Annotated in this window: 85 protein-coding genes and 1 pseudogene; 48 read left to right on the plus strand and 38 right to left on the minus strand. The window is 65.9% G+C overall.

Annotation, left to right across the window (positions count from 1 at the left end):
• Positions 1–238 precede the first annotated feature (238 nt).
• Complete coding sequence (locus MAY35_RS18245; protein ID WP_238422718.1) at positions 239–703, plus strand: hypothetical protein; 465 nt, start codon at positions 239–241, stop codon at positions 701–703.
• Between the two features lie 105 nt (positions 704–808).
• Here MAY35_RS18245 and MAY35_RS18250 read toward each other — a convergent pair whose 3' ends face one another.
• The gene (locus MAY35_RS18250) at positions 809–3,295 is read right to left on the minus strand and encodes a helix-turn-helix transcriptional regulator (RefSeq protein ID WP_238422719.1); all 2,487 of its coding nucleotides are present in this window, start codon (positions 3,293–3,295) and stop codon (positions 809–811) included.
• A gap of 16 nt (positions 3,296–3,311) precedes the next feature.
• Positions 3,312–5,024 carry an Hsp70 family protein gene (locus MAY35_RS18255; RefSeq protein WP_238422720.1) on the minus strand — a complete coding sequence of 571 codons (1,713 nt, stop codon included), beginning with the start codon at positions 5,022–5,024 and terminating at the stop codon, positions 3,312–3,314.
• A gap of 352 nt (positions 5,025–5,376) precedes the next feature.
• Here MAY35_RS18255 and MAY35_RS18260 point away from each other — a divergent pair, with 352 nt between their 5' ends.
• From MAY35_RS18260 to MAY35_RS18270, 3 genes are all read left to right on the plus strand, one after another.
• Positions 5,377–8,685: an IniB N-terminal domain-containing protein gene (locus MAY35_RS18260; protein ID WP_238422721.1), complete on the plus strand. Its 3,309-nt coding sequence runs from the start codon at positions 5,377–5,379 to the stop codon at positions 8,683–8,685.
• A gap of 148 nt (positions 8,686–8,833) precedes the next feature.
• Positions 8,834–10,843, plus strand: coding sequence for a dynamin family protein (locus MAY35_RS18265; protein ID WP_238422722.1), 2,010 nt, complete (start codon positions 8,834–8,836; stop codon positions 10,841–10,843).
• Positions 10,843–12,375, plus strand: coding sequence for a dynamin family protein (locus MAY35_RS18270; RefSeq protein WP_238422723.1), 1,533 nt, complete (start codon positions 10,843–10,845; stop codon positions 12,373–12,375). Before MAY35_RS18265 ends, MAY35_RS18270 begins: the two co-directional genes overlap by 1 nt.
• Here the strand turns inward: MAY35_RS18270 and MAY35_RS18275 are convergent.
• The 5 genes from MAY35_RS18275 to MAY35_RS18295 all read right to left on the minus strand — a co-directional run bounded on the left by MAY35_RS18275 (position 12,344) and on the right by MAY35_RS18295 (position 17,447).
• A complete protein-coding gene (locus tag MAY35_RS18275; protein ID WP_238422724.1) occupies positions 12,344–12,886 on the minus strand; it encodes a hypothetical protein in 543 nt (180 codons plus the stop codon). The genes MAY35_RS18270 and MAY35_RS18275 overlap by 32 nt on opposite strands.
• Positions 12,887–13,087: 201 nt before the next feature.
• A complete protein-coding gene (locus tag MAY35_RS18280; protein WP_004021498.1) occupies positions 13,088–13,513 on the minus strand; it encodes a DUF779 domain-containing protein in 426 nt (141 codons plus the stop codon).
• A gap of 20 nt (positions 13,514–13,533) precedes the next feature.
• A complete protein-coding gene (gene adh, locus MAY35_RS18285; protein ID WP_238422725.1) occupies positions 13,534–15,057 on the minus strand; it encodes an aldehyde dehydrogenase in 1,524 nt (507 codons plus the stop codon).
• Positions 15,058–15,209: 152 nt separating this feature from the next.
• Positions 15,210–16,502, minus strand: coding sequence for a GAF domain-containing protein (locus MAY35_RS18290; protein WP_238422726.1), 1,293 nt, complete (start codon positions 16,500–16,502; stop codon positions 15,210–15,212).
• A 111-nt stretch (positions 16,503–16,613) separates the two neighbouring features.
• Entirely contained in the window at positions 16,614–17,447 is an 834-nt protein-coding gene (locus tag MAY35_RS18295; protein ID WP_238422727.1) for an AraC family transcriptional regulator, read from the minus strand.
• Positions 17,448–17,484: 37 nt separating this feature from the next.
• Here MAY35_RS18295 and MAY35_RS18300 point away from each other — a divergent pair, with 37 nt between their 5' ends.
• The gene (locus tag MAY35_RS18300) at positions 17,485–18,048 is read left to right on the plus strand and encodes a maleylpyruvate isomerase family mycothiol-dependent enzyme (protein ID WP_238422728.1); all 564 of its coding nucleotides are present in this window, start codon (positions 17,485–17,487) and stop codon (positions 18,046–18,048) included.
• A 172-nt stretch (positions 18,049–18,220) separates the two neighbouring features.
• Here MAY35_RS18300 and MAY35_RS18305 read toward each other — a convergent pair whose 3' ends face one another.
• A complete protein-coding gene (locus MAY35_RS18305; RefSeq protein WP_238422729.1) occupies positions 18,221–18,475 on the minus strand; it encodes a hypothetical protein in 255 nt (84 codons plus the stop codon).
• A gap of 90 nt (positions 18,476–18,565) precedes the next feature.
• Here MAY35_RS18305 and MAY35_RS18310 point away from each other — a divergent pair, with 90 nt between their 5' ends.
• Positions 18,566–18,973, plus strand: a complete 408-nt coding sequence (locus MAY35_RS18310) for a YccF domain-containing protein (protein WP_238422730.1) — start codon at positions 18,566–18,568, stop codon at positions 18,971–18,973.
• 243 nt (positions 18,974–19,216) lie between these two features.
• The gene (locus MAY35_RS18315; RefSeq protein ID WP_238422731.1) at positions 19,217–20,065 is read left to right on the plus strand and encodes an anti-sigma factor; all 849 of its coding nucleotides are present in this window, start codon (positions 19,217–19,219) and stop codon (positions 20,063–20,065) included.
• Positions 20,066–20,138: 73 nt separating this feature from the next.
• Here MAY35_RS18315 and MAY35_RS18320 read toward each other — a convergent pair whose 3' ends face one another.
• The 5 genes from MAY35_RS18320 to MAY35_RS18340 all read right to left on the minus strand — a co-directional run bounded on the left by MAY35_RS18320 (position 20,139) and on the right by MAY35_RS18340 (position 26,236).
• Entirely contained in the window at positions 20,139–21,656 is a 1,518-nt protein-coding gene (locus MAY35_RS18320; protein ID WP_238422732.1) for an ATP-dependent DNA ligase, read from the minus strand.
• A 90-nt stretch (positions 21,657–21,746) separates the two neighbouring features.
• Positions 21,747–22,649 (minus strand): hypothetical protein, encoded by a 903-nt coding sequence (locus MAY35_RS18325; RefSeq protein ID WP_238422733.1) that lies wholly within the window; start codon positions 22,647–22,649, stop codon positions 21,747–21,749.
• Between the two features lie 223 nt (positions 22,650–22,872).
• On the minus strand, positions 22,873–24,240 hold the full coding sequence (locus MAY35_RS18330; protein WP_238422734.1) for an MFS transporter: 1,368 nt from the start codon (positions 24,238–24,240) through the stop codon (positions 22,873–22,875).
• A gap of 278 nt (positions 24,241–24,518) precedes the next feature.
• Positions 24,519–25,151 carry an MBL fold metallo-hydrolase gene (locus MAY35_RS18335; RefSeq protein WP_238422735.1) on the minus strand — a complete coding sequence of 211 codons (633 nt, stop codon included), beginning with the start codon at positions 25,149–25,151 and terminating at the stop codon, positions 24,519–24,521.
• On the minus strand, positions 25,148–26,236 hold the full coding sequence (locus tag MAY35_RS18340; RefSeq protein WP_238422736.1) for an S-(hydroxymethyl)mycothiol dehydrogenase: 1,089 nt from the start codon (positions 26,234–26,236) through the stop codon (positions 25,148–25,150). Before MAY35_RS18340 ends, MAY35_RS18335 begins: the two co-directional genes overlap by 4 nt.
• Before the next feature lie 354 nt (positions 26,237–26,590).
• Here MAY35_RS18340 and MAY35_RS18345 point away from each other — a divergent pair, with 354 nt between their 5' ends.
• Positions 26,591–26,866, plus strand: coding sequence for a Rho termination factor N-terminal domain-containing protein (locus MAY35_RS18345; protein ID WP_101822725.1), 276 nt, complete (start codon positions 26,591–26,593; stop codon positions 26,864–26,866).
• A 243-nt stretch (positions 26,867–27,109) separates the two neighbouring features.
• On the opposite strand, the gene MAY35_RS18350 is transcribed toward MAY35_RS18345, so the two are convergent.
• A complete protein-coding gene (locus tag MAY35_RS18350; protein WP_238422737.1) occupies positions 27,110–27,997 on the minus strand; it encodes a DUF5995 family protein in 888 nt (295 codons plus the stop codon).
• A 118-nt stretch (positions 27,998–28,115) separates the two neighbouring features.
• Positions 28,116–28,919: a LuxR C-terminal-related transcriptional regulator gene (locus MAY35_RS18355; RefSeq protein ID WP_238422738.1), complete on the minus strand. Its 804-nt coding sequence runs from the start codon at positions 28,917–28,919 to the stop codon at positions 28,116–28,118.
• Positions 28,920–29,015: 96 nt separating this feature from the next.
• Here MAY35_RS18355 and MAY35_RS18360 point away from each other — a divergent pair, with 96 nt between their 5' ends.
• A complete protein-coding gene (locus MAY35_RS18360) occupies positions 29,016–30,590 on the plus strand; it encodes an AMP-binding protein (RefSeq protein ID WP_238422739.1) in 1,575 nt (524 codons plus the stop codon).
• A 52-nt stretch (positions 30,591–30,642) separates the two neighbouring features.
• Here the strand turns inward: MAY35_RS18360 and MAY35_RS18365 are convergent, their stop codons facing one another.
• On the minus strand, positions 30,643–31,296 hold the full coding sequence (locus tag MAY35_RS18365; RefSeq protein ID WP_238422740.1) for a pyridoxamine 5'-phosphate oxidase family protein: 654 nt from the start codon (positions 31,294–31,296) through the stop codon (positions 30,643–30,645).
• Positions 31,297–31,434: 138 nt separating this feature from the next.
• On the opposite strand from MAY35_RS18365, the gene MAY35_RS18370 reads away from it, so the two are divergent.
• Both MAY35_RS18370 and MAY35_RS18375 read left to right on the plus strand, forming a co-directional pair.
• Positions 31,435–32,016, plus strand: a complete 582-nt coding sequence (locus MAY35_RS18370; RefSeq protein ID WP_238422741.1) for a DinB family protein — start codon at positions 31,435–31,437, stop codon at positions 32,014–32,016.
• A 171-nt stretch (positions 32,017–32,187) separates the two neighbouring features.
• A complete protein-coding gene (locus MAY35_RS18375; RefSeq protein ID WP_238422742.1) occupies positions 32,188–32,844 on the plus strand; it encodes a fasciclin domain-containing protein in 657 nt (218 codons plus the stop codon).
• Between the two features lie 96 nt (positions 32,845–32,940).
• On the opposite strand, the gene MAY35_RS18380 is transcribed toward MAY35_RS18375, so the two are convergent.
• Positions 32,941–35,181 (minus strand): molybdopterin-dependent oxidoreductase, encoded by a 2,241-nt coding sequence (locus MAY35_RS18380; RefSeq protein ID WP_238422743.1) that lies wholly within the window; start codon positions 35,179–35,181, stop codon positions 32,941–32,943.
• A gap of 134 nt (positions 35,182–35,315) precedes the next feature.
• On the opposite strand from MAY35_RS18380, the gene MAY35_RS18385 reads away from it, so the two are divergent.
• From MAY35_RS18385 to MAY35_RS18420, 8 genes are all read left to right on the plus strand, one after another.
• Positions 35,316–36,869, plus strand: coding sequence for a flavin-containing monooxygenase (locus MAY35_RS18385; RefSeq protein ID WP_374237979.1), 1,554 nt, complete (start codon positions 35,316–35,318; stop codon positions 36,867–36,869).
• 68 nt (positions 36,870–36,937) lie between these two features.
• On the plus strand, positions 36,938–37,570 hold the full coding sequence (locus MAY35_RS18390; protein WP_238422744.1) for an LGFP repeat-containing protein: 633 nt from the start codon (positions 36,938–36,940) through the stop codon (positions 37,568–37,570).
• A 69-nt stretch (positions 37,571–37,639) separates the two neighbouring features.
• Positions 37,640–39,163: an acyl-CoA synthetase gene (locus tag MAY35_RS18395; protein WP_238422745.1), complete on the plus strand. Its 1,524-nt coding sequence runs from the start codon at positions 37,640–37,642 to the stop codon at positions 39,161–39,163.
• A 111-nt stretch (positions 39,164–39,274) separates the two neighbouring features.
• Positions 39,275–40,462: a lipase family protein gene (locus tag MAY35_RS18400; protein WP_238422746.1), complete on the plus strand. Its 1,188-nt coding sequence runs from the start codon at positions 39,275–39,277 to the stop codon at positions 40,460–40,462.
• 213 nt (positions 40,463–40,675) lie between these two features.
• The gene (locus MAY35_RS18405; RefSeq protein WP_238422747.1) at positions 40,676–41,107 is read left to right on the plus strand and encodes an STAS domain-containing protein; all 432 of its coding nucleotides are present in this window, start codon (positions 40,676–40,678) and stop codon (positions 41,105–41,107) included.
• Positions 41,108–41,111: 4 nt separating this feature from the next.
• A complete protein-coding gene (locus tag MAY35_RS18410) occupies positions 41,112–41,561 on the plus strand; it encodes an ATP-binding protein (RefSeq protein ID WP_238422748.1) in 450 nt (149 codons plus the stop codon).
• Between the two features lie 264 nt (positions 41,562–41,825).
• Positions 41,826–42,995: a hypothetical protein gene (locus MAY35_RS18415; protein ID WP_238422749.1), complete on the plus strand. Its 1,170-nt coding sequence runs from the start codon at positions 41,826–41,828 to the stop codon at positions 42,993–42,995.
• Positions 42,996–43,185: 190 nt separating this feature from the next.
• Positions 43,186–44,472 carry a hypothetical protein gene (locus MAY35_RS18420; RefSeq protein WP_238422750.1) on the plus strand — a complete coding sequence of 429 codons (1,287 nt, stop codon included), beginning with the start codon at positions 43,186–43,188 and terminating at the stop codon, positions 44,470–44,472.
• An 11-nt stretch (positions 44,473–44,483) separates the two neighbouring features.
• Here MAY35_RS18420 and MAY35_RS18425 read toward each other — a convergent pair whose 3' ends face one another.
• The gene (locus MAY35_RS18425; RefSeq protein WP_238422751.1) at positions 44,484–45,026 is read right to left on the minus strand and encodes a dihydrofolate reductase family protein; all 543 of its coding nucleotides are present in this window, start codon (positions 45,024–45,026) and stop codon (positions 44,484–44,486) included.
• Positions 45,027–45,203: 177 nt separating this feature from the next.
• On the opposite strand from MAY35_RS18425, the gene MAY35_RS18430 reads away from it, so the two are divergent.
• Positions 45,204–46,007 (plus strand): SDR family oxidoreductase, encoded by an 804-nt coding sequence (locus MAY35_RS18430; protein ID WP_238422752.1) that lies wholly within the window; start codon positions 45,204–45,206, stop codon positions 46,005–46,007.
• A 7-nt stretch (positions 46,008–46,014) separates the two neighbouring features.
• On the opposite strand, the gene MAY35_RS18435 is transcribed toward MAY35_RS18430, so the two are convergent.
• From MAY35_RS18435 to MAY35_RS18445, 3 genes are all read right to left on the minus strand, one after another.
• Positions 46,015–46,974: a phosphotriesterase gene (locus MAY35_RS18435; RefSeq protein ID WP_238422753.1), complete on the minus strand. Its 960-nt coding sequence runs from the start codon at positions 46,972–46,974 to the stop codon at positions 46,015–46,017.
• 114 nt (positions 46,975–47,088) lie between these two features.
• On the minus strand, positions 47,089–48,531 hold the full coding sequence (locus MAY35_RS18440; RefSeq protein ID WP_238422754.1) for a cytosine permease: 1,443 nt from the start codon (positions 48,529–48,531) through the stop codon (positions 47,089–47,091).
• Positions 48,532–48,792: 261 nt separating this feature from the next.
• Positions 48,793–49,731, minus strand: a complete 939-nt coding sequence (locus MAY35_RS18445; RefSeq protein WP_238422755.1) for an AraC family transcriptional regulator — start codon at positions 49,729–49,731, stop codon at positions 48,793–48,795.
• A 241-nt stretch (positions 49,732–49,972) separates the two neighbouring features.
• On the opposite strand from MAY35_RS18445, the gene MAY35_RS18450 reads away from it, so the two are divergent.
• Both MAY35_RS18450 and MAY35_RS18455 read left to right on the plus strand, forming a co-directional pair.
• A complete protein-coding gene (locus MAY35_RS18450) occupies positions 49,973–51,184 on the plus strand; it encodes a cytochrome P450 (RefSeq protein ID WP_238422756.1) in 1,212 nt (403 codons plus the stop codon).
• Positions 51,185–51,186: 2 nt separating this feature from the next.
• On the plus strand, positions 51,187–52,212 hold the full coding sequence (locus MAY35_RS18455; protein WP_238422757.1) for a 2Fe-2S iron-sulfur cluster-binding protein: 1,026 nt from the start codon (positions 51,187–51,189) through the stop codon (positions 52,210–52,212).
• An 8-nt stretch (positions 52,213–52,220) separates the two neighbouring features.
• Here the strand turns inward: MAY35_RS18455 and MAY35_RS18460 are convergent, their stop codons facing one another.
• The 8 genes from MAY35_RS18460 to MAY35_RS18495 all read right to left on the minus strand — a co-directional run bounded on the left by MAY35_RS18460 (position 52,221) and on the right by MAY35_RS18495 (position 60,658).
• Positions 52,221–53,147 carry a S9 family peptidase gene (locus tag MAY35_RS18460; RefSeq protein ID WP_238422782.1) on the minus strand — a complete coding sequence of 309 codons (927 nt, stop codon included), beginning with the start codon at positions 53,145–53,147 and terminating at the stop codon, positions 52,221–52,223.
• Between the two features lie 38 nt (positions 53,148–53,185).
• Positions 53,186–54,754: a hypothetical protein gene (locus tag MAY35_RS18465; RefSeq protein ID WP_238422758.1), complete on the minus strand. Its 1,569-nt coding sequence runs from the start codon at positions 54,752–54,754 to the stop codon at positions 53,186–53,188.
• A 92-nt stretch (positions 54,755–54,846) separates the two neighbouring features.
• Entirely contained in the window at positions 54,847–55,356 is a 510-nt protein-coding gene (locus tag MAY35_RS18470) for a hypothetical protein (RefSeq protein WP_238422759.1), read from the minus strand.
• Positions 55,357–55,421: 65 nt separating this feature from the next.
• Entirely contained in the window at positions 55,422–56,264 is an 843-nt protein-coding gene (locus MAY35_RS18475; protein WP_238422760.1) for a CoA ester lyase, read from the minus strand.
• On the minus strand, positions 56,261–57,424 hold the full coding sequence (locus MAY35_RS18480; RefSeq protein ID WP_004020855.1) for an acyl-CoA dehydrogenase family protein: 1,164 nt from the start codon (positions 57,422–57,424) through the stop codon (positions 56,261–56,263). Before MAY35_RS18480 ends, MAY35_RS18475 begins: the two co-directional genes overlap by 4 nt.
• A gap of 74 nt (positions 57,425–57,498) precedes the next feature.
• Complete coding sequence (locus tag MAY35_RS18485; RefSeq protein WP_238422761.1) at positions 57,499–58,884, minus strand: MmgE/PrpD family protein; 1,386 nt, start codon at positions 58,882–58,884, stop codon at positions 57,499–57,501.
• A complete protein-coding gene (locus tag MAY35_RS18490) occupies positions 58,881–60,107 on the minus strand; it encodes a CaiB/BaiF CoA-transferase family protein (RefSeq protein WP_238422762.1) in 1,227 nt (408 codons plus the stop codon). Before MAY35_RS18490 ends, MAY35_RS18485 begins: the two co-directional genes overlap by 4 nt.
• Positions 60,104–60,658, minus strand: coding sequence for a MaoC family dehydratase (locus MAY35_RS18495; RefSeq protein ID WP_065632054.1), 555 nt, complete (start codon positions 60,656–60,658; stop codon positions 60,104–60,106). Before MAY35_RS18495 ends, MAY35_RS18490 begins: the two co-directional genes overlap by 4 nt.
• A gap of 254 nt (positions 60,659–60,912) precedes the next feature.
• Between MAY35_RS18495 and MAY35_RS18500 the strand changes: the two genes are divergently transcribed.
• The 3 genes from MAY35_RS18500 to MAY35_RS18510 are packed head-to-tail and all read left to right on the plus strand — an operon-like array spanning position 60,913 to position 66,126.
• On the plus strand, positions 60,913–62,991 hold the full coding sequence (locus MAY35_RS18500) for a hydantoinase/oxoprolinase family protein (RefSeq protein WP_101820405.1): 2,079 nt from the start codon (positions 60,913–60,915) through the stop codon (positions 62,989–62,991).
• Position 62,992: 1 nt separating this feature from the next.
• A complete protein-coding gene (locus tag MAY35_RS18505) occupies positions 62,993–64,813 on the plus strand; it encodes a hydantoinase B/oxoprolinase family protein (RefSeq protein WP_238422763.1) in 1,821 nt (606 codons plus the stop codon).
• A gap of 47 nt (positions 64,814–64,860) precedes the next feature.
• Positions 64,861–66,126, plus strand: a complete 1,266-nt coding sequence (locus MAY35_RS18510) for an amidase (RefSeq protein WP_374237980.1) — start codon at positions 64,861–64,863, stop codon at positions 66,124–66,126.
• A gap of 10 nt (positions 66,127–66,136) precedes the next feature.
• Here MAY35_RS18510 and MAY35_RS18515 read toward each other — a convergent pair whose 3' ends face one another.
• Entirely contained in the window at positions 66,137–66,862 is a 726-nt protein-coding gene (locus tag MAY35_RS18515) for a FadR/GntR family transcriptional regulator (protein ID WP_238422764.1), read from the minus strand.
• Between the two features lie 278 nt (positions 66,863–67,140).
• On the opposite strand from MAY35_RS18515, the gene MAY35_RS18520 reads away from it, so the two are divergent.
• Positions 67,141–67,797 carry a hypothetical protein gene (locus tag MAY35_RS18520; RefSeq protein ID WP_238422765.1) on the plus strand — a complete coding sequence of 219 codons (657 nt, stop codon included), beginning with the start codon at positions 67,141–67,143 and terminating at the stop codon, positions 67,795–67,797.
• Positions 67,798–67,907: 110 nt separating this feature from the next.
• Here MAY35_RS18520 and MAY35_RS18525 read toward each other — a convergent pair whose 3' ends face one another.
• Positions 67,908–68,477 carry a hypothetical protein gene (locus MAY35_RS18525; RefSeq protein ID WP_238422766.1) on the minus strand — a complete coding sequence of 190 codons (570 nt, stop codon included), beginning with the start codon at positions 68,475–68,477 and terminating at the stop codon, positions 67,908–67,910.
• 64 nt (positions 68,478–68,541) lie between these two features.
• Between MAY35_RS18525 and MAY35_RS18530 the strand changes: the two genes are divergently transcribed.
• The 3 genes from MAY35_RS18530 to MAY35_RS18540 all read left to right on the plus strand — a co-directional run bounded on the left by MAY35_RS18530 (position 68,542) and on the right by MAY35_RS18540 (position 70,397).
• A complete protein-coding gene (locus MAY35_RS18530; protein ID WP_238422767.1) occupies positions 68,542–69,135 on the plus strand; it encodes a DUF6461 domain-containing protein in 594 nt (197 codons plus the stop codon).
• Between the two features lie 680 nt (positions 69,136–69,815).
• Positions 69,816–70,079, plus strand: a complete 264-nt coding sequence (locus MAY35_RS18535; RefSeq protein ID WP_004022477.1) for a helicase associated domain-containing protein — start codon at positions 69,816–69,818, stop codon at positions 70,077–70,079.
• A gap of 177 nt (positions 70,080–70,256) precedes the next feature.
• The gene (locus tag MAY35_RS18540; RefSeq protein ID WP_197505710.1) at positions 70,257–70,397 is read left to right on the plus strand and encodes a hypothetical protein; all 141 of its coding nucleotides are present in this window, start codon (positions 70,257–70,259) and stop codon (positions 70,395–70,397) included.
• A gap of 135 nt (positions 70,398–70,532) precedes the next feature.
• Here MAY35_RS18540 and MAY35_RS18545 read toward each other — a convergent pair whose 3' ends face one another.
• The gene (locus MAY35_RS18545; protein ID WP_004023289.1) at positions 70,533–71,009 is read right to left on the minus strand and encodes a PaaI family thioesterase; all 477 of its coding nucleotides are present in this window, start codon (positions 71,007–71,009) and stop codon (positions 70,533–70,535) included.
• Positions 71,010–71,269: 260 nt separating this feature from the next.
• Here MAY35_RS18545 and MAY35_RS18550 point away from each other — a divergent pair, with 260 nt between their 5' ends.
• The 11 genes and pseudogenes from MAY35_RS18550 to MAY35_RS18600 form a co-directional block, all read left to right on the plus strand.
• Positions 71,270–72,004, plus strand: a complete 735-nt coding sequence (locus tag MAY35_RS18550; protein ID WP_033206584.1) for an ABC transporter permease — start codon at positions 71,270–71,272, stop codon at positions 72,002–72,004.
• A gap of 10 nt (positions 72,005–72,014) precedes the next feature.
• Positions 72,015–72,878 carry an ABC transporter permease gene (locus tag MAY35_RS18555; RefSeq protein ID WP_014928961.1) on the plus strand — a complete coding sequence of 288 codons (864 nt, stop codon included), beginning with the start codon at positions 72,015–72,017 and terminating at the stop codon, positions 72,876–72,878.
• 8 nt (positions 72,879–72,886) lie between these two features.
• On the plus strand, positions 72,887–73,924 hold the full coding sequence (locus tag MAY35_RS18560) for an MlaD family protein (RefSeq protein WP_238422768.1): 1,038 nt from the start codon (positions 72,887–72,889) through the stop codon (positions 73,922–73,924).
• Positions 73,921–74,934: an MlaD family protein gene (locus tag MAY35_RS18565; RefSeq protein ID WP_238422769.1), complete on the plus strand. Its 1,014-nt coding sequence runs from the start codon at positions 73,921–73,923 to the stop codon at positions 74,932–74,934. The genes MAY35_RS18560 and MAY35_RS18565 overlap by 4 nt, the downstream gene beginning before the upstream one ends.
• Positions 74,931–75,926: an MlaD family protein gene (locus MAY35_RS18570; RefSeq protein ID WP_238422770.1), complete on the plus strand. Its 996-nt coding sequence runs from the start codon at positions 74,931–74,933 to the stop codon at positions 75,924–75,926. The genes MAY35_RS18565 and MAY35_RS18570 overlap by 4 nt, the downstream gene beginning before the upstream one ends.
• Complete coding sequence (locus MAY35_RS18575; RefSeq protein ID WP_064572172.1) at positions 75,920–76,981, plus strand: MlaD family protein; 1,062 nt, start codon at positions 75,920–75,922, stop codon at positions 76,979–76,981. Before MAY35_RS18570 ends, MAY35_RS18575 begins: the two co-directional genes overlap by 7 nt.
• Entirely contained in the window at positions 76,978–78,021 is a 1,044-nt protein-coding gene (locus tag MAY35_RS18580) for an MlaD family protein (protein WP_064572167.1), read from the plus strand. Before MAY35_RS18575 ends, MAY35_RS18580 begins: the two co-directional genes overlap by 4 nt.
• Positions 78,018–78,974 carry an MlaD family protein gene (locus MAY35_RS18585; protein WP_064572168.1) on the plus strand — a complete coding sequence of 319 codons (957 nt, stop codon included), beginning with the start codon at positions 78,018–78,020 and terminating at the stop codon, positions 78,972–78,974. Before MAY35_RS18580 ends, MAY35_RS18585 begins: the two co-directional genes overlap by 4 nt.
• Positions 78,975–78,980: 6 nt before the next feature.
• Positions 78,981–79,709: a hypothetical protein gene (locus MAY35_RS18590; protein WP_238422771.1), complete on the plus strand. Its 729-nt coding sequence runs from the start codon at positions 78,981–78,983 to the stop codon at positions 79,707–79,709.
• Between the two features lie 29 nt (positions 79,710–79,738).
• Positions 79,739–81,379: a fatty acid--CoA ligase gene (locus tag MAY35_RS18595; RefSeq protein ID WP_238422772.1), complete on the plus strand. Its 1,641-nt coding sequence runs from the start codon at positions 79,739–79,741 to the stop codon at positions 81,377–81,379.
• Positions 81,380–81,721: 342 nt separating this feature from the next.
• Positions 81,722–82,691, plus strand: a pseudogene (locus MAY35_RS18600) (helix-turn-helix domain-containing protein); the annotation flags it as partial.
• 183 nt (positions 82,692–82,874) lie between these two features.
• Here the strand turns inward: MAY35_RS18600 and MAY35_RS18605 are convergent.
• Positions 82,875–85,907 (minus strand): RND family transporter, encoded by a 3,033-nt coding sequence (locus MAY35_RS18605; protein ID WP_238422773.1) that lies wholly within the window; start codon positions 85,905–85,907, stop codon positions 82,875–82,877.
• Positions 85,908–85,986: 79 nt separating this feature from the next.
• Positions 85,987–86,325 (minus strand): DUF4873 domain-containing protein, encoded by a 339-nt coding sequence (locus tag MAY35_RS18610; protein WP_064572173.1) that lies wholly within the window; start codon positions 86,323–86,325, stop codon positions 85,987–85,989.
• 132 nt (positions 86,326–86,457) lie between these two features.
• Between MAY35_RS18610 and MAY35_RS18615 the strand changes: the two genes are divergently transcribed.
• The 8 genes from MAY35_RS18615 to MAY35_RS18650 all read left to right on the plus strand — a co-directional run bounded on the left by MAY35_RS18615 (position 86,458) and on the right by MAY35_RS18650 (position 96,873).
• Complete coding sequence (locus MAY35_RS18615; RefSeq protein WP_238422774.1) at positions 86,458–87,426, plus strand: diiron oxygenase; 969 nt, start codon at positions 86,458–86,460, stop codon at positions 87,424–87,426.
• A 159-nt stretch (positions 87,427–87,585) separates the two neighbouring features.
• Entirely contained in the window at positions 87,586–89,106 is a 1,521-nt protein-coding gene (locus MAY35_RS18620) for an NAD(P)/FAD-dependent oxidoreductase (RefSeq protein ID WP_238422784.1), read from the plus strand.
• Positions 89,107–89,152: 46 nt separating this feature from the next.
• Positions 89,153–90,022 carry an SDR family oxidoreductase gene (locus MAY35_RS18625; RefSeq protein WP_238422775.1) on the plus strand — a complete coding sequence of 290 codons (870 nt, stop codon included), beginning with the start codon at positions 89,153–89,155 and terminating at the stop codon, positions 90,020–90,022.
• Entirely contained in the window at positions 90,019–91,092 is a 1,074-nt protein-coding gene (locus MAY35_RS18630) for a ferredoxin--NADP reductase (protein WP_238422776.1), read from the plus strand. The genes MAY35_RS18625 and MAY35_RS18630 overlap by 4 nt, the downstream gene beginning before the upstream one ends.
• The gene (locus MAY35_RS18635; RefSeq protein ID WP_064572152.1) at positions 91,082–91,987 is read left to right on the plus strand and encodes an alpha/beta fold hydrolase; all 906 of its coding nucleotides are present in this window, start codon (positions 91,082–91,084) and stop codon (positions 91,985–91,987) included. Before MAY35_RS18630 ends, MAY35_RS18635 begins: the two co-directional genes overlap by 11 nt.
• An 85-nt stretch (positions 91,988–92,072) precedes the next feature.
• Complete coding sequence (locus MAY35_RS18640) at positions 92,073–92,825, plus strand: TetR/AcrR family transcriptional regulator (protein WP_238422777.1); 753 nt, start codon at positions 92,073–92,075, stop codon at positions 92,823–92,825.
• A gap of 302 nt (positions 92,826–93,127) precedes the next feature.
• The gene (locus MAY35_RS18645) at positions 93,128–93,745 is read left to right on the plus strand and encodes a TetR/AcrR family transcriptional regulator (protein WP_064572164.1); all 618 of its coding nucleotides are present in this window, start codon (positions 93,128–93,130) and stop codon (positions 93,743–93,745) included.
• Between the two features lie 86 nt (positions 93,746–93,831).
• Positions 93,832–96,873: an RND family transporter gene (locus MAY35_RS18650; protein WP_238422778.1), complete on the plus strand. Its 3,042-nt coding sequence runs from the start codon at positions 93,832–93,834 to the stop codon at positions 96,871–96,873.
• A gap of 475 nt (positions 96,874–97,348) precedes the next feature.
• Here the strand turns inward: MAY35_RS18650 and MAY35_RS18655 are convergent, their stop codons facing one another.
• From MAY35_RS18655 to MAY35_RS18670, 4 genes are all read right to left on the minus strand, one after another.
• On the minus strand, positions 97,349–97,615 hold the full coding sequence (locus MAY35_RS18655) for a hypothetical protein (protein ID WP_238422779.1): 267 nt from the start codon (positions 97,613–97,615) through the stop codon (positions 97,349–97,351).
• Positions 97,616–97,658: 43 nt separating this feature from the next.
• A complete protein-coding gene (locus MAY35_RS18660) occupies positions 97,659–97,949 on the minus strand; it encodes a type II toxin-antitoxin system RelE/ParE family toxin (RefSeq protein ID WP_308192472.1) in 291 nt (96 codons plus the stop codon).
• Complete coding sequence (locus tag MAY35_RS18665) at positions 97,946–98,212, minus strand: type II toxin-antitoxin system Phd/YefM family antitoxin (protein ID WP_064570723.1); 267 nt, start codon at positions 98,210–98,212, stop codon at positions 97,946–97,948. Before MAY35_RS18665 ends, MAY35_RS18660 begins: the two co-directional genes overlap by 4 nt.
• A gap of 161 nt (positions 98,213–98,373) precedes the next feature.
• On the minus strand, positions 98,374–99,129 hold a 756-nt coding region (locus MAY35_RS18670), incomplete at its 5' end, for a pentapeptide repeat-containing protein (protein WP_238422780.1).

Below are 99,129 nucleotides of genomic sequence, written 5' to 3' on the forward strand. Positions count from 1 at the left end.
CCGCACGGCACGGCCCATGCTGTGTTTCATGACTAGTTGGTACCACCGATCGTCTCCGGTCCGTGGCATGTCACCGCTTCGTGCTCGATGACGACGGAGTCGCCGGCCGCGGGTGTCCCCGATCGGTGGATGCACCATTCACCCCCACCATCACCCGGTCAGCGGAAACCACCACACCCACATCCCGAGGAAAGTCATTGGTGTCACCACAACAACCCCACACCACCGGGAGCACACCATGAAGACCACCACCCGCATCGCCACCGCCACCCTCGGACTCGCCGCCGCAGCCGGCATCGCCCTCGGCGCCGCAGGCACCGCCCACGCCGGCACCCTCCCCGTCACCCGCCCCGGCGAACCCACCGTCGCCATGACCATCACCAACCACACCGACAAGCCCGAATACCTCCAAGGCGCCAACGCCGACGGCGGTCAATGGGTCAACGCACCCCAACACATCCTCTACCCCGGCGCCACCGAAACCCTCACCGCCACCGCCCCCTACACCAACCACCTCGACGTCAACGCCATCTACCGCATCGGACTGTTCGGCCCCACCGCCAACTACCAACTCACCAACCACCCCCACAACGTCAACACCGACATGAGCACCATCTGGGGACCCCACGCCCAGAACTACTGGCTCAACAGCCACATCGACACCCACTACCCCCAGGTCAACGTCGGCTTCGACCAGTGGTGAACGGTGTTCGCACCGAACACCTTCGACAAAGTGCGTCGTGAGTACCGGCTTCCGGTACGCACGACGCATTCTGTCGTGGGGCGTCGGCTGGACCGGTCGCGACCTTCAGCTGTAGCCGGCCGCGCGGAGGGCCGCGAGCAGTTCCGAGCGCGACCCGGCGTCGAGCCTGCGTCTGATGCGCGCCACGTGATGCTCGACGGTCTTCGCCGAGATGTACAGTCGCTCACCGATTTCGCGGTAGGTGTACCCCTGGAGGAGTTCGCGGGCGACCTCGGCTTCGCGGTCGGTCAGCGGTCCGCCGACCGGCTGGGTCCGACGCCGTTCCTCGCCTGCCGAGCGAGCGGTGTCGAGCAGTTCCGCGGCGGTGGTCGGATCGTCGGCGTGCGACGCGGCCATGCCCGCCAGGCGCGCCGCCTCCCACGACAATCCGATCCCGCGGAGAGCACCGACCGCCTCGCCGACCCGTTCGACGGGAACCGGGTCGGTTCGACCGATGGTGAGCGCGACCCAGGTGCGCGCGCCGAGAGCCAGTGCCGCGGCGGTCGGAGTCCGTGTCGCCGCAGCGTCGAGCCGCCCCATCCGGTCACGCGCGGCTTCCACGTCACCGGCGACGATCGCGGCCTGCACGCCGACGAAATGCCATGGTGCCGCCCATGCAGCCGGATCGTCCAGGCCGGCGAGCAGCCGGTCGCCCGCGTTGACATGCCGGGCGATCGCGGATGACCGGGCCAGCCGGGCACCGGCCTGCCAGAACTCCGTCAGCGGTCTGAGGAGGAAGAGGTCCACCTCGCTCGCGGCCAGCACCGACAGGGCCGGTTCCCACAACGCAGAGAGCGCCGGGAGATCGCCCTGGCGTCGGGCGAGACCGAGACGTAGCGCGTGAACGCGTATCCGGTCGGGGACACCGGCCGGCTCGTCTGTCGGCAACAGTCGCACGACCGCCTCGAGATCACCGGCCGACAACGCGAGCTCGGCGTCGAGGAGGGCTCCTTGCGACTCGGGTGCCGACCGCCGGATCGTCTGCGCTGCAATCATGTTGCCGTCGTTCAGGGCGAGCGCGCTGCCGGCGTGCAGGATTCGCGTCGCCACGGGCCCACTGCGCGCCGGGCCGGGCGTGGAGAGTCCACGCACCAGCATGTCGACCACGTCCCCGGAACCGAATTCGCCGGAGTCGTCGAGCGAGCCCAGCAACCCGCGGATGGCCAGTGCCCCGGCCGCACGACTCCCGACCGGGGGCAGTCCGCCACCCGCCTCCGCCACCGCGGTCGCGGCGTCACGGTCACCGACTGCCATCAGCGCTGCGACGGCCGACACCGGTTCCGACACAGCGGCTTCCGGACCGAGCCAGCGATACAGGTCTGCGGCGTGAGACGACAACCCGCGGTGCACGGCCACCGCAGCCGCCACGTCGACCCACCGACCGACCCCGTTGTCGGCCGCGGAGGCTGTCTCGAGTCGGCGGTCGGCGACCGTGCCGGCTCCGTCGACATCGCCGGATGCCAACGCGCGCTGGGCCATCATCAACCGGATGTCATCGCGTCCGGGTTCCACCCGATCTGCCGCACGCAGCAACACCACGGCGCGGGCCGCGGTCGTCTCCGCGGCGCCGGCCAGCAACACCTCCACGAGTCGGGGGTCGGCCACGCCTGCCTGCGCCGCGAGTAAGGCGTCGTCGGGGGACAGGTGGGGCGACCGCAGTCGCGCGACCGCGGACCGCCGACGGAGATCGTCGATACGGTTGTCGCCCAGTATTTCCCGTAGGGGCACCGCGGCAGCGGAGACGAAGGTGTCGGCGCCCCGCAACAGTCCTGTTCCGCGTGCGCGGTCGACCGCGATCACGGCGGCGTCCCGATCGATCGCCGCCGCCTCGGCAACGCTGTCGGGGTCGAGCGGCGCGCGCACCGAAGCCAGCGCCAGTACCGACAGGGTCGACGGGTCCAAACCGCGGAGCAGACGATGATGCCGGTCGCGGGCAATGCTTTCCGCGATGGCGACCTCGTCGACGCCGGCTGCGGCGTCGACGGTCGCCTCCCGGATCGCGGCGATCGCGGCATCGATCACCGTGCGCGCGCCACCGCATCGTCTGCGGATGAGCGACGCCGTGGTCGGTTCGAGGCTCAGACCGGCCCGGGCGGCGCGGGTGAGCACCTCGGCTGTGCTCACGGTGTCGAGTTCGAGGACGGCACCGGAGAGCCGGGCGCGTGCGACCAATCGGGTGACGTGCGGATGCGCGTCCCGGGGTTCGGTGGTGGCGACCAGTCCGATCCGGCCGGCGTCGAGCATCGTCATCGCCGTCTCGACCAGCTCACCCGGCCAGGCGTGGATGTCGTCGGCGAGCACGACCACCAGTCCGTGATCGATCGGCACCTCGCCGGCCGGCATGCCGACACTGACCCGGACACCGCGGCGATCCAGCAGCCCGTGCACATCCCTCAGGAGTGCCGACCGCCCGCTGCCGGGCGTCCCGATGAGCACAGCGCACAACGGGATTCCGGCCTGAGCGCGGTCGAGGATGCCGGTCACCCAGGACGACGCGGGAGATTCTGCGGTGGATCCCCGACGGTCGCCGACCGTCGGACTCGAGGAGGTCACCGATCAGACCCGGGCGTCAGCAGTCGACGCCGATGACGCCGGTGACGCCGCACACGATCTGACCCGTGCCGTCGAGGACTCGACCGGGGGCTTCCAGGACCCCGCCCGGGGTGATGCCGCCACCGCCGGAGCCGCCACCGGTGCCCGGGTCCGGCTCCGGGGCCTCCGGTTCCGGCTGGCTGGGTATCGACGGGGTGCCGGGTGCCGACGGGACCGACGGCGCTGCCGGGGCCGGTGCGGGCGCCGGCCGACCGGGAGAGTTCCCGGTGGCGGGCGAACCACCCGACGGGGCCTCCGTGGCGGCGCGTCCCGGTGTGCCGGTTCCGGCGCCGGGGGCACGGGTGCCCGCACCGGTGACGGGTGCCGCGGTGGTGCCGGGACGCGCTCCCGCCACCGAAGTCCCCGGTGCGGTACCCGGGTTCTGCGACGAGGTGGCCGTGGTGGTGGCCGCGCCGGCGGGCGGTGGTGTCGCCTCGCCGACGGAACCGACGAGGCCGGTGCCCACCGACAATCCGGTGGCGGTGACCAGCGCCAATGCCGCAGCGCCGAGAGTGATGAGCGTGCCGCGCTTGCGCCGGGACAACCGCGGGGCCGGCTCGGCGACCGGGGTGCTGGGGGCCGGGATGATCTCGCGCAGCGGCCGGTCCTCCGGGGACGCCGCGGCGATCGCGCCCGCAGCCACCGGCAGGGCCGTCGTCGCGGGCTCCCGGGCGGCGAGGGCTGCGGTGGCCAGCAGAGCTCCACCGGCGGCGGAAGCAGATGCAGGGTCAGGGTCGAGCACGACCGGGAGTCGGAGCGTCGAGGAGAGGAGTTCGGTCACCAGCGGTATGGCAGCGCCACCGCCGGCCAGGAGCACCGCGGACACGCCGACCGGACCGACGCCGGAGCGGTCGGCACCCGCGGCGGCGAGGGCCTCACGTACCAGGGCCACCGACTCCAGCAACGGGGCGCGCAGAAGTTCTTCGACATCGTCGCGGACCACCCGGGCCTCGGTACCCATGTCTCCGACACGGACGTCGACCACGGTGTCGGTGTCCACCGACAGCGATTCCTTGGCACGTCGGCACTCGCCGCGCAGCCGGCCGAGGTCGTCGAGCACGGCGGCGCTCTGAAGGGGGTCGCCCATGGCCGCTTCGACGGTCGCATCCGCGCCGGTCACCGTGAGTGCGTGCCCGAGCAGCAAGCGGTCGAATTCGTTCCCGCTCACGGTGTCCAGGTGCAATGGGCGGCCGACGGCCTGCGGTTCGGCACCGGTGGCGAGCACCGTCACGGTCAGACCCGACGCGCCCAGGTCGTACGCGACGACGATCCCGTCGGCGAACGCGCCGTCACTGTGCTCCACGGCGGCGAGTACCGCGCGCGATTCCGGAACCCAGCTGACGGCGGCAGCGGAGATGGGGTTCCGGGCGTCGAGCGCGGCGCGGGCCTCCTCGACCGCCTGGTCATTCCACGAGTCCGGGTGTACGACCGTGAGCTGTGTTTCGGTGGCCTCGGAGAGGTCGAGGCGGGTGATCAGCTCGACCACGGCATCGGCGTAGATGTCCGCGGCGGCGCGCGTGGGTCCATGATCGTCGATCATCGGCACCGGGTCCCCGACCCGCTCGATGAAGTCGGCGGCACCCACGAGCGCCGAGGTCTCGACGGAGACCGAGTTCTCCCAGGCCTGCTCCGACGCAGCGACAGCGACACTGTTCGCCGTTCCGATCTTCACACCGATCCCGATGGCCATGGCGGTCAACTCTCTGTTCGCACCTGCAGACGGTGGTCGATGACGGTGCGCCTGCCACGCCGTGGCGCGCTGGCCGTCGATGTCCGGTGTGCCCCGGTCCCGAACGGTGCACTTCAACCAGTGTGTCGCGGATGACCCCCGAGGCGTTAGCCCTGAACGGTTATTGGGGGAAAACACCCGATGCCCCTATCCCGGACGGCCGCGTCGACACCGATCCCCTATCGGTCCACCCCCCACCCCCCGGCGCGGACAGGACTGGGGTTTTTCCCCGATGCCGTACGTCGCGCCGATCCATAACGTCGTACTCGACACGGGATCGAACTCCGATCTCCCCGACGCAAGGAACGACGCCATGCCGACCAACGCGGTACTCGACTTCATCCTCGGTCTGCTTCGCGACGAGGAATCCTTCAACGCCTACTGCAGCAACCCGCAGGGTGCGATCGATCGCGCCGGCCTCACCGGCATCACCCCGGCCGACATCTCCGCCGCGGCGCCCCTCGTCGCCGACACCGGACTCGCGGCCGGCGGCGGCCTCGGCGCCATCATCGGCGCCGGTGGCGGGGTCGGCGGTGGGGCCATCGGTGGTGGCGTGATCGGCGGCGGGGTCATCGGCGGCGGGGCCGGCGTGGGCCTGGGCGGCCTCAACCTCGGCGACGTCAACTTCGGGGACATCAACATCGGCGGTGGAGACATCAACACCGGTGACATCAATCTCGGTGGCATCGATCTCGGTGGCATCGGCCTGGGCGATCTCGACCTGGGTGGAATCGATCTGGGTGACATCGACTTCGGTGGCCTCATCGGCGGGATCGGCCTGGGCGGTGTGGACCTGTCCGGTCTGTCGCTCGCCGACCTCGACCTCGGCGGCATCGCCTTCGGCGACCTCGACCTCGCGGGCCAGCTGGCCGTCGCACTGGGCGCGACGCTGGCTGCCGGACTGGGTGCCGGCGGGGCCATCGCAGCACAGTTCGGCGCGGCTCTGGGCGCAGCGCTCGAGACCGTGGTCGGCGGCGCACTCGAACTCGGCGTGGGCATCGGCCCCGTCATCGCCGGATCGCTGGCCGGGGCCATCGGTGCCGAAGGCGCGCTGATCGGTCAGCTCGGCGCCTCGCTCGACGCACTTCTCGCCGCGGGCGCCGACCTCGGGCTCGAGCTCGGTGGCGGGCTCGCCGCGCAACTGTCCGCCGCCCTCGGGCTCGGTGGTGAACTCGCCGGCTCGTTCGGTGCGACGCTGGGCGGTCTGCTCGGTGCCACGATCGGCGCCGGCGGTGCCCTCGGCGCTGATCTCGCCGCGGCACTCGGAGCCGGTCTCGGTGCAGGGGGCGCCATCTCGGCCGTCCTCACCGGTGCACTCGGCCTCGGTGCCGAACTGTCGGGCGACCTCACCGCGGCACTCACCTCGACCCTCGACGTGGCGGGCGACCTGTCCGCGACGCTGGCCGGACTTCTCGACGCACAGGCCATCGCGGACCTCTCCGGCGAGCTCGGCGCCACCCTGACCGGCGCACTGAGCTCCACCCTGGCAGCGGGCGGGACGGCCGCCGCATCGGTCGGCGCCGCACTCGGAGTCGCGCTGACCTCCACCGCAGCGGCCGCAGGCGGGCTGGCCCTCACCGGCGCGGCCGGCGCGAACGCCCTGCTCGGCGGTGCGTTGACCGCAGCGCTGGGAGTGGGCGGCGGTGCTCAGGCAGGCCTGGCCGCCACGCTGGAATCCGCGCTGGCGGCCGGTGGCCTGGTCGACGTGGAAGCCGTCCTCGGCGCAGGCGGCGACCTCAGCGCGACACTCGCCGGCGCACTGGCAGCCGGACTCGAAGCCGGTGGCGAGGTCGCCGGCAACCTCGGTGCAGCCCTGGGCGGCACTCTCGCAGCAGCACTCGAAGGCGGCCTGGCCGCCGACATCACCGCCGGGCTCGGCGGAGCGATCGACGCGGGGCTCGGCCTCGGAGCCGGACTCGGCGGTGCCGTCGAAGGCGCCCTCGGTGCGGGACTCGGACTGGGTGCCGGACTCGGCGGTGCCGTCGAAGGTGCCCTCGGTGCCGGACTCGGACTGGGAGCCGGACTCGGTACCGAACTCGGCGCGGCGCTCGGCGGGTTGCTGTCCGCCGGTGCCGGACTCGACACCGCGCTCAGCACCGTTCTCACCGGCGTCCTCGGGGCCGCCGCAGGGGCCGACCTGGGCGCGGCACTGGGTGGCGCACTCGAACTGGGTGGCGTTCTCGGTACCGACCTCACCGGCCTGCTCGAGGGCGGACTGGCCACCGACCTGGCCGCGCAACTGGGCGCGATCGTCGGCGGCGGCGGTGACGTCGCGGCCGAACTCGGCGCCGCACTCGGCGGTGTGCTGGGCGCGTCCACCGGCATCGAGGGAATCCTCGAAGCCGCGGCCGGTGCCGGCCTGGACCTCGGCGACCTGCTGGCTGCCGACCTCGGCGGTGCACTCGGTGTCGACGGCGCCCTGATCGCACAGCTGGGCGGCGCGCTCGACGCCGCACTCGATGCCGGCGCAGGCCTCGGCCTCGTCACCGAGACCGCCGCCGATCTGACCGGGACCCTCGAGACCGTACTGGCCGCCGGTGGAGATGTGGGCGCCGATCTCGGCGCATCACTCGGCGCCGTCCTCGGCACCGCACTCAGCGGTGACCTCGGCGGCTCACTCGCCGGCCAGCTGGCGGGTGGCGCGGAACTGCCCGCCGCACTGAGCACCGTGCTGAGCACCGCACTCGACGTCGACCTCTCGGCCACCGACGGACTCGTGGCCACCCTCGACTCGACCCTGGAGGCGACGGGCGGTCTGGGCGGCGCGCTGACCGGCGAACTCGAGGCGATCATCAACCCGAGCCTGATCCTCTCCCCCGAGGGCACCATCACCGTCGGCGGACCGATCCTGGTCACCGAGGGGCTCGGCGGCACCGTCGTCGACGGCCTCACGGGCAACCTGGGCGCCGGGACCCTGGCCGGTCTCGGCACCGTCGCCGAAACCGGCGGCGACCTGGTCGCCGGGGTGGACACCACCCTGCAGACCGGACTCGACGGCGCACTGGCCGGCATCGGTCCCGTCCTCGGCGGCGATCTGGGACTCGACACCGGATCGGGTCTGGGCGGCGACCTCGGACTGGGTGGCGATCTCGGACTGGGTGGGGGCCTGGGACTGGGCGGTGCCCTCGACACCGAGCTCCCGGCGGACGTCACCTCCGACCTGACCACGGCGATCGCCGGCACCGCCGGTGGCGCGGTCGACGCGGCCGGTTCGATCGGCACGGGAGCTGTCGGCACGGGCGGCCTCGAGACCACGGTCGGCGGAGCCCTGGAGTCGACCGTCGGCGGCTCGCTCGAGAGCACGGTCGGCAGCACCGTCGACACGACGACGGGCATCGTCGGCGATGTGACGGGTGGACTCACCGGTGGCGCAGAGGCCGGCGGCGGAGTCGGCGCGGGCGGTGGCGCAGATGGCGGTCTCGACCTCGGCGGCGCAACCGATACCGATGCCGGACTCGGTGGCGCACTCGATACCACCGTCGGGGGCGTGGCAGACACGACGGCCGACCTGACCGGTGGACTCACCGGCGGGCTGACCGGCGGACTCGGCGGTGCACTCGGTGGCGACACCGACACCGGGATCGGCGTCGACACCCCTGACGCCGGCCCCGACGCCGACTGACCCACACCATCGACGGTATCCCGCCCCGGGACCGCCTCCGACCAGCAATCCTGGACGGCGGCCGGTCCCGGGGCGGTCCTCGTCCCACCGTCCGGCCCCGCCGATGCGGGCCCCACACACGCCGACTCACCGCTACCGTGAGGACACCATGACGACTCCTCCCGCCGAACCGCCACGGGCCGGTCGGCACGCCGCCGACCGGGACGCCCCCGCTCCCGCCGCGCCCCGTCGCGCGGCCCACGCCGCCGTTCCCTCGCCGACGTCCGCGGCACCGGTGGTCCCGGCGACACCGGCACCCACTGCGACACCGACATCGTCACCGGCGCGGGTTCCGACCCCCGGTCCGCAGGCGGACTCGCAGGCCCCGACCACGATCGGCGATCTGCTGGCCACGATGGCGGATGTGGCGCGGGAGGCCGGCCGCACCGACCTCGTCGGCCGACTCGAGGGCGCACGCACGCGCATCACCGATCCCCGACTTCGGATCGTCGTGGTGGGTCAGCTCAAACAGGGCAAGAGTTCCTTCGTCAACGCGTTGCTGAACCTCGACGTCTGCACGGTGGGCGACGACGAGACCACCGCGGTGCCGACCGTGATCTCACACGCGCCGCAACCGTCGGCACACCTCGTCGTCGACGGCCCGTCTCCCGACAACCGCATCCCGGTGCCGATGGATGCGATCGGCGGCGTCACCCCGGACTCGCCGCTCGCCGGTGGGCGCGAAGTGCTCCGGCTGGAGGTGCAGGCGCCCGGTCCACTGCTCGCCGACGGCCTCGTCCTGGTCGACACTCCCGGCGTCGGCGGACACGGCCATCCCTATGCCGCTGCAACATTGGGCATGGTCGCCGCGGCCGACGCGGTGCTCGTCATCTCCGATGCCAGCCAGGAGTTCACCGCTCCGGAGATGTCGTTCATCCAGCAGGTGATCGGCTTGTGCCCGACCGTCGCGTGTCTGATCACCAAGACCGACCTGTACCCGCACTGGCGGGCCATCGTCGACGCCGACCGCGGACATCTGCAGACCGCCGGCATCGACATCCCGCTGCTGCCGGTGTCGTCGACGCTGCGCACCCACGCGCTCCGGCTCGGCGACGAGAAGCTCAATGCCGAAGCCGGATTCCTCGACCTCTACCGGTACCTGCGCGAGCGCGTGGTGGCCACGGCACAGCAGGCCACCCGCAGCACGGTCGCCACGGATCTCCGCGTCGTCAGCGAGCACCTCGCCCTCACGCTCGGCAGTGAACTGGCTGCACTGCGTGACCCGGACACCGCCGGTCGCGCGGTCGGAGCGCTGCAGGGCGCGAAGTCCGATGCCGAGGCGATGCGACGCCAGTCGGCCCAATGGCAACAGACCCTCGCCGACGGGATCGCCGACCTCGCCGCCGACATCGACCACGATCTGCGCGATCGACTGCGGGCGGTGACCCGCGAAGCCGAAAGAGCCATCGACGAAGGCGATCCCGGCGTCGACTGGGAACAGCTCAGCGAATGGCTCGCGGATCAGACCGCGGCGGTCATCGGCGACAACTTCGTGTGGGCCCACGAACGATCGGTCTGGCTGGCCGAGAAGGTCGCCGACCACTTCGCGGCGGCCGGTCAGAACTCGCTGCCCGACATCGACGTCGCCGACATGACCGGCGTCCTCGACTCGGTGGCCGAACTCGCCGAACTGGACAGCGGCCGCGTCGGGGTCGCGCAGAAGCTCCTGATCGGCATGCGCGGTTCCTATGGTGGCGTGCTGATGTTCGGGCTGATCTCGACGATGGTGGGCATGGCCCTCATCAACCCGGTATCTGTCGGCGCCGGACTCCTGTTGGGCACCAAGGCTTATCGAGACGACAAACAGTCCAAGGTCCTCGAGCGCCGGGCCAAGGCGAAGGTCGCGGTCCGCGCGTTCACCGACGACGTGAGCTTCCAGGTCGGCAAGGAGTCACGGGACCGGCTGCGGGTGATCCAGCGCGTCCTGCGCGACCACTTCACCTCGGTGGCCGAGCAGACCGCCCGCTCCATCTCCGAATCCCTGTCCGCCGCACAGTCGGCCGCGACCCTCGCCGAGTCGGAACGATCGGGCCGCGCCGCCGAACTCGAGTCCAGGCTCACCGCCGTCGCCGCGTTGCGCAGGGCCGCCGACCATCTCGACCGCGAGCTGACCCGCTGATGGCCGGTGTCGACCGCGCGAGAACACTTCTCGACGCCGCCCGCACCGTGCTCGCCGACGACCCGCACGCCCGGGCCGACCTGGACCTCTGCGAACACCGGCTCTATCAGCCGGTGCGGGTCGCACTCGCCGGCTCCCTGAAGGCAGGCAAGTCGACGCTGCTGAATGCCCTTGTGGGACAGGACATCGCACCGACAGATGCAACAGAGTGCACCCGCGTCGTGACCTGGTATCGCAACGGGCAATCGCCGTCGGTGACCGCGCACGTCGACGACGGCAGGTCCGTACCGATCCCCGTCACCCGCATCGACGGCAGGCTCGGATTCGACTTCGGCCGGCTCACCGCCGACCGGGTCGACCGCCTCGACGTCGAATGGCCCGCCCGCGCCCTGCACTCGACGACGATCGTCGACACCCCGGGCACAGCGTCGCTGTCGACGGAGCTGTCGGCGTCGACGATCCGCCTCCTCACCCCCGAGGACGGACAGTCCGGCGTCGATGCCGTCGTCTATCTGCTCCGCTCGCTGACCGCCACCGACACCGCGATGCTGCGTCGTATCGGCACCGCCATCGGCGGCTCGTCCGGACCGCTGGGCGTCATCGGAGTCGTCTCGCGCGCCGACGAACTCGGTGCCGGTCGAATGGACGCGATGATCTCGGCGCATCAGATCGCCGGGCGGTTCGCGGGCGAACTCGAACGCACCGGGTTGTGCCAGGCGGTCGTCCCGGTCGCGGGGTTGCTCGCCCTCGGCGCGCGAACGCTGCGCGAGGTCGAGTTCCGGGCGCTCGCGCAGCTGGCCGCCACCCCGGGTCCCGACCTCGAGTCGGCCCTGCTGACGATGGACCGGTTCACCCGGCCCGACATCCTGCCGGCCATCTCGGTCGACCTCCGTCGATCACTCGCCGAACGCTTCGGGGCCTTCGGAATCCGAATGGCGGTGACGCTCATCCGATTCGGCGCGACCTCGTCGTCGACGCTGGCCACCGAGCTCGTCGAACGCAGCGGACTGTCGGAGTTGGGCGCCATCATCGACACGCAGTTCGCCCAGCGGGCGGACCAGCTCAAGTCGCACTCTGCACTGGTGACCCTCGACCATCTGCTGAGCGGCTCGTCGTCGTCGCGTGCGCGTGAGGTGCGGGCCGCGGTGCGGCGCGAGCTCGCCGACGTCCACGGTTTCCGTGAATTGCGCCTGCTGAGCACGATCCGTGCGGGTGGACTCGAACTGCCGCCGGATCAGATCGGTGAGCTGACGCGACTGATCGGCGGGTCGGGGATCGACCCGACGACGCGCCTCGGGTTGCCCCTCGACACCGACACCCACCGGATTCGCGACGCGGCCGTCGATGCCGCTCGGACATGGCGCGCGCGTGCCGCCCACCCCCTGCTCTCCCCGACCGCGGCGTCGGCGTGCCAGGTGGCGGTGCGCAGCGCCGAGGGCATCGTCGCGATGATCGGAGCGGGCGCTTCGGCGAACACCGGGGGCGCACACCAGCGGGGTGTCAGCGGAGGGTCGCACCGATCGAACGGGTGAAGGTCACCGCGGTGGCGATCACGGCGATCACCGCCGCGGCCGCAGGCGCCCACTGAATCGGGGTCGGCAGACCTGCGTCGGTCAGCGCCGCGGCCGACGGGTTGACGGTCAGATGGAACCCCACCGCGGCGGCAACAGCGAGCACCGCCCCGATGGTGAGGACGGTCCGGCCCGATCGCCGGCTGTCCCACAGGCGCGCCGCACCGAACAGCCCGGCGGCCACGACCGCGAGCGCCAGACCCGCACCCACCCACAGCGAGATGTCGACCGCGCGAGCGGCGTCGGTTCCGCTCTCGGGGTGACGACGCACGAGGTCCGCGGCCAAGACCGCACGGATGTCGGTGAGCGATACCGCGGCCATCGCCACCGTCGCCACGACGAGCACGACGGTCACCACCCACCCGAGGACGACGTATCCGACGGCGCGCGCCCGCTCGATCGGTTGTTGTGGGCGCAGCGGCGTGATGGCGACGCGCGGGCGGGGCGGTGGTGAGGCGCCGGCATTCGACATTCCTCGATGGTAGGCCCACGCCGCCCCGGTCCCCGGGGGATCCACGCGACGAAAGCGCCCCAGAAAAACACCCTCGGGAAACGACCGGCGGTCACATGGTTGCCGGTCGTGCTCTGGAGGGCGCTTTCCTGGGGCGCTTTTCGGTCTGGGTGCCTATCGGTCTGGGCGCTTATCGGGCCGGAGTACTCCTGGTAGCGGCGCCTACGGCCCCGCGGTGGCTCCGGTCAGCGGGGGCGACGCTTCGAGGATCTCGTTCTCCTCGTCGGTGAAAGTGCGTGCACGCGAGAGGAAGCGGACCCCCTCCGGCGCCTCGAGGCTGAACCCCGCACCGCGCCCCTTCACGACGTCGAGGATCAGCTGAGTGTGTTTCCACAACTCGAACTGGTCACCGTTGATCCAGACCCGCACGGCCGGAATGGGTTCGGGGAGTTCGATCTCGCCGACCAGCACATCTCGCTGGCCCACGCGGTACTCACCCACCGGGTAACACATCGGTGCCGAGCCGTCACAGCATCCACCGGACTGGTGGATCATGAGGCCGCCGTGCAGCTCCGACAACTTGGTCAGGAGCTGCACGGCGGAGTCTGTGGCGACCACGCGATCAGGGACACTCTGCTCGGCGGTCATCGTCAGTCACCTTTCTCGGGTCAGAAGAAACCCTTGGCGTTCTGAGCGTATCCGACCAGCAGGTTCTTGGTCTGCTGGTAGTGCTCGAGCATCATCAGGTGGTTCTCGCGCCCGATGCCGGACTGCTTGTAGCCGCCGAAGGCCGCGTGCGCCGGGTAGTCGTGGTAGGTGTTCGTCCACACGCGACCGGCCTGGATCTCGCGGCCGGCCCGGTATGCGGTCGCACCGTCGCGGCTCCACACGCCCGCACCGAGTCCGTAGAGGGTGTCGTTGGCGATGCTCATGGCGTCGGCGAAGTCCTTGAACGTGGTGACGGCGAGGACCGGGCCGAAGATCTCTTCCTGGAAGATGCGCATCTTGTTGTTGCCCTGGAACACGGTCGGCTTGATGTAGAAGCCGCCGGACAGGTCACCGTCGAGCTGCGCCGGCTCACCACCGGTGAGGACCTCGGCTCCCTCGTCCCGACCGATGGCGAGGTAGGAGGAGATCTTCTCGAACTGGTCGTTGGACGCCTGCGCACCCATCATCGTGTCGGTGTCGAGGGGGTTGCCCTGCTTGATCTTTCCGACGCGTTCGACGGCCTTGGCGATGAACTCGTCGTAGATGTCCTGCTGGATCAGCGCGCGGCTCGGGCAGGTGCAGACCTCGCCCTGGTTGAGCGCGAACATCGAGAAGCCCTCGAGCGCACGGTCGAGGAAACCGTCGTCGGCGGACATGACGTCGTTGAAGAAGATGTTGGGGCTCTTGCCGCCCAGTTCGAGGGTGACCGGGATCAGGTTCTCCGACGCGTACTGCATGATCAGACGGCCCGTGGTGGTCTCACCGGTGAAGGCGATCTTGCGGATGCGGTTGCTCGACGCGAGCGGCTTGCCCGCCTCGACACCGAACCCGTTGACCACGTTCAGGACTCCGGCGGGCAGCAGATCCCCGATGAGGTTGACGAGGTAGAGGATCGACGCCGGGGTCTGCTCGGCCGGCTTCAGGACGATCGCGTTGCCGGCGGCGAGCGCGGGCGCGAGCTTCCACACGGCCATCAGGATCGGGAAGTTCCACGGAATGATCTGGCCGACGACGCCGAGCGGCTCGTGGAAGTGGTAGGCGACGGTGTCCTCGTCGACCTCGGAGATCGAACCCTGCTGTGCGCGGAGTGCACCGGCGAAGTAGCGGAAGTGATCGATCGCGAGGGGGATGTCGGCGGCGAGGGTCTCGCGGACGGCCTTGCCGTTGTCCCAGGTCTCGGCGACGGCGAGCTTCTCGAGGTTCTCCTCCATGCGATCGGCGATCCGCAGCAGGACCAGCGAGCGCTCGGCGACCGAGGTCTTGCCCCACGCGGGTGCGGCCTTGTGGGCGGCGTCGAGGGCGAGGTCGATGTCCTCGGCGGTCGAGCGAGCCACCTCGCAGAACACCTTGCCGTCGACCGGCGACGGGTTCTCGAAGTACTGACCCTTCACCGGCGGGGTCCACTGTCCGCCGATCCAGTTGTCGTAACGCGACTCGTAGCTCGTCACCGAGCCGTCGGCACCCGGCTTTGCGAAGACGGTCATGGTTGCTCCTTGCGTGTGGGCCTCAACTGAGGACGCTCTGCGGATGTCACACGGGCCACCTGAGAGGCTCGCTGTGATCTGCTCCACACAGTAAGAGTGCGTTGGTTGCACGAGCGTTGCAACGCCTGCAACCGGGCGGGGGACCGACTGCGTCAGGCGCCGTAGCGTTTGTCCAGCAACCGGATTCGCCCGCCGGCCACCGCACGGTCGGGATGCCCCACGGGCAGCCGGTGTTCGAGGCGACGCCACGCGGCGAGGTCATCGCGTCCATGAGTGGACGACGTCCATCTGCGCAGCGTCGTCACGTCGCCACCCGAGATGACCCGCGAACGCAGGTCCTCCAGCAGTTCTTCGAAGATCTCGACGATCCCCGGAGCCGTCGATGCGGTGAGCAGTCCACCGCGTCCCAGATCGTCGACGACCGACGTGAGATCGGTCCCGGCGGCGATGCGTGCGCGGATGTCGTCGACGTCGGAGGACATGTCCAGGGTGAGCCGGTACGGCCGGCTGGCGACCACGTCGGCACCCAGGTCGCGGCGCAACCGGGAGATCTCGGCGCGGACTGTGACCGGGTCGAGTCCGTCCTCGGCGAGTTTCAGTGCGAGCTGCTCGGTGTTGAGTCCCTCCGGAAAGGCTTGCAGCAGAACGAGTATCTCGGCATGTCGTCGGGACGGCGTACGCGCACTCGCCGGGTCGGCGGTTCGTCGCCAGCGCGCCGGTCCGTCGCCCAGCACGCTCAGGTGCGCGGCTGCGGTCCGCGCCATGGTCGGGACGAAGGTCGACGGGTCGGCGAGATCGACGGCACCGGCCTGCAGTTCCCGCTCGACGGCCGCGACCACCGACCGCACCGCGGCGAGAGCGAACGGTGCCGCGACCTCTCGCCCGCCGGTCACGTCGATCACACCGATCACGTGCCCGGTCAGCGGGTCGTGCACGGGCGCCGCCGCGCAACTCCATTCCTGCACCGGACCGGAGAAGTGTTCCGGGCCGACGACCTGCACGCCGCGGTCGACCGCGAGGGCCAGACCGGGAGCGTTGGTGCCGACGACCTCCTCGCTCCACACCGACCCCTCGACGAAGTTGATGTGCCCGGCGCGGTCGCGGGCCGCCGAGTCCCCCTCGATCCACAGCAGTCGCCCGGCCTGGTCGGTGAGCGCTACGACGACGCCGGTGTCGGCGATCGCGTCGACCATCAGGGACTGTACGAGCGGCCGGACCGCCGTGATGGGGTGTGAGGCTCGGTACTGGGCGAATTCTTCCGCCGACATCGCGGCGGCGCGGTCACCCTCACGCGCGGCTTCGGTGGGGTCCACCCCTCTGGTCAGCGACCGCGCCCACGAATCGCGCACGATGGAACGCACCGCGTCCGCAGGTGGGGTAACGCCGGACAGGAAGTCCTCGTACGCCCTGCGGATGCGCGTGACACCCGCAGCCGCGTCAGCCATGCACCCTCCATGGTTCGTCCATGTGCCGACGATTGTGCCCGTCCGACTGTGATGTCGGCAACATTCGCCCAGTTCGACGCGTCACCGCCCGCCGCGGTGGGCGGACTCGCCTCACCCGAAGCGCGCCGAGAACGTCCGCGGCGTCATGCCGGTCACCGTCCGGAAGTCCCGGACGAAGTGCGCCTCGTCGGCGTAGGAGAGTTCGGCGGCCAGCGTCGCCAGCGGCTGGGTGTCCTCGCGCAGTCGTTCGGCAGCTTCGTGGAGTCGACGACGCTGGATGAGCCATTTGGGGGTCAGGCCGAGGCGGCGACGAGTCAGCCGCTGCAGGCTGCGTTCGGTGAGATGGAACCGATCGCAGATCTGGGTCACCGAGACCACCGACGAATCGTCTTCGACGTACTCGACGATCGCATTGATCAACCGACCGTCATCGTCGAGTGGCAGATGGGCCCGCAGCCAGTTCTCGACGAGGTCGGTCGCCTCCCGCTGGGTCGTCTCGTCGTCGAACCCGGTGGCCATCACGGCGCGGACTGCGTGCTCGAGTTCGGCACCGCGGTCTCCGAACACCTCCGACAGTTCGTCGAACCGGTCGGTCCACGAGCTCACGTCCCCGACCAGCAGACCCCCCGCGCCGGGTGTCAGCATGACTCCGACCGCCCACCCGTCTCCGGTCAGCACCGTTTCCGACAGTCCGGTGACGACGCCGTAGAACCGCGCATAGGTGTTGCTGACGACGATGAGACAGACGGGATACTGCAGGACCCGCTGCGGCGACTCGGCGCCCGGCGGGACCGACCACACGGGCACCCAGAAGCGCCGCACCACATCGCCGACGTCGGGGCTCGGGGTCCAGCGGCCGATGCGATAGGTCGCGTCCGCGGGGTCCACGAGATGGGCGCGCTCGACGTCGTCGAGTCGCGTCGACCCCGGCTTGTCGGGTTTCATCTATCACCGTCCCGTGCTGTTGCGGTTGACTTCCATCATGACCGCTCTGAACGACACCTCACCACTCCTCGCCCACTACACCCGACTCGCCGACGGGCTCGCCGTCGTCCTCGATTCCGTGCCCGCCGAGACCTGGACCAACGCCTCCCCGTGTGAGGGCTGGTCGGGCCGCGACGTCGTCGCCCACGTCATCGACACCCAACGACAGTTCTTCTCGGGCCACGACGTCGACCTCGGCGCGGCGCCGCCGCTCGACGACCCGGCCGCCGCCTGGCGCGCCCACCGCGACACCGTCGCCGGTCTCCTCGCCGACCCGGCCGTCGGCGACCGGGCCTTCGACGGACACTTCGGACCGACGACGATCGGTGAAACCCTCATCCGCTTCTACGGATTCGACATGGTGGCGCACCGATGGGACATCGCCCGCGCCGCCGGGGTCGACCACACCTTCACCGACGACGAGCTCACCGAGATGGAGACCGCCGTCGACGGATTCGGCGACGCGCTGTACTCCGAGGGGGTCTGCGAACGCGTCGAGATCCCGGCCGACGCCGATCGGCAGACGACGCTGCTCGCAAAGCTGGGCCGTCGCACGTCCTGAGCTGGGCTCCCCCGCCGATCCCTGAGGTGTGCGGAAGCACTCCCCGCCCGATCCCTGAGGTGTGAGGAGCGATAGCGACGAGCCACGAAGGGCCCGGCGACCCGAGAGCCGACCCTTCGTGGCTCGCTTCGCTCACACCTCAGGGAGCACGAAGGTCGGAGACGCCCACACCTCAGGGAATCCAGCCGTTGTGTCGTGGGTACCGGGCGCGGAGGTGGCCGTAGACGTAGGTACTCACCAGCAAGCCGATCCCGGCGTAGACCGACGGCCACAAGAAGACGTTGTCGAGCGAGTCCCGAACGGCGGCCACCGCCCAGCCGATCACGAACAGGACCAGCGCGATGGTCGCGAGGATGCGGATGACGAGCACGACGGTGGCCAGCACCGCCCACACAGTTTCTCGGGTCCGAGCCGACCGTCCGCCCACGCCGACATCGTAATGTGGCGCGCACCGACAGGTGCCGGTCCTCGTCTTCCATTCCACCCCGCGCCCCGTCGGCACGTGGACAATGGTGGGATGAAGACCATCCTCAATGTCATCTGGCTCGTCCTGTGCGGACTGTGGATGGCGATCGGCTACGTCGTCGCCGGCATCATCTGCTGCATTCTCATCATCACCATCCCGTTCGGGATCGCGTCGTTCCGGATGGCCAGCTACGCGCTGTGGCCGTTCGGGCGCACGGTGGTCCGCAAACCGACCGCCGGCGTCGCGTCGACCATCGGCAACGTCATCTGGATCGTCGTGGCCGGCCTGTGGCTGGCCATCGGCCACATCACCACCGGTCTCGCGATGTGCCTGACGATCATCGGGATCCCGCTCGGCATCGCGAGCTTCAAGATGGTCCCGGTGTCGCTCCTGCCGCTCGGCGCCGAGATCGTTCCCACCGACCAGCAGATGCCCGGGGGCGTGCCCGCGCGGATGTGACCGACCGTACGTTCCGCCGATACACCGCCACCCATCCGGGTAGGACGTCAGATCCGAACAGTGAGCATGACACTCACGATCCGGCCCGGCTCCGGCCTGTCGCCGGGCCTCCGGCACCGCACGTCATACTGCTTGCCGCGACTTCCTCTCTCCCGGACGCTCGCAGGAACGTGATGGTCCCCCGTCCGCGACGGCGCGGAATGGGACATCTGGAGCTCGGACGACCATGGCAGGAGGTGCGTGATGTCTGATCATCTCGATCCCGACGCTGCCGAATTGCTGGAGATGGCACCGCTCATCGCCCTCGACGCACTGTCCGACACCGAGTCGCGGGACGTGGAGGTTCGGCTGGCCGCCGCGCCGGACGAGTTCCGTGCGCTCTTCGACAAGCAGGTTCGCGCGACGCGTGAGGCCATGGCCGCGATCAGCAAGATCACCGCGACCCCTCCGCCGCCGACGCTGCGCGACCGCGTGCTCGCTGCCGCCCGGGCCGAGGCCGGGCTCGACGGCGCGGACGCGGCGCCCGTCGTCCCTCCGGTCACACCTCCGGCCGAGACCCGGTCTCCCTCCGTCGAACAGGACGGCTCCGCCCCCGCACCGGACGCCCCCGACGACCTCGCCGCACGGCGGCGTCGACAACGACGCTGGTCGTACCTGGCTGCCGCGGCGGTGGCCGCGATCGCGATCGGCGCGGCGGGCTGGGCCATCGGGCTGTCGAGTTCCGACCCCGAGCCGGCCGCGCCCCTGGCATCGCCTGCCGAACAGGTCTTCTCCGCCGACGATCTACGGTCGCGGGCCGGCCCGGTCGCCACCGGCAACGCCACCGTGTATCTCGCGAACTCCGCGGATACCGGTGTGCTGGTGATGAATTCCGTGCCGCCACCCAAACCGGGCACCGTCTACCAGATGTGGCTCATCGGCCCGAACGGCACTCGGTCGGCCGGCACGATGACCGACAAGGACGTCGAACCGGTCACCACCGCCGTGCTGTCCGGGATCAATTCCGCGTCCGCGCTGGCGTTCACCGTCGAACCGCCCGGCGGGTCGGCGCAACCCACCACCACACCGGTGGCGCAGTTGTCGCTGCTCTGACCCCTCCTGCAAACCACCGAGCCCCGACCCCTGAGGTGCAAGGAGCGCAAGCGACGAGCCTCGAAGGGCTCGCTCACTTCAACAACGCGCGGATCGCCTCGATGCTGTCGGCCTGCTCCGCGGTCTTGTCCGGCCGATACCGGACCACGCGCGCGAAGCGCAGCGCGACACCGCCCGGGTAGCGCGAACTCCGTTGCGCGCCATCGAGTTCGATCTCGACGACGATCTCGGGACGTAGGTACACCGTGTACGAGTCCCGGTGCGTCTCGTGTTTCGGGAACTCCTCGGTCTGCCAGCGGAGCAGCTCGTCGGTCAGGCCCTTGAACGTCTTGCCGACCATCACGAGCTCACCCGTCTCGGGATCGCGAGCGCCGAGATGCAAGTTCGACAACCAGCCCGAGCGACGCCCCGATCCCCACTCCGCACCCAGCACGACGAGGTCGAAGGTGTGCGTCGGTTTGACCTTCTGCCATGCCTTTCCACGACGACCGGCCACGTACAGGCCGTCGAGCGACTTCACCATCACGCCCTCGTGACCGTCGGCCATCGCGGCGTCGAAATGGTTGCGCGCCTCCTCTGCACTCGGCCGCGTCACGGCCGGGATACGCAGTTGCGGGGCGATCGAGTCGATCGCGGCGAGCCGCTCGGACAACGGGCGGTCGATGAGGTCGGTGCCGTCGAGATGCAGGCAATCGAAGAAGAACGGCTTGAGCAGGCGCTCGGGTTCACCCGCCGCCGTCGGCCCGGAACCGAAGCGGCTCATGGTGTCCTGGAACGACCGCGGACGCCCGTCGTCGGACAACATCAACGTCTCCCCGTCGAGGATCACCGAATCGCAGGGCAGCGCGGCGATCACCGACACCAGGTCGGGCACGTTGGCGGTCACGTTCCGCAGCGTTCGGGTGAACACCGAGACCTCGGTGCCCTTGCGGTGCACCTGGATGCGCGCTCCGTCGAGTTTGTAGTCGACGATCAGGTCGGGTCCGAGGAGTGCGAGCGCGGAATCGAGATCGTCGGCCGGAGTCGCGAGCATGGGTTCGATGGCACGGCCCACCTCGAGGCCGACCGCGGCCAGCGCCTCGGCCCCGAACCGGGCGAGGGCTGCGGTCTCCGGCAGCGAGCCGGTCAGCATGTTCGCCCGCCGCACCAGCGTCGGTTCCTGGCCGGTGACCTTGGCGATGGCGTCGGTCATGACACCCGCCAACGCGCCCTGGCGCAGCTCGCCGGTGAGCAGTGCGACGAGGAACTTCTGTTCGGCCTCGGTCGACGCGGCGAACAGGGACGCGATGATCTCACCGCGACGTTTCGTCGAGCCGGGGCCCGACGACGACGCGAGTTCATCGAGCGCGGCGTCGACGGCCGCGACCTCCAGAGTCGGCGAATCCGCCGGTGCCGCGATCAGTTTCGACAACGACCGCCATCCGACGCCCAGACGACCCTGGGGGATCTCACCGGAGAGCCATGCCACGACGATCGGCAGTTCCGCGTCGGTCGTCGCCGAGAGCGCGTCCGCGAGGACCGCCGTCTTGCGGGTCCGCGACCGGTCGCGTGCGACATCCGCGGAGGTCTGCACGACATCGATCAGCTTCATGTCGTCTCACCAGCCGGACGGGCATTCACCCGTTCGACGGTACGCCGCGCCTCCGACACTCCGAGGCCGCCGGACAACCGTTGCGGAGCCCTACCGCGAAGGAAGACAGACACTGCCGGTGCACGATGCACGCGGCGACGGGGCTGCGACCAGCGCCAGGGGTGAGTTCGTTGCCGGCGGAGGATAGGTGAACACAGTGGTGGGGGTGCCGCCACTCGCCGGGACGGACAAGATCCGGGGACTGGCGTAGCCGTACTCCGAGACGTAGACCGTGCTGCCGATGGCGCTGATTCCTCGCGGATCGCTCAGCCCGGTGGCCACCGTGGTGGCTGCGCCGCCGGCGGCAGGGACCGAAACGATCTGATCACGGCCGAACTCCGCGATGAAGAGGGTTTCGCCTTTCGCGGTGATGCCACGCGGACCGGACAACCCGGTCGTGACCACTCTCGGGGACCCCCCGGCTGCCGGTATCGCCACGATCCGACCGGCACCGTAATCGCTGACGTACAGGGTCGAGTCGATGACGGTAATGCCTCGGGGTCTGTCGATCCCTTCAGCGACAACGCGTGCCGCGCCACCGGCGGCCGGAAACGCCAGAACTCTGCCTGTGCGCCATTCGCCGACGTACACGGTGTCACCCCGCGCGGCGATGGCCTCGGGAACCTCGAGGCCGGACGCGATGACGGTGGGTGCACCGCCGGTCTTGGGCACCGCGACGACGGTCCCGTCGTAGTTTCTCGTGACGAACAGCATCGGTCCCGACGCGGCGATGTCGTACCCACCGTGGCTGTCGGCGAGAGAGGTCAGTTTGCCGGTTCCGGGGGCCAGCGAACCCACACCTGTGTCATCCAGGACGTACAGCGTCATGGGCGGCGCGGCGCCTGTGGCGACGGCCGCCCCGGATGCCAGCGCAACGGCCAGGGTCGCTGCCACCGTGATCATCGAGCGCACGCCACGATGGACCCCGCGACGCCATGTCTGCTGTGGCGCCATACCCGACCTCACAGCTCGCGTTCCATTCACCGCACGCCCCTTCCACCGAAGTCACCTTCGTGCAAGGCACCATTTGCGGTTTCCTGCAACGATACGATTTCAACATGGTGAGACTACATCGAAAGTTCACAGCGGGTCGCGGGTTCGCCGCACAGCAACCGATCGGACCGAACCGGTCAATCCGGTTCGGCAACCCTTGCGATCACCCGATCGCAGCCGCGACTCAGACCTCGGTGAGGTCGACCGACTTGGTCTCGCGGACGCTGAGCAGCGCGATCAACGTGGCGACCGCGGCCACCGCGAGGTACACACCCACCCAGCCGACGCCGTAGTCGGCGACGATCCAGGTCGCGATGAACGGGGCCACCGCGGCGCCGAGGATCGACGCGACGTTGTAGGAGATCCCCGAGCCCGTGTAGCGGACGTTGGTGGGGAACAGTTCCGGCAGGATCGCACTCATCGGACCGAAGGTCAGGCCCATCAACGTCATACCGAGGATCAGGAAGAACAGCATCATCCCGTCGGACATCGACGACGGATCGAGCAGCCACTGGAAGCACAGGCCGAACACGATGATCGCGGCGGTGATGATGATGAGGAACGCGCGGCGACCGTAGCGGTCGGCGAGACGTCCCGAGATCGGCACGCACGCGGCGAAGAAGAGGACCGCGACGAGCTGGAGCTGCAGGAAGTCGACGTAGCTGATCGAGAGCTTCACGCCCGAGGAGTCGGTCACCTTGCCGGTGCCGTAGGAGATCACCCAGGTGGTCACGATGTAGAACAGCGTGTACGTCGCGACCATGATGAACGTGCCGGCGATGAGCGGACGCCAGCTCGTCTTCACGACCTCGGCGAGCGGCGCCTTGACCTTCTTGCCGTCGGCGACGGCCTTCGCGAACACCGGTGTCTCGGTCAGCTTCAGCCGGACGTACAGCCCGACGGCCACCATGATGGCGCTGGCCAGGAACGGGATTCGCCAGCCCCAGGTCATGAAGGCGTGGTCGGGGTCGGCGGACGCGGCGTCGAAGTCGAGGGCGAGCATCAGCAGCAGGAAGGTGCCGTTGGCGAAGAAGAAACCGATCGGTGCGCCGAGCTGCGGCCACATGGCCGCCCAGGCGCGTTTGCCCTTCTCGGCCGTCTCGGTCGCGAGAAGCGCTGCGCCCGACCACTCTCCACCCAATCCGAGGCCTTGGCAGAAGCGCATGAGCGCGAGCAGTGCCGGTGCGAGGTATCCGACGGAGTCGTACGTGGGCAGCAGACCGATCACGAAGGTGGCTATACCCATCGTGAGCAGCGACCCCACCAGTGTCGCCTTGCGGCCGACGCGATCTCCGAAGTGGCCGAACAGGATCGAGCCGATGGGTCGCGCCACGAAGGCGAGTCCGAAGGTCGCGAACGACGACAGCAGCGCCGCGGTGTCGTCACCCTTGGGGAAGAACAGCACCGGGAACACGAGAACCGCGGCCGTCGCATAGATGTAGAAGTCGAAGAACTCGATGCTCGTCCCGATCATCGACGCGATCACGATGCGGCTACGGGGTACCGGCGCCTGGTCGGGATGGTCGATGTTGCGGACCGCGGAATCGCTCATCCGCGCGACGTTACGCCTGCGGGATCAGCCCTTCGTTTCGACCCCTGAGAAAAGCCTGAGTGGCGCGGTGGCCGGCTCCCTGGGCTACGCCCGCCGGCCCCGCTCCCCGGGGCTACGCGCGCCGGCCCGCGCCCTGAGGTGCGAGCGCAGCGAACCACGAAGGGCGTGGTGACCTGCCTCTCCCGCCCTTCGTGGCTCGTCGCTTGCGATCCTCACGCCTCAGGGAGCAAGGGTGGGGCGTCGCTTGCGCTCCTCACGCCTCAGGGAGCACGGGTGGCTCAGCTACCCCGCTTGATCCATTCCTCGAGGTGCGGTGCCTCGGTGCCGACGGTGGTGCCGTCGCCGTGGCCGGTGTAGACCTTCGTCTCGGGGTCGAGGGTGAAGATCTTCTCGGTGATCGAGGCGATGATCGTCGGGAAACTCGAATACGAACGACCCGTCGCGCCCGGCCCGCCCTGGAACAGGGTGTCACCGGAGAACAGCACCTTGGCCTCGGGCAGATGGATCACCGACGAGCCCGGCGAGTGGCCGGGGGTGTTGATGACCGTCAGCTCGGTCCCGCCGACGCTGATTCGCTGGCCGTCTTCGAGGTCCTGATGGGCGACGTCGGGATGGGTGTCGTTCCACAACATGTCGTCACCGGGGTGCAACAGGATCGGTGCGCCGGTGGCCTCCGACAGTTCCGGGGCGACGGTGACGTGGTCGTTGTGGCCGTGGGTGAGCACGATCGCCTTGACCGTGCGGTTGCCGACGCCGTCGAGGATCGGCTGCGCCGAGTGCGCGGCGTCGATGATGATCACCTCGTCGTCGTTGCCGACGAGCCACACGTTGTTGTCGACGTCCCAGGTGCCGCCGTCGAGACTGAAGGTGCCCGAGGTGACGACATTGTCGATCCGCAACTCGCCGCTCACAACTCCACCACCGATCGCAGGACCTTGCCTGCTTCCATCGCCGAGAACGCGGCCTCGACGTCGTTGATACCGATGCGTTCGGTGACGAACTTGTCCAACGGCAGACGGCCCTGCTCGTAGAGATCGATCAGCATCGGGAAATCCCGCTCGGGCAGGCAGTCGCCATACCAGGACGACTTGAGTGCGCCACCGCGCGAGAAGAAGTCGACCAGCGGCATCTCCAGGGTCATCTCCGGTGTCGGGACACCCACCAGCACGACGACGCCGGCCAGATCGCGGGCGTAGAACGCCTGCTTGTAGGTCTCCGGCCGACCGACAGCGTCGATCACGACATCAGCACCGTTGCCGTCGGTCAGTTCCTGCACCGCGGCGATCACGTCGTCGACCTTCGACCCGTCGATCGTGTGCGTGGCGCCGAGGTCCGTGGCCCACTCGAGCTTGGCCGGGTCGCGGTCGATCGCGATGATCGTCGTCGCACCCGCCAGCCGCGCCCCGGCAATTGCGGCGTCACCGACACCGCCACAGCCGATGACCGCGACCGAATCGCCACGACCCACGTTGCCGGTGTTCATCGCCGCACCGATACCGGCCATCACACCGCAACCGAGCAGACCTGCGACCGCGGGATCGGTGTCGGGATTGACCTTGGTGCACTGCAACTCGTGGATCAGCGTCTTCTCGGCGAACGCGCCGATCCCCAACGCCGGGGTCAGTTCGGTGCCGTCTGTCAGCGTCATGGGGACGCTGGCGTTGAAGGTGTCGAAGCAGTACCAGGGGCGGCCACGCTTACACGCACGACACTGACCACATACCGCGCGCCAGTTGAGGACGACGAAATCGCCGACCTCGACGTGGGTCACGTCGGAGCCGACCGACTCCACCACACCCGCGGCCTCGTGCCCGAGCAGGAACGGATAGTCGTCGTTGATACCGCCCTCGCGGTAGGCCAGGTCCGTGTGGCAGACACCGCACGCCTTGATCGCCACCACGACATCGCGCGCGCCCGGGTCCGGGATCACCACGTCGACGACCTCCGTCGGCGCCTTCTTGCTGCGCGAGATGACTCCCTTGACTGTCTGAGACATGCGTTGGTTCCTTCCGCAACTGCGTTGTTCGGGGTCCGTGTCCGACGTGTGTTCGCAAGCACGGCGACGCGTCGTGGTGTCGCCGGAACACATCGCCACAACCTTATCGGTAGGGCTGACCTCGGTCTACTCGGAGTAGTCGTCGTCTACTCTCGTTAGTCGCCGGCCACTCTGATCGACCGCCGTGGCCTGCTCGGACCTCACCCTAGGCTCGCGATCCGCGGCGTCGACCCGGTTTCGGCCATCGCGGACACCGGGGCCGCCGCGTCCGAGCCGGTTCCGGTTGTTTCGCGACTACCACGCCGGGGCAACCGTGCGGCGGACACAACATTCTCGACCACGAGGAGGTAGATCATGGCAGAGAACAAGAAGGACCCCGGACCCTCGGTCAAGGACGACGAACTCTACGAGAAGCTCCGCGACGAGGGGAACTCCAAAGAGAAGTCCGCCCGCATCGCCAACGCCGCCGCCAACAGCTCACGCTCGGACGTCGGCAAGAGCGGCGGCAAGTCCGGGTCGTACGAGGACTGGACCGTCGACGAGCTCAAGAAGCGCGCCAAGGAGCTGGACCTCTCCGGTTATTCGGACCTGAAAAAGGACGAGCTGATCGAGAAGCTACGCGATCACTGACCGGGTGGCACCGGCCTGAAGGTCTCTGCACGCACTGAAGCCGCCGATCCCTGGGGATCGGCGGCTTCGGTGTGGAAAGGGACGGTGCCGGCCAGTGCGCCTCTCGGCAAACAGGCCGCTCGAAGCGGCAAAAGGGTGGGACCCGGGGCAGTGGATCCGTCACCGTCGAGGGTTACAACCGCACCCCCCGGCAAGTTATTCCGCAGAGTTCGTCCGCACTCGGCCCGGGCGTTCGGACAGCGATCAGCGAACCAGCCCGACACGCTGGAACGCCGTGAGCGCGGTCTCCCCGGTGTTCCAGAGCGCGTTGACGTCGCCGCGCGCACCTGCCGCCGCACGGACGTCTTGGAGTGCAAGGCCGTTGCGGAACGTGAGTACGTTGTAGCCCACGTCGGCGGCGCGCAGCAGCGGGCCGGTCGCCCGCCCGGCGCCGACCACCCGGTCGAGTCCCTCGCCCACGAAGTAGAAGCGGAAGATCGGACCCAGGTCGACGCCGTACTCCCGCAGTGTTTCCGCGACGATCGAGTTTCCGTGCGCAGCAATGGCGTCGACGATGAAGAAGAAGTCGCGAGCGTTCGATGGTGTCGCCCGGGCGTCGGCGGTCGCATACGCCAGGTCGACGGTGATGTGCGAGTTGTAACCGGCCATGGCCACCCGCTGGCCGGGGACCGCGCAATCGTCGGCCATGTCGAAGTAGTGCCGCCACTGGGGCGCGACCGGTCCCCCGCCGAATTCGCCTCGCACGGCGTCGAGGAACCGGTTGAGGAGTTCGAGACTGATGACCGGGGCCCATCGTGGCGTCTGGAACACGCGCGGATTGTTCTGTAGCGGCATCACCGCGTCGCGTTCGACTGCGGCCAGTCCGAGGGCGAACAACCCGCGACGGTCGCGGCGGTCGGTGAGTATGTCGACGATCCCGTACAGCTTCGCGACGTTGCGTCGTAGCTGCACGAGCGGGAGGTCCCGCGAATCTTGATCGTAGGTACTGAGTTCGACGATCCGCTCGCGGTCGGCCGGGCGGAGCTCGGTGCCACACGTCTCGGCCGGTACCGCCGAGGACGTGGCCGGCGCGGCGACGAGAAGTGTTCCGACCACACCCAATGTCACCAGTGCCGCAGAAAGTGCTCGCATGGAACCCGGTGATACCCGCGAACGCCCTGATGAACCCTCTGACCCGGATTTCGTAGTGACAATGCGGACATGGCGCGCATTGTTGCTACGAAACGCGGTGGCTCAGAGACGCGCTGGGTCAGGGCAGGAGCCCCGACCGGCGGGCGGTCACCACCGCCTCCAGCCTCGACGACGCCCCCAGCTTGCGCATCGCGTCCTTCATGTAACCCTTCACGGTGTAGACGGTGACACCGAGCGTCTCGGCGATCCGGGCGTTGGAGTAGCCGAGAGCCGCGAGGGACAGGACGTCCTGTTCGCGTCCGGTCAGATCGACCTGCGCGGTGCGCGCCGTTTCCGCGGCGACGAGAACCTCGGTGATCGCGGCGATCTCGTCCGCGAGGCGCGCGTCGTCGACCGTGTCGGCCAACGTCCGCAACCGCGCGTACGCCGCGGTCATCCGGTCGCGCAGTTCGGCCTCGTCCTGCGCCGCGTGTTCCAGACGCGCGCGTGTCGCCACGATCTCGTGTTCGACGGTCCGCGCCTCCATGGCCAGGACGTCGAGCATGCGGCCGCCGATCGGGTCGGGAGTGTGGAGGGCCCCGTAGATCACCGCGACCGGGCTCCGGTCGACGATCACCGGGGCCGCCATCATGGCGCGGAGTCCCTCGCGCTCGATGATCGTGTTGTAGCGATGGGTGATCCGCGGCGTACGGAGATAGTCGTCGACGACCATCGGCCGGTTCAGCGACACGACCTTGCCGCCCAGCCCGTGCCCGAGCTCCACCGACACCCCGTTGAGGGCCCCGACCGTGGTCCCGGCGAAGTGCTGTAGCCGCAGGTGAGACGGCCCGTTCAGTACTCCCGCGAACGCCAGCGGCACCCCGCTGGACTTGCGCACCCGGCGTAGCGCATCGGTGACGATCCCGCTGATCGGCTCGGGCATCTCACCTCACTTCTCCCCCTCTTCAGAGGGTGTTCCAGGGACCGTCCACGGAGGACACTGTGACTCAGCTTACTCAGTCGAGAACGAGGTTCACCGATGACTCAGGCCACCATGACCCCCACCGCGATGGTCGAACGCTGGATGGCGACCTACGGGGCGCCCGATGCCGACGCGGCGGCACTCCTCGTCGACGGTCACGACCCCGATGCCGTCGCGTTCACCGTGATCGAGGTCGATTCCGACGGCGCCGCGGCCGGCTCGGCGAGCCCGGTCACCACCGATGTCACCTACGGCGAGCTCGCCGAGCGGTCCAAGCGGTTCGCGTCGGCGCTCGCCGAACTCGGGGTCGGCCGCGGGGACACCGTCGGTGTCCTCATGGGCAAACGCGAGGAACTCGTCGTCTCACTGCTGGCCATCGCACGCCTCGGTGCGATCTACATCCCGTTGTTCACCGCCTTCGCGACCCCCGCGATCGAGATGCGCCTGCGGGCGGGTGATGCGAAGGTCGTCATCACCGAGCCCGGTCAGGCGGACAAACTCGACGGGATCGAGGGCATCACCGCCCTCGTCGCCGGCGAGCAGTTCGAGGACCTCATCTCCGCGCACGAGCCGATCGCCGAATCGGTCGCGGTCGGCGGCGACGGAACGCTCATCCTGCTGTTCACCAGCGGCACCACCGGAGCACCCAAGGGCGTTCCGGTGCCGGTGAAAGCGCTGGCCTCGTTCGTCGCCTACATGCACTTCGGACTCGACGTCCGTGCCGACGACGTCTTCTGGAACGCCGCCGATCCGGGCTGGGCCTACGGCCTCTACTACGGGGTCCTGGGTCCGCTCGCCGCCGGGCGCCGCAACCTGCTGCTGCGCGCGGGGTTCACCCCCGAGCTCACCGCGCGGATCCTCGGCGAGCTCGCGGTCACCAACTTCGCCGCCGCGCCGACCGTGTACCGCGCACTCAGCAAGGACCCGCGTATCTCGGGATTCTCGCTCCGACGGGCGTCGTCGGCGGGCGAACCCCTGACTCCGGACGTCATCGACTGGGCGCTGCGATCGATCGGCACCGAGGTCCGCGACCACTACGGCCAGACCGAGCACGGCATGTTCATCAACAACCACTGGCACGACGACGTCCACGAGCCGCTGGTCCCGGGCTCGATGGGCAAGCCCATGCCCGGCTTCGCGGCCGGCATCGTCGACGGTCAGATCGCCATCGACGTCCCGGCCAGCCCGCTGATGTGGTTCTCGGGCTACCTCGACGCCCCGGAGAAGACCGCGCAACGCTACTCGGCCGACGGGCGCTGGTACCTCACCGGCGACACCGGACGCGTCGACGACGAGGGCCGGTACTTCTTCACCGCACGCGACGACGACGTGATCATCATGGCCGGGTACCGCATCGGCCCGTTCGACGTCGAGAGCGTCCTTATCACCCACCCGTCGGTGGTCGACGTCGCGGTCGTCGGACGGCCGGACGAACTGCGCGGCGAGGTGCTCGAGGCGTTCGTCGTCGTCGCCGACGGCGTCGAGGGTTCCGAGGCACTCGAAACCGAGTTGCAGCAACTGGTCAAGACGCAGTTCGCCGCGCACGCCTATCCCCGGACGGTTCACTTCGTCGACGCACTCCCGAAGACCCCGAGCGGCAAGATCCAGAGGTTCCTGCTGCGTCAGCGCTGACCGCTCCGGTCAACCTCAACGGTCCGGTCAACCTCAACGGTCCGGTCATGGCTCAGCGGTCCGGGCGCGTCTTCTCGACGAGAGCCCGGACCGAGGCCGGCGGTGCGTCGCCGCTGTGGGTGGTCGGGGCGTCGTACACCGTTCGTACGGGGACGACGCCGGTCCAGTCCGTCGACTCCCCACCAGGTCCGCCGGTCCGGGCCTTGGCGATCCACCGACCGTCGACGATCGGCAAGGTGAGGGCGACGGTCGCCGCCAGCTCCTTGCGGTTCGTCGGCCGGACTTCGGCGACCCGTCCGGGAATGAGCTTGTCGGACAACGCCTCCAGAGACGCCCGGGCATCATGCGCGACGTCGAGGACCCCGCGCACCACGGCCGATCGATAGTTCGCCGAGTGGTCGAAGAGGGTGTCGGCGACGACGAGCCCGTCCAGGACGAACACCGTGAAGGTCACCGGAGCACCCGCGGCCACGTGACGCAGTGCGCCCGCCCCGGTCGATCCGTGCAGCAGGATCGAGTCGCCGTCCCGGGCGAAGAGCATCGGTACCGACCAGGGCTGGCCGTCGACGACGGTACTCAGCGTCCCGACCTTCGCCTCGTCGAGCAGTGCGTTGAGCAACGCACGGTCGGCGGACCGCTCGGGTTTGCGCGTCAGGGACGCGAGCGGCGACGTCGCGTCTGTGTGTTCGCCACCGTTCGAAGTCATGCGCACATGGTCGCCCGCGCCGGCTCCCGGCTCAACAGAATTGCTGACTCGGTGCCGCAAGGGACACGTTTCCTTGAGGACCGAAGCTGTCCTCTATCGGTCATAGCGTGGTCCTCACACCCACCGAGAGGAACCATCATGAGCACCTACACCCCCGCGGAACTCAGCGTCGAGGTCACCGGAGAGAAGAAGGAACTGCTGACCGTGCTGCAGGACCAGCGCAACATGCTGAAGATCACCGCGCGCAACCTCTCCGACGACGACGCGCGCAAGCAGACGACCGTCAGCACGCTCACGATCGGCGCACTCATCAAGCACCTCGCCCACGGCGAACAGAATGCAGCGCGGGTCATCATCGAGCGCGACGAGAACGCGGAGTTCGACATGAGCCAGGCGCTCACCGAGTACGAGATGAGCGACGGTGAGACCCTCGCCGGGTGGCTGGACGCCTACGACCGCGCGGCCGCCGAACTCGACCGGGTGATCGCCGACGCCGCGAGCCTCGACGAGCTGATCCCCCAGCCGACGGCGCCGTGGGCGCCCGAGCGCGAGTGGTCGTCGATCCGGACGATGATGCTCCACCTGCTGCGCGAGACCGCGCACCACAGCGGCCATGCCGACATCATCCGCGAGGCGCTCGACGGCCAGAACACGATGGGCGCCATCTCGGAGGGCCAGGACTGGGCGAAGGACTGGGCCGACGCCGACTGGGCCCAGTAGACGCCGGCCCGAGAGGCACGAGGGGTCGGCCACCCCGGCACCGCCACCTGCGCGACACCGGGAATTCGCAATTGATTTCGCAAACCACCCATCCGGTCGGGAACCTGGCCCGAATGAGTCAGTGAGGCTGCCAGACAGGGCAGCTCACCCACCGTGAAGATTGGATCAACGATGATCAAGCGAGTTCCCCGTGTAGCAGGAGCGGTGACCGGACTGGTCCTCGCCGTCGGCGTGATCGCCGGATGTTCGAGCGATGACTCCGGTTCGTCCAACGAAACCACAAGCGCCGCAACCGGAATGTCGTCGATGAGCGCGTCGGCCGATCCGGCCGCCAACCTCGTCGGACCCGGCTGCGCGGCATACGCCGAGGCGAATCCCTCGGGCCCCGCGTCGGTCACCGGTATGTCCAGTGTCCCCGTCGCCACCGCGGCTGCGACCAACCCCGAGCTGACCACGCTCACCCAGGCGCTGTCCGGCCAGCTCAACCCTGACGTCAACCTCGTCAAGACCCTCAACGAGGGCGAGTACACCGTCTTCGCACCCACCGACGACGCGTTCGCGAAGCTCCCCCCGGAGACCGTCGAGCAGCTCAAGACCGATTCCGATCTGCTGAGCAAGATCCTTACCTACCATGTGGTTTCGGGTCAGGCCACGCCGGATCAGATCGTCGGCGAGCACACCACGCTCGAGGGCCAGAAGGTCACCGTGACCGGTTCGGGCGACAACCTGAAGGTCAACGAGTCCGGAGTCGTGTGCGGTGGAGTCATGACCTCCAACGCGCAGGTCTACCTGATCGACACCGTGCTGATGCCCCCGGCCGGTATGTGAGTCGGCTACACCCCTAGCTGACAACACGTTTCGACTCGATTCCCGGCGACACACCCCGTCGCCGGGAATCGTCATGCTCAAAGCTCCTGTGCGCGTTCAGTTGTGCGAGGAGCCCACAGACACGCCCGCGCGTACACGGGAGTCGTCGAGCGCCGTGACCTGGATCGGCACACCCGTCATGTTCGCCATCCCGGCAAGACGTTCGAGGTCGGCCGGGTCGGAGGAGATGAGCGCGTTGACGTTCACGCCCCCGGTGCCCAGATCGTTGCCCGCGGCGGCATTGGCCTGTGTCCAACCCCCGGAACCGTTGTGGCCCCAGCCATGTGGGATCGCGACGACGCCGGGCTTGATGTCCTCGGTGATCGTGACCGGCAGCGAGATCCGGCCGTGGCGGGACTCCACCGTGGCCAGATCACCCTCGGCCAGTCCACGACTCGTCGCATCGTCCGGATGCATTCGGGCGGCGTGTGAGCGACCGCCGCGGAGCAGCATCGGCGCGTTGTGCTGCCAGCTGTTCTCCGAGCGGATCTCGCGCATCCCGATGAGGCGCAACGGGAATCCCGAGTCGGGTTCGACCTCGAGCCGGTCGATCTCCGCCATCAATTCCGGTGCGGTGAGACGGATACGGCCGTCGAGGAACGTGATGTTCTTCGAAAGTTGACCGGGGGCAAGACCATCCGCGACCACGGCGCCGTGCGGATGCTCCTCGATGAGCCGCCGATAGCTGAGACCGCCCCGCCGCAGTCCGAACCGGTCACCACCCAGACCCAGCCGGATCACCAGATCCGAGACCCGTCGCGGCGTCACCGGTCGCCCGAACCGGCGCGCGAGCGTGTTGGTGGTGTGCAACGACCGGATCAACAGGTTCTGCGATGCCAGCGCTCCGACGAGTTCGTTGATCACCGTCCACTCCTCGCGGGCCTCACCCTGCGGCGGGATCACCGCTTCGGTCGCCTGCTTGAACGGTGTGGTGAACAGGGCCTGGAACGGGAGCAGGAAGTCCTCACGCTCGTACATCGTCGTCGCCGGCAGGATGTAGTCGGCGTGCGCGTTCGTCTCGTTGCGGTAGATGTCCAACGAGACCGTCAGATCGAGTTCGTCCAGCGCGGAACGCAACTCGTCACCGTTGGGCACCGAGAGCACCGGGTTGCCCGCACTGACGAAGAGGGCGCGCAGCTGCCCCTTGCCGGGTGTGGTGATCTCTTTGGCCATCAGTGACGCCGGGGCCGTCCCCAAGACCTGTGGGAGATTCCCCACCCGGCTCCGACGCCCCGCCCAGCGGAAGGTCGAGACCTTCTGCAGCGCAGTAACTCCCAGCTTCTGCCCGGGGATGCCGAGGTCGCCGAACATGGATCCGCCGACGACGTCGAGGTTGCCGGCGACGAGGTTCACCATGTCCAGCAGCGCTGTCGTCAGCGTGCCGGTGCGCCCGAGCGAGGTGCCGACGCGGCCGTACACCGCAGCCCGCTGCGTCGACACCAGCGACCGGGCGATCTCACGAACACGCCCCGGATCGATATCGGTGCGCGCGGCGGTCACCTCGGGTGCATACGCCGCGACCGTCGTCTTGAGTTCGTCGACACCGCGTGCCTGCCGCCGTAACCGGTCTTCGTCGGCCAACCCCTCGTCGAACATCACGTGCAGCAGCGAGAGCAGGAACAGGGCATCCGTGTCGGGGGTGATCGGCTGCCAGTCGAACTCGCGCGCGGTCTCGGTATGGCGCGGATCGACGACGAGCACCGTTCCGCCGCGGGCGGTGATCGCCCGCAGCCCTTCCCGGATTCGTGGCGAGCTCATGACGCTGCCGTGCGACACGATCGGGTTGGCGCCGATGATCATCAGGTAGTCGACCCGGTTGATGTCGGGGATCGGCGCGGTGACCGGATTGCCGTAGAGGAAGTGGCTCGCGACGAATCGGTTGTTCACGTCCTGCGACCCCGCGGAGTACACGTGCGGGGTCCCGAGCAGATTCATGAAGATAGCGGTCCACAGGGTGTGCCCCGTGGAGAACGTCGCGGGGTTGCCGAAGTACCACCCGATCGAGCCGGCGCCATGGGTCCGGTGCACGTCGACCAGGCGGTCGCCGATCTCGGACAGCGCGGTGTCCCAGGAAATCTGCTCGAAGTCGCCTTCCGGCCGCCGGCGCAGCGGGTGCCGCAGGCGGTCGGGGTCGTTGACGATCTCGGTGAACGCGATCCCCTTGGGGCACGCGAAACCCTTCGACAACGGGTGGTCCTTGTCGGGCCGCAACGAGATCAGCCGATCGTCCTCGACGGTGGCGATCATCCCGCACAGCGGCTCGCAGATCCGGCAATAGGTGTGCTTCTCCAACGCCATGACGCGTCCCCTCGACTCGGAAAACCGCGGCACGAACAGTGGGCTGGCCAGCGGTTCGATGTGATTCCGTTCACATCTGATGACAAGTGTTGCATGATGACAGCAACCGAGGCATCCCTCCCGAGGAGGTCCATGTGACCGACAGCGACATCACCGATCCGACGATCGGCACCGATCCGGAGAGCGCCGGCGCGGCACCGGCGGACGACCCGCAGCCGCCCCTGCACGACGTGATCATCATCGGCGCCGGCCTGTCCGGCATCGACTGCGCGTACCGGCTGCGGGAGCAGAATCCCGACGCCGACTACCTGGTTCTCGAGCGGCGTGCGCGGATGGGCGGCACGTGGGATCTGTTCCGCTACCCGGGCGTGCGCTCCGACAGCGACATCTACTCGCTCAGCTACCCGTTCGAGCCCTGGCGCAAGCCCGGCGCGCTCGCCCAGGGCGAGGACATCCGTCATTACATCGAGCACACCGCCCGCAAGTTCGGGATCGACGAGCACATCCGCCACGGCAGGCATGTGGTCACCGCGGACTGGGATTCGACGACCGACACGTGGACGCTCGGCGTCGAGGTCGACGGGGTTGACGGGGTTGACGGGGGTACGGAGACGCGTATGGAGACCCGGCGCGCACGCTTCGTCATCTTCGCCACCGGGTACTACGACTACGACAATCCCTACACCCCGCGCTTCACCGGGGCCGACGACTTCGCGGGCACGATCGTCCACCCGCAACACTGGCCCGAGGATCTGGACTACCGGGGCAAGCGGGTCGTCGTGATCGGCAGCGGGGCGACGGCGGTCAGCCTGATACCCAGCCTGGCCCAGCAGGCCGAGCACGTCACGATGCTGCAGCGATCACCGTCGTACATCTTCTCGTCGAAGCAGAAGCAGTACCTCGCCCCGCTGGTGCAGCGTCTGCTGCCACCGGGCGCCGCGCACAAGGTCATCCGCACCCGCTACGCGACACAGACCGCCGCCATCGTGCACCTCACCCACCGCTTCCCGTCGCTCGGACGCAAGCTGATCCGGAGCAACGTCGTGGCGAATCTGCCCGAGGACTATCCGGTCGACGTCCATTTCAACCCGGCCTACAACCCATGGGACCAGCGCATGTGCATGGTCCCCGACGCCGACCTGTTCGACCACATCACCGGCGGTTCGGTCGAGATGGTCACCGAACACATCGACCGGTTCGACGAGTCGGGTGTCCTGCTGACCTCTGGACGCCACCTCGACGCCGACATCATCGTCACCGCCACCGGTCTGCAGCTGCTCGGTTTCGGCGGTACGCGGCTGCGCGTCGACGGTGCCGAGGTCAAACCGCACGACCGCTTCGTCTTCAAGAGCTATCTGATCGAGGACGTGCCCAACCTGGCCTGGTCGGTGGGCTATACCAACGCGTCGTGGACGCTCCGCGCGGACATGACCGCGCGTGCGGTGGCCGATCTCGTGAAGCACATGCGCGTCAACGGTTACACGCACGCCTACCCGCACCTCGGTTCCGAACCCATGGGCGCGCGACCGCTGTGGGATCTCAAGGCCGGTTATGTCGAACGGTCGCCGGACGCGCTGCCGAAGTCCGGCACCCGAGGCCACTGGCAGGTCCGGCACAACTACTACCGCGACGCCATCGATCACCGCAGGAACAAGGTCGAGGAGTCGATGGTGTTCGGACGGGTCTGACCCGTCGCCGACGTCGTGCGGGCCGGGGCACACGGCGGGCTTCTCGGTACGCCCGTACTATCGCGCGCATGAGTGCTCTGACTTCTTCGTTGCGGCAGGACTCCCACGATCCGGTTCCCGGCCCCAACCGGCCGCGTCTCCGGTTCGCCCTCATGATCGCGGTGGTCATCGGCACGGTGCTCTCGCTCGTCGCCGTCGCGCCGACCGCGCAGGCCGACCGAATCATCAACGGCCACCTGGTCGGCGGGAAGATCGAGGAGGCCTACGCGCAGACGGGCGGCTTCTTCAAGTGGGGTGTGCCGACCGGCCCCGAGCGCGCCGCCGCCAAACGCGGGCGCTACCAGAGTTTCTCGCGCGACACCTCGTTCTACTGGCATCCGGCGGTCGACGGTGGGACTGCACATCAGGTGGGTGGCGCCATCCGTGCCCGCTGGCAGCGAGCCGGGGCAGAACGCGGAGCCCTGGGTTTCCCGACGACCAACGAGTACAAGTCGGGCAGCGGACGCAGCAACGACTTCCAGGGCGGTGTGGTCACCTGGTCCAAGTCCGGCGGTGCGCAGATCGTCTGGGGTCAGATCCTGCTCAAGTGGCAACAGACCGGCGGTGCGGGCGGGTACTTCGGCGTCCCCCTCGGCGGTGAGTACCGGCCGGGCGGCCGGTTCGCCCAGGACTTCCTCAACGGCACCATCTTCTGGCCCTGAACAACGCAACTCCGGGACGAAGACGACAACCGCTTCTGTTCACTAGGATGTCCTAGTACCGTCGGGGGCATGTCCACGGATTCGTCTTCCGCCAACACCATCGACGGCATACTCCGCAGGTCGGCCGCCCGGCACCCCGAGCGCACGGCCCTGATCTTCGAGGACCGGTCGCACACCTACCGCGAGCTCGACGACGCGGTGAACGGGGCCGCCGCAGCATTGCTGGCGAACGGTCTTCGACGCGGCGATCGGGTCGCCGCCTACGGCACCAACTCCGATGCCTACGTGATCGGATTCCTGGCCTGCTGCCGCGCCGGACTCGTGCACGTGCCGATCAACTACGCGCTGCGCGGCGAAGAACTCCGATACCTCGCGGCCCAGTCGGGGGCACGCGCGGTGCTGGTCGATCCGGCACTGGCCGGCACTCTCGACGAGGTGCGCGGCGATCTCGCCGACGTGGAATGGGTCATCCCGTTCCGCGACGCCACCGACTCCCTTCTGGCGTCGTCGACGTCCGACGAGGCGCCCGAGCCCGGTTCCGGGGCCGGGGGCAGCGACCTGGCGCAGCTGCTGTACACCTCGGGCACCACGTCGAAACCGAAAGGCGCCATGATGACTCATCAGGCGCTCATCAGTGAGTACGTCTCGTCGGTCATCGCCCTGGACTTCGCAGCGGACGACAACCCGCTGATCGCCATGCCGCTCTACCACTCGGCGGGCATGCACGTCTTTCTGCTCCCGTACCTGTCGGTGGGCGCGACCGTCCGGCTCATGGCCACCCCGGACATCCCCGAGATCCTGCGCCGGATAGAGGCCGAACGCATCGGCTCACTCTTCCTCGCGCCGACGGTCTGGGTGCCGCTGGCCAACCATCCGGACCTGGACACCCGCGATCTCTCGTCCCTGCGCAAGGCGCAGTACGGCGCGTCGATCATGCCGGTCACCGTCCTGAACCGACTGCGCGAGCGCTTCCCCGAGCTGGGGTTCTACAACTGTTTCGGCCAATCCGAGATCGGCCCGCTGGCAACGGTTCTCCGGCCGGAGGAGCACGGGGACCGGGCGTCGTCGTGCGGACGGCCGGTGTTCTTCGTCGAGACACGGGTGGTCGACGCCGACGGCCACGACGTCGAACCCGGCGTCCCCGGCGAGATCCTCTACCGATCGCCGCAACTGTGCCGCGGCTACTGGGAGAACCCAGCGGCGACGGACGAGGCGTTCCGGGACGGATGGTTCCACTCCGGAGATCTGGTGACCCGCGACGCCGAGGGCTTCATCACGGTGGTCGACCGGATCAAGGACGTCATCAACACCGGCGGCATCCTCGTGGCCTCACGCGAGGTGGAGGACGCCCTCTACACACATGCGGCGGTGTCGGAGGTGGCCGTCATCGGGGAACCGGACGACAAGTGGATCGAGGCGATCACCGCGGTCGTGGTCCTGCGGGACGGCGAATCGGTGACCGAGGACGCGCTGATCGAGCACGTCAGGGCGCAGATCGCGCCGTTCAAGGTCCCCAAGCGGGTGCGCTTCGTCGACGAGCTGCCCCGCAATCAGAGCGGCAAACTTCTCAAACGCGAACTCCGCACACAGTGACTCCGCGGTGACGCCCGGCGCCCGCACCGGATCCGTTCCCGCTTCTCGAACAGCCGTGCGTCATCACGGGATTCGGAAGCGGTCGGACGGTCGGGATCGGTTCGCAGTACGGTGACACGCGTGACTCGATGGCACCGCAGGGCTCTGACACTCATCGCGTGCGCGGCGGTCGCGATCGGGGGTTCGGGGGCCCTCGCCGCCGGATCCGCGACCGCCTCACCGCCGACCGGAGACGTCGGCTCGGTCGTCGCCTCACGGGACCTCGCACCCCAGTTCCGGGTGCCCGGATCGGCCCGCGCGACGGTGCTGACCTACGTCACCACCAACACGTTCGGACAGAAGGCCCTCAGCACCGGGACGGTGTTCATCCCGCAGGGAACGGCTCCGCGCGGCGGCTGGCCGGTCATCTCGTGGGCCCACGGGACGTCGGGGCTCGGGGACGACTGCGCACCGTCGGTGAGGGGTCCGGGTCTGCCCGAACGCGACCTGCCCTACCTCGCGAGATGGATGCAGCAGGGCTACGCGATCGTGGCGAGCGACTACGCCGGGCTGGGCACCCCGGGCCTGCACGCCTACCTCGACGGACGGACCACCGCCCACAACGTCGTCGACATGGTGCGCGCCGGGCGCGAGTACACGTCGACCCTGCCGGTCGGCCAGCGCCTGTCGCGATCCTGGGCGGTCGTCGGCCAGTCCCAGGGCGGTGGCGCCGCCATCTACACCGCGCGCCACGCGACGGCCTTCGGCGGCGCCGACCTCGACTATCGCGGAGCGGTGGGCACCGGCACACCGGCCTACATCGAACGCCTCGTGCAGGTCGCCGGACCCGGGGTGCCACCGATCGCGATCTCGCCCGCGCTCACCGCGTACGTCAGCTACATCGCCGCGAGTCTGCGGTACGCGCACCCGGAGCTGGGCATCGACCGCCTCCTCACACCCACCGGCCGCAAGTACCTGGCCCTCGCCGAGACGCAGTGCGTGGGTGAATTCGAGGACCAGCTGCGGGGCGTGTCGCTCGGGGACTTCTTCAGCGCTCCGCTCATCGGCCTGCCGGGATTCGCGTCGACGCTCGCGAGCTACATGGGCATGCCCGAGCGGGGCTTCGACAAGCCGTTCTTCATGGGACACGGCCTGTTCGACACCGACGTGCCCTACCCGACGACGGCCGCCTACGTCGCCGCGCTCACGGCCAATCGAGCGCCGGTGACGTTCCGGACATATCCGAGCGACCACAGTGGAACGCTGATCCGATCGCAGGCCGACACCATCCCTTTCCTCGGCCGTCTCTTCGGACGCTGATCCGAGATCCTGTCATCGAATTTCCGAAACAGGTTGCTGCATAGTCTCTCCGGCCGTGACACGCAACGAAACGGGCACAACTGGACACACCTCGCTGGCCGCGAGATGTGACCCCGTGGCAGGATGGTCACACCGGTGAAGCAGTTGCCGTCATGTCTTTGTCGGACGGATCGCCTCAGGCGAGCCCGTCCCCAGGAGAGAGGGCCGCCACCGATGCAGGCAGACAATCCTGAGGCTGTGATCGTCGACGACAGCGGTGTCAGCGCCGGACGCGCGCTGATGTCGGTGGTCTCGGTCGCGCACGAGGAACTGGTGATCCTCACGGTGGAGGGCAGCATCGACGTCCTCACCGCCCCGCAGCTCTCCGAAGCCGTGTCACAGGCGCTCAGTGGACGCCCCCGCGGTCTCATCATCGACCTGACCTCCACCGAGTTCCTGGCCTCGGCCGGCATGGCGGCATTGGTCGCGGCACACGAGGCGATCGCGCCGAACGGACTGTTCGGGGTCGTCGCCGCGGGCCCGGCGACCACCCGACCGCTGACCATCATGGGGCTCGACCAGACCATGATCCTGTACCCGACGCTCACCGCAGCGGTGACGGCCATGACCTGCCCTGAGGGAATGGTCGACCGCCCGGCCGGATGACCCCATGGCGTTGATCTCATCGGCACACCGACCCGGACCCGGGGACCCCGACGGCGGCCTCGAGCTGTCCGTCGCCGCGACTCCAGAGTCCGCCTACCGGTTTCGCCTGCGTTTCTCCGAGTGGCTCGACGCCACAATCAGCGTCGACGCCGAGCGGCGCAGCGACATCATCCTCGCGGTCTACGAAGCCGTCGCCAATGCCGCCGAACATGCGTACGCCTCCCAGGAAGCGCCGGGCTCCATCGGGGTCCGCGCCCGGGTGACGCCCGCAGGCGAGTTGGAGGCCGCGGTCACCGACACCGGCACCTGGAAGCCGGGACACTCCGATCAGTTCCGCGGGCGCGGCCTGGCGCTGCTCACCGCTCTCAGTGACGACTCCGAGGTCACGACCGGGCCATCCGGTACCGCAGTGACCCTCCGCTGGCACCTGGTCCGCGACGGCGCGCGGGTCTGATCGCGGGCCTCGGCGCGTTCGTCGGTTCGGGGAATCCCGGCCGGCAAACCCCGCCTGAGTCTGCCGGTCGGCGACCATCGGGGTACGGTTCGGGCAGGGATTCGGGCGCGAGTCTGATCAACCGACCAAGTCTGTCGGCGAAGTCGCCTAACCTGAACCCGAAGGCAGGTTCGGGGCCGGCCATCGCATAGCTCTTGTCGAGCCGTTCTCCGATCTGACACCGCAGACATGCGCACGCAGGTCAGCGCGAAGAAGGGAGTCGACATGACCGACTTCACCGTGGACTCGAACATCGACGATGCCTGGCGTACGTTCGCCCTGCACGTCGGCGACCGCCTGTCTCACCTCGACACCGGGGCCACACTCACCATCCAGCAGGATCCCACGATCCCGGAGGGCCCCCACGGCACGCTCCGGTTCTCGGTCACCGGATCGCGTCGGCTGCGCTGCACCATCGACGACGCCGACCTGCACCCCACCCCCGAACACTTCGCCGAGCATGTCGAGATGCTGGCCGCACTCGGTTGGCGTCGCCTGCGCAACAACACCCACATCTTCGAGGTCGGCAGGCGCCGCGTCGACCAGCTGGCCCATGTGACCGTGCAGACGCTCCGACAGGTGTGGGAGGTCGTCCACCCGGCGTTCCTCGACCACAGCCCGGCGGCCCGGCCCGAGCCGCAGATCGAGGTGGCCGTCCAGCCCTTCGACGCCGATCACCTGCGCGCCCTGCTCGTCGGGTCACTCGAGGACCTGACGGGGTGCCGGATCCAGACCGACGCCGACGGCGACATCGCCCTCCCGACCAAACCGGTCTCCTCGTGGCTCAGCCCGCGTTCGGATGCGCCACGACTCGAGTTCTTCGCGCGTCTCGCAGGCGACATCACCGACCGCCGCCGCGCCGCCGACGTGGTCGCCGCGCAGCCGACGATGGGCTCCGCGGTCCGCGTGCACCTGCTCGAGAACGAGGTGTTCGCGACCCTGACCGTCGAATGCGCCGTCTACCATCCCCACAACCTGAGCTCGGCGCTCGCCGAGTGGTTCAGCTTCCTGGCCGACTGCGCGCCCAGCGTGATCTCGAAGGTCACCGAGGGTGCCCCCGTGTCGGTCACGAACAGCGGCCGGTTGCCCGACGCGTTGCAGACACTGCTGGAGCTCGACCCGGACGGTCGGTCGCTCAGTGCGCGGGAGGTCGCGAAGATCTGCGGGCACAACCAGACCGACATCCTCTCCTACATCCACACCAGCGAGGAGCAGTACCTCACCTGGCGCCGCTCGGCCGTCGACGCGGCCGCCGCGTCGGACTCGGTGGAGGCCGACGCGTGCCGGCACGAAGCCGACGCATGGCAGGCCACGACGCACAATCTCCGCGCCGCGCTGCGGGTCGTCGTGTTGTCCGATGACGACACCGCCGACCGTCGTCCGTCGGCCAAGTGAGCTCATCTCGCCGATGATCGGCGCGTCACACACGTCGTCCGTGCGGGTGATTCTCCGCCGCCCTGACTCGCCACGCGCCACGCGCGGGACACCGCGGTAGATCCCGTCCCGGGTGTCATCGCGGCGTCGTAGTATTCGGATCCCGGTCCGCACACGTCCCGCGCTCACGCAACACCCAGTAGGAGACTGCATGTCCCCCGATTTCGATGCCGTCCTCGAGGCGGCCTGGCGGGACTTCGCCGACACCCTCTCCACCCGCGTGCCCCAGCTCGTCCCGGGACAGACGCTCGCCGTCGTCGAGGCGGCCGCGGGCGGTTGGCGGCGTCGGATGACCTTCGCCGTCGTCGAGCAGCCCGGCGAATCGGCCCGGCTGCGGTGCACCATCTCCGCGGGAGACCTGACCTGGACCGACAAGGACCGGTGGATGCGCCAGGCGACCTACATCGTCGACCGCGGGTGGTGTCGTCTCGAAGGACGCAGCGCGTTCTGTTACGAGGTCGACCCGGCGCGCTTCGCCGACCTTTCCGCCGCCGCGGTGCGCGCACTCCGCGAGGTCTGGGGCGTGATCCATCCGTCCTTCGTCAGCATCAGCGACCCGTCCTTCGCCCGGCACCACTCGACGACACCCACGACCGATCTCGACGCCGGCGACGTCTCCGATGCCGGACGGGGCCACGTCGACGCCGAGACCATCCGCTTCGCCTCCCTCACCCGGCCCGTCGACGCGCCGGCCGAGGGCGGGGTGGTGCCGCAGTCGCAGGACCATCTGGTCGAACTGGTCCGGGCCGCCATGGCGGCGACCGGCCGGCCCGTGGTGGTCAGCCCGCGCAAGTCCATCTTCTTGCGGGCGACGCACACCTCGCTGTTGCGACCGGCGCGCGATGGCCGCGCGCTGGAGCTCGTGACGATCCTCAGCTCCAAGGTGCCCGCCCCCTCGGTGGTGGGCTCGATCGTGACGGAGTTCTCCCCGCGGTGGCCCGAGATCGCTGTGGTCGTGCGCAACGGACTCGTCTACGCGCAGCGCCGCATCGACGTCGCCGTGTTCAGCCCCGCCAACCTCGTCGCCGCCCTCCGACGCTGGGACGAATTCACCCAGGGCGCCCGACGCGACATGGTCCGACGCCTCGAGGCCGACGAGAACCACAAGCTGCCACGCCGACTCCGCGGTGATCGCCTCCCCAGCGCGCTGCAGGTCCTCCTGCGGGTGGCCCACCGCGAGGACTCCAACCTCCGGCCGGGCAGCGCTCTCATCGCCTGCCGCAACGACCCCGAGAGGGTGCACGAGTTCTTCGACATCTGCGCGGCGGAGATGCGGGACTGGATGGACAGTCTCGCCCTGGCCCGCCGGGCGGAGCTGGGCGACGAGGAGATCGCCCTCTGCGAAGCCGAGCACCGCGCCTACGCGCGGCTCGCCCGGATACTCCTGAACGCGATGGAACTGGCGGGCGGATCGCCGGAACGGTCCATCGAGAGTTGAGTCCGGGCGGTTCAGCCCGCCGAACCATAGGACAGGTGCACGACCCCGTTGTCGAAGACATCCGAATCGACCAGCGTGAGCGGGATGTCCGCGAGCCCGTCGAAGAGCCGCGCGCCGGACCCCAGGACCACCGGGTAGACCAGCAGATGGAGCTCGTCGATCAGTTTGTCGCGCAACAGCGCCCGCACGAGCGTTCCGCTGCCGCTGATGTAGAGGTCGCGGTCCTGCTTGAGCTCCCGGATGCGGTCGGCGTCGTAGGGTCCCAGGACCTCGGAGTTCTGCCAACCCTCGGCGGACTCGAGAGTCGACGACACGACGTACTTGGTGGTGTCGTTGAAGAAGGGCGCGCCCGGGTCGTCGGCGGCGGTCCGGGTGGACCACGCCGGCGCGAACATCTCGAATGTGTTGCGCCCGAGGAGAATCCCGGTGCAGCTGCTCATGAACGAGTTCAGCACCTCACCCATGCCGTCGGCGAATCCATACGGCATCGTGAAGCTCGGGTCCTCGTAGCTTCCGTCGAGGGTGATGAATTCGTGGACGTGGATCTTTCCCATGGCGTTTCCTCGTTCGTCTCGATGAGTGAGTGTCACGATGTCAGACCGGGCCACCGCCGGAAAGTCATCGGCGGTCGTGGCCCCGCCGGCTGAGCCCCCTCCCGCCGGCTGAGCCTGTCGAAGCCCCCGCTTGTCTGGTAACTCTGGATCGACACACCAGCCGAACAGAGGAGTTCCATGGACGTCGCAGGCAAGGTGGCCATCGTCACGGGCGGAGGCGGCGGCATCGGCGGGGCGATCGCCCACGCTCTGGTTGACGCGGGCGCGAAGGTCGTGGTCACCGACCTCGACGAGGCCACCGCACACCATGTGGCCGCCGCGCTCGGCGACTCCGCGGCGGCGATCGGCGGCGACGCGTCGAGCGACGATCACATCGATGCGGCGGTTCGGTTGGCGGAGAGCAGCTTCGGACCCGTCGATCTGTACTTCGCGAATGCCGGCGTGGGCGTCGGCGGCGGTGTCGACACCGAGGAGAGCGTCTGGGACCTCACACTCGACATCAACCTCCGAGCCCACATCCGAGCGGCGCGACGGCTGGTACCGGAGTGGGTGGAGCGCGGCAGCGGGTACTTTGTCTCCACGGCGTCGGCGGCGGGTCTGCTCACCCAGATCGGCAATGCGCCCTATTCGGTGACCAAGCATGCGGCGGTCGGTTTCGCGGAGTGGCTCAACATCACCCACGGCGACGACGGCATCCGGGTGAGTTGCCTGTGCCCGATGGGCGTCGACACCAAACTGCTCCGGTCCGACGACGACTCCGTCACCGAGGACCAGAAGCTGATGCGACGCGCCGTCGAGACCGCAGGCGCCGTGCTCACCCCCGGCGCGGTGGCTGCCATCGTCCTGGAAGCCGTTGCCGACGAACGATTCTTGATCCTGCCGCACCCCGAGGTCCTCGAGATGTATCGGCACAAGGGGGCCGATTACGACCGCTGGCTGCGCGGGATGCGGCGCTATCAGACCGCGCTCCGCGGGCAGTGATCGCCGGCTACTCGAAGTAGCGTCGAGGGACGTCGACCAGCATCGTCGTGATGTCGGCGTCGCTGACGCCGCGTTCGCGCAGCGCCGGGAGCACCTCCTCGCTGATGTGTCGGTAGTTCCACTTCGGCAGCGCCTGCTTCTTCGCCTCGTGGTCGAACCAGTCGATGAAGCATGCGGCGTCGTGTGCCAGCGCCATGCGGTCGGCGTACCCGCGCTTGCAGAGCTCGACGACGATGTCGACGCGCTGGTCGAAGGGCAGCAGCAGGTCGAGGCCGAAGCGGTCCATGCCGAGGATGGACCCCGCATCGGCGAGCTTCATCAGGTAGTCGATGTCCACGCTGTCACCGGAGTGGCCGATCACCACCTTGGTGAGGTCGGCTCCCTCTTCGGCCAGCACACGCTGCGCCACCAGGCCCGACTGACTGTGCGGATCGGTGTGCACCGTGATCGGCGCGCCGGTCTGCGCACTCGTCTGCCCCACGGCGCGCATCACCCGTTCGACGCCGGGCGTCAGACCCTGGGATTCGATGGCGCACTTGAGGAATGCCGCCCGGACACCGGTGTCGGCGATGCCTTCGGTGAGGTCCTTCGTGAAGAGGGTGACCAGCGGCTCCGGGACGTCGAACAACATGCCGGGTCCGGCGTAGTGGAATTGGAACGGGATGTCGTTGTAGGTGTACAGGCCGGTCGCGACGACGATGTTGAGGTCGATCTGCTCGGCGATGCGCTGGATGCGGGGGATGTAGCGACCGAGGCCGAGCACGGTCGGGTCGAAGATCGTGTCGATGCCCAGTTCCTTGAGCTCCGTCAGGTCGCGGACCGCCTCGGCGACCTTGGCGTCCTCGTCCCAGTCGTCCTGATAGTTCTGGCGGAACTCCTCCCCGACGATGAAGACGTGCTCATGTACCAGCACGTGTCCGAGGTCGGCCGAGTCGACGGGGCCGGTCGCGGTGTGAACGGTGGCCATGGAACCCTCCTCACCGGGAGGCCGCGTCGCCTCCCGCTGCGCCGAACCCTAATCGACCGGCGCCGGCCGGGACCGTGTTTCGGCGGTCGCGACATGCACCGCTCCGCATACGTGTCAGGCGGCGGTGCGAGTGGAGGTGGCCTTCTCCATCCCCCAGTACGAGGTGCCCGCGACGATCGCCCCGGCGAGCCACGACAGGTCGACGCCGCCCAGCGCGACCGCGACCGGGCCCTGCAGCGCGGGCAGCATGCCGTACATGAACAGCCAGGTTGCGACGACACCCAGCGCGAGGGCGATGAGAGCCGTCGGGCGCACCATGGGCAATACGCTGTCGGCCGGCTTCGCGAAGAGGCTCTCGGCGTCGATCTGTCGTCGGGCGATGAGGAACCAGTGCACCAGAACGACTGTGCCCCACGGGCTCAACCAGCCGACGATCGAGACGAGCCAGCTGTCGATGGTCGTGGCGAAGTCGCTGTTGAGCACGAAGTAGACGACGATCGCCATCGCGACGACGCCGATGATCACGTTCAGCACCCGACGGTCCACGCGGATGTCGAGCGCCTGTGTGGAGACCGTGCACGTGTAGATGTTGAGGATGTTGGTGGCGAGCGGACCATGGACCACGAGCAGCAGCACGGGCAGTGCCAGTGCACCGTAGGCGTCGACGATGATCTCGCCCGGGTCCGCGGAGTCACTGAGGGTAGCCAGCGAGGCGCCGAGGACGCCGAGCCACACGACGGGGATGAACTGACCGAGCGCGCTGGCCAGGAACAGCTTGCGGGACGGCACATCTCGCGACACGAACCGGGAGTAGTCGCCCGCATATCCGAGCCAGGTGAGTCCCCAGCCGATGCCGATGGCGGTCATCACCGCGGTGATCGCACCGATGTGGGCCGAGCCCGTCAGTTCCGGGGCCGTGGACCGTCCCCAGTCGACATCGAGGCCGACCCAGGCGACGACGGTCATCACGAACAGGATGGCCACCGTGGGAGGCACGGTCCAGCGCTCGAATGCCGAGATGGCACGGTATCCGAACCAGGCGATCGTCACCTGCATGACCATGATGACGGCGGCCACCACGATCCGCGCGGCGTTGTTGTCCAGGTCGGGGTCGACGAGGCCGAGCTCACCCAGCAGGGCCATCACCAGGTCGAGGACGATCCAGGTGTTGACCGCACACCAGCCCATGCAGACGAGCGCCTGCACAGCGGCCGGCACGTAAGCGCCGCGACGCCCGAAGACCGCACGTGAGAGGACCATGCCGGTCACCCCGGTGCGCTGCCCGATGACGACGAAGATGCCGAAGATCGTCATGCCGATGACGTTTCCGGCCACGAGGACGGCCACCGTCTCCCACAGCCCGAGGCCCATCGTGACGCCGAGTGCGCCCAGCACCCAGTTGATCGGCGCGATGTTGGCCCCGGCCCAGATCCAGAACTGGCCGCGTACATCGTGGGTCTTCGCGGATTCGGGGATGAGTTCGAGTTCGGCCTCGGCCTGCAGAACCGAATGGTCGGGGCCGGGGGCCGGCGAAGGTGCGGCATCGGTTGCGGTCATGGAGTCCGTCCAGAGTGGTCGGCCCGATGGATTCGGGCGCGATGGTCATATCGCGCGACGATGCGCTGTGCGTACATCTTCATCTGCTCTGGGCCGCTGAGGACACTGACAGATTGTTCGTTCACTACCGGATCGTCAAGGACAGTCTGTCTCATCCCATCGGCAGGGAGGCCCGATCCTGTGACCGACAGACTTCAACTCGACCGGCAGACCTCGATCGAAGTCCATCGGTCGAGTTGAGGTCTGCCAGTCGCAGCCAGATCACTGCCGACGGTCCTGTGACGGCGGCACACCGTAGCGTTTGCGGTAGGCCGCCGCAAACCGACTCGCACTCGAAAACCCCCATCGCGCAGCCACTTCCGTCACGGTGCCGGCGTTGTCCGGGGAGGTGAGCTCGGTGTGCGCACGGTCGAGGCGGATGTCCTGCAGCGTTCGGGTGGGGCTCGAGCCGACGTGTTCGGCGAATCCCTCCTGCAGACGACGCAGGCTCGTCCCGCCGAGTTCGGCCATGTCCGCCAGACGCCAGTCCCTGCCGGGATCGTCGTGCAACGCGTCGAGCACCCGCTTGACCGTCCGCGGCCGGAGCCCCGTACCTGCGTCCGCAGGCGACACCGCGAGGAGGAAGGCACTGCTGATCGCACTCGCGAGTTGGGGTCCGACAAGTGGATTGGACAACAGATCCGCTGGTTCACGGATCTGGGCCGACAGCGCGCGCACGAGGGAGAACCACGCCTGTTGATCGGGTCCGGAGAGATCGATCTGATCCGGCAGCATCAACTGCGACCGCAACGCCGTCGCCCGTACCCGGTCGGCCTCACGCTCCAGGTACTCGGCGTCGAACTTGACCCCGACGACGTCGCAGTCGGCTGACCACCTGGTGATGACCGAAGGACGACCGGCGGTGAACACCGTCGCCTTGCCCTGTTCGGATGTCGTGCGCACCGAACCCGCACGCGAATCCAGTACTCCCCGGATCGGGATGTTGACCTCATACGCACCCGGATAGTCACACGCGATGGACACGTCTGTCCCCCAGTTGAGCCGCCCGATGGTGACCGGACCCAGTTCGACCGTCTGCAGCATCAGTTCCAGCCGGTCGGGTGCGGACAGGGCGGTCAATTCGTGCGGGAAGTACACCTCTTCGACGGCCCGATGCGCCGTCTCCCAGTCCTTCGTGTGGGTACCACTCCGCGTGGGCATCGTTCTTCCTCGTGCTCCGATCCAGATCCGCCGGGTGTGCCGGTCCCCCGATTCAACCTGGTGATCCACCGCACTCGCCAGTGTTGTCGAGATCGAGCTCACATCGATCGCGGAATCCGTGCCGACATCGCGCTTCGCGTATCGCCCCGGGACGAGCCGATCCCTAATGTCGCCACACACCACACCGGTGCAGCCCGCCCGGTCCCCGGAACCCCGATCGCGACACCACGAGGAGACGACGATGACCAGCACCATCTCTTGGATCGACGACATCACCATGACCGAGCTCGAACGTAACCCGTATCCCGTCTACGAACGGCTGCGGGCCGAGGCGCCCCTGGCCTATGTGCCGGTCCTCGGTTCGTACGTGGCCACCACTGCCGACATCTGCCGGTCGATCGCCACCAGCCCCGACTTCGAAGCGGTGATCACCAAAGCCGGTGGACGTACTTTCGGTCATCCCGCGGTCATCGGCGTCAACGGACCGATCCACGAGGACCTTCGCTCGATGGTCGACCCGGCACTGCAACCACAAGAGGTCGACCGCTGGATCGACGACCTGGTCCGTCCCATCGCCCGCAGGTACCTGACCGACTTCGAGGACATGGGGAAGGCCGAACTGGTCGCGCAGTACTGCGAACCGGTCAGCGTCCGTGCTCTCGGTGACCTGCTCGGACTGCAGTCGGTGAGCTCGGACAAGCTGCGCGAGTGGTTCCACAAACTGTCGAACTCCTTCACCAACGCGGGTGTCGACGAGAACGGCGAGTTCACCAACCCCGGCGGCTTCGCCGAGGCCGACGCGGCGAAACTCGAGATCCAATCCATCGTCAATCCGCTCATCGACAACTGGATCGTGAATCCCGACGACAGCGCGATCTCACACTGGCTGCACGACGGCATGCCCGACGGGCAGACCCGCGACCGCGACTACATCTACCCGACGCTGTACGTCTATCTGCTCGGCGCGATGCAAGAGCCCGGTCACGCCATGGCGTCGACCCTCGTCGGTCTGTTCACCCGCCCCGACCAGTTCGAGCAGGTTGTCGACGAGCCGGGTCTGATCCCGCGCGCCATCTCCGAGGGGATGCGGTGGACCTCGCCCATCTGGTCGGCGACGGCTCGCATCAGCACCAAGGACGTGGAGGTCGCCGGCGTCGAGTTGCCGGAGGGTTCGGTGGTGCTGATGTCATACGGTTCGGCCAACCACGACGACTCCGTCTACGAGGCCCCGTCCGAGTACGACATCACCCGGCCACCGCTTCCCCACCTCGCCTTCGGCGCCGGCAATCACGCGTGCGCGGGCATCTACTTCGCCAACCACGTCTGCCGGATCGCGCTCGAGGAACTTTTCGAATCGATTCCGAACCTCGAACGCGACAACGCCGGCGACGTCGAGTTCTGGGGCTGGGGATTCCGTGGTCCGACCTCGCTGCACACGGTGTGGGAGGTGTGACGATGCCGGACTCACCCACTGTCACCGTCCAGGCCGGCCGATCCTCCGTGCGGTGCGGGACCGGACAGAAGATGCTCGACGCCTTCCTGCGGAACGGGGTCTGGATCCCCAACTCCTGCAACCAGGGAACATGTGGCACCTGCAAGGTGCGCGTCCTCGGAGGGACGGTGGTCTCCCCGCCGGTCGACGACTCCATATTGTCCACCGCCGAGCAGGACCAGGGCTATGTGCTGTCATGCCAGTCGATCCCGACCTCGGACGTCGTCGTCGAACCACCCGTGCAGGACGCGGGCACACCTCACCACGTCCTGCGGGACCTCGCCGGGACGGTGAGCAGCATGACGAGCATCGCCGACGACACCGTCGCGGTCACGGTGCTGCTCGACGAACCGCTCGAGTTCACGGCAGGCCAGTACGTCGAATTGTCCATACCGGGCACGGGCCAGACGCGCCCCTACTCGATGGCCAACCCACCCAGTCGATCCGACGAACTCGAGTTCCACATCCGACGCCAGCCCGGCGGCCTGGCCACCGACGGGTGGATCTTCTCCTCACTGAGCGTCGGAGCACCGGTCGCGATGACCGGTCCGTGGGGCGACTTCTGTTATGAGCCGGACGATCTCGGCATCGGCCTGGTGTTGCTCGCCGGCGGCACCGGTCTCGCCCCGCTCAAGTCGATCGCCAGGACCGCGCTCGACCTCGACCCCACGCGAGAGATCCACGTCTATCACGGCGTGCGCACGCAGGCCGAGCTCTACGACGTCGACTTCTGGCGCGCATTGTCCGACGAGCACCCCAACCTCCGGTACACGCCGTGCCTGAGCCGCGAACCGTGGTCCGGCCGCACCGGGTATGTCGGCGACGCGCTGACCGAGGACTTCGACTCCTGCCGGAATCACGCGGCCTACCTGTGCGGTCCGCCCGCGATGGTGGAAGCGGGAGTCAAGGCGCTCAAACGCAGGCGGATGCCTCCGCGCCGGATCAGGCGGGAGAAGTACACCCCCGCAATCTCGTTGGTGACCATCTGACCCGACGCTCAGGCGACGTCCTCGATGTCGGCTGCCGAGGCACCGGTGATGATGTCGAGGACGCGCGGATACTCGGCTGCGTCGGAGGACACCACCGATCCGTGGCTGCCGCCCTTGATCAGCACGGCCTCGGCCTCACCCCCCTGTTCGACGACGGCGTCGACGTAGCGCTGCGAATTGACCGGCGACACCATCCGATCGGCCGTCCCGTGCACGGCGACGACGGGTGTGTCCGGATCGATGTTCTGGATCGGATCGACCATCGTGTAGCGCTGCGGGATCTGCCGCGGCGTCCCGCCGAGCGCCGTCACGATGCGGTCGTCACCGTGGGTTGCCGCGTAGACCATGTCGAGAGGTCCGGCGAGGGACACGACCCGGGTGGGACGGAAGACCGGTCGTGCACCGACCTCGTCGTCGTCCAGTTTGTGCCGGGTACCACCCCAGACCGCGAGTTGCGCTCCGGCGCTGTGTCCGACGACGAGCTCGTCATCGGTGTCGATCTGCGGGAACTCCCGATCGACGACGGCCACGTGATCGAGCGCGGAGGCCACGTCGCGGAACGTCGTCGGCCAGCCGCCGCCCGAGCCGACTCGCCGGTACTCGATGTTGTAGACGGCCATGCCCCGGCCCGCGAGATCTTGCGCGAGCGGTTCGAAGATGTCCGCGCCCAGCGCACTCTGCCAAGCACCACCGTGGATCAGGACCACCAGCGGGATCGAATCGACACGCTGCTCCCCCGCCGGGAGATACAGCTCCGCCCAGTTCTGTTCGGAGTCACCACCATCGGGCGTCGGATAGTCGAAGCGATGCACGGTCACCTCGTCGAGGTACTCCGCGGTCGACGCCGCGCTGCTCGACGTGGCGGCCGGCGCGTCCGAACCGGTATCGGCGCAGGCGGTCACCCCCGCCACCAACACGCCGAGAAGTGCGACCATCCGCCGCCGTCGGACGACGCTCCGCACCCCGGGCGACCTCACCGAACGCTCAGCGGCACCGGCGTGATCGACGGACCGCTGCGCACCGTCGCGAGGATCGGGCCCCACCCGGTCCAGAGGTTCACCGGCACGGCGACCGTCGCGTCGGCGGGCAGCGTGATCACCGACGGGCTGACCGCGGTCCGATCGGTGAAGGTGTCACTGCGCTCGACCGAGAGGCGCAACCGCTGGGCCCGACCCTCGGACCGGACACTCACGCCGGTCGTCGTGGTTCCTACGGCCACAGCCGATCCCGGACCGATCGCCAGCTGCGTCGTCTCGGTCGACAACGACCGGAGCGAGTTCTCGGTCGCCACCGCGAATTCGGCGGTCGACGGTGCCGACGAGCTCACGCGCAGTCCGTGACGGACCGGATCGACGTCGATCGCGGCCACCGCGCCCGCGGGCACCTCGAGGTCGCCCAGCGCCACCGCTCCGCCCGCGCTCAGTACGGTCGCATTGATGTCCGCGGTCCGGCCGGCTTCGACACCGTCGACGACGAGTCGGAAGGTGCGCCCGGCGGGCACCGTGATCGTCGCGGAGTTGTCGTTGTTGAAATGGACCTTCTTGTCTACACCCGCAATGGCGCGTCCGGACAGGTCGGTCACGCGCACGTCCCAGTCCACGTCGCCGACACCGCGTGCGCCACCGTTGGTGTCCGACACCATGACCACCGTCTCGTCGTTGCGCAGGTCCGGATCCTGGTGTCGGGCCAGGATCGGCGCCAGCGGGACGAGCATCATCCTGTTCTTCGGCGAGCCCTGGAAGAGCAGGGTCGGCTCGGTGGGATTGGTGGCCGTCGAGTAGTACCAGCTGTTGGCGGCCGGATCGGCCACGATCATCTTCTCGACGCCTGGGAAGTTGTTGTCGTACACGACGATGCCGCGCTTGCCCTGGCCCAGGTCGCGGATGGCGATCGGGTTGATTGCGTGTCCGGCGGACTGCTCCTCGTCGGTGTAGATCGCGAGCACGTAGTTGTCGTTGCGTGCCCAGGCGGACCGCAGTTGCGACAGTGCCTGCGCGACCGTGACCTCCGATTGCACGAGGTCGGTCGGTGGGAAGCCCTGCGTGATGAACATGCGGGCGATGAGTTCGTCGAGCGGCGCCGAGGGTCGGATCCCGTAGACGGGCTGCCAGGGCAACGCGAGCGGGAACGGGCTGAGACGTTTGGTCGAATACAAGCCGGCGAGCGCCGCCATGCCGAAACAGTGCCCACCGGTCATCGAGTCGTTGAACTCGTCCTGCAGGAGTTCGGCAACGGTCGTCGGCGAACACACGCCGAGCACGACGCGTGCGCAGACCTCGTCTCCGAAGACGGCGCGCATCCCGTCGATCGACAGACCTCGCGTGTGCTCGGGGGTGTTCGGTCCCCAGTTCTCGAAGGAGAAGCCGTCCCGCTTGACCTGGAAGTCGGATCGAGCGACCACCTTGCCGGACTGCGGGTTCACCACGGGCGCGGCGTCGGAGGTACCCGCTGCGACGAACGAGAAGGTCGTCGCCAGGGTCAGTACGAGAACGGCCGCCGAAAGACGGATCGACCGACGAAAGCGGCCCTTACCTTTGCGCATTGCTGAACATTAGCGGGCCAAACGGACATCCTGAACAAATCCTGAGAAAAGATCGGTCGCATTTCTGGTGTTGTCCCAGAATTGAGGACGAATCACGCCAGAGTGCGCATGTACTTCATCACGACGTTCCAGTCCTCATAGCTCGGCTGCGTGAAGAAGATGTGCTCGCCCTTGAACTCCTTGACGCCGTGCACTTCCCGGTCGTCGATGATGAAATCGCCGCGGTTGAGGTTCTTGTGGTGGGAGAGGATCAGGCGTTTGTACGCGGGCGAGTCCTCGTCACCGCCGATGTATTTCTTCACCCAGAGGAGCTTGTCGGTCCACGCACTCGGGTTCTCCCACGGCGCCGTGGACAGTATGTAGGTGTCGAAGAGTTCGGCGAGTTCACGGAAGGCCGCTAGCGCACCGGGCAGCGGATCCATCAGGGCGAAGATGCCCGGCACATGGTCGAGGTGGTCCTGATATTCGTCCCGGATCTCTGGACTCAGGCGGTCGACCCCGGACTGAAAGTCGACCAAGGTGTTGTCCATGTCGACGTAGAGGACCTTCTTCTTCGGTGCCGGACGTTCCGTGACCGAGCCGGTCTCGATGGTCGTGGTCATGTGGGACCGCCTTTCGCGTGGGCCGGCGAGTCACCGACCGCCACCGAACTGCGTACCACCCGGTGTCAGGCCTGCGTCTGCCGGGCCAGCGTCCGTCGGGCGATCCGCGCGACCGCCTCGTCGATCAGACGGCCCGCACTGTCGGTGGCCGCGGCGCCTCCCGCGGCGTCGAAGGCGGTCAGGACGTCGCGGGCGGAGGCGACCTCGGCGTCGGTCGGCGCCATCCCCGCGCGGGCGGGAGCGATCTGTCGCGGGTGGATGCAGGCGCGCCCGAGGAAACCGATGGCGGTCAGCCGTCGGGTCTCGTCGGCGAAGCCGTCCGGGTCGTCGATGACCGGCGACGCCGCCCCGAGCGGTGGACCGATCCGTGCGGCGGCCGACGCGGCGACCACCTGCGAGCGTGCCCACAGCAGTTCGTTGCCGACCACTGTGGTGACCCCGAGGTCGGCGGCGAGGTCGACTTCGCCGATCTGGAGGAACTCGACCCGCGGTCCGGCCGCGATGGACGCCGCGTTGCAGAGTCCGGCCCCGGTCTCGATCAGGGGCGACACCGGTGTGCGGGGTCGTCCCCACTCGGCCTCGAGCTCGGCCAGCATGGCGTCCACCCGCTCGAGCGTCGCCGCGTCGTCGACCTTCGGCAGCCAGACGCCGTCGGCCCCGGCACGCACCGCCATGGTGAGGTCGTCGAGGAGTTCGGCTCCGGGGTTGACCCGCACCCAGGCGGGGACGCCGTCCCGGTCGCGGTTCTCCAGCCACCCGCCGACGGCGATGCGAGCGGTGTCCTTGCCCGACAACGGCACCGCGTCCTCGAGGTCGAGGACCACGGTATCGGTCCCCGAGCCGACCGCCTTGTCGAAGCGCTCGGGCCGGTCACCCGGGACGTAGAGGAAGACCAGCGCCTGCGTCATCCGACCGTGACGGTGCCGTTGACGAGCGCCTTGGCGATGACCGTGCGCATGATGTCGTTGGTGCCCTCACCGATCGACATCAGCGGCGCGTCACGGTAATACCGCTCGACGTTGAACTCGGTCGAATAGCCGTATCCGCCGTGGATGCGCATCGCCTCGAGGCTCGCGGTGATCGCGGTCTCCGACGCGAAGTACTTGGCCATGCCGGCCTCACCGTCGACGCGCGCACCCGAATCCGCCTTGGCCGCAGCCCAATAGGTCATCAACCGTGCGGCCTGCAGCTGTGTGGCGATGTCGGCGAGTTTGAGCTGGATGGCCTGGAAGTCCGAGATCGGCTTGCCGAACGCGGTCCGCTCCCGGGAGTAGTTGAGCGCGGCGTCGTACGACGCCTGCGCGATGCCGACGCTACGGCCGGCGATGTTCAACCGGCCGATCTCGAGGCCCGACAGCGCCTGCTGCATGCCCCGGCCCTCGACGCCGCCGAGCAGCGTCGACTGCGGGACGCGCACCTCGTCGAGGAAGATCTCGCACGACTCCGTGCCCTTGTAGCCGAGCTTGCCCATGTCCCGCTGGACCTCGAAGCCGGGAGTGGTGGTGTCCACCAGCAGGATGCTCATGCCCTTGTGGGCCGGGGTGGCCGACGGGTCGGTCTTCACCAGTACCGGGAGCACATTCGCGTGACGCGCGTTGGTGATCCAGGTCTTGGTGCCGCGGATGACGTAGTCGTCGCCGTCCTTGGTGGCGGTCGTCTTGATGCCCTGTAGATCGGTTCCGGCCCCGGGCTCGGTGAGGCCGATTCCGGTGCGGCACTCACCACTTGCCAGGCGCGGGAGCCACTGTGCCTTCTGTTCGTCGGTGCCGTGGCGCGCGATCATCCAGCAGGACAGATTGTGACTGCCGAGGATTCCGGCGATGCCCATCCAACCGCGTGCGAGCTCCTCGTAGACGAGGGTGAAGGACACCATGTCGAGTTCGAGTCCGCCGAATTCCTCCGGCGTGGTGATCCCGAACAGACCCATTTCCCGCAACCGGTCGACGATCTCGGTGGGATACCGGCCGGTGCGCTCCCACTCGTTGGCGACCGGGATGATCTCCTTGTCGACGAGCTGGCGCAGGGCGGCGCGAAAGTCGCGCTGTTCGGAGTTGAAGCTGAAATCCATTGTGATCCTTGCTCTCAGGCGTGACCGGACGGGTTCGCGGCGGCAAACCCACGGCGAGATGGGCGTGGTGTGTGTCAGCCGGCGGCGACGATGGTCGTCGCGAGGGTGGTGATCGGTACGACCGACGACGCGTTCGAGAGACCGAACACCGCGTCGACGAGGTCATCGGAGGCATCTCCGCCACCGCTGTTCCCACGGAACTTCGCGGCCACGGCGTCGTCGTCCATCGGCCGGCCCGAAGTGCCACGGCTGCACGGCACCTCGCCGACGACCCGGGAGCCGTCGGCGAAGGTGATGACCGCCCGGCCGGCGGCGTCGGCGGCCGGGCGGCCATCGGGCACGGTGGTGACCTCGACGAGTCCCGCGGTGGTCGCGACCTCGGGGCGCCCGATCGAGTCCACGGCGTAGGTGTCCACGGTGACGGCACCGTCGTGCACGAGGGCGGCGACGCTCCACGGCAGGTCGAACTTGGCGTCGTAGACGCTGCGCGGGCTGCGGGTACCGGTGCCCGGGCCGCAGACGATCTCGACGCTGTCGGGGTGGACGTCGACGGCGATGCTCGTGATCTCTCCCGGCACGATCTCGCGCCCCTGCTCACCGGCCGTGACCACTGCCGCGCCGACCGCGTCGAGTGCGGCATGCATCAGTTGGCAACTCGGATACGGCTTGATGCCGATACTGGCGCTCTCCCAGCGGGTTCCGAGGTCGGCCACGATGGTGTCGGGATCTATCTCGCGATCGGCGAGCGCACGGTACAGACCGCGGCGGCCTTCGAGCACCGACTCGGGTCCGCTCGCCCCGGCCACCGCGAGCCGCGCGGCCAGGACACCGCTGAAGCCGGCGTTCCCGGGGTGCAGGGTCTTGGTGTTCGCGCCGGTGTCGAGGAACTCGAGGAGCCCACCCGACGACGACGCGGCGATGCCGATCGCATTGGTGAGCACACCGGTCCCGGCGCCGTACAGCAATCCGGCGGCGACGGCACCGGCGAGCGGACCGACGACGGCGGTGGCGTGCAGTCCGCGCGCATGGAACCCGTGGGGCGCAGCCGCGCCGAGACGGCACGCGACCTCGAGCCCGGCCACCAGCGCGACGACGGTGTCGGCGCCGGTCGCGTCGACCTCCTCGGCGACCGCCAGCACCGCCGGGGCCACGACCGTCGTCGGGTGCACCAGCGCGCCGGCGTGCGTGTCGTCGAAGTCGAGCGCATGCATCAGCACGCCGTTGGCGAACGCCGCCGCGGGGGCCGAGATCGCCTCGGCATCTCCGAGCGGGTGGGCCTGGGCGGGACCGCCGAGCGCGCGAGCCACCGTCAACCCCGGTCCGCCCTGGCCGAGGCGCCGGGCCCCGATCCCGTTGCCGATGCCGTCGAGCAGGTGTCGGAGTGCGGCGCGGCGGGTGGTCTCGGGGATGGCGTCGATGCTCAGGCCGGCGGCCCAGCTCGCGAGTCGGCGGGCGGTCACGACGGGGCCTGACCAGAGGGAGCCTGGGCGACCGCGCCGAAGGCGCCGCCGTCGACGAGACCACGGACGTCGTCCGCGCTGTAGCCCAGCAGACCCATCACCTCGTCGAAGTTCTCGTTGCGATGCGGTGCCCGACGATACTCCGTCTTGTCCGTGCCGAAACGCACCGGCGAGGTCACCTGCCGGACCTCACCCCACACCTCGTGTTCGGTGGTGGCGATGAGACCGCGTGCGAGCGTGTGCTCCTCGGTGAGCGCCTGCTCGACGTCGTTGATCGGCCCGGTGGGAACCCCGGCTTCGGTCAGCAGCGACACCCAGTGGTCGACGGTCGACTCGGCGAATCGCTTCTCCAGGATCGGCAGCAGCTCGTCCTTGTGCTGTCCGCGGGCGGCGAAGTCGGTGAACCGCGGGTCGTCGAGCAGCTCGGCCAGACCGATGGCCTCGGCGAGGCGCACCCAGAACTTCTCCTTGGCGCAGCCGACGACGAACCAACCGTCGGTGGCCTCGAAGGCCTGGAACGGCACCAGCGACGGATGCGCCGAATTCTTGGTGCGACCCGGACGGTAACCGGCATTGAGATGCCATGCCGCCGGGTAGGTGAGCATGGAGACCGCGGTGTCGTACAGCGAGACGTCGCAGTCGCCGCCGACACCGTCCCGGCGCGCGGCGTGCAGACCGGCCATCAGGCTCAGGGCGGCGACGAATCCGCCGGAGAAATCCACCAGGGACAGACCGGATTTCGTGGGGGGTCCGTCCGGGTCGCCGGTGAGGTCCATCCAGCCGGCCAGGCCCTGCAGGATGTAGTCGTAACCGGGCTGTTTGGCGCGCGGACCGGTCATGCCGAAGCCGGTGAGGCTGCAGCAGACGATCGCCGGGTTGAGGTGTTTGAGGTCGTCGTAGGTGATCTTGATCTTCGCCGGGACGTCGCCGCGCAGGTTGGAGTAGACCGCGTCGCTGGTCCGCACGAGGTCCTCGAACACCTTGCGACCGCCGGGGGTCGCGAGATCCAATGAGAGACTGCGCTTGTTGCGATTGAAGGCCTCGAAGAACAGGGAATCCTCGCCCGAGTTGTACGGGGGGACATACCTTCCGACGTCGCCGCCGGACTGCGGCTCCTCGATCTTCAACACGTCCGCGCCGAGGTCGGCGAGGTGGACGCTGCCGAACGGGCCGGCGCCGTACTGCTCGATGGCGATGATGCGGACGTCCTCGAGCGGCTTCATCCGACGCTCCCCTCGGTGGTTCCGGTCAGTTCGGTCAGGGACGGGGCCTTGACCTCGGGGAAGTAGTTCTGTCCGATGCCGCTCTCGCGGGTGGCGACCATCACCGAACGCTTCCAGGAGATGACGACCTCGCCGTCCTGGTTGATCCCGCGGGTCACCATCGACACGATCCCCGCATAGGGACGCGACTGTGACAGGCGCAGGTCGGTGCAGATGCTCTCGGCGTAGATGGTGTCGCCGACGTAGACCGGGTGGGCCAGTTTGACGTCGGTGAACTGCAGGTTCGCGACCGCGTTCTGGCTCATGTCGATGACCGAGAGTCCGAGGACCAGGGCGATGGTCAGACCCGAGTTCACGATGACCTTGCCGTCGGTGATGGGATTCGTCGCGGCGAGGTGGGAGTTGAAGTGGTTCTGGTTGGTGTTCATCGACAGGCACGTGATCCACGCGTTGTCGGTGTCGGTGATGGTGCGGCCCATCGGGTGTTGGTAGACGTCGCCCACGACGTAGTCCTCGAAGAAGCGTCCGAGAGTGGCGGGATGGGTGGTCAATGGTCCTCCTCAGGGTGCGGCGTCGTGGAGTGCACACAACGAGCCGTGACGCGGACCACCATAAACATCTGATCTTTAGAACGTCAAGGATGTGTCCATCCTGGCAATACCCTGAGTTTCGTCGCAGGTGTTGCCGAAACCCTCCGATGTATTGCATGATGCTCCGGAGCGCAGCTATGGCTCAGATCACTCCCGTCAACGGGATACAGCTGAAGACGTCGGGGTGACGGCATGTACAGAGGAAGCGAGTTTCGATGAAGCGAATCGGCGTGGATGTGGGCGGCACGTTCACCGACCTGGTCCTGTGGGACGACGACGGGACGGTCACGGTGCACAAGACGCCGTCGACCAACCACGATCCCTCGATCGGCACGATGGACGGGATCGGGGTGCTCGCCGAACGCGCGGGCATCGACGTCGCGGACATCGAGATGTTCTTCCACGGCACGACCGTGGCCACCAACATCGTGCTGGAGCACAACGGCAGCGACGTCGGCATGATCACCACCGACGGCTTCCGGGACATCCTGCACATCGCGCGCAAGAAGCGCCCCCTGAACTACTCCAACTACCAGGATCTGCCGTGGCAGAAGTGGCAGCTGGTGCCCCGTCGCAACCGGCGCACCGTCGCCGAGCGGATGGATGCGGCCGGAAACGTGCTCACCCCGCTCGACGAAGATGCCGTTCGCCGCGAGGTGGGCCTGCTCCGCGAGCGCGGTGTCGAAGCCATCGCGGTGGCCTTCCTGCACGCCTACCGCAATCCGGCCCACGAGCACCGCGTCCGGGACATCATCGCCGAGGAGTACCCCGGCGTGTTCGTCTCGCTGTCCAGCGACGTCGCCTCGCAGTACCGCGAGTACGAGCGCTTCTCCACCACCGCGCTCAACGCGTTCGTCGGCCCCAAGACCTCCCGCTACATCGAGAACCTGGCCGGCAAGGCCAAGGCCGCACAGGTCGGCGAGGACGTCCACCTGATGACCTCCGCCGGCGGTCTCGTCACGTCGCGCAGCGCCAGCGAGGTCCCTGTCTCGCTCCTGACCAGCGGTGTCGTCGCCGGACTCCTCGGCGGCTGCTTCATCGGCAAGGCGTCGGGCTACCCGAGCGTCATCACCCTCGACGTGGGCGGCACCTCCGCCGACATCGGCGTCGCCCCCGACGGCAAGCTCCGCATGAAGCACCTGCTCGACACCCGCATCGGCGACTACCACGCGATGGTGCCGATGGCCGAGGTCGACACCATCGGTGCCGGCGGCGGATCCATCGCCAGCATCGACGAGGGCGGCATGTTCCGCGTCGGACCGCGCAGCGCCGGCGCCATGCCCGGCCCGGCCTGCTACAACCGCGGCGGCACCGAACCCACGTCCACCGACGCGATGGTCGTCATGGGCTGGCTCCGCGAGGACAGCTTCCTGTCGGGAACCATGGAGGTCAAGACCGAACTCGCCACCGAGGCGGTCCAGACCCACATCGCCGACAAGCTCGGTGCCGACATCGAGCACGCGGCGATGGGCATCTTCCAGATCCTCGCGCACTCGATGACCGAGGCCATCTCGCTGCACTCGGTGCGCAAAGGCTATGACCCGCGCGAGTTCTCGTTGGTCGCCGAGGGTGGCGCCGGGCCCCTGTACGCCTGGCAGATCGCCGAACACCTCGGCATTCCGCGTGTCATCGTGCCCGGTCACCCCGGGATCACCTCGGCGGTCGGCCTGCTGACCACCGATGTTCGCTACGAGGTGCCGACCACCGTGTGGACCTCGTCGGCCGAACCCGATCTGGAGCTGCTGCGTCGCGAGATGGACCGGCTGTCCGAGCAGGCCGTCGCCCAGCTTCGCGCCGACGGTATCGCCGAGGACGCGATCACTCTCGAGCGCAGCGTCGACTGTCGTTATGTCGGACAGGGTTACGAGCTCCGGGTCCCCGCACCCGCCGGCGACATCACCGACGAATGGGTCGAGCAGACCGCGGCCACCTTCCACGAGGTCCACGGTCGTACGTATTCGCAACGCTTCGACGACAAGCCGGTCCAGCTGGTCAACATCCGCGTGACCGGAGTGGGCGCGGTCGAGCACATCCGCATCGCCGAGATCGAGAAGGGCGACGCGGACGCGTCGTCGGCGATCAAGGCCACCACTCGCGCGCTGTTCTGGAAGAACGACTCGGCCGATCCGGAATGGGTCGACACCCCCATCTATGACCGCGCACTCTTCAAGGCGGGCAACACCTTCGACGGTCCCGCGATCGTCCAGCAGTTCGACTCGACGACCATCGTCGGCATCGGACAGAAGGCCACGGTCGACGCCGTGGGCCACATCATCATCGAGAGGAGCGCCTGACATGGCGAAAGCTCTGATGCCCACGGAGGGCGTTTCGCTCGCCGCCGAGGCCAACCGGACCTGGAACACCGTCGAGGTCGACCCGATCACCCTGCGCGTCATCGGTGGTGCGCTGAACTCGATGGCCAAGGAGATGGCCCAGGTCCTCTACCGGATGGCCTACTCGAGCCTCATCCGTGAGTCCGAGGATCTCGGCGCCGGCATCTTCGACGTCAACGGTCGCGAACTGTGCGAGTCGGATTCGACTCCGATGCACTGTGGTTCGATCCCCGCCTACATCCGCGGCGTCAACCGCAAGCTCGCCGGTACCTACAGGCCCGGTGACGTGATCCTGCACAACCACCCGTATCACGGTGCCGCGCACTCCCCCGACTACGGCGTGATCATCCCGATCTTCTGGGAGGGCGAGCACATCGGGTTCGCCGGCTGCACCGGTCACGTCTCCGACATCGGCGGCAACTTCCCCGGCCTGTGCATGGACGTCGTCGACGTCTGGGCCGAGGGCAAGCTGATGGACTCGATGAAGATCTACGACGGCGGCGTCCGCAACGACATGCTGATCCAGCACATCCTGGACAACGTGCGCACCCCGGAGCAGAACCGCGGTGACCTCGAGGCTCTCATCGCCTGCTCGCGTATCGGTGAGAAGCGGTTCGTCGAACTGCTCGAGAAGCACGGGCTCGACACCGTCATGAGTGCCGCCGACCGGTGGATGGACTACTCGGAAGAGATGCTGCGCAGCCGGATCCGCCAGATCCCCAATGGCAGCTACGAGGCACCGATCGGCTACCTCGACGACGACGGCAAGAACCGCGGTGTGCCGCTGAAGGTCGCCGTGCGCGTGCAGGTCGAGGACGAGGACGTCCTCATCGATCTCACCGGCTCCAACGACCAGGTGCCGACGGCGTTCAACGTGCCGTTCGAGGGTTCGGTGCTGCCGGTGGCGGTGAGCGCGATTCGCACCATCCTGCTCGACGAGTACCTCACCGAGGAGTTCGTCCCGCAGAACGACGGGTGTTTCCGCCCGGTGCGCGCCTACGCGCCGGAGGGCACGATCTTCAACCCGGACTTCCCGGCATCGTGTTTCGCTCGCTTCTCGCAGGTCAACCGCATCTTCGACTCGATCAACCTGGCGCTGGCGCCGGTGCTGCCCGAGCGGGCGATCGCCGGTTCGTCGGCGGCGCTGTGCGCCATCGCGTACTCGGGTCTGGCCGAGGACGGTGAGTCGTACTGGGTCTACATCGAGATCAACGAAGGTTCCTACGGCGCCCGTAACGGCAAGGACGGCATGGACGCCGTCGACGCCCTCATGGCCAACACCCGCAACAACCCGATCGAGGAACTCGAGCTCAACCACGCGATGCGTGCCGAGCGCTACGAGCTCCGCGACGAGTCACCGGCACCCGGCCAGTGGCGCGGCGGCATCGGCAGCGTGCGGACCTGGTACATGCAGACCGACACCTTCCTCGGCTCCGAGGCAGACAACCGCACCGACCCGCCCGCAGGCGCGCTCGGTGGCGGCGACGGCGCATCGGGCTCGTTCGTCCGCAACCCCGGCACGCCCGAAGAGGAGGTGCTGTTCTCGAAGGTGACCCAGGAGGTCATCCGCGAGGGCGAGCGTCTCGAGATCCGGATGCCGTCGGGCGGTGGCTTCGGCGATCCGTTCCTGCGCGATCCGTTCGCGGTGCTCTCCGACGTGTGGGACGAGTACCTGTCCGCGGACGAGGCGCGTCAGGACTACGGTGTCGTCGTGAACACCGACGACTGGACCGTCGACGCAGCGGCCACCGAGCAGCTCCGCGCGTCGCGGGTGGCGTCCTGACCAGTGACATCGGAGGGGCCGGCGATTCCAGCGCCGGCCCCTCCGGCGTGTCCGAGAGCGAAGCGGGCGAAGGTCGTTCTGCCGACGTCGTTTCCGTTGCCGAGCGGTTGAACACGGTCATCTCGTGGGTTCCCGCCGAGTTGCGGTCCGATCCTGCGGCGTCCGGCCCCCTGTCGGGTGTGCGGATCGGGGTGAAGGACAACATCGAGGTCGGTGGCGTGCGCTCCACCTGTGGGTCCGAGTACTTCGCCGACCGGGTGGCATCCGCCGACGCGGCGTGCGTGACCGCCTTGAAAAAGGCCGGTGCCGTCCTCACCTCGACACTGAATCTCGCCGAGTTCGCCGTCGGTGTGACGAGTCAGAACTCGGCATCGGGTGGGCCGGTGAACCCCTGGGCCGCCGACCGCGTACCCGGTGGATCGAGCGGTGGGTCCGGTGTCGCGGTGGCGGCGGGAATCGTCGACGTGTCCCTCGGCACGGACACCGGCGGATCCATCCGGCTGCCTGCCGCGTGCTGCGGTGTGACCGGCCTGCGGCCGTCCGTCGGAGTGCTCGACATGACCGGGATCTTCCCGGTGAGTGCCGATTTCGACACCGTCGGTCCGCTCGCCCGATCGGCCGCTCTGGTGCGGGAAACGTTCGGAGTGCTCGCCGGCGCCGACCCCGGGCCGGCGACCGCCGGGCCGATGCGTGTCGCGGTGCCCTGGCCGTTCGTCACCGACGAGGTCGACCCGGCGATTCGTGACGCGGTGCTCGGGACCGCCGACCTGCTACGCCGGCTTGGTCACAGGATCGTCGACATGCCTGTGCCCCTGGCCGACACGGCACAGGACGTGGTCTACACGCTGATCTACGCCGATCTCGCGAAGACCCACGCGGAGCGGTTGCGCGACGAGCCGAGTCGGTTCCAACCGGCGACTCGTGAGCGAATCCGGTTGGGACTCAGCATCTCCGATGAGCAGTTGGTCGGTGCGCTGCGCCGGCGCGACGAGTTCCGTTCGGCCCTGCTGGATGTGTTCGCCACGGTGGACGCGGTCCTCACGCCGGCGATGCCCGTCGACGTCCCACTGCTGGGTGGTGGTGATGCGGTGGTGGAACAGGCGCGTCGGATGGGGCAGCTGACCTACCCGTGGTCGTTGCACGACGGCCCGACGCTCGCGCTGCCGGTGGGAGTTCACCCGTCCGGGATGCCGATCGGGGCTCAGCTGACCGCGGCCCACGGCGCCGAGGCCACGCTGTTCGCGCTGGCCGAGCAATACCAGGAGCACACCGACTGGCACCTTCGACGCCCGCCGGTCCGCGTGGACGGGTGAGGCGCCCGCGTCAGCTCTGGCGTCGGAGCAGATCCATCTGTTTGTAGACGTCGCCGAGGTGGTCGAGGTGGCGGCGCATGAGCGTCATCGCGGTCATCGAGTCCCGCGCCTCGACCGCCTCGAGGATGGCCCGGTGGTCTTCGTCGACGCACTTCCAGAAGTCCTCGGGTGCGGTGTCCCGGCTGAACCGGCTGCCGATCACCCGGAAGACCGGCACGGTGATCAGGTCGAGGAGCGGGTTGTCGGCGGCGCGGAGCAGCACGCGATGGAATTCCTGGTTGTTCGCGTACACCTCGGGACCGATCTCACCCAGGGGGTCGAAGATGGTGGCGCGCAACTCTTCCAGGTGCGCGTCGGTGTGCCGGTAGGCGGCGACCCCGGCGGCGGGGACCTCGGTGAGCTGCCGGACCTCCATCAGCTGATCGACGGTCACACCCTCGGCCGCCGCGAGCAAGGTGACCCCGGCTTCGAGGTGGGCACTGAGCTGACTGATGTCGGGGGTCGCGACAAACGTTCCACCCGTCACACCGCGCGTGGTGTGGACCAGGTTCTCGCTGGCGAGGGACCGGATGGCCTCACGCACGGTGCTCTGCCCCACCCCGAACTCGGCGCGCAGCTCGGTGTCGGGTGGCAGTCTGGTGCCCGGGGTCAGCTCGCCGGCCAGGATGCGAACCCGAAGCGCGTCGGCCACCACCTGATATGCCGGGCGGCGGGCGGACTTATTCGCTTCTGTCACAACGTCTTCCGATCGTGGAATGGGTGTGACCCAACTTACCAGATCGACGACCCGGACACGACGCTGCAGCAACGGTTTTCGGATGCGGCAATTGCGACGATAGTTTCGTCGGTGGCGACGCAGCGTCTGGACACGCATACAAAGCCGGACCGTACGGCTATCCGACGGCTGGCCCTGTCTATACCGGTGACAACGTCTCGCAGACGTTCCAGCGAGGCACGATCCAACTGTGGGACGGCCAGCTCGGCGGCGTCCATCAGGTCGACGACTCTGAGGAGTTGACCCTCGACGACACCTGGATTTTCCCGGAGTATCCCGTGTGGCCGCCCGAGCCAGACACCTTCGCGGACTGGAATACCGTCGATGATCCCGACGGCTCCCTGTCGGAGCAGAATCGCCAGGAAGCGGTCCTGGTCGATAACGCCCTGGCCACCAAGGGGGGTGGGGAAGTTGCCCGTTACCTGTGGAAGCACCTGTACGAAGACCCGGGCATCGACGTGACGTTGGCGCCGAGCACGGTCGATGAGTGGATGGAAGTGTCGTTCACTGGCTTCGATGGCTTCACTGCACCCGCGCCGGTCCGCGCCGCCAATCGTGACCGCACGGTCGCGACCGCCATCGAGTTCGCTGATCGGCTCAACAAGCCCTTCAAGGCGACCTTCCTCGCGATCGGCAAGGATGAGAAGGGAGATGAGTACAAGGGCTGGATTGTGACCCGAGGACTGCCCGGTAGTGATCAGTGGTACTCGGCCGGCGTGTACTCGATGTCGGCGTGCACCTCAGTCATCGCCCGGCCCGGTCCGGCTGGCCGGCATCCGATCAAACTGGTGCAGCAGGCACACACCTACGACGTGTACGACTACGACACCAACTATGACGGATCGCTGCCGGTCGAGTTCGTCACCGGGATTGAGCTCCCAGGGTTCCGGCTCTAAATCAACGAGTGGTTCCAGGTCTTCGGACACGGCAGCCAGATCGCGTGGGAAGGCTTGCGCTAGCAAGTCAGTAGGTAGCTGAGTCGCCAGACTGTGCGCCGGCGGCTCGGCTACGTCCCCCCGTATATAACGAACAGCTGGGTGTGCGGCGGGGCTAGGTTCAGAATGACGGCATGTTCAACCTGGCCCACGGGGCTGTCGGGCTCGCGGCCACTCTCGGAGCGGCTGATCCGCGCACCACCGCCGGCGGGGCAGGACAAACCAAGCTCGACGAGATCGTATCTGCGAGGTGAGGGGATAGACGCGCACGGCAGATCCTCGAACTCGGACAACACGCCACTGCCGTCGGCCGCCCGCAACGTCCGGAACTGACCGGCAGGACCGTCGTACCGGATGGCGAACGCCGAGGAGCCGACTGAATTCACCGGCCACACAAAGCCCTGAGAGAACTCGAAACCACCGGGGACGTGCACACTCCGTTGTTCGACGCGATCAGCAGCGTCGTCGGCGTCGATGCTCTTGCGAGACGGCGGTTCCTGAAACCCGCAGGCCGAGGCCAGCATCACGGCACACAACACCACCGCCAGGGCCACTACACCCGAACGAACTCGACCGAAGCGTGCCATCTCTCTCCCCTGATAGAAGCACGCGCGACAAGTATCGAAGCCGCTGCGGGACACCACCTGACTTTATGCGCCGAGCAGGGAACAGCAGTGAGACCGCCGAACGTGTCAGGCTCGGCGCGTGGCTTACACCTACCGCGACTTCGGATGGCTCTCGATCGACTATCCCTGGACGACCAACGCATTCAGCCTGGCTTACATCAGCAACGCCGAGCCCGGTGAAGTGATCGCGGCGCTGACCACCCGATCGCTGCCGAACACGACAAGCCTCGAGGGTGTCAACGAAACCAGCTGGGACCACTTCCGGGTCATCGGAGCCGCCCAGCTCGACACCTGGACGATCACCGTGGCGCCGACAAGCCTGGCCGCCGGCAGCGACACCGCCATGGCCGATTTGTCTCGCGGCCGCGAAATCGTATCGCTGTTCCAAGATGTCGAAGCGCTCAGCGCGTTCACGATCTGGCGGGACGGCACCCAGGTCACCAGCTTCGACCCGCTGCTGCGCACCGCGTACACCCGCGACCCGAACGCCGGCGACTGGCCATCACTCATGCAGACCGCCGGCCTCGAGCCCGATCCCTACGAAGACGGCACCGGCGACGACGGGTTGCACCACATCATCGATGGGTCTCTGGCGATGGCCGCCAATCACACCGGTCTCGCGATCACCCCTGAATTCCTGCGCAACGCCGAATTCACCTGCGGCGAAGCGTAAGAACGCTGACGGGGGCGCCGCTGCGGGGAGCATGCTATGTCGGTCACGTAGGTGAAACCCTGTTCCCCAACAGTTTTGAAGTGCTGATAACTTACGTTATGACATAATTCCCGCTAGGTGGGGTTCGCCGCGCTACATTCCAGTGATGACGACGCCCCCACCGCCGAGAAGCACTGAGCAAGAGATGGCACTTAAGACCATTGTCATCGAACCAGGCGCCAGTCCCGGGTACTGCTTAGTCAGCTTCGAATGCACGGCGTTGCGGAGCAGAACTTCGATGTGCGCGATGAGCTCCATGTAGACCGAGTTGAGACGAACTGCCCACTCGTATTCGTCCACTACCCTGGCGGCACAGTCCTCTGCGCGTATGTATGCAACCGCGGCGCAGAGACCCACCTCTCGATCTGTGCACGAGATATCGGGGCCTGTTTCACGCTTGCGATCGTAGAAGGGCGGCCCCGGCGGCCAGAAGAGGGTTTCCCACCCTTGGCGTTGGCTGGGAGACGACAACGAGACCCGGAGGCTGTGTACGCCCGCAGGGCACGCCGACTGGGCTAGTCATGTGCCGATGTTCGCCCAGCAACCGGACTGACCCGACAATCAGCAAATGAACGTTGGAAAGACCGCACTTGAGCGCGGTCTTCCCGTTACGGCAACGTCGAACACACTCGTGAGCTGTCGTGGCTGAATCTATTGGCGATGGGCGGTTCGAGGCCGGGCTCGAGCACCTGCACCGCTACGTCGCGGTGTACGGCACCAGCAACGCCCGCCGGCGCGATGTCATTGACGGATTCGCGATCGGCACCTGGGTGCAGAGCCGCAGCGCTGACTACCGCAAGGGCCGGTTGTCGGCCGAGCGGATCGAACGGCTCGAGACCGAGTTCCCGGACTGGCGGTGGACCATCCGGACTAATCAGGGATGCGTCAATGCATCGCGACCGTAAGATGGCGAGCAGCCACCGCTCACGGAAGCGGAGCTTGAGAAACTGTTCCTCGCACTGGCCTAAACAGTCGGCCAACCTAGTACTACCGCGAGTCGTAGCGACTGTAGCCAGGACGGAAGGAAGAGAGCTGCACATTCGAGGGAGCTCGCCGCCCTCCCCTCCAATCCTGTGAGAACAGTGCTGCCGGTGACCGTTATGGTTCAGCCGCTGTGTACGAGCCTGATGCTGCAGCGCCGCGACTGGTGGGCGGGCATTCCGCTCGGCCTGACCCTCGCGGTCAAGCCGGTCCTTGCGGTGTTGTTTTCCTGTCGCTACTGAACCGGCAGTGGAAGGCCGAGCGTTTGCAGTTCCAGCCCTGTTGACCGTCGCAGCCTGACCGCTGGCGGTGGATCGCCGAACGTGGTCGCGTACCTCGCAGAGTTGGCGGCGCGCAGAACGGAGACGCGTGCGGCGTCAGTCTGACCGCGTGAAGTTGGCGAAGAAGTCATCGATTGTTGATACGTCGGCATAACGTCGAAAGTGAGCAACGTCGACCTTGACGAAAACACCGCTAGAGGTGAAGTACGTTTGCTCATCGAACGATCCGGCGGCCGCGATGTGCAGTAGGCGATCCGACTCGTGGTCAATCCAGGCAGTGAGACGTATGGGAGTGTGCAGCGGGACCGGCCGGCGGTATTCGACGGTCAGGGTGCGGGTCACCGCGGGGGTCCGCGCGATCCACAGGGTGAAACCCATGATGTCGTCGCAGGCGGCCGAGATCGCGCCACCGTGCGCCAACCCGGGCGCGCCGAGGTGTTTCTCGTCGAAGGTGTGATCGGCGTACACCCGCTCGCCGCTCCGGTAGACCTCAAGTTGAAGTCCGTGGGGGTTGCTGCTTCCGCAGCCCATGCATTGGGACGAGTGTGCCGGCAGTCTTGCTTCGGGGGTCATCTCTGATCGTTGTCCTTAACTCAGCCCGCCACCTACGCAACAGGGTGCGGGGGGATCGATGAGGTGTGGGGAACCGGTCCCGAACACGGTCTGTGCTCACCACTATAGGTAATACTGCGAGTACCTGATACTGTCCATTACGCACACGCGAATGGAGTGGCGCACACCACACGCACTAGGGGGGGGAGATGGCCATCACCACCGGCACCGGCGTCAACCGTCTGCTAGACGGCGCTGCCACTTTTGGTAACACCGTCGGCTTGGCTGGTCAGGCCCTGCGGTGGGTAGCAGTAGACATTGCTACAGGACGATTTCCGTTTCGCGAAGCCGTATCGCAGACCTGGTTCGTCATCGTCGTGACAACTCTGCCGGCGATTCTGGTAGCTGTGCCATTCGGTGTCATCGTGTCAGTACAGGTGGGTAGCCTCACTCAGCAAGTTGGGGCCACGTCAATAGCTGGCGCCGCTGGCGGCCTCGGGATCATTCAACAGGGAGCGCCCATCGTTACCGCCCTCCTACTCGGGGGCGCGGCCGGATCAGCGATTGCCTCTGATTTGGGTGCTCGAACGATTCGCGAAGAAATTGCTGCCATGGAGACACTCGGACTCAATCCGATCAGGCGAGTCGTAGCGCCCCGGTTCGTATCTGTGTTGATCACCGCGCCGCTGCTCTGCATGCTAATCGTCTTCACCGGGCTGCTGGCGGGCTACGCCATCAGCGTCGACGTCCAAGGCATCACACCAGGCAGCTACGTCGCCTCGTTCGCTTCGTTCGCATCGATAACAGACATCGTTGTCGCTCTATGCAAATCGCTGGTGTTCGGACTTGTAGTGGTGACGATTGCTTGTCACCGCGGCCTGTCGACGAAAGGCGGCCCTAAAGGCGTCGCAACCTCAGTAAATGCCACCGTAGTACTGGGCGTCGTCGCATGCTTCGTGATCAATGTCTTTATCACGCAATTAACAACCATGTTCGTCCCCCAAACTATTGGATGAGAAACGCCTCGTGACCACCGTTCCCTCCCGGAGGTTCTCCGCCGCCACCCGCCCTGTCGAAGCCGTGATCGCGCCAGTTGTACACGTACCTGAACGCTTGGGGCACGTCGCGACCTTTGTGATCGCCGCGGTCCTCGGCATCCGCCATGTGATCACCACCTACCGACGCCAAACCCTGCTCTACATACAAGAATTCGCCTGGGGCAGAGGTGCAGTCTTGGTCGGTGGTGGAACGGCCATCGTCCTCGCCATCCTCGGCATCGCCGTCGGCGCCTCAATCGGTATCCAGGGTTACGCCTCGCTGGACCTCGTAGGGATGGGTTCACTGACGGGGTTCATCTCTTCCTATGCCAACACCCGAGAGCTTGCGCCAATGATCGCGGCGATCGGGTTCGCAGCACAAGCCGGCTGCCGGTTGACAGCTGAGATCGGCTCCATGCGCATTTCCGAGGAGATCGACGCTCTCGAGGCTATGGCGGTACGTCCTATTCCATTCGTCGTCAGCACTCGCGTAGTTGCGTCGATCACGACCGTGATTCCTTTGTACATCGTCGCGCTCATTCTCGGATTCGGGGCCGCCAAACTCGTCGTCACACAAGTTCACGGCCAATCCGGCGGCACTTACGATTTCTATTTCGACCAGTTCCTCAAACCTCAGGATCTTGCCTTCTCGCTTATCAAAGTTCTTGTATTTGTCATTTCTGTAGTGATTATCCATAGCTATCAGGGCTACTTCGCCACGGGCGGAGCTGAGGGGGTGGGTCGAGCGTCCGGTCGAGCGATCCGCACGAGCCTCATAGTCATCGTCGTGGAGGACATGATCTTGACCCTTCTGATGTGGGGATTCGATTCCGGCGTACGGATTTCAGGGTAGGGGGTTCAGTGGCTGTCTTTCATGATCCGTCCGGACGCGAGCCGTCGCACGGGAACCTGGCCCTTCGGGGGGTCGCCCTATTGATCCTCGGCGCGATAGCTGCCTACTTACTGATAAGTGACGCTAACGGCGACTTCAGCGATCACACGTCGTTGACCATCAACACCGACGCGATAGGCGACGGGTTGAAGGGGGGATCGGAGGTGAAGTACCTTGGGTTCACCGTGGGGGAGGTCTCGAGCATCGCGGTTCGAGACCGTGGCGCGGCGGTCAAAATCAACCTCACCGGTTCCGGTAACGACCTAGTTCTCCGGCAGGGCATGACGGTGAACTACACCTCGTCAAACGCATTGGGACCAACTGCACTGGAGATCGTAGATCCTGGACAAGGACCACCCATCGGTTCCGGCGGGAGTGTCTACGTGAGCAGGTTGCAATCTGAACAGACCTCGGTGTCAACGCTTGTTCGCAAGATCTCCACGCTGGTCGAGGCACTGGACCAGCCCTCATTTGAAGCGGTAGTGAGGTTCATCGTTGAGGACTCGCAGGCAATGGCTGATAGCGGAAGACTCGTTTTCCAGATTGCGCAACTCACGCGGGATGTCCAGAAACGGCCGGTCGGGGAGGACCTAGAAATTGCGGCTAACCTGTCCACCGGAGTCGCCGACTTCATGACGCCGTTTGTCCCTGGCGTCTTGAAGAACGTCGATATCGCTGACTTTTTCGCCACCCAACAAAACATCGACCGCACGAAGAGTAATCTCGGCGACACGGGAAAGGTTCTGTTCGGTGGGCTCGGCGGCCTGCTCGATAAGAATTACCCAGCCCTGAGTTCGCTGTTAGACGTCGGCCTTGACCTAGCGCGGCCCGTCGCCAGATCCGCCTCGGGGCTAGTTCGCACGGTGTACACGATCCCGCAGATCCTCGATGGCATCGACAAAGCCTTGCCGAAATTCAACGAACGGGTCCAGCTCCAGCTAGCGCTGGTGGTCCAGACGTCGCCTGCCCTACAAGGCGCATTGAGAATGGGGGGTGCCACTCGATGACTCTGAGGTCGCTAACACCCACAATCATTAAAATCGTCGCGTTCATCGCTCTCATCGGAGTCCTTTCATATGTCATCATCGCGATTCTGCAGCCGACCAACGAAGGATCACCCAGTTCGCAGCGTTCCGCGGTGTTTGCCGACGCTTCCGGACTCAAGCCCCGCGACGGGGTACGACTCGCTGGAGTGAAAGTGGGATATGTAACGGCTGTCGATCTCGAGGGCTCAACAGCGATCGTCCGTTTCCAACTGGATGACGGTGTCGCGATTACCCCCGCGACGACTGCCGCTGTGCGTTACCAAAATCTGCTGGGGCAGCGGTATGTGGAACTTATCAATGCCGGACAAGGCGCCGACCAGGACTCGATCACACAGGTGGCACTCGAGAAGACCGTCCCGTCCTTCGACGTATCGACACTATTCAACAGTTTCAAACCAGTATTCGATACATTGAATACTGCGGAAATCAACGAGCTTCAGTCGAACCTTCTACGGGTTGCCCAGGGAGACGGTCGAGGTATCGCACCAGTCATGAAGCAAGTCGCGAACATCACTGATTACGGGAACCAGCGTTCAGAGATCATCACCAATATTGTGACGAGCCTGGGGCAGGTGTCCGACCAGTTGATGGGGCGCTCCGCTGAACTGGTTGAGTTGATAGACAAATTGGGGTCAATCGTCGATGCGTTCAGCCGCGTGAGCGATCGACTGCGGGCCTCGCTGCGAGAGGTCAACCGTTCGATGGCAAAGACTGTACTCGCCGGTGAGCAGATCGAGTCGACCTACGACACCAGCTTCGCGGCTATCTTTCAGAGATTAGTGCGGGAGCCAGGGGATACAGAAGGCCTACTGAATGGTGCCGTTCTCCTGAAGCCGCTCCTGGACGCCCTGGCCGCAACATCCAACGCGACTCCCCCGCCCTCGGCGGCAGGGTGTACCCGAGGGGTGCTCGACCTACCGAGAACAGTGCAGATCGCCCTGATGGGTCAACGACTGGTGGTGTGCCAATGACCCGTTTCTTCGGCAAGCGTCCGCATCACCGCCCGCAGCGTCGGCGGGACCTCATCCTGGCGGGGGTCGTAACTATGGTCACGGTGGCCGGTCTCGTCGCCGCCGGAGCTGTGTATATCTCGCCGCCCGGACAAACTATCTACAGCGCTGAGTTAGTCAACACCGGCGGATTGGAAGCTGGCGACCAGGTACGTATCGCCGGGATCAGGAAAGGCAAGGTAGCGTCGGTCGACCTGACCGGAACGTTCATCACCGTGCGGTTCCGGCTGGACGACTCGATTGCCGTTCGGTCGGACGCGACGGCGAACGTCCGTCTCATCACCCCTATCGGTGGACGCGTATTGGACCTCGACCCAGGCTCAGGCCCATCGGCCATTGACGGCGCGATCCCACTGGTGCAGACAGGCAGCACCTATGATATTTCCAGCACCCTGGAGACATCTACACCGGTCTTCCGTGACGTGCGTGGTGTTGATCTACGGCGCACGGCGGCGTTGCTACAGGATGCCTTTTCCGACGGAAACACCAACATCCCAAACGCCCTTCAAAACGCGAGCAGCCTGATGGACTTGCTGGAGCGTCAGTACGCACAACTCGACAAGACGGTGGCTTTGTCCGACGAGTATGTCGCCGCCCTCGCCAACCGCAAGCAGGTACTCGTGGACTTCCTCCGCCAGCTCAGCTTCCTTGCCCGCACCCTTGGACCAGACATCGCCAACGTCCAGAGCGGGTTCGATTATCTACGTCGTCTTTTTAAGTTGCTGACCCGGCCGCTTGTCGCGTACCGCGACGGTATAGAACCATCGGTACAGCAGTTTAAGATCCTTCTAAACAAGGTGTCAGCCCAGATGCCCGCCTACCAAGACGCGCTGGCCCAGGTCGATCAGATCACCAGAAGACTGAGCATTCTCCTCAATGCTCCGCAGGTCGGACCTGCGAGTCATGAACCGACCGTCCGCGTCTGTATCCCGATTGGTGATAACAAATGTTGACGGAGCGGATGCGTCGGCATCTGATCCCGATCGCCACCATTGTCACACTGGCAGTAGTGATCGGGGGCGTCGGAATCGACTATGCGACACCCGACGACGACACGCGATCACTATGTGCGGAGTTTTCTGACGCATCAGGTCTGTACGAAGGCAATTCCGTCGCGATGCTCGGCAAGAAGGTGGGCAGCGTCGTAAGCATCCACGAGGAGGGACAGAAAGGTGTGCGTGTCGATATGCGGATCGACAAGACCGTGCCACTTCCCGCAGATGTGGGTGCGACCCTGGTGTCCACCTCGATTGTCACCGAACGACAAATCGAGTTCACCCAGCCCTATCGTGGCGGAGAATATTACAAGTCGGCTGAGTGTATCCCACTGGAAAAGACCAAGACCCCACTGGGGATTAGTCAAACACTCGACGCGATAAGCACTCTTTCAGACGAACTCGTCAAGGACGACGGACGTAACACGGATGCGATTCTTCAGGCACTTACACTCGTCTCGAAAAACATGGAAGGGACCCAGGGTGATATATCCGGCATTCTCCAGGACTCGGCCACGCTAATCAACGATCCGACCCGGCGTGATAGCCAGATACGCAGGATTGTCGCCAATCTCGCCACCTTAACCGGTGTTGCCACCGAAAACAGTACTGAGGTGACCCAGCTATTCGACAACTTCGTAGGCGCAATTGAGGTGATTGTTGCTTTCGGTCAAACATTCGGCGCCGCAACAGAGTACGCAGGCACCTTCGTCCCTATCCTGTCGCGCCTATCGTCTGACTTCGGGCCACCTATTTTCTCACTTGGAGATGCTGCGGTTCCTCTCCTCTCGCAAGCGGGCAAGCAAGAAAACATACTTGCGTCCGTCGCCGCTCGAACAGCTGACCTCATCGTTGAGCATCCAGATGCGAAGTCGATCCTGCGGGCATTCGCAATATCTGTACCACTGCAGGCCCTCAAGAACGCGTGCGCTCCTCCTTCCGTCAAGGACGTTTGCGCGACGGGTAACGAAGCGGCGACGATCGCCAACTTGATCGGAGGGCAATCTCGATGATGATCTACGGCTACCTCCGCCGCGTCACGGCCGCGATCGTGACGCTGTTCGTAGCGACTATCGCCCTCGCCGCCTGCAGCATCAGTGCTGACAACCCGCCGACCATCGGTGGATCACACGCCCGAGACGGCTACGACATCGAGATCGAGTTCACGAGTGCTCTGAACTTGCCTGCCCGTGCCAAAGTCCTCTCTCGAGGGATTGACGTCGGTACCGTCACCAGCGTCGCTTACGACGGAGGCCACGCGCTGGTTGCCGCCCGAATCAACGGAGACGCTCAACTGCCTGAAGATTCGCGCGCAGAACTCCGCCAAGACACTCTCCTGGGCGAGATTTACGTGGCCATCCTTCCCCCTGCACAGCAGTCCACCCAAGGCTTGCTGCGCGCGGGATCGGTAATACCTCTCTCACGCACCGCACCGGCTGCCAACGTCGAGGACGTGATGCGGGGTATGGCTAACGTATTGGGCGGGGGTGAACTCGATAAAATCCATACCGCGATATCGACGCTGAACTCGACTTTTCCGAGTGACCCCGCCGAGTTCGATGCGCTCTACCGCACGACCTTGCGCACCGTGTCTGAGGTGTCTGCCAACACCGACAAACTCGACGTAATCCTGCAGTCGGCCGATCGCACACTCAAAGTGATCCTGGCCGACCCGTCAGGTACAGACCGAATGTTGACCAAGGGGGGAGTGAACTTTTATGGTCTGGGCTACTCGCTAATTGACGTAGCGCTACTCATCGCTAATCTGCGCGACTTCGCGGTATCCGCAGGCCGTATCGTCGATCCTGAGTATTCCCGCATCAAGGAAACGGTGGGCGCGATCGCGCCAGTGGTCGCGTCCATCGCGCACTCAGACATCTACTCCAAAGATGTCTCCGACAAGGCGGCTCGTGTAATACGCGAAAAGCTCATCCCATTCGTAAGCTCCCCAGATATCAACGTCTCCGATGTGTCTATCGATGGCCGAGAACTGGCGCGGCGTGATGCCGAGTCGTTCATAACCGTATTGCGAGCGATCGGAATGATGCCATGATCCGCAGCACCCTCGTATCGCTGGTTGCCCTTGTCCTCGTTCTCCTCGTCGGAGCGACATACTTGATCATCGACGTGGCACGGGTAAACCCGTTCCGCACCGACTACGCGATCTCGGCCATACTCGAGAGCTCGGGCGGCCTTCTAGACACATCACCGGTAATGCTAGAGGGGGTGCCGGTGGGAAAGGTGACATCAATTCGCGTCACAGGTAATCAGCTCGCCGTCGACATGTCCATCGACTCCGATTATAAGATTCCTCGCGATAGTATCATGACGATTCAGAACCTCTCGGTCGCGGGAGAACAATACATCAATTTCATCCCACCGGGCACAACCACCAGTGAGTACTTGCGTAGTGGGGACCTAGTGCCCGCCGGCGCCATCCACGTGTCCCAATCCGTTCCCCAGGTACTCCCGAAAATGTCGGCAGTGGCGGACGCGCTCGATCCAGCATCGATTCAGTCCATCAACGAAACGATCTCGGCGGCAGTCGACGGCCGGCAAAAGGACCTCGACACGATCGGAGACATGATGCACCGCCTCGTGGACTTCGTCGGTGACGACGGTGCCGTCCGTACCACTGCGGACAATGCCGAGTTCCTCCTGGGCCTTATGTCGAACGTGGGCGGTGTGCTCAGCACCGCGTCGGTCCGGACCCCGGATGCCGTCGACGGTTTGGCGAGGATCCAACGTGCGTTCATCGTTTTCACTTCTACGTCCTACGACAAATGGCCACCGATCCTGAAGCTAGTGGAGAAGCTCAGCGGCTACATCCAGATACTCCAGCCCGATATTGTCGCCATTACCCGCGCGGTGAAGCCGGCGACGGCGAAAGTCGCAGACACATACATCGACTTCGGATCGATCGGTGATCTTCTGGCTCGAACATTCCCAGCGTCACATCGGGGGCAGGCGCAGATTCCGATCGCCGTCACGCCATCACCTCGCTGACGCCCGATGGATACCTCCTACACCAGCATTCACAGAAGGCAGCAAATGACGGCACAAGACAACGGACCAGAATCCAAGGACAGCAGCGCTGAGGATAAGCTGACTGCGGCTTCCGACAAAGCAGATCGCAGCGACGCCACTGGTGCTACAGAATCTGCGACGTCCCAAGACGGTCCCGCCCCGGACGAGGCAAGCCCCCCGACGTCCGAGGCCAGGCACCGATGGAGATCAGCACGCCTCCAGGCGGTGGCCGCCGGCGCTTTCGTGGTGGCACTCGCGGTGCTGGCCGGCCTCTTTGCTTACCTCTACATCGACATGCGGGAAGCAAAGACGTCCGCGGAGAACGCTGCCACACAACGAGCGCAAGCAGCGCAGGCAGCATCGGAATACACCACAAAGTCGCTCACCTACAGCTACCAAAACACCGGCGCATTCTTTACCGAAGTCAAAAAGAACGCCAGCGATGCCTTAGTCAAGCGATACGACGATGTCAAACCCACCTTGACCCAAATCATGGAACAGGCCAAGGTCCAAGCGTCGGGCCGCGTACTGGCGACCAGTGTCACCGGCAACCCCAGCGAAAACCGGGGGGAATACACGGTGCTCGTCTTCGCCACCCAGAAGACCCAGAATGTTCAGAACCCCCAGCCGAGCGAACTCCCAACACTGTTGAAAGTAGTCGTACTGAAGACCGACAACGGCTGGCAGATCCAGGATTACGGACCAGCTGAATAGTCCAGCGTCCGCCGCGAAAGGAGAGTTTAATGAAAAGCACCATGCAGGAGGTGCCGATGACAGTGTCATCGATACTGCGCCACGTCGCAACCAATCATACTGTCAGACAGGTGATTACCTATTCCGCGAACGGTTCTGCCCGGTATGCGACCTACGGCGATCTTGAAGAGCGATGCGCACGTCTGGCGAACGCTCTGCGTGGGGTTGGCGTGGTCGGCGACGACCGCGTGGCAACGATGCTGTGGAACAACCAGGAACACCTCGAGGCGTACGCTGCGGTACCCGCGATGGGCGCGGTGCTGCATACGTTGAACATCCGGTTATCACCGGCTCAACTGCAGTTCATCGCCAACCACGCCGAAGATAAAGTCATCATCGTGGATGGGTCGCTGGTGCCATTGTTGGCGGCGGTCCTACCGGGCTTGGCGACGGTTCGGGTTGTGTTGGTTACCGGCGACGGTGACACCTCCCCGCTCGACGGCCACGGCGTGACCGTGATGCGATACCACGACGCGCTCGCAGCAGAATCACCAATGTTCTCTTGGACTGATCCCGACGAGCGGTCAGCTGCGGGTATGTGTTACACGAGCGGCACCACAGGCGATCCCAAGGGGGTCGTCTACAGTCATCGCTCAGTGTTTGTGCACTCCATGGCAGCTTGTACCGGTAACGCTCTGGCGATCGCAGAAGCCGATCGTGTACTTCCCGTCGTGCCGATGTTTCATGCTAGCGCCTGGGGTCTGCCCTACGCGTCGCTGATGGCGGGTGCGGACTTGCTGATGCCTGATCGATACCTTCAAGCAGCGCCACTCGCTGACATGATCCAACAACATCGCCCCACGAAGGCAGGAGCAGTACCGACAATCTGGAACGATCTTCTCCAGTACGGTACCGCGCATCCGGGTGTCGACTTGTCATCGATCGACCTTGTCGCCTGTGGTGGAGCGCCTGTCCCGCAGTCGTTGATCGAGGGGTTTGCGGACCGCTTCGGCGTTCAGATTATTCAGGCTTGGGGCATGACTGAGACGTCCCCGCTTGCGGCGGTAAGTCGGCCTCCCGCCGGGATCAGCCCCACAAAGGAAATGTCGTACCGCAAGCGGCAGGGACGGGCAATTTGCGGGGTGGAGATGCGCCTCATTGACGAGGGCGGCCTGCCGGTTCCCCGTGACGACAAGTCCGTCGGCGAACTCGAAGTGCGGGGTCCGTGGGTTACAGGCAGCTACTACCGGCTCGAGGACGCCGAGAGGTTTCGGGGTGGCTGGTTGCGGACGGGCGACGTGGGACACATCAGCCCGGACGGGTACCTGACGCTGACCGACAGGTCCAAGGACGTCATCAAGTCAGGGGGCGAATGGATCTCGTCAGTGGAGCTCGAGAACTGGATCATGTCGCACCCGGATGTCGCCGAGGCCGCGGTTGTCGCGATGCCCGACCCCCGCTGGCAGGAAACAGCTCTCGCTGTGGTGGTTCCGGTACCGGGTCGAGAGGTGTCGGCTGACACGCTTCACGAGTGGTGCCTAAGAAATTGCCCGGAGGAGATCCCACACTGGTGGATCCCGAAGAACTGGACGTTCATGGAGCAGGTACCGCGTACGAGCGTGGGCAAGTTCGACAAGAAGGTGTTACGCGCGAAGCATGAGCAGGGCGAGCTGCCGGTTGTATCGAATTAGCGCCGCTATAGGCCGCAAGTGTGCCCACCGAACGTCGTCAGCGTTCGGTGGGCACACTTCTATAGAAGCAATGCATTTGCCGATGGACACCCCCGGGTGGGACAGACAGCACAGCACCGTCACTCGAGACTACGAGCCACCGACGACAAGCTGGGCTGGTCTTCGCGTTTGTTCCACCCCATTTGCACGGCGTTGCCCGCAGGGCCGTTTAACTCAGGGAGGCGCAACAGAGCGAGCTGTCCGGCGGCGGACTTTGGTACGGAGTGGCGGGGTGACATGACGAAGACCTCCGAGTGAAGTGCGAACTGCATAGGTCAGCACCGCTCAACTCAAAAGATCTGGGTGTCTCACCGTAACGCCCCTTTGACCGCACTCGGTCGCCTACGACTTGCCCAATCTGTCGTCGACGAAGGCTGGTCGATTCGCCCTGCCGCTGCACGCTTTCAAGTCGAACCGACTACCGCCCAGCGGTGGCCCACCCGCTACCGCGAACACGGCCCGGCCGGGCTGGTCCATCGCAACTGTCGTCCGCACTAACAGCCCCAATCGCACCGAACGCCGCTTCATCAAAGCCCGAGTGTTGCGCCACTGGGACCCGGCCCGCATCGCCGACCTCGTCGGCCTGAACGTATCGACCGTGTACCGGGTTCTCGCCCGCTAGGGCTGGCCCGGCTGTGCTGGCCCAGCTGTGCTGGCAGACCGACTCGCCGCGCGGGTAGTCCGACGCATTAGGGCCGACCACCCGGGTGATCTGGTGCAGTCGACGTGGAGAAGCTGGGCAAGATCCTCGCCGGACGGTGGTTGGCGCAAACTCGGTTGCACCGTCGGCAACCACCATCCTCACACCGACAGAAGCAGCGGCCAAGCGAACAAGTACGACCAGTCGGTGCGCCGCTCTCATTTGCTGCCCACCGCGATCAATGCCCAACACATCTGACCTACTCCGAGATCGTCCTGGCCGACGAAGGTCAGCACACCGCCACCGAATTACGGGCTCGAGGCCCAGGAATGGTTCGCGGACAGTGGCACCGAGGTACGGATAGTATTGAGACAACGGCTCGTGCCACCGCTCCCATGTCTTCACCCATACCCCGGGGGCCGTCGATCATCCACCGGCGCACCCGACCGTATCGTCACAATTAATGGCAAGGCTAAGCGGCTTCACCGAACCCTAGCCGATGACCGGGCCAATGGCCGCCTGTACACCAGGGGACGCCGAACCCTGTGCACAGTTTCCGGTACGGCTACACAACTACAATCATCACCGCGGTCAACCGCACTCGGAAGGCAACCACCAGCCAGCCGCGTACCAAGGTCAGTGCAGCTAGCGTTTGAATTAGGACGCAACTCATCTATCACGGCCGACGGTGCTGCGTCATGCTTATGCCCCTCCTACCTGTTGACGGAATGGTCGGGATATTCAGCGACCGACGCTTGTCAGATCCCCATGGGTCCGTCCGCGTGAGTTTGTCCGTCCGCGTGACTTTTGCGATGGTCAAGGGGCGAGCCGGAAACGGTCGATGTCACCCGGCCACCAGCTCGCAGTGCCCAGCAGCACCGCTAGCGCCGGGACTACTAAGGTCCGCACCAGGAACGTGTCGAGCAGCAAACCGACACCGATGATGAACCCGATTTGCACCATCACATCGATGGACCCGACCATCAGCCCAAACATGCTGGCCGCGAATATCAACCCAGCCGAGGTGATGACCGACCCGGTGTAAGCGACGGTACGCATTACGCCGACCCGCACGCTCCACCTCGTTTCCTCTCTCAGCCGTGACACCAGCAGCATGTTGTAGTCGGCGCCCACCGCCACCAAGACAATGAACGACACCAGTGGCACGGGCCAGGCGATCCCGGCACCGAGGATGTGTTGAAGTACGAGCACACCAATACCGAGAGCCGCCATGTAGTTCAAGACGACGGTTGCAAGGAGATAGACAGGTGCAACGACGGCCCGCAACAGCAGCATCAGGATCAGACCCACGATGAGAAGGGTGGCTATGCCGAGCAGTTTGAAATCGTACGACAACAGCCGCTGGACGTCGGAATTGATCGCAGGAAAGCCCGCAACAGAAGCACGTCCGCCCTCCAGAGTGGTGTTCGGCATCGCGTTCTCGGCGACGCTGGACAGCTCGTTCGCCAGCGTCATTGCATCGGCAGAGTATGGGTCGTAGGCGGTCTGTACCGCATAGCGCACGGTTTTCCCGTCGGACGAGATGAACTGTCGAGCGACCTGACTGAACTGCTGGTCCTTGAACGCATCCGCGGGGAGATAGAAGCCGGTTGCCGAGTCAGAATCGCCGACCTCCCGTGCGGGAGCCCGAAGCTGTGCGGCGACCTGTGCCAGTCCACTGAGTAGCTGAAGGTTGCTGTCCACCAGAGCACCGACTCCGTTCGACAACTGACGCGCGCCGTCGGCAAGTGCGCCGACGCCGGATTCGAGTTGCGAGAGCCTGTTCCCCAGGTCCTGTCCGCCGATGGCTTGTAGTGCAGAATCCAGCGTTTGAAGAGAACGCTGCAGCTGTGCAATGTTGGTCGAGCCTGGCGCACTCACGCGGCCGAGCTGCGCGGCAAAGTCAGCCACCCTCCCAAGCGACTGATCATCCGCGAGTGCCCGGATGTCGGCCGTTTGCGCGCGCAGTGCCGAGCACTGCGCGATCTGCTGGCACCACGGATTGTCTAACGCGGACAACGCCGGCGCGACCGCATCTGCCGCAGACTGGGCCCGACGTGCGAGTTGAGACAGCTCAGGCGCTTGCTTGGAAAACTGTCTAAGCCTTGGGGCAGCGTTCGCCAGTTGGTTCACAAGCGGCCGATACTCGTCGAGCTGCGGGCCAAATGACGACACCTCGTCGAGCAACCCCGACAGCGGAGCGAGGTTGGAGGATATCTGGTCTTCTAACAGTGCCAGGCCTCCGGCGAGCTGCTCTGACCCCGTCTTCAGGACGGCCAGATCATCCTTGCGGGCCTGTCCATCACCGGTCTCCTCGGTGATCTTGGTACCGATCTGATCATTCTGCCAAGATAATTGCGCCTGCTCTAGCTTCTCACCGGTCGGCCGCGTCACGCCAATGACCCTGGTCACGCCGGGAATCTGCGCGACGCGGGAGGCTAGCTGGTCGAGGTCGGCAAGGCCCTGAGCCGTGCGCATGTCGTTCTCGGACTCCACCACCAAGAATTCTGAGATGATGATGTCTTTCGGGAAGTGGCGGTTGAGAAGCGCGTATCCTTCGTTGCTCCCTGTGTCAGTTGGCTGCCCCTCGCGATCGTCGTAGGTGATCTGAATTGTTGCGGCGACCATGGCGAGGCCGATCAACACGACCACACTGATCGCGAGCAGAGGGACCGGCCGCCGGATAACCATGACTCCGACTCTTCTCCAGTAATCCCGCGTCAGGTCACGGCGGGGAAGGCCGGCACCTTTCTTGGCAGCGAAAGAGAGTACGAGGGGCAGCAATGTCACCGTCGCCAAGAATGCGAACGCTATGGCGATTGCGCAGGCCGGACCCAAAGTGTTAAACACACTGAGCTTGGCGAAGGCCATAGCCAGGAACGCTAGGGCCACAGTGCCCGCCGACGCTAGAACCACGCGGCCGATAGTTGCATTCGCGTGGGCGATAGCGACATCAGGAGAGTAACCCGCTCGAATACCTTCATGATAGCGGCTGATGAGGAACACCGAATAGTCAACTCCGGCACCGAAGATGATGACGGTCATGAACATTGATGTGAACTGGGATACCGGCATGCCCAGCTCGCCCAGTCCAGATAGAACTCCGCGACCCACAGCCAAGCTCATGCCCACGACAAGCAGCGGCATCAGCGCGGTGAAGACCGAACGATAGACGATCAGGAGGATCACGGCGATCAGCAGCACGGTGGCAACAGTGATCAGGACCAGATCCGACTCGCCCACGGCGAGTTGGTCGCTAAAGGTCGCGGGCGGGCCTGTCACACGGACTGTCGTCCCACTGTCACGAAAGATACTCTCAGCGATCTCACGCACCGCTGCGACCGCCTCCGCGGTATCGGGTCCCCCGAGTGTGCCGGCCACTCCCACGGGCAGATACCAGGCTTGCTTGTCTTTGCTGAGAGCCTGACTTGCGGTGAGGGGATCGCTCAGCAGGTCCCGGACAGCGATGACGTGCCTGTCGTCCGCCCGCAGGGTGTCGACAAGCACGTGATATCGATCGCGGGTGTTGTCGGACAGGCCTGCACTGCTCTCCATCACAACGAATACAGTGGTCTTGGCGCCGCGCTCGTCGAACGAGGCACCCATACGGTCCAAGGTCTGAAAAGACGGGACTCCGGCCGGGATTGGATCCACAGATTGTTCCCTGACCACCGACTCCAGTTGAGGAAAGACAAGGCCTAAGCCGATAGCAGCGCCGAGCCAGACCAGCGTCACAATTCCTTTGCGCCGGAGGGTAAACCATGCAACCCGCTCAAGGGTCGGACTGTACTCGCCGAGTCTCTCGCCCCCTCTCGACGGGCGGGTTCGAATGGGAGACGAACTCACCATGTGCAATATCCTCTCGACCTACAGTGGGCGACCCAATCGTGCGGACCCGTTTCGCGAACGTCCATGCGGTGGATGATTGTCACTTGTGGTGATGCTCGACCATGTTCTCGACTTCCTCGAGAGTGGTGGGCAGGTGGTATGGGGGAGTGCTCTTGCCTGAGATGCGGTATCGGCCCCAGAAGTCGGGATCCCCGACGACACACTCCGCTCGGCCCTCGGGGGTCGTAAACACAGCGATCGCGCGAGCGCCTTTCAGGAGACCGTCGAGCTCTTCATTCTTCTGAATACGGCCATACCAGGTGTACAGGCCGTTCAGCGGCTGGAAATAGCCTTTGATCTTCGCTTCGACATGGATCTCCGCCCCGCGGCACACCAGGGTCCCTTCGCCGGAGTAGTCGAGGTCATGGTCGTCAGACATACAGTCCTACCTTCTTCGCACTGAGCGTTGACAAATATCGCAGTTCGTGGATACTAGCAGTACCAGATACTACGAGTAATGGGTACTGGGCGCCAGACCCAACTCCCAGCCTTGAACGACCGAGGAGACGACATGACCGTGCAGGATGTCCAGATGAACCCCGACTTTTCGAAGGAGGGCATGGCTCGGGTGAACGGGCGTAAGCCCGTCGACATGGAACGATCTGCGGGTCGATTGCTGCGGTCTTCCGCAGAGAAGTTCTACGACGCGGAGATCGACATCGACTGGGAGTCGCCCTGGGAGGACGGCAAGTGCTTTCTGCCAGAGCATCGAGTGTCGCTATACGGCACCAGGCTGTGGGACAAGATGACTGAGGAGCAGCGCCGCGAGTTGGGGCGCCATGAGATCGTAAGCATCCTCAGTTTCGGCATCTACGCAGAGAATCTGTTGAGTTCAGCGCTTCTGCGCATGTCGGCGAAGGGGGCTTTAACCGATCAGAAGTCTCTATACGCGTTGACAGAGATCGGCGATGAGTCCCGCCACTCCACTATGTTCGCGCGCCTCATCAACAAGACGGGCGTGCCCCCCTACAAGCTTCCTAAGGGCTTCTTAAGCTTCGCGAAGATCCTGCATTTCGTCCCTCTCGGGCCGTCGGTGTCTGGAGCTACGCTGTTGATCGAGGAAATCCTGGACCGCGCCCAACGCGAGGCGATGAACGACCCCAACATGCAGCCGCAGCTTCGCCAGCTCATGAAGATCCACGTCCTTGAGGAAGCCCGCCACATTACCTTTGCGCGACTGGAGATGATCGAAGGCATGCAGCGTCGTCGTAAGGCAACGCGCGCCTGGCACCGAGGCGTGCTCGCCGTCATCGCGAACCTGGCGTACCCGCTGCTCATCAATCCGAAAGTGTACCCCGCAGTGGGAATTAGTCGCTGGCGTGGCGTGTGGGCGCAGCAGACCAGCCCAAACTACCGAACCAACCTGCAATTTATGTCTGAGCCCATGATTCGGTTCTTCCATGAGGCGGGAATGTTGGAAGGCAAATTCACAATGGCCATGTGGCGTGCGACGCGCAGCCTTCCCGACGATCTTCGCTGATCTCCGTTCACGCGACCGTGACGTCGTGATCGACACTATAGACCCGCGCGAAGCATGCTCGATCGCTTCGCGATCACTTCCGCCTCAACAGATCACCTGCCGCCACTGTGCGCAGGTGATGTGTTGTGCGATCCAACCTACGAGGGAGAAAGCATAACCATGGCATCATCGACTACCCGGCGCGCCACGCGCGCAACCGCCAAGACGGATTCAACCAACGACCCGATTTCCACCAAGATTCTGATTATTGGAAGCGGGTTCTCTGGTCTCGGGATGGCCGCGCAGCTTAGACGTCGCGGGTATAGCGATTTTCTGATTCTGGAAAAGGCCAGCTCCGTCGGCGGGACCTGGCGCGACAACACCTATCCAGGCTGTGCATGTGACGTTCCGTCGCTGATGTACTCGTACTCATTCGAGAGTCGAGGTAGCTGGTCGAAGGTGTGGTCATCACAGCCAGAAATTGAGCGGTATCTACAGGATGTCGCGGATAAGCGTGGCGTGACACAAAAGATTCATTTCGGCCAGAAATTGGTTTCTGGATACTGGAGCGAGTCGGAGTCGCGGTGGCACCTGCGCACTGAGTCCGGACGTGAGTACATTGCTCAGTTCGTGGTGTCAGGAGTCGGCGCGCTGCATATCCCCAATTTCCCCGAAATTTCGGGTATTGCGGACTTTAAAGGCGACGCGTTTCACTCCGCACAGTGGGATCATTCGGTGGATCTAGAGGGCAAGCGTGTCGCCGTGATCGGCACTGGCGCCAGCGCTATCCAGTTTGTACCTTTCGTGCAGAAGGAGGCCATGTCCCTCAAGGTATTCCAGCGAACCCCCGCCTGGGTCCTACCCCGCAAGAATTTCTCCGTTCCGCCGGCCCTGCGGACTCTTCTGAGTAAACTCCCGATTGCACGTCGTATCGCCAGGTGGTCGGTGTACTGGGGTGCGGAGAGCCTGGCCTTCGGCCTCAACGGTCACTCTAACCTCATGCGGCCAATTGAAAAGGTCGCTCAATGGAACATCGAACGCTCCATCACTGATCCGGCATTGCGCAAGAAACTGACCCCGTCGTATCGTATCGGCTGTAAGCGGATTCTGGGGTCAAACGACTATTACCCGGCGCTTGCGGCACCTAACACCACTGTCATCAGCGACCGGATTGAGAAGGTGACCGCTGATTCCATCATTACTTCAGACGGTGTCGAGCATCTCGTGGACGTTATAATTTATGCGACCGGTTTTCACGTGACTGACGGTTTCGATCAGCTCGCCCTCAAGGGCGCCAGTGGCGAGGATCTCCCGTCCCATTGGCATCAGACTGGCATTAATACGCACCTGGGCATCACGACCGAGGGTTTTCCCAACCTGTTTTTCCTCCTCGGACCCAACACGGGCCTCGGCCACAACTCCGTGGTGTTCATGATTGAGCAGCAGATCAAGTACATCATGAAGGCAATCGACGCAGTAGAACGCCGAGGCGCTGAGAAGGTCGACGTACGCCCGTCCGTGCAGGAACGTTTCAACACCGACATCCAGCGGAAGCTGGCCAAGGGAGTGTGGACCAACGGCGGCTGCACGAGTTGGTATCTCGATTCGAAGGGCGTCAACCGCACCGTGTGGCCGGGCTTCACCTGGCAGTACTGGCGCGCCACGAAAGATTTCGAGCCCGCCGAGTACGACATCGCCTGATGCCCGAACGCACGGAGACACGATTCGAAGAGATGGTGGGACGACGGTGAGCAGTTCTAATCGGCATGACTATACCGGCAAGGTGGCAGTGGTCACCGGTGCTGCGTCAGGGATCGGGCGATCTCTGGCACTCCAGTTGGCGAAGCGAGGTGCGGCATTGGCACTGTCCGACGTTGATGAGATGCACTTGAAGGAGACTGCAGAACTTTGCCGCACCACGCATGGGGCAACGGTAACCGCCGCCGTGTTAGACGTTGCGGACCGTGCTGCTTTTCAGGACTATGCCGACGCAGTGCGGTCAGAGTCCGGCCACGTAGACATGGTGTTCAACAACGCCGGCGTGGCTTTGGGCGTCGACGTAGTCGACATGGCCTGGGAAGACTTCGACTGGCTCATGGGCATCAACTTTGGCGGAGTCGTGAACGGGTCAAAGGCGTTTCTGCCTCACCTGATCGCGTCCGGGGACGGACATCTCATCAACACATCGAGCGTGTTCGGCTTGGTCGGAATCCCCAGCCAAAGCGCCTATAATGCCGCGAAATTCGGCGTCAGAGGCTTTACCGAGGCGCTCCGACAGGAGATGAAGATCAGTCGTTACCCGGTCACAGTGACCTGTGTGCACCCGGGGGGGGTAAAAACCAATATCGTCAACAATGCCAGAGGCGTCTCCGCCATGGGGGCAGACACCGCGACTGTCGCCTCGCTGTTCGACAAGATCGCACGAAGCACCCCAGAGAAAGCAGCGGCGACAATCCTGAAAGGTATGGACAAGAAGAGAGCGCGAGTGCTGATCGGTGCGGACGCCCGCGGTTTCGACTTCGTGGCACGGGTGATCGGTCCCCGCTACCAGGACATCGCGGCTCCACTGACACGAGCGGGTTACGCGGTCGCACGTAGACAGGGGATCCTCAAGTGACCGTCGAACCCGATTCACGTCCGGCTGCCGCGGCGGCCCGCTCACGCACCTTAACCGTCTCGGAAGTGATCCAGGAAACGAAAGACTCCGTTACCATTTCGTTCGAAATCCCCGACGCCATGGTCGAGGAGTTCAAGCATACCCCAGGGCAATTCATCACCGTCAAGATCCCATCTGATCGGACCGGTCATGTCGCACGGTGCTACTCATTGAGCAGCTCGCCTCACGTCGACGACTTCCGTCTCGAGATCGGCATCAAGCGGACCGAGAACGGTTACGCATCGAACTGGCTGTGCGATAACGCGATCACGGGAATGGAATTGACCGTCCTCCCGCCGTCAGGGCATTTCACGGCGAAGAATCTCGACGTCGATTTTCTATTCTTCGCAGGAGGAAGTGGGATCACTCCGGTCTTGTCGCTGATTAAGTCGGCACTTGTGTGCGGCGGGGGCGAAGTCACACTATTCTACGCGAACCGCGATGCCGAGTCGATCATGTACGGGGGGCAACTGACGCAGATCGTCTCCGAGTTTCCTGAGCGTTTCACCGTCTTCCATTGGTTGGAGTCGGCTATGGGTATTCCGACGCCTCAGAATGTCGAGTCCGCCATACGTGAGCACCGCGGTGCACAGATTTTCACCTGCGGTCCGGCGCCGTTCATGGATCTGGTGCAGAAGTCGGCGGAGGCCTGCGGTGTCGAGCACTCCTCGGTACATCGAGAAGTCTTCCAGTCACTGACCGGGGATCCGTTCGATACAGCCACGATGCGTCAGCTTGGTGACGACGACGGTGTGGCGACCGCTACGGTCTATCTGAATGGGCAGTCCATCACGACTGAGTGGCCGCGCAACACGCCGTTGCTCGACGTGCTACTGGCCCAAGGCCACAATGCCCCGTACTCCTGCCGAGAAGGAGCCTGCAGCGCGTGTGTATGCAAGCTGGTCGAGGGTGATGTAGAAATGGCGCAAAACCACATCCTCGTTGAGGATGATGTTGCCGACGGTGAACGGCTCGCATGCCAGGCACTTCCGCTGACGGATGCTGTCACGGTGAGCTTCGATGACCTCTGAGTTAGCGAGTGCGTCGCGAGGATCGCGTGACCTCGAGGTCCTTTCCTCCGACGGGACCAAGTTGTTCGCTCAGGAATTCGGTCCGGGCCGGGATGCTCCGCTCCTAGTCTTTAGTCACGGCTGGGCTTGTCAGGGACGTTTCTGGCGTCCGCAGGTCGAGCAGTTCGCGGCGACGCATCGGGTGGTGGTCTACGACCAACGCGGACACGGGTTGAGCGACCGGGGCCGGGTACCGTTCTCGGCGAAGCTCCTGGCCGATGATATGGAGGCCGTAGTCCGGGCAGTGGCGACTCCCGCCGACAAGGCTGTCGTGGTCGGACACAGCATGGGAGGCATGTCCATCATGAGTTGGGCGGCTGAGTACCCCGCCTCGGTTTCGGAGCTGGCCCGCGGAGTAGTCCTGGCAAGCACCGGGCCATCACAGTTGGTGGATCGGTCTACATTGCTCAAGGTTCCCCGACAGCTACGACCGAGACTTGAGCGGGCCTTCGCGGCCAGTCTTGCAGTCGCCGGACCCGAGATGCAGGGCACGCGTTTGTCTCGCCGCCTGATTCGTTACGGAACCCTGGGCCCGGGCGCGACTGCCGAGGTAGTCGATGAGTGCGCCGACATCGTGTTGCGATGCCCACCACAGGTGCGCGGGATGTGGGGTTCAGTGTTGGCGACAATCGACGTCAGTAAGGGGGTTGACTCGCTGGAGGTGCCGGCGACGGTCATCGTAGGTGATGCCGACAGACTGACCCCAGCGACCCATTCAGTGGATCTCGCAGCGCGCCTGGGTCGGAAGGGCGTTCTATTTGAATTCACTCTTCTTGACAAAGTCGGTCACATGTCCAACCTAGAGGCCGTCGAAGACTTCAATTCAGCCGTGGCCAGATTAGACAAATCCGCCTGAAGCGGGTCTCGTCGACCCAACCCATGTTCACTGGCTAGTGCGTCACTGGCGCGACAAGTCAGCCATCCTGATAACGTAGGAGGTCATGTCTGTAGTCCGTCGCATCTCCGCGGCCCCGGTGAAAGTGCAGCGACGTGTGCGCGACGCTCGAAGCACGCGCTGGGACGACCACCGCGCCGTCGTCAAAGCTGAACTCGTCGATGCAGCGATACGCGCGATCGAAAAGTTCGGCGATGCCGTGAGCATGGACGATTTTGCGGAAGAGGCTGGTGCGTCGAAGCCTAAGCTCTACCGCCATTTCGGTGACAGGGCTGGGCTCTACTCCGCCGTGGCAGCCCGTCTGGGTTCTATGATGTGGGAGTCAGCGCAGTCAACTCTGCTCTCCGGACAGGCAGACAGCACCGTCGACGAACTTTTCCGTTCAGCGGTGTCCGCATACGTATCCTTGGTTGATGAACATCCAGCGGTCGTCCGTTTCCTCATGACGAACCACATGTTCCAGTACTCTGAGTCCGGCGAGGGTGGGGCCGCAGATCAGCTGAGATCGGCAATGGAGATTATTTCCGACGAGTTCGCACGTGGCCTCCGAGAGGTCGGTGCCGAGGAGTCCCCCGTCGCCGTAGCAGTAGCCTCCATCCTGGGGGCCGGCCTATCAGCGACCCAGTGGTGGATCGATAACGGTCGGCAGAATGGAATGAGCAGGGACATGTTTGCCGCGCACCTGTGCCAGACGTCGTGGGGGATCATAGACGGCGCTGCGGCCACAGTAGGCGTTCGATTTCATAGGGACAGGCCCTTAGGCAACCCTGGATTCGCCACTCGCCTCGACGCCGTCTGATCCCCTTCGTACGGGTGGTCCGCCCTGTAGTCACGCACGCGGCAGAACTGCTCACACAAACGGAGCGCATTTCACAATCCTGACTGCTGGCTGTCATGGGGGATCATCCTTGGTCGCCGCTCATCTTAGTAGCGAAGCGCTACAGACAGTACTGTTGACGACAGTGCCACAGTCGTGGCGCCACTCATAAGGCCCCCCCTCGAGCCTTCCATCGGTACCGCCACTGGCTGTTTCGTTCTGTTACCGACGGTATTGTTGTGCAGTCAGAGGTTCTTGATTTGGTTTCGTAGGGAGTGGCCAGGGTGGAAACCATCGATTTCGACGATGTTGACCCGAGGCGGGTTCGGTCGCGCCAGCGTTTGTTGGATGCCGCTGTGACCTTGCTGAACAGCGGCGGGGTCGAAGCCGTTACCGTGGAGGCGGTCACTCGACTGTCTCGTGTTGCTCGCACTACCTTGTATCGTCACTTCGAGAGCTCCACAGATCTGGTGGCGGCTGCTTTCGAGCGGTTGTTACCCCAGGCCGAGACCCCCGCGATGACGACGTCGATCCGCGATGACCTGCTAAAGCTGATGCAGCGGCAAGCTGAACTAATCGAGCAGGCACCGCTGCAGTTGACGACGCTGGCATGGTTGGCAATGCTTCCCGAACAACCCGAGCAATCCGACGGGGAGCAGAACGCGCTCGCGCCACTGCGCCGTCGAGTCGTCGAGCAGTATCGAGAGCCATTCGATCGAGTTTTAACGACCGATGTGGCCACGGCTGAGCTCGACAACTTCGATCTGACCATGGCAGTCACTCAGCTGGCAGGCCCCCTTATCTTTGCCAAGCTCACGGGTATTCGGTCGATGACCGTTGACGATCTCGAACAACTTGTCGACGATTTCCTCACGGCCCACCGGCGGCACCAAATTACCTAACCCCCTTCCACATCCACGCTACTGCTAGTACCGTAACGCTACTGCCGGTTTCAGAAGCGGGCTGGGTCGAGGGTGAGGTGCTGCGTATGGTGGTCCAACGTCCGAGTGATGGGCGCTTGACGGCGCGCCGGTTGGTGGAGCGCAGCGAGTACAGCACAACACTGGGACGGTTGGCGCGGTTCACCTTGGCGCACAGATCTCTCGTCATCGGGGTGTGGGTGGCCGTGGGTGTCGTCTTGGCGATTCTGTTTCCCCAGTTGGAGACGGTGGTGCGGCAGCAGTCGGTTGATCCGATCCCTGCTGGGGTTCCATCGTTTCGAGCACTCGATCAGATGGGTGGCGCGTTCGGCGAGAAGGGCGCCAAGACCACTGTTCTCGTGACCATGGAGAATCCGAATGGGTTCACCGACGTGGCGCGGGAACGCTACGACATGCTCGTTCTGCAGTTGCGCGAAAATTTCGACGATGTGCAGTCGGTGCGGGATTTGCTTTCCGATCCGACGACGGCCGGTCAGGCGTTGAGTGAGGATGGGCAAGCCTGGTACCTGCCTGTCGGGGTAGCTGGAACATTGGGGGGGCCAACGGCCACTCATGCTGTGGAGACCGTGCGCCAAACCGCGCATCGGGTGTTTGAGGGTACTGGCACCACTGTTCATGTCACCGGACCGACGGCCACTTTCAGTGATCAGATCGTGAGTGCTGAAAGCGATTTAGTCGTGATCACTCTGGCGACGGTGGCGCTTATCGCGATCATTCTGTTGGTCGTTTACCGATCGCTGTTCACCGCGCTGGTGCCATTGTTGGTGATCGGCGTCAGCCTCGGCGTGGGCCGTGGCATCTTGTCCGCGCTCGGCGAGCTCGGTATGCCGGTGTCGCAGTTCACCGTCGCGTTCATGACCGTCATTCTGCTTGGAGCAGGGGTCGACTACTCAGTCTTCTTCATCAGTCGATATCACGAACGGCTGCGCCAGGGCGCCTCCACTGAGGTTGCTCTCGTGGACGCGACAGCAACCATTGGACGGGTCATCCTGGCTTCAGCTGCCACGGTGGCACTGGCCTTTCTGGCGATGGTATTTGGTCAGCTCAGCGTGTTCTCTACCTTGGGTCCGGCATGCGCGATCGCCATCCTCATCGGATTCCTCGCCACGATCACCCTGTTACCACCGGTGTTGCTGTGGGCGGCACGATTCGGCTGGGGCGCACCCCGACGAGATCTGACGCGGAAGTACTGGAATCGCGTCGCCGTGCTCGTCGTTCGGCGTCCTGTGCCGCTGCTGGCACTGACCTTGGTCGGGCTGGTCGTGCTCAGCGTCTTCGCGATGAGCATCCAGATCACCTTCGACGATCGTGAGGGGCAACCCGCGACAACCGACAGCAACGAAGGCTACGCGTTGCTCAACCGTCATTTCCCTCAAGACGTCACTATCACTGAGTTCCTCGTTGTAGATGCGCCAATCGATCTCCGTACTGCCAGCGGGCTGGCCGATCTTGAGCAAATGGCCTCACGTATATCCCAGATCCCAGGAGTGACTCGAGTCATCGGCGTTACCCGTCCCACTGGGGACAAGCTCGAGCAAGCTGAGTTGTCCTGGCAGAACGGCCAGATCGGAAACCGGTTGGCGAGTGCGGTCGACGATGGCCAGAACCGCCGAGGTGACCTCGAGCAGCTACGTACCGGCGCATTTCAACTCGCTGACGGGCTTACTCAGCTCGACACCCAGGTACGCACCAACTTGGCACCGCTGGCCGGCATCCTCGATCAGGCGAGCACAACTGGGCAACAGATTCAGCAGTACCAGCCACTTCTACGCCAACTCGCCGCCTCCGCACCAGCACTCGATCGCGCTTCTCAGAATGCCCCACAGTTGGCCGCGCTCACTCGCCAAACATCTGCAGCCCTGGCAACAGTGACCTCGATCCTGCCAATCCTCGATAATGCGCCCTGGTGCACCCAAGTCCCGCAGTGCGAAGCTTTCCGCGCGCAGACCCGCAATCTCGACGCCGCACTGAACAACGGACCCCTCGACCAGCTCACCACGCTGTCAACACAACTCGCGCAGTTGGATACACCGATCGCAACGATCACCGATCAGCTCACTTCAACCGCCGACTCCCTGGGCTCCACGCTGGGAAGCATCAACAGCCAAGACCTTCCCGGCAAGCTCACCCAACTGCAAACAGGTATCAGTCAACTCGCGGCGGGATCACGAGAGCTGGCCGCTGGTGTGTCCGCGCTAATCGACAGCAACCTGCAACAACTCGCCGGGATGGCCACGCTAGCCACACAGCTACAAACCTCCGCCCGCGAGACCTCCGGAACAGACTCCGCAACCGGCTTCTATCTCCCACCTCAGGCCAACTCAGACCGCCGTTTCGTTGATGTCGCTCGCCAGTTTGTCTCGCCCGACGGCCATACCGTGCGATACGCAATACAAACCAGTTTCGACCCCTACAGCACCGAGGCCATGCAGCTGGCTGCCACAATCACCGATGTCGCACGCGCCGCGAGACCGAACACAACCCTGCAGGACTCCAACATCGCGATAGCCGGGTTCCCCGCCATCAACGCCGATCTGCAACGTCTACTCGCCGATGACTTTCGACTCCTAGCGTTGGCCACCCTCGCTATCGTCGGCCTGATCTTGATCCTCCTGCTCCGCGCACTCATCGCGCCCCTATACCTTCTTGGCACCGTCGTTCTCAACTACACCGCGGCAATGGGTATCGGCGTCCTGATCTTTCAACACATTCTCAAAACCGATATCGCCTGGCCCGTGCCACTACTGGCCTTCATAGTCCTCGTCGCGGTTGGCGCCGACTACAACATGCTTCTCATCTCTCGTCTACGCGAAGAATCCCAAAACAACATCCGCATCGGGGTCCTGCGAACCGTCACCAACACCGGATCGGTCATCACCTCGGCCGGACTCATCTTCGCTGCCAGCATGTTCGGACTCATGGCCGGATCCATCTCGATCATGACCCAGGTCGGACTCATCATCGGCATTGGTCTCTTGCTCGACACCTTTATTGTGCGCACCATCGTCGTGCCCACCATCGCCACAATTGTCGGTGGAGCAAGCTGGTGGCCGAGTACCCGAACCGACACGCGTCCGGCATCCCGCTAGCAACACATCTAACGAATCTGACCGGCCCAGCCAGTCATCCAGCCATCGCGCCTCCCTCATCGACTGACACCCGCTCGACGGTCGGGCGCGGCACCACCACCCGACCCACGCGCGAGCGCCCCTCGCGTCGTTGACGCTGGTAAAACTCGCAGGAGGGCCCGTCGCGCTACGAGGTGCGCAGTGCCGCCATGTAGAACACCTTGCGCAGACCACCGGTGGTAACGCTGCGGTCTGCGCAAGGCGCCGCGCCGGTTGCCCGAATGATGCGGCACCGGCGCTAGACCGGCGTAGGCTCGCTCCACCGCTGCTCTCCACCAGACAGCGCCTCTATCACGAGCAGTCCCCGTTTGCTGGTTACGTGTTCTAACGACGTCCGACTGGGGCAACGTGCCACGAAGACGCCTTCGAAAGGGCCAGCTCACCGGTTGAAGACGCGGACCTGAGTCGAGGATCTGACAGGCGCCAGCGGTCAATGTTAGAGACGTGCTGCATGCTGCTTGGCGTTGTCGCGGTGTTCTTCGGCGGCGCGGAGCGCGTGGCGGAGAGATCCCAGGGCTTCGGTGATGCCGGCGATGGCTTCGGCGGGGGTGGTGGGCGCGCCGAGGGTGTCAACGGCGAGGTCGTCGCGTTGCGCGAGGTCGCGGTAGCTGCGTTCAATGTCGAGGACCTGGCGTTGCAAGGCGTTGATGGGGTCGTAGAGCGCGTCGATGGCGTGGTCGAGTGTGCGGCCGGAGTCGTTCACATTGCTCCTCATGGTTGTCAGAGATGAGTTGCGGCGCAACCGGTTAAGTGCGGCAGGCGTGGGCGCGGTGGTCTATGCGGACGATGACGATGGTGTGGTTGGGTTCGTCTACGCGCAGCAGGATGCGGTAGTCGCCGCGGCGTGCGCAGTGAAGACCTTCGAGGTCGTCGCGCAGCGGTTTGCTGAGTCGGTGGGGGTGGCCGGCGAGGGGTCCGGAGATGAACCCGATGACGGCGCGGACGATCCGCGACGGAAGTCGTTGCAGGTCGCGGCGTGCGGGGGATGCGACCTCGACTCCGTACGGGTCGGCCAAGTCCGTGGGTTTGTCGCTCACCGGGGCGGCATACCGTGTTCGGCGCGCAGATCCTCGAGGGAAACAGTTTGGCCGTCGGCATCGGCGACCGCGACGGCGTCGCGGGCGCCGACGCGTGAGAGCCAGTAGATCGTTTCGTGCAGCGATTCGAGGTCGTCAGCTGACATGAGCACCGCGGCAGGTTTGCCGTGCTTGGTGATGGTGATGATGTCGTGCGTGCTCTCGGCGCTGTCGATGAGCGCGGAGAGCTTGTCCTTGGCTTCACCGAGAGGCACTGTCGTCATGCATCCAGCCTCGCCGCTGAACTAGCCAGAATTTTAGCCGATAATAGATACTATGACATTTGCGCAGCTGGGCAGCCGGCGGGCGGCCATCTCCGTGAAAAGTTGCCCTCTCGGGGCTCGTGTCGGATGACGACAGCTCGGTTAGGGCGAGCGCAGCCAGACTAGTCGCAGCTCTTTTCAGGCGGCGGCGAGAAGCCTTTGGGCCATACAGTGAAAGAGTTCCAGCAGACACCAGTCAGATCGGCGTGCTCGAGATTGGCCCCTCCGAGAGTAGTGTAGGCAAGTCTCGCGCCCGTGAGTTTCGCGCCCGAGAGGTCGGAGCCGTCGAGGGACGTTGAACGGAGATCCGCGCGGGTGAGCGTGGCCCCGCGGAAGTCCGTCGCTAAGAGATTCGCGCCGTATACGGTTGCGTCCGTTAGGTCTGCGCCAGAAGCTCGGAGTCCGCGAATCTCCTCTCCTCCGCCGGCGTCCACGCCGGTGAGGTCGGCGCGTACGAGGTCTGCCCCTGTGAAGTCTGCATCGTTAACGAACGAGGCGGCGAGGTTTGTACCGGTGAGGTTCGCATCCCGAAGGTTCGCGCTGCGCAGATCCGACCTAGTCATTACCAACCCGACGAGGTGTTGCTGTTCAAGGTCTAGTCCTCCGAACGGTCTGACCGTCTTCGGATCCGGATTAGACCAATCGGACCGTTCTCGGACGAATCTCAGGTTCTCCAGGCGTTCTGCCTGCGCATTCGCCCGCGCCGCGATGGTGCGATCGGTCTCTGCGCGCCGATCGTCGATCTCCGCTGTTGCGAGCAGGACCAGTACAGACACAAGGAGAACGACGACGATGTCCCGGACCCACCAGGGCGGGTCTCGCAACCACGCTTTCGCTCGGTCACGGCGGGACGTCGGCGGCGGTGGTGGCGGTGGCGG

Source organism: Gordonia sp. 'Campus' (genome assembly GCF_022206305.1).
Taxonomy (GTDB): Bacteria; Actinomycetota; Actinomycetes; order Mycobacteriales; family Mycobacteriaceae; genus Gordonia.

What these genes read in the sequence shown, in the direction of transcription:
- MAY35_RS18580 (WP_064572167.1), top strand. Translation starts at nt 76,978, where the DNA reads ATGATGATCTACGGCTACCTCCGCCGCGTCACGGCCGCGATCGTGACG.
- MAY35_RS18375 (WP_238422742.1), top strand. Translation starts at nt 32,188, where the DNA reads ATGATCAAGCGAGTTCCCCGTGTAGCAGGAGCGGTGACCGGACTGGTC.
- MAY35_RS18565 (WP_238422769.1), top strand. Translation starts at nt 73,921, where the DNA reads ATGACTCTGAGGTCGCTAACACCCACAATCATTAAAATCGTCGCGTTC.
- MAY35_RS18300 (WP_238422728.1), top strand. Translation starts at nt 17,485, where the DNA reads ATGACCGCTCTGAACGACACCTCACCACTCCTCGCCCACTACACCCGA.
- MAY35_RS18365 (WP_238422740.1), bottom strand. Translation starts at nt 31,296, where the DNA reads ATGACTTCGAACGGTGGCGAACACACAGACGCGACGTCGCCGCTCGCG.
- MAY35_RS18350 (WP_238422737.1), bottom strand. Translation starts at nt 27,997, where the DNA reads ATGCGAGCACTTTCTGCGGCACTGGTGACATTGGGTGTGGTCGGAACA.
- MAY35_RS18610 (WP_064572173.1), bottom strand. Translation starts at nt 86,325, where the DNA reads ATGTCTGACGACCATGACCTCGACTACTCCGGCGAAGGGACCCTGGTG.
- MAY35_RS18640 (WP_238422777.1), top strand. Translation starts at nt 92,073, where the DNA reads ATGTCTGTAGTCCGTCGCATCTCCGCGGCCCCGGTGAAAGTGCAGCGA.
- MAY35_RS18605 (WP_238422773.1), bottom strand. Translation starts at nt 85,907, where the DNA reads ATGGTGAGTTCGTCTCCCATTCGAACCCGCCCGTCGAGAGGGGGCGAG.
- MAY35_RS18665 (WP_064570723.1), bottom strand. Translation starts at nt 98,212, where the DNA reads ATGACGACAGTGCCTCTCGGTGAAGCCAAGGACAAGCTCTCCGCGCTC.
- MAY35_RS18490 (WP_238422762.1), bottom strand. Translation starts at nt 60,107, where the DNA reads ATGAAGCCGCTCGAGGACGTCCGCATCATCGCCATCGAGCAGTACGGC.
- MAY35_RS18545 (WP_004023289.1), bottom strand. Translation starts at nt 71,009, where the DNA reads ATGACCCCCGAAGCAAGACTGCCGGCACACTCGTCCCAATGCATGGGC.
- MAY35_RS18245 (WP_238422718.1), top strand. Translation starts at nt 239, where the DNA reads ATGAAGACCACCACCCGCATCGCCACCGCCACCCTCGGACTCGCCGCC.
- MAY35_RS18390 (WP_238422744.1), top strand. Translation starts at nt 36,938, where the DNA reads ATGAGTGCTCTGACTTCTTCGTTGCGGCAGGACTCCCACGATCCGGTT.
- MAY35_RS18295 (WP_238422727.1), bottom strand. Translation starts at nt 17,447, where the DNA reads ATGAAACCCGACAAGCCGGGGTCGACGCGACTCGACGACGTCGAGCGC.
- MAY35_RS18505 (WP_238422763.1), top strand. Translation starts at nt 62,993, where the DNA reads ATGGCGAAAGCTCTGATGCCCACGGAGGGCGTTTCGCTCGCCGCCGAG.
- MAY35_RS18595 (WP_238422772.1), top strand. Translation starts at nt 79,739, where the DNA reads ATGAAAAGCACCATGCAGGAGGTGCCGATGACAGTGTCATCGATACTG.
- MAY35_RS18320 (WP_238422732.1), bottom strand. Translation starts at nt 21,656, where the DNA reads ATGAAGCTGATCGATGTCGTGCAGACCTCCGCGGATGTCGCACGCGAC.
- MAY35_RS18330 (WP_238422734.1), bottom strand. Translation starts at nt 24,240, where the DNA reads ATGAGCGATTCCGCGGTCCGCAACATCGACCATCCCGACCAGGCGCCG.
- MAY35_RS18410 (WP_238422748.1), top strand. Translation starts at nt 41,112, where the DNA reads ATGGCGTTGATCTCATCGGCACACCGACCCGGACCCGGGGACCCCGAC.
- MAY35_RS18315 (WP_238422731.1), top strand. Translation starts at nt 19,217, where the DNA reads ATGTCTGATCATCTCGATCCCGACGCTGCCGAATTGCTGGAGATGGCA.
- MAY35_RS18455 (WP_238422757.1), top strand. Translation starts at nt 51,187, where the DNA reads ATGCCGGACTCACCCACTGTCACCGTCCAGGCCGGCCGATCCTCCGTG.
- MAY35_RS18500 (WP_101820405.1), top strand. Translation starts at nt 60,913, where the DNA reads ATGAAGCGAATCGGCGTGGATGTGGGCGGCACGTTCACCGACCTGGTC.
- MAY35_RS18380 (WP_238422743.1), bottom strand. Translation starts at nt 35,181, where the DNA reads ATGGCGTTGGAGAAGCACACCTATTGCCGGATCTGCGAGCCGCTGTGC.
- MAY35_RS18280 (WP_004021498.1), bottom strand. Translation starts at nt 13,513, where the DNA reads ATGACCGCCGAGCAGAGTGTCCCTGATCGCGTGGTCGCCACAGACTCC.
- MAY35_RS18460 (WP_238422782.1), bottom strand. Translation starts at nt 53,147, where the DNA reads ATGGTCGCACTTCTCGGCGTGTTGGTGGCGGGGGTGACCGCCTGCGCC.
- MAY35_RS18585 (WP_064572168.1), top strand. Translation starts at nt 78,018, where the DNA reads ATGATCCGCAGCACCCTCGTATCGCTGGTTGCCCTTGTCCTCGTTCTC.
- adh (WP_238422725.1), bottom strand. Translation starts at nt 15,057, where the DNA reads ATGACCGTCTTCGCAAAGCCGGGTGCCGACGGCTCGGTGACGAGCTAC.
- MAY35_RS18650 (WP_238422778.1), top strand. Translation starts at nt 93,832, where the DNA reads ATGGTGGTCCAACGTCCGAGTGATGGGCGCTTGACGGCGCGCCGGTTG.
- MAY35_RS18590 (WP_238422771.1), top strand. Translation starts at nt 78,981, where the DNA reads ATGGATACCTCCTACACCAGCATTCACAGAAGGCAGCAAATGACGGCA.
- MAY35_RS18470 (WP_238422759.1), bottom strand. Translation starts at nt 55,356, where the DNA reads ATGACCACGACCATCGAGACCGGCTCGGTCACGGAACGTCCGGCACCG.
- MAY35_RS18370 (WP_238422741.1), top strand. Translation starts at nt 31,435, where the DNA reads ATGAGCACCTACACCCCCGCGGAACTCAGCGTCGAGGTCACCGGAGAG.
- MAY35_RS18615 (WP_238422774.1), top strand. Translation starts at nt 86,458, where the DNA reads ATGACCGTGCAGGATGTCCAGATGAACCCCGACTTTTCGAAGGAGGGC.
- MAY35_RS18260 (WP_238422721.1), top strand. Translation starts at nt 5,377, where the DNA reads ATGCCGACCAACGCGGTACTCGACTTCATCCTCGGTCTGCTTCGCGAC.
- MAY35_RS18360 (WP_238422739.1), top strand. Translation starts at nt 29,016, where the DNA reads ATGACTCAGGCCACCATGACCCCCACCGCGATGGTCGAACGCTGGATG.
- MAY35_RS18445 (WP_238422755.1), bottom strand. Translation starts at nt 49,731, where the DNA reads ATGCCCACGCGGAGTGGTACCCACACGAAGGACTGGGAGACGGCGCAT.
- MAY35_RS18430 (WP_238422752.1), top strand. Translation starts at nt 45,204, where the DNA reads ATGGACGTCGCAGGCAAGGTGGCCATCGTCACGGGCGGAGGCGGCGGC.
- MAY35_RS18480 (WP_004020855.1), bottom strand. Translation starts at nt 57,424, where the DNA reads ATGGATTTCAGCTTCAACTCCGAACAGCGCGACTTTCGCGCCGCCCTG.
- MAY35_RS18415 (WP_238422749.1), top strand. Translation starts at nt 41,826, where the DNA reads ATGACCGACTTCACCGTGGACTCGAACATCGACGATGCCTGGCGTACG.
- MAY35_RS18425 (WP_238422751.1), bottom strand. Translation starts at nt 45,026, where the DNA reads ATGGGAAAGATCCACGTCCACGAATTCATCACCCTCGACGGAAGCTAC.
- MAY35_RS18620 (WP_238422784.1), top strand. Translation starts at nt 87,586, where the DNA reads ATGGCATCATCGACTACCCGGCGCGCCACGCGCGCAACCGCCAAGACG.
- MAY35_RS18475 (WP_238422760.1), bottom strand. Translation starts at nt 56,264, where the DNA reads ATGACGCAGGCGCTGGTCTTCCTCTACGTCCCGGGTGACCGGCCCGAG.
- MAY35_RS18440 (WP_238422754.1), bottom strand. Translation starts at nt 48,531, where the DNA reads ATGACCGCAACCGATGCCGCACCTTCGCCGGCCCCCGGCCCCGACCAT.
- MAY35_RS18265 (WP_238422722.1), top strand. Translation starts at nt 8,834, where the DNA reads ATGACGACTCCTCCCGCCGAACCGCCACGGGCCGGTCGGCACGCCGCC.
- MAY35_RS18395 (WP_238422745.1), top strand. Translation starts at nt 37,640, where the DNA reads ATGTCCACGGATTCGTCTTCCGCCAACACCATCGACGGCATACTCCGC.
- MAY35_RS18420 (WP_238422750.1), top strand. Translation starts at nt 43,186, where the DNA reads ATGTCCCCCGATTTCGATGCCGTCCTCGAGGCGGCCTGGCGGGACTTC.
- MAY35_RS18345 (WP_101822725.1), top strand. Translation starts at nt 26,591, where the DNA reads ATGGCAGAGAACAAGAAGGACCCCGGACCCTCGGTCAAGGACGACGAA.
- MAY35_RS18435 (WP_238422753.1), bottom strand. Translation starts at nt 46,974, where the DNA reads ATGGCCACCGTTCACACCGCGACCGGCCCCGTCGACTCGGCCGACCTC.
- MAY35_RS18570 (WP_238422770.1), top strand. Translation starts at nt 74,931, where the DNA reads ATGACCCGTTTCTTCGGCAAGCGTCCGCATCACCGCCCGCAGCGTCGG.
- MAY35_RS18310 (WP_238422730.1), top strand. Translation starts at nt 18,566, where the DNA reads ATGAAGACCATCCTCAATGTCATCTGGCTCGTCCTGTGCGGACTGTGG.
- MAY35_RS18270 (WP_238422723.1), top strand. Translation starts at nt 10,843, where the DNA reads ATGGCCGGTGTCGACCGCGCGAGAACACTTCTCGACGCCGCCCGCACC.
- MAY35_RS18255 (WP_238422720.1), bottom strand. Translation starts at nt 5,024, where the DNA reads ATGGCCATCGGGATCGGTGTGAAGATCGGAACGGCGAACAGTGTCGCT.
- MAY35_RS18325 (WP_238422733.1), bottom strand. Translation starts at nt 22,649, where the DNA reads ATGGCGCCACAGCAGACATGGCGTCGCGGGGTCCATCGTGGCGTGCGC.
- MAY35_RS18290 (WP_238422726.1), bottom strand. Translation starts at nt 16,502, where the DNA reads ATGGCTGACGCGGCTGCGGGTGTCACGCGCATCCGCAGGGCGTACGAG.
- MAY35_RS18575 (WP_064572172.1), top strand. Translation starts at nt 75,920, where the DNA reads ATGTTGACGGAGCGGATGCGTCGGCATCTGATCCCGATCGCCACCATT.
- MAY35_RS18405 (WP_238422747.1), top strand. Translation starts at nt 40,676, where the DNA reads ATGCAGGCAGACAATCCTGAGGCTGTGATCGTCGACGACAGCGGTGTC.
- MAY35_RS18355 (WP_238422738.1), bottom strand. Translation starts at nt 28,919, where the DNA reads ATGCCCGAGCCGATCAGCGGGATCGTCACCGATGCGCTACGCCGGGTG.
- MAY35_RS18465 (WP_238422758.1), bottom strand. Translation starts at nt 54,754, where the DNA reads ATGCGCAAAGGTAAGGGCCGCTTTCGTCGGTCGATCCGTCTTTCGGCG.
- MAY35_RS18340 (WP_238422736.1), bottom strand. Translation starts at nt 26,236, where the DNA reads ATGTCTCAGACAGTCAAGGGAGTCATCTCGCGCAGCAAGAAGGCGCCG.
- MAY35_RS18275 (WP_238422724.1), bottom strand. Translation starts at nt 12,886, where the DNA reads ATGTCGAATGCCGGCGCCTCACCACCGCCCCGCCCGCGCGTCGCCATC.
- MAY35_RS18450 (WP_238422756.1), top strand. Translation starts at nt 49,973, where the DNA reads ATGACCAGCACCATCTCTTGGATCGACGACATCACCATGACCGAGCTC.
- MAY35_RS18635 (WP_064572152.1), top strand. Translation starts at nt 91,082, where the DNA reads ATGACCTCTGAGTTAGCGAGTGCGTCGCGAGGATCGCGTGACCTCGAG.